Annotated in this window: 108 protein-coding genes, 1 other RNA gene and 1 pseudogene (2 of these 110 running past the window's edge); 48 read left to right on the top strand and 62 right to left on the bottom strand. The window is 32.0% G+C overall.

Annotated elements, in window-relative coordinates; all coding sequences use genetic code 11:
• The 7 genes from FG167_RS15540 to FG167_RS15510 all read left to right on the top strand — a co-directional run.
• Window positions 1–1162, top strand: partial view of an ABC transporter ATP-binding protein gene (locus FG167_RS15540; RefSeq protein WP_203459129.1) — the 3' portion only. Its footprint begins 608 nt before the window's first position; the window shows 1162 of its 1770 coding nt (coding positions 609–1770); the start codon falls outside the window, past its left edge; it ends in the stop codon at window positions 1160–1162.
• A 47-nt stretch (window positions 1163–1209) separates the two neighbouring features.
• Window positions 1210–2310, top strand: a complete 1101-nt coding sequence (locus tag FG167_RS15535; protein WP_203459128.1) for a sensor histidine kinase — start codon at window positions 1210–1212, stop codon at window positions 2308–2310.
• A gap of 3 nt (window positions 2311–2313) precedes the next feature.
• Window positions 2314–3642, top strand: coding sequence for a sigma-54 dependent transcriptional regulator (locus tag FG167_RS15530; protein WP_203459127.1), 1329 nt, complete (start codon window positions 2314–2316; stop codon window positions 3640–3642).
• A gap of 244 nt (window positions 3643–3886) precedes the next feature.
• Window positions 3887–4024: a hypothetical protein gene (locus FG167_RS15525; RefSeq protein ID WP_161804621.1), complete on the top strand. Its 138-nt coding sequence runs from the start codon at window positions 3887–3889 to the stop codon at window positions 4022–4024.
• 12 nt (window positions 4025–4036) lie between these two features.
• Window positions 4037–5332, top strand: coding sequence for a Glu/Leu/Phe/Val dehydrogenase (locus FG167_RS15520; RefSeq protein ID WP_203459126.1), 1296 nt, complete (start codon window positions 4037–4039; stop codon window positions 5330–5332).
• 20 nt (window positions 5333–5352) lie between these two features.
• Window positions 5353–5757, top strand: coding sequence for a GreA/GreB family elongation factor (locus tag FG167_RS15515; protein WP_203459125.1), 405 nt, complete (start codon window positions 5353–5355; stop codon window positions 5755–5757).
• Between the two features lie 12 nt (window positions 5758–5769).
• A complete protein-coding gene (locus tag FG167_RS15510; RefSeq protein ID WP_203459124.1) occupies window positions 5770–6147 on the top strand; it encodes a hypothetical protein in 378 nt (125 codons plus the stop codon).
• Between the two features lie 80 nt (window positions 6148–6227).
• Here FG167_RS15510 and FG167_RS15505 read toward each other — a convergent pair whose 3' ends face one another.
• The gene (locus tag FG167_RS15505; protein WP_203459123.1) at window positions 6228–7538 is read right to left on the bottom strand and encodes a hypothetical protein; all 1311 of its coding nucleotides are present in this window, start codon (window positions 7536–7538) and stop codon (window positions 6228–6230) included.
• Window positions 7539–7560: 22 nt separating this feature from the next.
• Complete coding sequence (locus FG167_RS15500) at window positions 7561–9978, bottom strand: TonB-dependent receptor domain-containing protein (RefSeq protein ID WP_203459122.1); 2418 nt, start codon at window positions 9976–9978, stop codon at window positions 7561–7563.
• A gap of 473 nt (window positions 9979–10451) precedes the next feature.
• Here FG167_RS15500 and FG167_RS15495 point away from each other — a divergent pair, with 473 nt between their 5' ends.
• Window positions 10452–13358: a PEP/pyruvate-binding domain-containing protein gene (locus FG167_RS15495; RefSeq protein ID WP_203459121.1), complete on the top strand. Its 2907-nt coding sequence runs from the start codon at window positions 10452–10454 to the stop codon at window positions 13356–13358.
• A 10-nt stretch (window positions 13359–13368) separates the two neighbouring features.
• Window positions 13369–14628 carry a serine hydrolase gene (locus tag FG167_RS15490; protein ID WP_203459120.1) on the top strand — a complete coding sequence of 420 codons (1260 nt, stop codon included), beginning with the start codon at window positions 13369–13371 and terminating at the stop codon, window positions 14626–14628.
• On the opposite strand, the gene FG167_RS15485 is transcribed toward FG167_RS15490, so the two are convergent.
• The 8 genes from FG167_RS15485 to FG167_RS15450 all read right to left on the bottom strand — a co-directional run bounded on the left by FG167_RS15485 (window position 14618) and on the right by FG167_RS15450 (window position 25606).
• On the bottom strand, window positions 14618–17449 hold the full coding sequence (locus FG167_RS15485; RefSeq protein ID WP_203459119.1) for an Npt1/Npt2 family nucleotide transporter: 2832 nt from the start codon (window positions 17447–17449) through the stop codon (window positions 14618–14620). The genes FG167_RS15490 and FG167_RS15485 overlap by 11 nt on opposite strands.
• Window positions 17450–17574: 125 nt before the next feature.
• Window positions 17575–18495, bottom strand: coding sequence for a serine hydrolase (locus FG167_RS15480; RefSeq protein ID WP_203459118.1), 921 nt, complete (start codon window positions 18493–18495; stop codon window positions 17575–17577).
• A gap of 233 nt (window positions 18496–18728) precedes the next feature.
• Entirely contained in the window at window positions 18729–19715 is a 987-nt protein-coding gene (locus FG167_RS15475) for a phosphotransferase (RefSeq protein ID WP_203459117.1), read from the bottom strand.
• 28 nt (window positions 19716–19743) lie between these two features.
• Window positions 19744–21285 (bottom strand): acyl-CoA carboxylase subunit beta, encoded by a 1542-nt coding sequence (locus tag FG167_RS15470; protein ID WP_203459116.1) that lies wholly within the window; start codon window positions 21283–21285, stop codon window positions 19744–19746.
• Window positions 21286–21400: 115 nt separating this feature from the next.
• Entirely contained in the window at window positions 21401–22843 is a 1443-nt protein-coding gene (gene accC / locus FG167_RS15465) for an acetyl-CoA carboxylase biotin carboxylase subunit (protein WP_203459115.1), read from the bottom strand.
• Window position 22844: 1 nt separating this feature from the next.
• Complete coding sequence (locus FG167_RS15460) at window positions 22845–23330, bottom strand: acetyl-CoA carboxylase biotin carboxyl carrier protein subunit (RefSeq protein WP_203459114.1); 486 nt, start codon at window positions 23328–23330, stop codon at window positions 22845–22847.
• A gap of 313 nt (window positions 23331–23643) precedes the next feature.
• A complete protein-coding gene (locus tag FG167_RS15455; RefSeq protein WP_203459113.1) occupies window positions 23644–24336 on the bottom strand; it encodes a PrsW family intramembrane metalloprotease in 693 nt (230 codons plus the stop codon).
• Between the two features lie 13 nt (window positions 24337–24349).
• On the bottom strand, window positions 24350–25606 hold the full coding sequence (locus tag FG167_RS15450; RefSeq protein ID WP_203459112.1) for an oligosaccharide flippase family protein: 1257 nt from the start codon (window positions 25604–25606) through the stop codon (window positions 24350–24352).
• Window positions 25607–25695: 89 nt separating this feature from the next.
• Between FG167_RS15450 and FG167_RS15445 the strand changes: the two genes are divergently transcribed.
• Window positions 25696–26676: a YafY family protein gene (locus tag FG167_RS15445; protein WP_203459111.1), complete on the top strand. Its 981-nt coding sequence runs from the start codon at window positions 25696–25698 to the stop codon at window positions 26674–26676.
• 417 nt (window positions 26677–27093) lie between these two features.
• Here FG167_RS15445 and FG167_RS15440 read toward each other — a convergent pair whose 3' ends face one another.
• From FG167_RS15440 to FG167_RS15430, 3 genes are all read right to left on the bottom strand, one after another.
• Window positions 27094–27651: an NUDIX domain-containing protein gene (locus FG167_RS15440; RefSeq protein ID WP_370568387.1), complete on the bottom strand. Its 558-nt coding sequence runs from the start codon at window positions 27649–27651 to the stop codon at window positions 27094–27096.
• Between the two features lie 4 nt (window positions 27652–27655).
• Complete coding sequence (locus FG167_RS15435; RefSeq protein ID WP_203459110.1) at window positions 27656–28798, bottom strand: aminotransferase class V-fold PLP-dependent enzyme; 1143 nt, start codon at window positions 28796–28798, stop codon at window positions 27656–27658.
• 133 nt (window positions 28799–28931) lie between these two features.
• Entirely contained in the window at window positions 28932–30020 is a 1089-nt protein-coding gene (locus tag FG167_RS15430) for a M42 family metallopeptidase (RefSeq protein WP_203459109.1), read from the bottom strand.
• 235 nt (window positions 30021–30255) lie between these two features.
• On the opposite strand from FG167_RS15430, the gene FG167_RS15425 reads away from it, so the two are divergent.
• Window positions 30256–30933 carry a DUF4294 domain-containing protein gene (locus tag FG167_RS15425; protein WP_203459108.1) on the top strand — a complete coding sequence of 226 codons (678 nt, stop codon included), beginning with the start codon at window positions 30256–30258 and terminating at the stop codon, window positions 30931–30933.
• The gene (locus tag FG167_RS15420) at window positions 30934–31560 is read left to right on the top strand and encodes a hemolysin III family protein (protein ID WP_203459107.1); all 627 of its coding nucleotides are present in this window, start codon (window positions 30934–30936) and stop codon (window positions 31558–31560) included.
• Between the two features lie 64 nt (window positions 31561–31624).
• Here the strand turns inward: FG167_RS15420 and FG167_RS15415 are convergent, their stop codons facing one another.
• The 13 genes and pseudogenes from FG167_RS15415 to FG167_RS15360 all read right to left on the bottom strand — a co-directional run bounded on the left by FG167_RS15415 (window position 31625) and on the right by FG167_RS15360 (window position 41628).
• Entirely contained in the window at window positions 31625–32071 is a 447-nt protein-coding gene (locus FG167_RS15415) for a KTSC domain-containing protein (RefSeq protein ID WP_203459106.1), read from the bottom strand.
• A 243-nt stretch (window positions 32072–32314) separates the two neighbouring features.
• Window positions 32315–33097, bottom strand: coding sequence for a DUF2971 domain-containing protein (locus FG167_RS15410; RefSeq protein ID WP_203459105.1), 783 nt, complete (start codon window positions 33095–33097; stop codon window positions 32315–32317).
• 214 nt (window positions 33098–33311) lie between these two features.
• Window positions 33312–34433: a chromate efflux transporter gene (chrA, locus tag FG167_RS15405; RefSeq protein ID WP_203459104.1), complete on the bottom strand. Its 1122-nt coding sequence runs from the start codon at window positions 34431–34433 to the stop codon at window positions 33312–33314.
• A 27-nt stretch (window positions 34434–34460) separates the two neighbouring features.
• Window positions 34461–35444, bottom strand: coding sequence for a bile acid:sodium symporter family protein (locus FG167_RS15400; protein WP_203459103.1), 984 nt, complete (start codon window positions 35442–35444; stop codon window positions 34461–34463).
• A 33-nt stretch (window positions 35445–35477) separates the two neighbouring features.
• On the bottom strand, window positions 35478–35861 hold the full coding sequence (locus FG167_RS15395) for a DUF3037 domain-containing protein (protein ID WP_203459102.1): 384 nt from the start codon (window positions 35859–35861) through the stop codon (window positions 35478–35480).
• Window positions 35851–36630 (bottom strand): HipA family kinase, encoded by a 780-nt coding sequence (locus FG167_RS15390; protein ID WP_203459101.1) that lies wholly within the window; start codon window positions 36628–36630, stop codon window positions 35851–35853. Before FG167_RS15390 ends, FG167_RS15395 begins: the two co-directional genes overlap by 11 nt.
• A gap of 56 nt (window positions 36631–36686) precedes the next feature.
• Window positions 36687–36800, bottom strand: a pseudogene (locus FG167_RS17455) (arsenical-resistance protein); the annotation flags it as partial.
• A 9-nt stretch (window positions 36801–36809) separates the two neighbouring features.
• A complete protein-coding gene (locus tag FG167_RS15385) occupies window positions 36810–38231 on the bottom strand; it encodes a hypothetical protein (protein ID WP_203459100.1) in 1422 nt (473 codons plus the stop codon).
• Window positions 38231–38989, bottom strand: coding sequence for a glycosyltransferase family 2 protein (locus FG167_RS15380; protein WP_203459099.1), 759 nt, complete (start codon window positions 38987–38989; stop codon window positions 38231–38233). The genes FG167_RS15385 and FG167_RS15380 overlap by 1 nt, the downstream gene beginning before the upstream one ends.
• Before the next feature lie 100 nt (window positions 38990–39089).
• Complete coding sequence (gene arsB, locus FG167_RS15375) at window positions 39090–40139, bottom strand: ACR3 family arsenite efflux transporter (RefSeq protein ID WP_203459098.1); 1050 nt, start codon at window positions 40137–40139, stop codon at window positions 39090–39092.
• Between the two features lie 2 nt (window positions 40140–40141).
• Window positions 40142–40759: a low molecular weight phosphatase family protein gene (locus tag FG167_RS15370; RefSeq protein WP_203459097.1), complete on the bottom strand. Its 618-nt coding sequence runs from the start codon at window positions 40757–40759 to the stop codon at window positions 40142–40144.
• Between the two features lie 24 nt (window positions 40760–40783).
• Complete coding sequence (locus tag FG167_RS15365) at window positions 40784–41251, bottom strand: DUF6428 family protein (RefSeq protein WP_203459096.1); 468 nt, start codon at window positions 41249–41251, stop codon at window positions 40784–40786.
• A gap of 47 nt (window positions 41252–41298) precedes the next feature.
• Entirely contained in the window at window positions 41299–41628 is a 330-nt protein-coding gene (locus FG167_RS15360; protein WP_203459095.1) for a helix-turn-helix transcriptional regulator, read from the bottom strand.
• Window positions 41629–42005: 377 nt separating this feature from the next.
• Between FG167_RS15360 and FG167_RS15355 the strand changes: the two genes are divergently transcribed.
• Window positions 42006–42200 carry a hypothetical protein gene (locus FG167_RS15355; RefSeq protein WP_203459094.1) on the top strand — a complete coding sequence of 65 codons (195 nt, stop codon included), beginning with the start codon at window positions 42006–42008 and terminating at the stop codon, window positions 42198–42200.
• A gap of 378 nt (window positions 42201–42578) precedes the next feature.
• Here FG167_RS15355 and FG167_RS15350 read toward each other — a convergent pair whose 3' ends face one another.
• From FG167_RS15350 to FG167_RS15325, 6 genes are all read right to left on the bottom strand, one after another.
• On the bottom strand, window positions 42579–44567 hold the full coding sequence (locus FG167_RS15350) for a T9SS type A sorting domain-containing protein (RefSeq protein WP_203459093.1): 1989 nt from the start codon (window positions 44565–44567) through the stop codon (window positions 42579–42581).
• A 270-nt stretch (window positions 44568–44837) separates the two neighbouring features.
• Entirely contained in the window at window positions 44838–45278 is a 441-nt protein-coding gene (locus FG167_RS15345) for a BLUF domain-containing protein (protein ID WP_203459092.1), read from the bottom strand.
• A gap of 249 nt (window positions 45279–45527) precedes the next feature.
• Window positions 45528–46733, bottom strand: coding sequence for a hypothetical protein (locus tag FG167_RS15340; protein WP_203459091.1), 1206 nt, complete (start codon window positions 46731–46733; stop codon window positions 45528–45530).
• Window positions 46734–46753: 20 nt separating this feature from the next.
• Window positions 46754–47182 carry a DUF4268 domain-containing protein gene (locus tag FG167_RS15335; protein ID WP_203459090.1) on the bottom strand — a complete coding sequence of 143 codons (429 nt, stop codon included), beginning with the start codon at window positions 47180–47182 and terminating at the stop codon, window positions 46754–46756.
• A 150-nt stretch (window positions 47183–47332) separates the two neighbouring features.
• On the bottom strand, window positions 47333–48004 hold the full coding sequence (locus FG167_RS15330) for a ZIP family metal transporter (protein WP_203459089.1): 672 nt from the start codon (window positions 48002–48004) through the stop codon (window positions 47333–47335).
• Window positions 48005–48093: 89 nt separating this feature from the next.
• Window positions 48094–48825 carry a bifunctional 2-polyprenyl-6-hydroxyphenol methylase/3-demethylubiquinol 3-O-methyltransferase UbiG gene (locus tag FG167_RS15325; protein WP_203459088.1) on the bottom strand — a complete coding sequence of 244 codons (732 nt, stop codon included), beginning with the start codon at window positions 48823–48825 and terminating at the stop codon, window positions 48094–48096.
• 58 nt (window positions 48826–48883) lie between these two features.
• Here FG167_RS15325 and FG167_RS15320 point away from each other — a divergent pair, with 58 nt between their 5' ends.
• Window positions 48884–50056 (top strand): class I SAM-dependent RNA methyltransferase, encoded by a 1173-nt coding sequence (locus FG167_RS15320; RefSeq protein WP_203459087.1) that lies wholly within the window; start codon window positions 48884–48886, stop codon window positions 50054–50056.
• Window positions 50057–50078: 22 nt separating this feature from the next.
• On the opposite strand, the gene FG167_RS15315 is transcribed toward FG167_RS15320, so the two are convergent.
• From FG167_RS15315 to rlmD, 5 genes are all read right to left on the bottom strand, one after another.
• A complete protein-coding gene (locus FG167_RS15315; protein ID WP_203459086.1) occupies window positions 50079–50618 on the bottom strand; it encodes a DUF4136 domain-containing protein in 540 nt (179 codons plus the stop codon).
• A 71-nt stretch (window positions 50619–50689) separates the two neighbouring features.
• Entirely contained in the window at window positions 50690–51217 is a 528-nt protein-coding gene (locus FG167_RS15310) for a DinB family protein (protein ID WP_203459085.1), read from the bottom strand.
• A 2-nt stretch (window positions 51218–51219) separates the two neighbouring features.
• On the bottom strand, window positions 51220–51939 hold the full coding sequence (locus FG167_RS15305) for a DUF6048 family protein (protein WP_239004409.1): 720 nt from the start codon (window positions 51937–51939) through the stop codon (window positions 51220–51222).
• Entirely contained in the window at window positions 51911–52429 is a 519-nt protein-coding gene (locus FG167_RS15300; RefSeq protein WP_203459083.1) for a DUF6452 family protein, read from the bottom strand. Before FG167_RS15300 ends, FG167_RS15305 begins: the two co-directional genes overlap by 29 nt.
• A 39-nt stretch (window positions 52430–52468) precedes the next feature.
• Window positions 52469–53923 carry a 23S rRNA (uracil(1939)-C(5))-methyltransferase RlmD gene (gene rlmD, locus FG167_RS15295; RefSeq protein ID WP_203459082.1) on the bottom strand — a complete coding sequence of 485 codons (1455 nt, stop codon included), beginning with the start codon at window positions 53921–53923 and terminating at the stop codon, window positions 52469–52471.
• A 338-nt stretch (window positions 53924–54261) separates the two neighbouring features.
• Here rlmD and FG167_RS15290 point away from each other — a divergent pair, with 338 nt between their 5' ends.
• The 3 genes from FG167_RS15290 to FG167_RS15280 are packed head-to-tail and all read left to right on the top strand — an operon-like array spanning window position 54262 to window position 55698.
• On the top strand, window positions 54262–54753 hold the full coding sequence (locus FG167_RS15290; protein ID WP_203459081.1) for a hypothetical protein: 492 nt from the start codon (window positions 54262–54264) through the stop codon (window positions 54751–54753).
• Window positions 54754–54770: 17 nt separating this feature from the next.
• Complete coding sequence (locus FG167_RS15285) at window positions 54771–55322, top strand: RNA polymerase sigma factor (RefSeq protein WP_203459080.1); 552 nt, start codon at window positions 54771–54773, stop codon at window positions 55320–55322.
• A complete protein-coding gene (locus FG167_RS15280) occupies window positions 55312–55698 on the top strand; it encodes a DUF6768 family protein (RefSeq protein ID WP_203459079.1) in 387 nt (128 codons plus the stop codon). Before FG167_RS15285 ends, FG167_RS15280 begins: the two co-directional genes overlap by 11 nt.
• Window positions 55699–55770: 72 nt before the next feature.
• On the opposite strand, the gene FG167_RS15275 is transcribed toward FG167_RS15280, so the two are convergent.
• Window positions 55771–56937 (bottom strand): mechanosensitive ion channel, encoded by a 1167-nt coding sequence (locus FG167_RS15275; RefSeq protein ID WP_203459078.1) that lies wholly within the window; start codon window positions 56935–56937, stop codon window positions 55771–55773.
• Between the two features lie 293 nt (window positions 56938–57230).
• Between FG167_RS15275 and rocD the strand changes: the two genes are divergently transcribed.
• On the top strand, window positions 57231–58475 hold the full coding sequence (rocD, locus tag FG167_RS15270) for an ornithine--oxo-acid transaminase (RefSeq protein ID WP_203459077.1): 1245 nt from the start codon (window positions 57231–57233) through the stop codon (window positions 58473–58475).
• A gap of 77 nt (window positions 58476–58552) precedes the next feature.
• Here rocD and FG167_RS15265 read toward each other — a convergent pair whose 3' ends face one another.
• From FG167_RS15265 to FG167_RS15250, 4 genes are all read right to left on the bottom strand, one after another.
• Entirely contained in the window at window positions 58553–58888 is a 336-nt protein-coding gene (locus tag FG167_RS15265) for a CCC motif membrane protein (RefSeq protein ID WP_203459076.1), read from the bottom strand.
• A 10-nt stretch (window positions 58889–58898) separates the two neighbouring features.
• Window positions 58899–59180: a DUF2752 domain-containing protein gene (locus FG167_RS15260; RefSeq protein WP_239004408.1), complete on the bottom strand. Its 282-nt coding sequence runs from the start codon at window positions 59178–59180 to the stop codon at window positions 58899–58901.
• 176 nt (window positions 59181–59356) lie between these two features.
• Window positions 59357–61237, bottom strand: a complete 1881-nt coding sequence (locus tag FG167_RS15255; protein WP_203459075.1) for a T9SS type A sorting domain-containing protein — start codon at window positions 61235–61237, stop codon at window positions 59357–59359.
• Window positions 61238–61289: 52 nt separating this feature from the next.
• Window positions 61290–63101 carry a hypothetical protein gene (locus FG167_RS15250; protein WP_203459074.1) on the bottom strand — a complete coding sequence of 604 codons (1812 nt, stop codon included), beginning with the start codon at window positions 63099–63101 and terminating at the stop codon, window positions 61290–61292.
• A gap of 127 nt (window positions 63102–63228) precedes the next feature.
• Here FG167_RS15250 and FG167_RS15245 point away from each other — a divergent pair, with 127 nt between their 5' ends.
• Together FG167_RS15245 and FG167_RS15240 are read left to right on the top strand one after the other, a co-directional pair.
• On the top strand, window positions 63229–63402 hold the full coding sequence (locus FG167_RS15245; RefSeq protein WP_239004407.1) for a hypothetical protein: 174 nt from the start codon (window positions 63229–63231) through the stop codon (window positions 63400–63402).
• On the top strand, window positions 63392–63937 hold the full coding sequence (locus FG167_RS15240; RefSeq protein ID WP_203459072.1) for a DNA mismatch repair protein MutS: 546 nt from the start codon (window positions 63392–63394) through the stop codon (window positions 63935–63937). The genes FG167_RS15245 and FG167_RS15240 overlap by 11 nt, the downstream gene beginning before the upstream one ends.
• A gap of 3 nt (window positions 63938–63940) precedes the next feature.
• Here FG167_RS15240 and FG167_RS15235 read toward each other — a convergent pair whose 3' ends face one another.
• Entirely contained in the window at window positions 63941–64903 is a 963-nt protein-coding gene (locus tag FG167_RS15235; protein WP_203459071.1) for a hypothetical protein, read from the bottom strand.
• A gap of 112 nt (window positions 64904–65015) precedes the next feature.
• Between FG167_RS15235 and FG167_RS15230 the strand changes: the two genes are divergently transcribed.
• Window positions 65016–66158, top strand: a complete 1143-nt coding sequence (locus FG167_RS15230; protein WP_203461135.1) for a cysteine desulfurase family protein — start codon at window positions 65016–65018, stop codon at window positions 66156–66158.
• 138 nt (window positions 66159–66296) lie between these two features.
• Here the strand turns inward: FG167_RS15230 and FG167_RS15225 are convergent, their stop codons facing one another.
• From FG167_RS15225 to FG167_RS15210, 4 genes are all read right to left on the bottom strand, one after another.
• Entirely contained in the window at window positions 66297–66797 is a 501-nt protein-coding gene (locus FG167_RS15225; RefSeq protein WP_203459070.1) for a hypothetical protein, read from the bottom strand.
• Window positions 66798–66917: 120 nt separating this feature from the next.
• Window positions 66918–67283 carry a hypothetical protein gene (locus FG167_RS15220; protein WP_203459069.1) on the bottom strand — a complete coding sequence of 122 codons (366 nt, stop codon included), beginning with the start codon at window positions 67281–67283 and terminating at the stop codon, window positions 66918–66920.
• A gap of 64 nt (window positions 67284–67347) precedes the next feature.
• On the bottom strand, window positions 67348–69756 hold the full coding sequence (locus FG167_RS15215; RefSeq protein ID WP_203461134.1) for a carboxypeptidase-like regulatory domain-containing protein: 2409 nt from the start codon (window positions 69754–69756) through the stop codon (window positions 67348–67350).
• A 66-nt stretch (window positions 69757–69822) separates the two neighbouring features.
• Window positions 69823–71511: a M23 family metallopeptidase gene (locus tag FG167_RS15210; RefSeq protein ID WP_203459068.1), complete on the bottom strand. Its 1689-nt coding sequence runs from the start codon at window positions 71509–71511 to the stop codon at window positions 69823–69825.
• A 254-nt stretch (window positions 71512–71765) separates the two neighbouring features.
• Between FG167_RS15210 and FG167_RS15205 the strand changes: the two genes are divergently transcribed.
• The 4 genes from FG167_RS15205 to rny all read left to right on the top strand — a co-directional run bounded on the left by FG167_RS15205 (window position 71766) and on the right by rny (window position 74160).
• On the top strand, window positions 71766–72056 hold the full coding sequence (locus FG167_RS15205; RefSeq protein WP_203459067.1) for a hypothetical protein: 291 nt from the start codon (window positions 71766–71768) through the stop codon (window positions 72054–72056).
• Between the two features lie 14 nt (window positions 72057–72070).
• Window positions 72071–72364 (top strand): cell division protein ZapA, encoded by a 294-nt coding sequence (locus FG167_RS15200; protein WP_055443156.1) that lies wholly within the window; start codon window positions 72071–72073, stop codon window positions 72362–72364.
• Window positions 72365–72420: 56 nt separating this feature from the next.
• Window positions 72421–72527, top strand: a non-coding RNA gene (ssrS, locus tag FG167_RS15195) — 6S RNA.
• Window positions 72528–72585: 58 nt separating this feature from the next.
• A complete protein-coding gene (gene rny / locus FG167_RS15190) occupies window positions 72586–74160 on the top strand; it encodes a ribonuclease Y (RefSeq protein WP_203459066.1) in 1575 nt (524 codons plus the stop codon).
• Between the two features lie 33 nt (window positions 74161–74193).
• On the opposite strand, the gene FG167_RS15185 is transcribed toward rny, so the two are convergent.
• The 3 genes from FG167_RS15185 to xerD form a co-directional block, all read right to left on the bottom strand.
• Window positions 74194–75360, bottom strand: a complete 1167-nt coding sequence (locus tag FG167_RS15185) for a PAS domain-containing protein (protein WP_203459065.1) — start codon at window positions 75358–75360, stop codon at window positions 74194–74196.
• 215 nt (window positions 75361–75575) lie between these two features.
• Window positions 75576–76712: a PAS domain-containing protein gene (locus FG167_RS15180; RefSeq protein ID WP_203459064.1), complete on the bottom strand. Its 1137-nt coding sequence runs from the start codon at window positions 76710–76712 to the stop codon at window positions 75576–75578.
• A gap of 125 nt (window positions 76713–76837) precedes the next feature.
• Window positions 76838–77734 (bottom strand): site-specific tyrosine recombinase XerD, encoded by an 897-nt coding sequence (xerD, locus tag FG167_RS15175; RefSeq protein WP_203459063.1) that lies wholly within the window; start codon window positions 77732–77734, stop codon window positions 76838–76840.
• A 183-nt stretch (window positions 77735–77917) separates the two neighbouring features.
• Here xerD and FG167_RS15170 point away from each other — a divergent pair, with 183 nt between their 5' ends.
• Window positions 77918–78514 carry an outer membrane beta-barrel protein gene (locus FG167_RS15170; protein WP_203459062.1) on the top strand — a complete coding sequence of 199 codons (597 nt, stop codon included), beginning with the start codon at window positions 77918–77920 and terminating at the stop codon, window positions 78512–78514.
• A 75-nt stretch (window positions 78515–78589) separates the two neighbouring features.
• Window positions 78590–79006: a type II 3-dehydroquinate dehydratase gene (aroQ, locus tag FG167_RS15165; protein WP_203459061.1), complete on the top strand. Its 417-nt coding sequence runs from the start codon at window positions 78590–78592 to the stop codon at window positions 79004–79006.
• Window positions 79007–79159: 153 nt separating this feature from the next.
• On the opposite strand, the gene lpdA is transcribed toward aroQ, so the two are convergent.
• The 3 genes from lpdA to msrB form a co-directional block, all read right to left on the bottom strand.
• Window positions 79160–80536: a dihydrolipoyl dehydrogenase gene (lpdA, locus tag FG167_RS15160; protein ID WP_203459060.1), complete on the bottom strand. Its 1377-nt coding sequence runs from the start codon at window positions 80534–80536 to the stop codon at window positions 79160–79162.
• 175 nt (window positions 80537–80711) lie between these two features.
• Window positions 80712–81266 (bottom strand): DUF1572 family protein, encoded by a 555-nt coding sequence (locus FG167_RS15155; protein WP_203459059.1) that lies wholly within the window; start codon window positions 81264–81266, stop codon window positions 80712–80714.
• Window positions 81267–81360: 94 nt separating this feature from the next.
• A complete protein-coding gene (gene msrB, locus FG167_RS15150) occupies window positions 81361–81843 on the bottom strand; it encodes a peptide-methionine (R)-S-oxide reductase MsrB (RefSeq protein ID WP_203459058.1) in 483 nt (160 codons plus the stop codon).
• A gap of 158 nt (window positions 81844–82001) precedes the next feature.
• Between msrB and FG167_RS15145 the strand changes: the two genes are divergently transcribed.
• From FG167_RS15145 to FG167_RS17480, 9 genes are all read left to right on the top strand, one after another.
• Window positions 82002–83408, top strand: a complete 1407-nt coding sequence (locus tag FG167_RS15145) for a glycogen synthase (RefSeq protein ID WP_203459057.1) — start codon at window positions 82002–82004, stop codon at window positions 83406–83408.
• A gap of 6 nt (window positions 83409–83414) precedes the next feature.
• Window positions 83415–84680 (top strand): glucose-1-phosphate adenylyltransferase, encoded by a 1266-nt coding sequence (locus FG167_RS15140; protein WP_203459056.1) that lies wholly within the window; start codon window positions 83415–83417, stop codon window positions 84678–84680.
• 39 nt (window positions 84681–84719) lie between these two features.
• The gene (gene glgB / locus FG167_RS15135; protein ID WP_203459055.1) at window positions 84720–86627 is read left to right on the top strand and encodes a 1,4-alpha-glucan branching protein GlgB; all 1908 of its coding nucleotides are present in this window, start codon (window positions 84720–84722) and stop codon (window positions 86625–86627) included.
• 155 nt (window positions 86628–86782) lie between these two features.
• Window positions 86783–89185: a glycoside hydrolase family 31 protein gene (locus tag FG167_RS15130; protein ID WP_203459054.1), complete on the top strand. Its 2403-nt coding sequence runs from the start codon at window positions 86783–86785 to the stop codon at window positions 89183–89185.
• Window positions 89186–89286: 101 nt separating this feature from the next.
• A complete protein-coding gene (locus FG167_RS15125; protein ID WP_203459053.1) occupies window positions 89287–90123 on the top strand; it encodes a M48 family metallopeptidase in 837 nt (278 codons plus the stop codon).
• A gap of 148 nt (window positions 90124–90271) precedes the next feature.
• A complete protein-coding gene (locus tag FG167_RS15120; protein WP_203459052.1) occupies window positions 90272–91570 on the top strand; it encodes an MFS transporter in 1299 nt (432 codons plus the stop codon).
• Window positions 91571–91621: 51 nt separating this feature from the next.
• Entirely contained in the window at window positions 91622–92668 is a 1047-nt protein-coding gene (locus tag FG167_RS15115) for a hypothetical protein (protein ID WP_203459051.1), read from the top strand.
• Window positions 92669–92764: 96 nt separating this feature from the next.
• The gene (locus FG167_RS15110; RefSeq protein WP_203459050.1) at window positions 92765–93004 is read left to right on the top strand and encodes an addiction module protein; all 240 of its coding nucleotides are present in this window, start codon (window positions 92765–92767) and stop codon (window positions 93002–93004) included.
• Window positions 92994–93122, top strand: a complete 129-nt coding sequence (locus FG167_RS17480; protein ID WP_255564093.1) for a hypothetical protein — start codon at window positions 92994–92996, stop codon at window positions 93120–93122. The genes FG167_RS15110 and FG167_RS17480 overlap by 11 nt, the downstream gene beginning before the upstream one ends.
• A 241-nt stretch (window positions 93123–93363) precedes the next feature.
• On the opposite strand, the gene FG167_RS15105 is transcribed toward FG167_RS17480, so the two are convergent.
• From FG167_RS15105 to FG167_RS15090, 4 genes are read right to left on the bottom strand one after another with little or no spacing between them, the layout of a single operon-like run.
• Window positions 93364–94110: a head GIN domain-containing protein gene (locus FG167_RS15105; RefSeq protein ID WP_203459049.1), complete on the bottom strand. Its 747-nt coding sequence runs from the start codon at window positions 94108–94110 to the stop codon at window positions 93364–93366.
• 34 nt (window positions 94111–94144) lie between these two features.
• The gene (locus FG167_RS15100) at window positions 94145–95242 is read right to left on the bottom strand and encodes a hypothetical protein (protein ID WP_203459048.1); all 1098 of its coding nucleotides are present in this window, start codon (window positions 95240–95242) and stop codon (window positions 94145–94147) included.
• Window positions 95220–95777, bottom strand: coding sequence for a hypothetical protein (locus tag FG167_RS15095; protein WP_203459047.1), 558 nt, complete (start codon window positions 95775–95777; stop codon window positions 95220–95222). The genes FG167_RS15100 and FG167_RS15095 overlap by 23 nt, the downstream gene beginning before the upstream one ends.
• Before the next feature lie 11 nt (window positions 95778–95788).
• Window positions 95789–96346, bottom strand: a complete 558-nt coding sequence (locus tag FG167_RS15090; RefSeq protein ID WP_203459046.1) for an RNA polymerase sigma factor — start codon at window positions 96344–96346, stop codon at window positions 95789–95791.
• 244 nt (window positions 96347–96590) lie between these two features.
• On the opposite strand from FG167_RS15090, the gene lon reads away from it, so the two are divergent.
• The 10 genes from lon to FG167_RS15040 all read left to right on the top strand — a co-directional run bounded on the left by lon (window position 96591) and on the right by FG167_RS15040 (window position 109162).
• A complete protein-coding gene (lon, locus tag FG167_RS15085) occupies window positions 96591–99044 on the top strand; it encodes an endopeptidase La (protein WP_203459045.1) in 2454 nt (817 codons plus the stop codon).
• Between the two features lie 2 nt (window positions 99045–99046).
• A complete protein-coding gene (locus FG167_RS15080; RefSeq protein ID WP_203459044.1) occupies window positions 99047–99784 on the top strand; it encodes a LysM peptidoglycan-binding domain-containing protein in 738 nt (245 codons plus the stop codon).
• A 54-nt stretch (window positions 99785–99838) separates the two neighbouring features.
• On the top strand, window positions 99839–100858 hold the full coding sequence (gene porQ, locus FG167_RS15075) for a type IX secretion system protein PorQ (protein WP_203459043.1): 1020 nt from the start codon (window positions 99839–99841) through the stop codon (window positions 100856–100858).
• 130 nt (window positions 100859–100988) lie between these two features.
• Window positions 100989–101684, top strand: coding sequence for a (d)CMP kinase (cmk, locus tag FG167_RS15070; RefSeq protein ID WP_203459042.1), 696 nt, complete (start codon window positions 100989–100991; stop codon window positions 101682–101684).
• 1395 nt (window positions 101685–103079) lie between these two features.
• Complete coding sequence (rpsA, locus tag FG167_RS15065) at window positions 103080–104924, top strand: 30S ribosomal protein S1 (protein ID WP_203459041.1); 1845 nt, start codon at window positions 103080–103082, stop codon at window positions 104922–104924.
• Between the two features lie 86 nt (window positions 104925–105010).
• Window positions 105011–106135 (top strand): T9SS type A sorting domain-containing protein, encoded by a 1125-nt coding sequence (locus FG167_RS15060; protein ID WP_203459040.1) that lies wholly within the window; start codon window positions 105011–105013, stop codon window positions 106133–106135.
• Between the two features lie 122 nt (window positions 106136–106257).
• Window positions 106258–106797, top strand: a complete 540-nt coding sequence (gene pyrR, locus FG167_RS15055) for a bifunctional pyr operon transcriptional regulator/uracil phosphoribosyltransferase PyrR (protein ID WP_203461133.1) — start codon at window positions 106258–106260, stop codon at window positions 106795–106797.
• 121 nt (window positions 106798–106918) lie between these two features.
• The gene (locus FG167_RS15050) at window positions 106919–107848 is read left to right on the top strand and encodes an aspartate carbamoyltransferase catalytic subunit (RefSeq protein WP_203459039.1); all 930 of its coding nucleotides are present in this window, start codon (window positions 106919–106921) and stop codon (window positions 107846–107848) included.
• A gap of 3 nt (window positions 107849–107851) precedes the next feature.
• On the top strand, window positions 107852–108184 hold the full coding sequence (locus FG167_RS15045) for a ribonuclease Z (RefSeq protein WP_203459038.1): 333 nt from the start codon (window positions 107852–107854) through the stop codon (window positions 108182–108184).
• A 72-nt stretch (window positions 108185–108256) separates the two neighbouring features.
• On the top strand, window positions 108257–109162 hold the full coding sequence (locus FG167_RS15040; protein ID WP_203459037.1) for a ribonuclease Z: 906 nt from the start codon (window positions 108257–108259) through the stop codon (window positions 109160–109162).
• Here the strand turns inward: FG167_RS15040 and FG167_RS15035 are convergent.
• Both FG167_RS15035 and FG167_RS15030 read right to left on the bottom strand, forming a co-directional pair.
• Window positions 109159–109581, bottom strand: coding sequence for a hypothetical protein (locus FG167_RS15035; RefSeq protein ID WP_203459036.1), 423 nt, complete (start codon window positions 109579–109581; stop codon window positions 109159–109161). The two genes, FG167_RS15040 and FG167_RS15035, sit on opposite strands and share 4 nt — an antisense overlap.
• 54 nt (window positions 109582–109635) lie before the next feature.
• Entirely contained in the window at window positions 109636–110064 is a 429-nt protein-coding gene (locus FG167_RS15030; RefSeq protein ID WP_203459035.1) for an SRPBCC family protein, read from the bottom strand.
• A 68-nt stretch (window positions 110065–110132) separates the two neighbouring features.
• Between FG167_RS15030 and pdxH the strand changes: the two genes are divergently transcribed.
• Both pdxH and FG167_RS15020 read left to right on the top strand, forming a co-directional pair.
• Entirely contained in the window at window positions 110133–110780 is a 648-nt protein-coding gene (pdxH, locus tag FG167_RS15025; RefSeq protein WP_203459034.1) for a pyridoxamine 5'-phosphate oxidase, read from the top strand.
• Between the two features lie 166 nt (window positions 110781–110946).
• On the top strand, window positions 110947–111441 hold the full coding sequence (locus FG167_RS15020; protein ID WP_203459033.1) for a CAP domain-containing protein: 495 nt from the start codon (window positions 110947–110949) through the stop codon (window positions 111439–111441).
• 264 nt (window positions 111442–111705) lie between these two features.
• Here FG167_RS15020 and FG167_RS15015 read toward each other — a convergent pair whose 3' ends face one another.
• The 3 genes from FG167_RS15015 to FG167_RS15005 all read right to left on the bottom strand — a co-directional run.
• Window positions 111706–113640, bottom strand: coding sequence for an OmpA family protein (locus tag FG167_RS15015; RefSeq protein WP_203459032.1), 1935 nt, complete (start codon window positions 113638–113640; stop codon window positions 111706–111708).
• A 78-nt stretch (window positions 113641–113718) separates the two neighbouring features.
• On the bottom strand, window positions 113719–114651 hold the full coding sequence (locus tag FG167_RS15010) for a type IX secretion system membrane protein PorP/SprF (protein WP_203459031.1): 933 nt from the start codon (window positions 114649–114651) through the stop codon (window positions 113719–113721).
• Window positions 114652–114665: 14 nt separating this feature from the next.
• Window positions 114666–115343, bottom strand: the final stretch of a protein-coding gene (locus FG167_RS15005) for a gliding motility-associated C-terminal domain-containing protein (protein WP_203459030.1). 15273 nt of this gene lie beyond the right edge of the window; the window shows 678 of its 15951 coding nt (coding positions 15274–15951); its start codon lies beyond the right edge, outside the window — the gene reads right to left on this strand; the stop codon is at window positions 114666–114668.

Raw genomic sequence — 115343 nt, 5'->3', positions numbered from 1 at the left:
AGGTAAAATTAATGCAGAGGTTACAGGTCGATTAACCGAAACTTTAGCTGGAGTTCGTGTCATTAAAGCGTTTAATGCCGAAGAACAAGAAAATCTAGCTTTTGAAAAAGGAGTAGATCGATTGTTTCAAAATGTAAAAAAGAGTTTAACCGCTACTGCTTTAATGACTAGTTCATCTACTTTTTTAATAGGAGTTGCAACTACTGGAATCATGGGAATTGGTGGCTATTATATGATTATTGGCGAAATGACTACGGGAGATTTTCTATTCTTCACTTTAGTTTTAGGATTTATGATTGCTCCAATTATTCAAATGAGTAATATTGGAAGTCAGTTAACCGAAGCATTAGCAGGATTAGATAGAACGGAAGAATTGATGAATATGGCTGCGGAAGAGGATGATGCCAATCGTACTGAAGAATTGCAAGATTTTAAAGGAGAAATAGAATTTAAGGATGTTTCTTTTGCATACGAAGAAGGAAAGTCTGTGCTTCATGATATTAGTTTTAAAGCACCTTCGGGTTCTGTGATTGCTTTGGTTGGTAGTTCGGGATCCGGAAAATCTACTATTGCAGGATTATCTGCTACCTTTTTAAATCCGGAATCGGGTCAAATAACCATCGATGGTAAAGATTTATCTAAAGTAAAATTAAATAGCTTCCGAAGACATTTAGGAGTTGTGTTGCAAGATGAGTTTTTGTTTGAAGGAACCATTAGAGAAAATATTATGTTTCCTAGACCAAATGCTTCCGAAGAACAATTACAAGCAGCAGTTAAAGCAGCTTATGTGAATGAGTTTACGGATCGTTTTGATGATGGTTTAGAAACACTGATTGGCGAAAGAGGTGTGAAGCTGTCTGGCGGACAAAGACAACGTATTGCAATAGCTAGAGCAATTCTTGCAGATCCAAAAGTGATTATTTTAGACGAAGCGACTTCTAATTTAGATACCGAAAGTGAAGCGTTAATTCAGAAATCTTTAGCGCAATTAACTAAAAATAGAACAACAATTGTGATTGCGCACCGATTAAGTACGATTCGTAAAGCAGATCAAATTTTGGTAATTGAAAATGGGAAAATTGCAGAGCGAGGAAATCATGATACCTTAATTGCATCCAAAGGTAGATACTTTGACTTGTATACCTATCAAGCTAAAATTTAACAAACGCATGAATTAAAATATGTATTTTTGTTTTGTAAATTAGTATTATGGCACCATTAATTACAACAGAAGATAAATTAAAAGAGCGTATTAAAGAGCTTACTTGTTTGTATGCAATAAGTTCGTATATCGCTAATTGTAATATTGAAGACATTAATCCTACCATACAAGCGATAGCAATAAGTTTAAAAGATGCTATTCGTTTTCCGGAAGATGCTTCCGTAGAAATATTGATAGAGGATGCATTATTTAAAACAGGAAAAGCCCCTGTAGAAAAAGTGTTTATTCTTTCGGCTATTAAAACCTTTAATACACCAATTGGTTCTATAAAAATTGGGTATTCTGAATCTAAATATACTGCGAATAGTTTTTTAAATGAAGAAAAACAGCTTTTACAAAAAGTAGCTTTAGAAATTGGGAATTTATTAGAACGAAAACAAATTCTAGAAAACGAAGCGATAACTAGAAGACAAATAGAACGTACAGACCGTTTAGCTATTTTAGGAGAAATCACAGCAGGAATTGCGCATGAACTTAATACGCCATTGGCAAATATTTTAGGGTATTCAGAGCTATTGAAAGAGCAGTTTGTAAATAATACAAAAGCTATAAACGATTTAGAAAAAATTACAAATAGTGCAATTTATTCGAGAGAAGTAGTTAAAAAACTCATGTTTTTTTCTTGTGATATGCCACAGCAAATGAAAGTAACGAATATCGTTCCAATTATTAAAGATGCCATCAGTCTTTTAAAACCTAATTTCATTAAAAAGAATATTGATTGCCAATTGCAATTTGAAGATACAGATATTCCACTTCGTGTAGACGCTATTCAGTTAACCCAAGTTATTTTTAATTTAGTTATTAATGCTATTTATTTTTCACCAAAAAACGGTATTATAAAAGTGCATGTAATCCAAAATGAAAAGGATATTGAAATACAAATTAGCGATCAAGGAAAAGGAATTGATGCAGCGAATAGCGAAAGTATTTTTAATCCTTTTTTTACAACAAAACCTGTTGGAGAAGGTTCTGGTTTAGGATTAAGCGTTGTACATGGTATTGTTAAAAGTCATAAAGGAAGCATAAAACATAAACCCAATATTCCAAAAGGAACTATTTTTACTATAAACCTTCCTAAAAATTAAAGCATGGAATTAAATCGTGAAAATATATTAATTGTGGATGATGATGTTCATATTTTAGAGCTCATTCAACGACATTTACAAGCATTAAATTATCATACGTATAAGGCGGTTTCGGTAAAAGAAGCTATTGCTATCTTACAAGATAAGTCGATAGATTTATTAATTACCGACTTAAAAATGCCTGGTGTAGATGGTTTAGAGTTGGTAAAATATGTCTCCGAGCATTTTCCAAACATACCAAAACTAGTGGTTACTGGTTTTCCTTCTATTGAAGGTGCTTTAGATGCCTTTAAATCTGGAGCAATGGAATATTTAACCAAGCCATTTACTAAAGAGGAATTAAAAACAGCCGTTGCAAAAGCTTTAAAAGAACAACCAAAAAAAGTGCTAGTTACTTCTAATAAAACGGAAGATAAAAAGGCCTATGGTGAACTTATTGGACAATCTCCAGCGATAAAAAAAGTAACCGATGTTATCGATCGTGTTAAAAATAATAAAGCAACCGTTTTTATAACCGGAGAAAGCGGAACAGGAAAAGAGCTAGTTGCGCGTTCTATTCATTATATGGGTAAATATGCAACAGCACCTTTTATTGCTGTAAATTGTGGTGCTATCCCTGAAAACTTATTAGAATCGGAGTTGTTTGGTTATACCAAAGGTGCTTTTACAGGTGCAGAGAATGATAGAAATGGATTCTTTCAAGCAGCAAATAAAGGAACTATATTTTTAGACGAAATAGGAAATGCATCTTTAGCAACACAATTGCGTTTGTTGCGTGTTTTACAAGAAAAGGAAGTGGTTCGTGTAGGCTCACAAAAGGTAGAACCTGTAGATATTCGCGTCATTGCTGCAACCAATGTCAATCTGAAAGACCTAATAAAAACAGGGCGTTTTAGGGAAGATCTTTACTATCGTTTAACCGTTGTTGAGATAGAAGTTCCTCCATTAAGAGAACGAAAAGAAGACATCTCTCTTTTAGTAAATAAGTTTTTGTTTAAGTATGGCGTGGAGTTTAAAGACAAATTAATCTCTATTTCTTCAGAAGCACTTGCTGCTTTAGAACGATATAATTGGCCAGGAAATATTAGAGAACTAGAAAATGTTATTCAGCGCGCTGTAATTATGTGCGAAAAGCAGGTTCGTATTCAAGATCTACCGGATCATTTAAAATATACGATTGCCTTCCCAGAAGAAAATCAGGAGTTCCTACCTTTAAAAGCAATGGAGAAAAAATACATCCTTAAAGTTTTAGAGGCTACCAATAATAATAAAACGAAAGCGGCTAAAATTCTTCAAATAGATCGTAAAACCTTAGGTGAAAAAATAAAATAAAGCGCTTCTAAAAGTGCGTAATATTTACACAGTAGCGTAAAATCACCTCACATCAATATAATTCTATACTCTTATTTTCTCTTTGTAAAATATTGTCTTACAGCGGTTTAGTAGTTTTTAAATAAAACTATTCTTTTCATGGCACAGCAGTTGCCTTTAGGTTTACAATATATAAAACTAAAAAATGAATAGTGTTATGGAAAACAGCTTATGCAGTAATTGCAAATATAACAACGACTGTAGTTTGACTACAAATAAAAATTTTATATGGTCTTGTAGTGAGCATGAAATAGCTGCTATTAATAATTACGACCAAGAAAAACGAACTACAAAAAAGGCCTTCGAGTACCAAACTACCGAGCGTGCTATTGAAATGATCTAAACAAAACAAAAGATGACTTTAACAAAAGAATTAAAAAAGAAAAAACAACCAAAACAAGGGATGCTGGCAAATGTTATGCAACAATTTGATACTGCAGCAAATATGGTTGATTTAAATCCAAACATTAGAAAAATACTAGAAGTAACTAATAACGAATTAATCATTCATTTTCCAGTGCGTATGGATAATGGAGAAGTGGAGATTTTTAAAGGTTACAGAGTACAGCACAACAACGCTTTAGGTCCGTATAAAGGAGGATTACGTTACCATCCTACAATAGATATAGATTCTGTAAAAGCATTAGCAATGTGGATGACCTGGAAAACATCACTAGCAGGATTGCCTTATGGTGGAGCAAAAGGAGGAATTCAAATGGATCCTAAAAAATATTCTAATGGAGAATTAGAACGTATTACAAGACGTTTTACGTATGCTTTAGGAGAAAATATTGGACCAGAACACGATATTCCAGCTCCAGATGTAAATACAAATTCGCAAACTATGGCTTGGATTGCAGATACCTATATGTCTACAAAAGCACCATCTGAACGTTCTAAAAACCAACACGTAGTAACCGGAAAGCCTGTAGGTTCTGGAGGATTAGAAGGTAGAGATAGAGCAACAGGATTTGGTGTGTTTTTAACCATTAAATATTGGGCAGAAAATAAGAATGTAGACCTAAAAGGAAAAACTTTTATTGTACAAGGTTTTGGAAACGTAGGCTATTGGGCAGCACACTTTTTAGAATTAGAAGGTGCCAAAATGGTAGGTGTTCAGGATGCTTTTGGATCTATTTCTAACACCGAAGGATTGTCTGTGGAGCATTTGTTTGAATACATTAAAAATAACCAAGGAAGTATTCAAGGATTCCCAGGCGCTACAGCTGTTTTAAAAGAAGATTTCTTTGCTTTAGACTGTGATATCTGTATTCCTGCAGCATTAGGTAATCAAATTACTAAAGAAAATGCTAACGATATTAAAGCTTTTTTAATAGCTGAAGGTGCAAACGGACCAACAACTGTGGAAGCAGAAAAAATACTATTAGAAAAGGGAAGTACCATCATTCCAGATATTTTATGTAATTCTGGAGGTGTAATTGGTAGTTATTTTGAATGGTTACAAAACCGAAACGGAGAGCTGTGGGAGTTAGATGAAATCTTAATCAAACTAGATAAAAAAATAAAAGAGGTCTTTAATAAGGTGCTAAATAAAGCAGAAAGTAAAGACATAGATTTACGCTCGGCAGCTTATTTTATAGCAATAGAACGTATTGAAAAGGCGTATGTACAACGAGGAATTTTTCCTTAATAATTTAAAAAGAACAGAACATGAAGTATGGCAGTATAGTATTAGAGAAAAAGGAATATGTTACATTAAAACAGTTACTTAATTTATCTGAAAGTTATAAAGAATCTACAAGAAAGTCCTCTATTTTAAGATTGAAGGAAGAGTTGAAAAGTGCTATAATATTAGATGAAAAAGAATTACCAGAAGATATTATTCGGTTTAATTCTAATGTCGTTGTGGCAACAAAAGATGGTTGGCAAAATGATTTTCAACTGGTAGGAGCAACAGAAAGTAATTTTTCGAATAAAAAAGTTTCTATTTTAACCCCAATGGGTTTAGCTATTATTGGCTACGCAGAGGGAGATGTGATAGATTGGGAGTTTCCTGGAGGTGTGAAATCTTTAGAAATTAAAGAAGTAAAACGGACAGAAAAAGTAAAGAAATAAAAAATAAAAGTTATGGAATTGAATACATTTTTTAACCATGATAGCGATGAGCAAATTGTTCAGAAAAGAAGTGCTGAAGAGTTAAACTTATGGCTGTCTCATATTAATTATATTCTTAATGAAAGTGATAGATTAGCAAAAATAGCTTCAAACGTTATTAAAAACAGGGAATTTAGAGATCACTTTTTAGAGTTAATTATTAAAAATCAATCTTTTTTAAATGAATTGCTGAGTTATAAAAATAGTATGGTACATTATAAAGAATGTGATGATTTTGAATGCGATTTATTTTATATTAATAAGCATGAAAATTTAAGAGAAAAATATATAAAAGCAATCGGTAATTATAGATCACATAAAGACCAATTCTATTCTAAGATGCTTTCCTAAATACCTAATAACTAAGTAGAAAAAAGCCAAAACAATATCTTGTTTTGGCTTTTTAATTTTATTTAAAATGGCATTCAGTTTTAGAATAATCCAATATAAGAAGCATCCGAAGTTCCTGTATGTAGAGTTGCTCCAGTTGTAAAACCATCTGCACTTGTAGAACTTGGATCTAAAATATATACATTACCAGATCCTCCTAAAGAGGTTAATGCCATATATAATTTACCATCAATAACACTTGCCCATTGGTATTGACGTAACCATAAGTCTAAAGAAATATTTAATTTCACAGCTGTTTTATTATAAACGTCTACACGAACAATATCCCAATTAGAACTTGCATTATCTCCTAAATCTGTATTTAAAACAGGAACATAACCTATTCCATTACCTACATAAAACCAACCTGTGTTCGCTTCTGCATTATGACCTAAAAGTGATTTAATATTAAATGTATTGTATGCAGTATCATAAACACCATTACTAATTTTCATTATAGAAGCATCTCCGTTAGTTACTAGTTGGTAGGTGTCTCCAAATGCATCTTTATGCGCAACAGGAGTTCTGTAACCGTTAGTAGAACCTTGTGCTAATGTAGAAACAATCGTCGTTTCATTATCTAAAGACGGGTAATCTACAACTAATGTCTCTACGTTATCATAAACCATAGTTCCATTTTCACCAGTTAAAGCATCAAAAAATCTTTTAGCAACACCATAGTATAATTTTCCATTGGTAATTACAGGAGCATCAATACGAAAGGTGTGAATTCCTTCTGCAGTTTCATCATTGCTATATGGGAATTCAAAAGAAGTATTTTCTAAAACAGACATGGTATTTAAATCTACTCTTGCTAAAGTAACTGTCGCGATAGTTCTAATGTAAGGCGAAGTTTCATCTGTTGGATCTTCATAGATGTTTTCTGTAATTACATTATGCAACATGGCATAATTATCATCAATTTTTGTCCAACGCGGATATGCTGTTCCCATTACCGCTTGAATATCGGTTGTTAAACTTAAATTATAGTTTTGTCCGCTCACGTAGTTATATTTTGAAATATCACCACCACCATAATTCAAGTTGTATACCGTTTTACCATCATTAGATGTGTAAACTCTTGCTGTACGTGTAGAAGGCACTTCATAACCAAAACCATTAAATGTAAATGTTTTGGTTGGGTCGTTAAGTTCTTCTACCGTAACTCCTTGTGTATATGTAGCAGAATCTCCTGTTGAGCTAGATCCTATTACTAAATGGTATGGTCTATAAGCAGATTCTCCCTCAGTGGTTCCAGAAGAAATATCATCATCACTACCACAAGAAAATGTAACTAAAGTTATAGCCGATAAACAGACTATATTTAATAAAGATTTGAAATTAAAATTCATAATGTTTAGATTAAAATTGGTTTTATAAAATTGTAAATGAAAGTTTGCTATAAAAACCTCTTCCTGGTTTTTGCAGCGCGTAATTATCGAATATTTGATTGTTCAATATGTTTTTTACATCAAAACTTAATGTGATTTTCTTTTTCGGAAAAGTATATGCAAATCCTGCATCGAAAGATGTTTGACTAGGAATTATTGTTTTTCCTGCTCCACCAAGCGTACTACCATGTCTGAAAAATTCATGTACATAAAGTAAATTGGTGTAACTAGATAGTTTGGATCCTTTTTGAATAAAATTCGGTGTATCGAATTTTAAATTATAATTCATTGTAAAATATGGCGTATTGGCTAGCCTTTCATAGCTAGGTGTAATTGGGTTTCCGTTCACATCATAGGTGACATTATAATCACGAGCATTAAAGAAAGAAGTGTTACCACTGAAATATATTTTTTCGTCATAATTATAGTTTAGCGTAAAGTCAAAACCTTCTGTGTAGATTTTTCCGATATTAGAATTTTCGAAGAATTCCTCATTACTTCCTGTAGGGAATTGCATAATTAGATCTTCGGTGTCTCTAATAAATACATTAGATGTTACTCCGAAAGTGTGTTTTTTATACGCTATATTCTCATAGGTAAATCCTAAATTATAGTTGTTACTATGTTCTGGTTTCAGATTTACGGAAGCATTTACATTAGCTGCAACATTACCAAATACCTCGTTAGCTTCAGGTAAACGAATCGCTTTTTCAGCAGAACCAAATACGGTGAACTTTGGAGAAAAGGTATAAGAAATGGAACCTCCATAACCCAAATCGTTAGAGCTTATATTGTTTTCTTCAATCACTATAGTGGCAGTAGAGGTGTTAGAAGTTCTAGTTCTTAATTTAGAAGTTCTATCCATATAATAGGATTTTGCAAAAATAGAAGTCCTTAGTTTATCTTTAAATGCTAAGTTCTCAAAGGAAAGTGCTAAAATAGATTTGCTGTATTCACGTTCTTCTTTTAGTGCATTTTCTACAGCAGGAAGCATGGGATCGTCAGAATCTCTAGTAAACGTATTTAATAAATGGTTTAATTGAATGGTGTTATTTTCGTTTAGGTGGTATGCTAAGTTTGTTCTTGTATTAATCGTTTGATCGATATCTTTTTGTAATGTTGGATCTCCAGCTTCCGCTCCAGAAGCCCAAACGTCTGGATCGTTATAATAACTGGTAGGATGCCCTAACCAACTGTATTGCGTAGCAATAGTATCTATAGTTTTTCGGTGTAATTTGGAGAAAGAAGCAAAAGCACTGAAATCTAGATTTTTAATAAAATCTTTTTTAGCATAATCTAAACTATACATATTGGTACTTTGTTCGGTAAATCTATTACCATAAACAATTTCCATAGTAGCACCTGTTTGTATTTGCTGATCCATGTTGGAAAGCAATACACTCGCTAGTAATTTATCTGCCCATGCTACATTGGTATAACCAAATTCTGCTTTACCACCTTGCGATCTGTATCTGTCATGAAAACGTTCTGCTTCAATATAAACATCTGGAGTACCAGCCGAAAGTGCTACTGCAACTTGATCTCCAGAAACTTTATAATTGTTATCGGCATAATTTACAAAAGCAGAACCTCTTGCGGTAAAACCATTTTTGTTGTTTCGGTATCCACCATTTATATCTGCACGATAGGTTCCGAAAGATCCAGCAGAAATGGATGCTTTTAATTCGTTTTTAGTAATACTATTAAGCACAATGTTAATGGCTCCACCCATGGCATCATCGGATAAATGCGGAGGCACAACACCTTTGTAAACTTCTATTCGTTTGATTAAAGAAGGAGGGATGCTGTTTAAAGAAAAGGAAGGTCCGAAATTTCGAATAGGAACACCGTCAATAAAGACTTTAACAGAATTTCCGGTCATTCCATTTAAGTTATAGTGTGCATGAGAACCTAAACCACCAGATTGTCTAACACGAACACCAGCAGATTGATCTAATAATTCATTTACTTGAATGGATTGTATTGCTGCAGCTTTGGTTTCAATGACATTAACTGCAAATCCTTTTTCCTCTATTTTTTGTTGTACTGTTTTCGATCTGACAAGTACTTCGTCTAATTCTTGAAATTCCGAAATTTCTAAAACAATATTCACCTCTTTACTTTTAGAATCCAACAATACCGTAATCGTTTTAGGTTTTGCATCTAAGGAATAAAATGCTAGGGTATAGGTGCCAAACGGAAGGTTTTTAAAATTAAAAGCACCGTTTACATTTGCGCTTGTTTCTTTTTGAATGGATTCACCTTTAAGCATGATATAGGTAGCAACAGCGGGTTCTTTAGTGTCAAATTTTACTTTACCGTAAAAATCTCCTTGCTGAGCAATAGCAGAAATACTAAAAAATAGAAATAGATAAATGGATAATGTTTGGTATGGAAACACGTCTTAAATTTTTTACAAAAGTATCCTTATTTATATTTATTCCAAATAAAAATAAGGATTTTTTTGGAATATTTTTTAACTCTTTTTTTTATAAAATTATACCGCTTGTTTAGAGATGTTTAGGTCGTGCTATTTTAAAATAATATTTGTTGACTAAAGAGAAGATTACATTTTAGTTTTCTTAAATTTCATCCACTGTTTGATGTTAGATGTCCATTTTATAAAAAGATATGGACTTAAAAACGGATTCCAAAAAGGTTACTTAGTACAGCGTAAAAGCACCGAATTAGCTAAGCTATTGCTATGTTTTAACTCTCTTTTTTTTCAAATATTCGTGTATTAAAACCTCTTTGTATGTTTAAAAGGATAGTCCTATAAAACTTTTTCATTTTTAATATTAGCTATGTGTTTTCATATTGTTTATTATATATATTAGTGATATATTATAATTTATATCAACCCTAATAATTAAAATGAAAAATAGACTTCTATTTTGCTTTAGTATTTTTTTATGTTCTTCTTCCTTAATGGCACAAAAGCTGGATTCAGAGAAGATAAAAGAGCAAATCTCCTTATACAAAAACGATCTTCGTGGTCCGTATAAAGACATTCGTTGGTTTTGTACAGACGGAAGTATTAGACAACCAAAAGATCCTTGTCCAGATAATATTGGGCCTGGAAATCAGCATGCTAGATATAAAGATGAAGTTGAAAAACTAGCGAAAAGCAATCATGTTTTTTTAGGTCAGATTTTAACGAACACAAAAAACGAAGCATTTTGGGATGCGGATAATAATAATTCCAGATTAAAACAATACCAAATAGATAAATATTTAAGAGCTGTTGATGCTGGTTGGATTAATCAAAAAAGCCAATTTTATAGAGGTGCAATCCAATCGGAAGATGAAGAAGCTTGGGGAGTCGATTTTTATAATTGGTTGCTTTCTAAAGATGAACTGTTGGTAGATAATTATTATTTAATAAGACAGTCTTTAAGTGATATTCCGCATAGTGGTGATGATAATCTAGCACAATTGATGCGTAGTCAGTCTAAAGTGCTTTCTGATTTGTATCCTGCATTCATGGATTTACGAGTTAAAATACATGCGCAACCAGAAATTGTGGATATTCAAAAAGTGAAAGCTTTTAAAACCAAGCATACAGGGAAACTATCTAGTAGTCAAACTAAAGTGTTAGAGGAATTAGTAGGTACTATGACTACTTTTTTTAAACCAATAGATTTAATCTCGTTACAGCAAAAATCTACCTTATTAAAAACAACGCCTTTTGGGGAAGCCTTTAAAGATTATGCTTTCGCAAATAATACCACAACAAATGTTGCAGACCTCATTCAAGATACTGCAGAATTACTAGTTAACTTAAGAGCCAATCTGTTATCTGAAAAAAGACCTTTAGCACGTTTACAAATGCTAGATGTTTCTATTAAATTAGAAGAAGTTATTTTAAAAAACGCACCACTTTGGCAAGCGGAAACCTTAGAGCAGTTAGTAGATAAAGTATGTTATTTGGGCATGGCAACAGCTGCAACAGGTTATATTGAACTACACGAATGGGAATCTTTAAACTTAAGTAAATCTCCTAATACTATTAATGAAGCAACGCTTGGAGATTTAACGTCTACTTTACAAAACGGAAGAAGTTTGGTAGAGTGGAGTTCTGGAATGGTGAAAGCGAATTACCAAAACGAGGTCGATATTTATACCAATTTTGAACCATTAGCTTATGGTTTTATTGATGATAAAATTAGAGGTTCTATTGCTTTACATTTAGGTAAGGCAGTAGGTGAATTAGGCGAATTTATAGCTAAAGAATCGTCGTTAACCAATAAAGTACTAAACATTCCAAATCAGAGTACCATTCGTGGTTTAAATCCGGGTTATGCTTTTGGTGAATTAGTGGTTGTTGCCGGATCTCCAGATGCTATTGAAGTATCTTCTAATAAAATATATGTGTTTCAACGTCCGCCAGCAGATTTAAAACCAATTGCTGGAATAGCAACCGTTTCCGAAGGGAATATGGTGTCGCACGTGCAGTTATTAGCACGTAATTTGGGAATTCCAAATGCTGCATTATCTGATGAAAACCTAGATAATTTAAAATCATTTAGTGGGCAAAAAGTATTTTATGCCGTTTCTAATAATGGAAATGTGATTATTAAAGCAGAGAAAGATATGTCTGCGGAAGAAGTCGCCTTATTTGCAAAAAAAGAACGTAAAGAAGGAAAAATTGAAGTCCCTGTGGAAAACATTGTTTTAAATGAAACCAAAGTTTTAAACCTACGAAGTGTAGATGCTAGTAATTCGGGTAAGATTTGCGGACCAAAAGCAGCCAATTTAGGACAGCTTAAAAAAATGTTCCCAGAGCAAGTAGTAGAAGGTTTAGTGATTCCTTTTGGAATATTTAGAGATCATATGGATCAAGAAATGCCGGAACAAAACCAATCGTATTGGCAATTTTTAACTGCCATGTTTCAAGAAGCAACTGCAATGGAAGCCAAAGGTATTGCTCAAGAAGAGATTGAGTATTATCAATTAGGTAAGCTAGAAATCTTACGTGCAGCCATTAAAAAAATGCCTTTAAAGTCCGATTTTATATCACAAATGGAAAAGGATTTTAAATCGGTGTTAGGAAAAGGCTTAGGAGAAATTCCGGTATTTTTAAGGAGTGATACTAACATGGAAGATTTAAAAGAATTTACAGGAGCAGGCTTAAATCTAACCTTATTCAATGTGGTCGATAAAAACAAAATATTAGAAGGTATAAAAGATGTTTGGGCTTCTCCTTATACAGAACGTAGTTTTAAATGGAGACAGAAATATTTATTAAATCCCGAAAATGTATTCCCTTCTATTTTAGTAATTCCTAGCGTAGATGTAGATTATTCAGGGGTTTTAATTACTAAAGGATTGACTTCTGGTAACGATAAAGATTTAACTATAGCTTTTAGTAGAGGAGCAGGTGGCGCGGTAGACGGACAGTCAGCAGAAACGTATTTACTGAAAGATGCAGGTGGCAATCAGTTATTAGCACCTTCTAGAGAGCGCTTTTATAATAGTCTACCAATAACTGGTGGGACACTTAAAAAGACAGCGAACTTTGTTCAGCCTATTTTAAATACGCAAAACCTTCAGGATATTAAACAGCTTGCAAAAACAATACGAGAAAGAATGCCAAAAGAAACAAACTCCGATTATGATGGAGCTTATGATGTAGAGTTAGGATTTAAGGATGACAAATTATGGTTGTTTCAAATTAGACCTTTTGTAGAAAATAAGAAAGCATTAAGTTCTTCGTATTTAGAATCCATAACACCAACTATTGATACGAATAAAGTGATTTCGTTTTTAAAAAAAATATAAAAAATAAAACATGAAAAAAATAATTTTAGTATTATTAGTAATATGCGTTAGTTCTGCTTTTACCACAATAATGGTATATCCTATTGATGGCTATGAGTACACGGGAATAAAACGTTTAAAGCGATTAGAACTAATTAAAAGTGGCGAAATTGTAGAAAAATCTACCTTGCCAGAAGGAGCTTTTAAATCGTATGCAGACATTAAATTAAACTTAAGAGAAAAAGCATCCGACAGTTTACATTGTTTTTTTAAGGAAAGCCCTGCCTTTCAGCAAGAGATTAGCAACTTATTTAGAGGACTAGATAAAAGTTATTCTTTAACTATTTTAGATATTACAAACCTATATCAAATTAAATATGCACATAGAAACGAAACTTACGGTTATCAACCAGGAAGTGTCGGGAAACTAGCAGTTTTAATAGGTTTATTTGATCAGCTAGCAAAAATTTATCCGGATGATTTTGATAAGCGTATTCAGCTATTAAAAACTAAAGTTGTTACTTCTGGAGTTTGGGGCTTAACGGATGAGCATACCATTCCTATTTATAATATAGAAACTAAGAAATTAGTAAAACGACAAGTAACTGCTAGCGATTCGTTTTCCTTATTTGAATGGGCAGATCATATGGTTTCTGTTAGTAATAATGGTGCGGCAAGTATAGTTTGGCGTGAAGTATTATTAATGCAAGCTTTTGGTGAGAAATACCCAGAGTTAACCGAAGAAGAAGCATTAACGTATTTTAAAACTACCGAAAGAAAGGTATTAACAGATATAGGAAATGACGTGGTTAATATACCATTACGTGATTTAGGAATAACAACCGACGAATGGCGTTTAGGAAGCTTTTTTACTAGAGGAGCAAATACTTATGTTGGCGATAAAGGTGGAAGTATTGGTACGCCACTTGGTATTATGAAATTTCTAGTGCAATTAGAACAAGGTAATGTTGTAGACGCGCAATCTAGCCTAGAAATGAAACGATTATTATATATGACAGATAGACGAATTCGTTATGCGCAATCTCCGGCATTAAAAGATGCAGCTGTGTATTTTAAATCTGGTAGTTTATATAAATGCGATAGAAGTAAAGGGGAAGAATGTGGAAAATATAAGGGGAATGTTCAGAATTTTATGAACTCCGTTGCCATTGTTGAACATCCAGATGGCACAAATTATCTAGTAGTTTTAATGACCAACGTATTACGAAAAAACTCCGCTTCAGACCATATGTATTTAGCAGCAAATATTGATAAGTTAATTAAGAAATAGTTTGCAAAAGAGCTTCCGTGTTTGCTCTAATTTTTTTATTGGTTTCATTAATTAGAATCATTTCTAGAACCGGTTTGTAATTTGCAGTATTCGATTTTTCAATAAGATAGAGTACTGCAAATTTTAATTTTACATCTTTCCTTTTTAATAATTCATGATAGCATTCTAATTCGCTTAAAACCTTAAGATTTAATTTCTTAATTTTCTCTTCCGAATTGGAGTCTAGTAAAACAGATTCCGCGACCGGAATCAACTCTTTTTTAAGTTGGTTATTTAGTATATTATCTAAAAACTCTATCGCATGAATGCGTTGCTCTTCCTTACCATTGATAATTCTATTTAGAATAGGATCCACATCATTAGGAGGATATTTTATTCCTAAAAAGCTAAAAATTCTTTGTAATTGTCTATCTAAACGATGTTCTAAAACGTGTATTAATCCGTTTCTTGCTTCGTTTTCATCTTTAGATTCTGTAGCTCCAGCTTTCTTTTTATATTGAATTACAATTTGTGTGTGTATTACAGCTAAGGTGTTTTGATATAATTGACATTCGTCTAATATTTTATCGACAATAAATCGATCTTTAATTTTTAAGTTTGGGTATTTCCATTTTAAGCGTTTCAATGCTTCAATAGCTTCCACTTTTACCGTATGTTCAGTGTCATTGGTTAACTTAATTAAGGTATTGATTGCTTTCTGAGATTTAAATTTTTCAACTACTAATATGGCAAAGGCTGCATCTTCAAAGTCAATAGTTTCTGTTATTATTTTATGATATAAAATATCAATAACAGGTTCGTTATAAGCATATAAAGCATCTACGGCAATATATCTCGTTTCTTTTACCGATAAATGTGCAATTATTAAATCTAAAAAATCAGAATCTAAGGTTTTGGAAGCACTACGTATGGCTGTTTTTACTATTTCAATATCTTTGGAAAGCAATTGGGTTTTAATCACATTATAATACGTGGTTAATTTGGCATTACCTATACTTTCTAAAATAGTTTTTATGGTATTGCTTTTAAATTCTTCATTTTGTAATTCTAAATATTTAGTAAGTGCATCTTCTATTTTTTGCTCTAAATTGAATTTGTTTTGCAGTAATTGATTATTTCTTAACTCTAAGGATAAACCTAATAATGCTGCGTTACTAATCGTATTATCTTCGCTATTGATATATTTTTCAAATAAAACGATGGTATTTTGCTGATAGTTTTTTAATAAATATCGAAAAGCCGAAGTAGTAACATGTTGGTCTTTGTCTTGTACCATGTTTTCAATTTGTAAGGACAAGTTTTCGGTTTTTAGAAAGTATAAGTTTTCAAGAGCTAAAGCTTTTACTCGAGAAGAAGGGTGGTTCAATAGATTTTTTATGCCATTAAAAAAACGTTCGTCTTTTTCTTCCAACGTTTTGGTAAGCATATTAATAATCTGATTTTCGGTTCCCGTATGAAATACTCTTTTTACCGAATCTATAATCGAGGTAACTTTAATTTCTTCCTTGACATGTTTATCTTTTTTATGCCCAGATATTTCTAGTAAATCTTTAAAAGCAGTTATATATTCTTTTCTTAAAAAATAAATAAACGTGAGCCAAACAAGTATTAAAACAATAATAATGATACTGATATAGGTAGAAGAGATATCTAATCCGTTAATAAAGAAAATTAAAATAAAACCAGCAATTCCGGTTGCAATACTATCTACAACAACATCTGTGAAGGTTTTTGTTTTCTTTTTAATGTCTATAGGTATGGGTATAGATAACAGTTCTGTAGATGCCTTATTAATAGATTGTTTTAAACTACCATCTACAATTTTAATAAATACAATAACCCATAATTGTGGAATTATAAGTAATAGAATGGAACCAATTAAGATTCCCGAAGGCAACCATAGTAGTGATTTTCCGACACCAAAAGTTCCTACAATACGTTTCGTTAAGAATAATTGAATAATTAAGGAAATAACACTTAAAGTAGATAGCCAAAATCCGAAAAAGGAGGTAAGGGCATCTTGATCATCTATTAAACGAGAAGCATAATCACTATATTGATAGTCTACTAACTTTGCCACTAAAACACTAATACCAATAACTAAGGCTATTAAACTTAAAAGCTTGGATTGCTTTATTAGTTTGAAAGGCGAATCTCCTTTTGGATTACTTCTAAAAGATACTTGAAAAGGAGTTAGTTCAATAACTTCTGTTTTCCAAATAAATCTAGTGATTACAATACATATGGTTAATAATAAAGCAGCAACAAAAAGTAAATCTTCGGTATTTATAAAATTAGTAAGTAAAGAGGTTAAGTAGCCACCAAAGATACCACCTGCTATTGCTCCAGCACCAATAAAACCAAACACGCGTTTTGCTTCTCTAAAATTATATACTAGGTTGGCTAAAATCCAAAATTGGGAAGCAGTTAGTAACCCAAATATGGCAACCCAAATGTATGGTATATATAGTAAAAATCCAGTAATTAGGTTCAAGTTTAAACCAACACCAAATATTATTAATGATATTATAGAACCAATTAATGTTCTGTCAATAATAATATTTAAGGCATATTTCTCTAATGCTTTATCATAAAAATAAGAACCTATTATGGCCATGATAGCAGTAAAAACATAGCCTAATGGTAATGCATCTGAAGTTAATTCGGATAGAAAAAGGGAATTAATTGTAGGCTTAACAATTAATAATGTAGTAATTAATATGAAAATATTAAACTGAAGAAGAAGTGTTTTTTTTAACTCCTCTTCTTTTAAATCAAAAACTTTTAAAATATAGCGCTTAATAATACTAATTATGGGCATGCTGGGATTTTATTGTATGAAATTTATACCAAGCAAAAATAGTTAATATTTATTCTAGTTATTAATCCTTAAAAGGAAATAATAGGAATACATATTAACTATTTATATAAAACGAATAAAAGCTATTAGTTGTAAACGAGCTTTGTTGTTGTATTTTTCTTTAAAGCGTTTTCAATTGGGTGTACTAAACTTCTAATAATTTGTTCGCCATTCGCATCATCAATTAATGCTACTAATATATAGCGTCTGTTAGGATCATTTCCCCAAACTAAAATAGAATCCGAATGGTACGTTCTCCAAGAACCTGATTTTCTAAATAACTGTGCTTGTGGTGCAATTTTTTCAATAGCATTTACAAATTTATGATGTAAATCAGGAGTACCCATAATGTCCAACATTTGTTTTGAACGGTTATTATTTACCAATTTACCATGTGCTAATAAATAGTAATAACGACAAACTTGATCTACGGTTGCGGCATGACTTAGGTTTTTTAAAGGTTCTCTATTGGTGTCTCCACCACCTCCATAGCGTTTTCCACACCATAAACCACCACCACAATCTTCGTCATAAAACATGTATTTAGGATCTGTCATTACAGATTCAATTTTTTCATATCCAACTCTATTTATCATGCGTGTAGCAGCTGCATTGTTAGATTTTCCAATCATTAAACGCATATCATTTTTAACTTCGGTAGTTTCTTTTAATTCTCCTCTGTCAATAGCATCCATAGCAGTTAATAAAACAGCAATTTTAGGTAAGCTCGCTGCATACATCATATATTCACCATTCACACTTGCATATCGTACTTGATCAGGATTGCTTAAATCGACAATACCAACAGACATTTTATTTTGTGCAATTAGTTTTTTCCAACTTGGATTTGCATTTAACTGGTTTTCTAAATTTTCTTGTAAATAAGAACTTTTAAGCGTTGTTAACGGCATTATTTTCGAATCATCTACTTGAATAGGTAATCCGTTTTGTCCATTAATGAATAGGTTAAGACCTAGAAATAACACAATAAACAATTTTGTTTTCATTTGATTTTTTAAATGTTTTAAAAATATAGTCAAAGATATTTAATTAACGCAATACTAAAGTGTTAAATTTTAGGCTTTGATTGTAAGGATGGTACTTAGTAAATACGATGCTTTTTACTAGTTTGGATCTTTAAAGTGTGTTAAAATTTTAAAAGGATATAGAAAGAAGTGTTCTAAGGGGAGATTTTTGGTCCCATTTTTTTAAAATAATTCGTTTATCAGGCAAGGTCTCTTTAAATTTCTAGGTTATTAAATGCCATCCATTGTTTTACAGTATGTATCCAATATTTTAAGAATTCTTCACTTAAAAACGGGTTGGCAAAGTCATTAAAACGTTTTATATGAATGCCATTGTAATGCAGCCAAATAGCCAAGCCTCCAAAAGGGATTAATCTTTTTTCTTCTTGTGAAAGAGTAGTTATAGATTCATAACCTTCGTAGAAACTTGTTTGTTTCGCTTTAAAAGAAGCTTTGTCAGGTTCGTTTCTAAAAAGAATCATCAAAGTATACGAAATATCTAAAAACAGCCAACCATTACCACAATTATCAAAATCAAAAATAGTGATTTCTGATGCATTCTTCACTTTCATGTTTTCATACCAGAAATCTAAATGAACAGTGCCACTTCTTAATGCTTTAGTATCTGCCTTTGCAAATTCAGAAGTCAGTTTTGCATTTGCGCGCTTATAATATTGCATTTCTTCCGAATCTTTATTAAAGAATTTGGTAGCCGCTTCATAAGATTCATGGACCAGTGTTTTTGCATTGTAATCCATTCTGTTGATCGATTTATTTAAGGTGAGTTCATGAAACTTAGCCATAGTTTTACCTAGTTTGTAGCAAATTTCTTTGGAAGGGTTTCGTATCGATTCGCCTTCTGCAAAAGAAAAAAGAACCCCATAACGCTTGCCTTCAAAGGCATCTATACTTTGAATATAAGTATCGTTTTTATCTTTTATAGGAATGGATACGGAAACACCATGTAACTTTAAGTAGTCTAGTAATTGTAACTCTTCTTCAATTTCATTGCGAGTTCTCCAATCTAAGAAATAGACTCTTAAAACATATTTTTTATTTGGCTCTGAAATTAAATACGTGTGATTAACTCCAGTTTTTATAATGCTACATGTTGTGGCAGCATCTACGTTATATTTTTGTTTTACAAATTCGGAAAGATATTCCGGTGAAATTATACTGCTAATAGCAGGAGCGTAGGTCATGAATTAAGGTGTCTAAATTAAATCAATTTTACAACGGAATATTACCATGCTTGCGTTTTGGTCTTACAACCTCTTTGTTTTCTAGCATTGCAAACGCTTTAATAAGCTTTCGTCTGGTATCCTTAGGAAGTATTACTTCGTCAATAAAACCTCGTTCTGCTGCACTATACGGATTTGCAAATAATTCGGCATATTCTGCTTCTTTTTCTTTCCATTTGGCGTCTTTATCTTCCGCAGCATTAATTTCCTTTTTGAATATAATTTCAGCAGCTCCTTTTGCTCCCATAACGGCAATCTCAGCACTTGGCCAAGCAAAATTCATATCACTACCAATATGTTTTGAATTCATCACATCATATGCACCACCATACGCTTTTCGTGTAATTACCGTTATTCTAGGTACAGTAGCTTCGCTAAAAGCATACAATAATTTTGCACCATGAATTATAATACCGTTCCATTCTTGATCGGTTCCAGGTAGAAATCCTGGTACATCTTCTAAAGTTAATAACGGAATATTAAAAGCATCACAAAAACGGACAAAACGTGCTGCTTTTTTAGAACTGTTTACGTCTAAAACTCCAGCTAAAAACATGGGCTGATTAGCAACAATACCAATACTTCTTCCGCCTAAGCGTGCAAAACCAACTAGAATATTTTCGGCATAGTCTTTATGTATTTCATAAAAAGAATCTTCATCAATAATACCAGAAATAACTGCATGCATATCATACGGTTTATTCGCGTTATTTGGAACAATATCTGATAAGCTATCTCGTACTTCGTCTTTTAATTCAAAAGGCAATAGGGCAGGAGTCTCTGTGTTGTTTTGTGGTAAGTAACTTAATAGTTTTTTTACATCTTCTAAGCATTCCACATCATTTGAAGATGTTTTATGTGCTACTCCAGATTTGGTAGAATGTGTGCTTGCGCCACCAAGTTCTTCGCTAGTAACTTCTTCGTTAGTTACCGTTTTAACAACGTTTGGTCCAGTTACAAACATGTAACTAGTGTCTTCTACCATAATGGTGAAATCCGTCATTGCAGGAGAGTACACTGCTCCTCCAGCACATGGACCCATGATTGCTGATATTTGAGGAATCACTCCAGACGACTGTACGTTTTTATAAAAAATGTCTGCATAACCACCAAGGGATCGAACTCCTTCTTGAATACGTGCGCCTCCAGAATCATTTAAACCAATGATTGGAGCACCAACTTTAAGCGCTAAATCCATAACCTTGCAAATTTTCTCTGCATGTGTTTCAGATAATGAACCTCCAAAAACCGTGAAATCTTGCGCAAATACGTAAAGCAATCTTCCGTTTACGGTACCATAACCAGTAACCACACCATCCCCATAGAACTGTTGCTTTTCCATGCCAAAGTCTTTGGTTCTGTGGGTTACCAAAGCACCAATTTCTTCAAAAGAACCTTCGTCTAGTAAATACATTACGCGTTCTCTGGCTGTAAGTTTTTTCTTTTCGTGTTGTCTATCAATTCGTACTTGTCCACCACCTAAAAAGGCTTTAGCAAGTTTTTCGTTAAGGTTTTTTATTTTAGATTCCATATTATTTTCAATTTTGTCATTCTGCGCTACGACGCAAAATTTATTTATTTCATTGCCGTTTAGTCGTTTTTATAAACATTGGGGTTTACTGGATACTGTGACTGAAAACTGCTAACTATTTTAAAGGTAATCTTAATTTTTTTTGATCTTCAATATATTGTTTTACCGCAATTAATGCTGCTATTTTAGCTTCTTCTTCCTGCTTTTCTTTTAACGCTTCCGCGGAATAATATTTCTTTACAAAATGGGTATCGAAATTTCCAGAACGGAAGGCTTCATTTTCGCAAACAAAAGTTCCAAAAGGCAAGGTGGTTTGAATCCCTTCTACTTGGTATTCTTGTATTGCTTTTATCATGAGCTGTATTGCTTCTGCTCTTGTTTTTCCGTAGGTGATAAGCTTTGCAAGCATTGGATCGTAATAAATAGGAATATCCATACCTTGTTCAAAACCATTATCTACTCTTATATTTTCGCCAACAGGCAATTTATATACTTCTAGATTTCCTACGCTTGGTAAAAAATCATTTAAAGGATCTTCAGCATAAACACGTAATTCTAGAGCGTGACCTGTAATTTTTAAATCTTCTTGTTTTATAGGAAGTGTTTCTCCTCTGGCAACGCGAATTTGTAATTCTACTAAATCGGTACCTGTAATTAATTCGGTTACAGGATGTTCTACTTGCAAGCGTGTATTCATTTCTAAGAAATAGAAATTAAGGTCGTCATCTAGTAAAAACTCCACAGTTCCCGCACCAACATAATCACAAGACTTGGCTACTTTTATAGCTGCTTCTCCCATTTTTTCCCGCATCTCTGGAGTTAAAACAGCAGAAGGTGCTTCTTCTACTACTTTTTGGTGACGACGTTGTACACTGCATTCACGTTCAAATAAATGAATAACGTTACCATGCGTGTCGGCCATGATTTGTATTTCAATATGTCGTGGAGAAGTCACATATTTTTCAATAAAAACAGAACCATCACCAAAAGCATTTACTGCTTCGCTAATTGCTCTGTCCATTTGTGATGTAAAATCGGCTTCTTTTTCAACAACACGCATTCCTTTTCCGCCTCCTCCAGCAGATGCTTTTATTAAAATTGGAAACCCAATCTTAGCAGCAATTTTTTTGGCTTCCGGAATATCGGTAATTGCTTCGTCTGTACCAGGAACCATTGGAATGTTGTATGCTTTTACAGCATCTTTTGCTGCAAGCTTAGATCCCATAATTTTAATGGCTTTCGATTTCGGACCAATAAAAAGGATGTTATTTTTTTCGCAAGCTTCCGCAAAATCCGCGTTTTCAGAAAGAAATCCATAACCCGGATGAATAGCATCTACCTGTAAGCTTTTTGCGACTTCTATTATTTTATCCCCTAATAAATACGATTTGTTGGATGGTGCTTCTCCAATTAAAACAGCTTCGTCTGCAAACTTTACATGCGGTGCATTTCGGTCTGCAGTAGAGTAGACTGCAACGGTTTTAATTCCCATTTTATTTGCAGTTTTCATAACACGAATTGCAATTTCTCCTCTGTTTGCTACTAGTAATTTTTTCATGTTATTCAAATTCTATTAGTAATTGGTTTTTTTCAACGGCATCACTTTTTGCAACTGCAATCGATTTTATAATTCCGTCTCTTGGTGAAGTTAAAACGTTTTCCATTTTCATGGCTTCTAATATTAAAAGTGGGTCATCTTCTTTCACCTCTTGACCAACTGCTACATTAATTTCTAAAATTAATCCAGGCATTGGTGCTTTAATATCGTTAACTTTTTTTGTTGCTCCAACTTCAAATCCCATCTCCTTAATTAATATATCTAAATCATTAAGGATATGTATGTTATAGGTGTTGTTGTTAACTTTTACTTTATATGTTTTTTCGTCGAAATGAGCTTCTGTAATTTTAGCTTTAAACGAAGTGTTATTCTGAAGTACATGAAATTTAGATGCAGATGTTTTAATAGAATCTAATGAAGAAATTTCTTTGTCTGTAATATCTATCTCGCTAGAATTATTGACTTTAACCGTATAGGACTTGTTCATTTTATTTAATTTAAATACAAGCAAATATATGTATAATTACGAAAACGATTGAGTAGAATAATTGAATTTATGCTAATTTGCTATAGTTTAAATTTTAGAGCTTTGAATTGGTTGGCATCTAAATAAGGATGGCATTCGTATATCATGCAAACTTCATCTAAAACATTACGGTTTTCCTTTTTATGAAAATAAAGCTACTGATAAAGGAAAAAAGTACTCGTATTGTTTTCTATTAATAAGACAAGAACGCAATTGTTAAAAGGTCTTTGTTTTGTTCAATTTTAGGCTGATGTAAACACGTAAACATTTCCATTTATAAAGGAAAAGAATCTTTAAACCTCGAGTTTTTAGAGTGTGTGTTAATTGCTTTTCTAGATAGTAATATGCCTAGAAATAAGGATATAAAAGCGCCAACCCAAATCCCTGGAATGAATTCTAAAAACAAAAAGAAGTCATAAGTGCCATGAAATATAACAGCTAGAAGCAAGCCTAATAGGTTCCATGTCGTTTTGTTTTTTGAAAACTTAGCTTTTCCTATAAAATAGCCCATTATTATAGCAAAGGTTGCGTGAGCAGGAACAGCTGTAAATGCTCTTAATAGCGCTGCTTCTAAACCACCTTGCATGACATACATGATGTTTTCTGTAGCGGCAAATCCCATAGAAACCATTACTGCGTATACAATTCCATCAAATTGTTCATTAAACGCTTTGTTTGGTTGTGCAAAGTAGCGTACGATAATGTATTTGCTGAACTCTTCGATTAAGCCAACAATAAAAAAGGCTTTAATAAAAAGTTGTGAAACACTTGTGTTTCCTTTAATCACAATAGGAATTGTGTAATCGGATATTACATAAAGTATGGTGGTAACGATGATGCTTACAATAGCACCAAGTAAAAAGCTGTAAAGCAATAAACGTTTGGGTTCTTTGTCGTATTTATCTTTGTAATAAATATATAAGATGATTATAAAAACAGGAGCTATTGCTAAGGCGAGTAAATGCATAATTCAAAAATAATTAAAAAATAGAGACTACTTGCTTTCTGCTTTCTTTATCTATAAAAACATAGGCAACATTTGTGATAAAATGACTCGATAAAACAGCAATTGCAGCGCCATTAACGTAATAAACAGGAATTAATGCATAGCATAAAATCACATTGACTACACAGCCTATTAAAAAGCGATACACGTTTTTATGTAAGTCCCCTGTATTAATGAGGTGTTTTTCATAAATCATACCTATAAAAACAAATAGAGGAGCCCAACAGAATATGAATAAAGCTGTTTTTGCTTGGGGAAAAGATGCTGCGAAAAAGCGGTCTAAAATAAGGGTGCCAAAAAAAGTATAAAAACCTCCAATAGCAAGACCTAAAACGAGCATGATTTTTAAAAGCATTTTTATTTTTTGGATATATTGCATTTTGTTTTTCTGAAAGGATTTGGCTAAAGAAGGATATAAGGCATTGATGATGGAGAATCCAATATTCCAACTCAGTCCAATCACTAAAAACTGTACTGTTGCAAAAATGCCGTTGGCATAGTCGTCATAAAAATATTTTAAAAACAACTCGTCAATAGAAATATAAAACATTATCAAACAGTTAGAAAGTATTAAAGGGAAAGACATTTTTAATAATGATTTTCCTAAAGGCCATGAAAAGGTCCATTTCTTAAACAGAAGTGGTTTTTTGTGTTTCAAAATGATACCATAAATACATCCTTGAATTATAAAATCAAGAATAATAAGTTTGGCAAAATAGTAAACATCCAATTGCTTTTTTACTCCGTAATACTGTAAGGAAACTATAATGATTAAGCTTATTATTTTACTGATAAAAATATATTTAGTCCATTTTTTTGCTAGTAAATAATACTCGAAAATATCGGTTAGTTTAAAAAAGTAACTACCAGCAATAAGGAGGTATAGGCCTGTTAATGCACTTTCTTTAACAATACTAAAATAGATTAAAATGGCAATGAATAGAATAAACCAACTTGTAAGTCTAAGGTAAAAAGCTGTAGCTAGAATTAGCGAGCTGTTTTTTGGCTTATAAACTATTTCTCTTATACAAATTGAAGATAAACCTAAAAAAAAGATAGGCGTAAGCATCCCTAAAACAGATTCTACAAATTTGAGTTTTCCTAGGTCAATGGCACCTAGAACATTAAAAATTTGAGGAACTATAAAAACACCAGTAATTAGCTGTATAATTTTTTCTAGAGTAAACCATTTGGTAGCAATAAAATCTTTTTTACTAAAAACCGAAGTCATGAAATGTATTTAGTTTTCAAATATATAAAAACAGATTCCTTTTATTCATTTGAAAGATTATTATTACATTCGTTTTTACAAATAGAAATATGACTCCAGAGTTTCTTAGGCGCTATTATGTATTACGTATTATTTCAAATCCTAAAGTATATGGAATTGAAAAAAATGGTTATGTACCACTTTCCGATCTACAAAATGCTTTAGATCAGTTGCATTTTAATAATATAGAAGATTCTCTTTATGATAAATTGAGTCAATCCTCACAAAAAACGATTAAACGGGATCTAAATAAAATAAAATCCTATTACCAGGTAGTTGTTTTACATAAGCGTAACTATGGTTATTATATAGACGAATTTGAGATAAGTCCCGTATTAAAAGACGTTTATGAAAAAACAGAACTCTATCTTTTGCATCATCATGCGCATGCATGGAAAACACATGTATCAACAGCGCGTAGCTCTTTAAGTTCTCGCGTAGACTTAGTGCCGTTAATACAGGCGATTGAGCATAATATAATTATTGAGATTACTTATCAAGGGTGGTATGATGATAATGGTTTTCAAACTATTACTGGTTTTTTTCAGCCCTTGCATATTAAAGAAATTAATAAGGCTTGGTATTTAATGGCTCATAATGAGCAGTTTGGTGTATATGCTTTTTGTTTGGATGACAGAATTAAAATGCTACAGATTACCAAGCTACAAGTGAAAAATCCAATAGATTTTAATCCAGAAACCTATTTTAAAGATGCCATTGGTATTTTAAAAGCTAACATAACTCCGGTGTGGATTTATATGGAAGTTGCAAATCACCATTTTAAGTATTTAGAGACAAACCCGTTACATCACTCTCAAGAAATTGTATCGTTTCCTAAAAGACGAGATACAAAGGATTTAGATTATGCTAACCCTGATATTTGGGGACAAATTAAAGTGTTTGTTGAGCCAAATTATGAGTTTTTAATGGACGTATTAAAGTACAATCTTTGGGTAAAAGTGGTTAGTCCGTTGCCTATTAAAAATTATGTAAAGCACCATTTAGAGCTCATGTTGGGCTACTATAAATAACTCCAACTTTAACGGCAATTATTCTTTTTTTTTTTAATTTTATTTTTATTTGATGTATGTCCATTTACATGGGAGATTTATGTTTTCATGTAGCATAATGATTGTAATAAAATTTAAAACGGACACGTATTGTCTGTTTAGGAGTTAGTTTTGTTTCATAATAAAAAGATATTCAGTAGAAAATCTTAATTATTATAATTATTGTAATCGATAATTCACGATTTGTAACCATAAAAAGTGACATGTAGGGGTGTCATTTTAGCTATTTAATCAGTCAATTAGGGGTTTAAAGTCTTCAATCGTGAGAATTTAAAGAAACCCAACCTTAAAGGTTGGGTTTTTTGGTTTCATAATTCGTGCTAACTAATAAAATGATTTTTTAATTATTTTATGGTAATATATTTAGCGGGTTAAAAGTTATGTTATCCTATTTATTATGGCCTCAGCTATCGTGTGATAATATTCTCTATTGCTAGCTACAAAATGATTATTGGTTTCCGAATTTTCAAGTAGCTCAAAAAAATCAAACATCCTAACTAATTTTAGCGCTTCTACTTCTTCTTCCTGAAATACTAAAGTCGAAAAATCAACAGTTAATTCGGCTATAAACGTATGATGAAATTCGTTATCTATAATCCCGTTAGGATAGTTTTGAAAGCATTCAAAAACGCCAATTTTTTCTAAATCGTTTTCAGAAATGGTAAGTCCGATTTCTTCTTTTACTTCTCTAATAGCACCTTTTTTTATGGTTTCGCCAGCATCAATATGTCCGGCAACTGAAACATCCCAAAGTAAAGGATATATGGTTTTGGAAGCAGCGCGTTGTGCTAATAATATTTCACCTTTTTTTGTGTAAAACCAAATATGCGCGGTATTATGGTAATAGCCTTTTGTGTGTATTTCCGATTTTAAAACAACCTTGTTTGTTGGTTCTCCTTCTTTTGTTACTACGTCTATTAATTCATTGATAACCATATTTTTATACGTGATTATTTAAATGTTTAATTAATGGTTTTAAATCTTCGGCAGTATTAAATAAATGGCAAGAAATTCGTATGTAGTTTCCTCTAAAAGAGACAAAAATGTTATTGCTAGCTAAATCTTTTTTTAGTGCATCTAGGTGTATGTTTTTCGGTAATTCTATTCCGAAAAGATGATGCGTTCTTTGGTCATCATCTTCTATTTTGCAACCTAAAGCTTTTAATTCTTTTACCGCTTCCGCAGAAATATTTTTACAATATTCTTGAATTCCTTTTGGTGTCCATTCTAGAATTTGTTGCAGCGCTGCAATTTGCATTTTGACATAAATAAAGTTTCCGCTTTCACCAACTTGATACCGATTTGCTAATTGTTTGTATTCGGATTGGTAATTGGTTAAACCAGCAAAATTTTCGCTACCCAATCGGTTAGACCAGTTTTCTTCCAATGGCTTTCCGTTATCAAAATATGCACCATAGTATGCATACGCACATCCGTACGGACCAAATAGCCACTTGTAGCCAGCGCAAATTAAAGCATCTGGTTGTATCTCTTTTACCGAAAAAGGTAAAGCGCCAATCGTCTGACTTCCATCAATAATAAGTAATGCCTTATGTTGTTTTGCTTTTTTGCTAATCGCCTTTACATCGAATAAGCTTCCGTTAGACCAATGAATATTTCCTAGAGCAACAACTGCCGTTTTATCTGTTATGGCATTTAGAATATTGGTATCCCAAAGTTCTCCTTCCTTTTTACTTACTGTTTTAATAGTCGCATTATAGGTGTCTGCTAGATTTTTCCAAGAATAATAATTACTCGGGAATTGCTCTTCAATAACTAAAATTTCGTTACCTTCCTGTAAAACAATATTGTTGGTAACGGTAGCAATTCCGTAGGAAACAGAAGGAATGGTAGCAATTCGATTATAATCGGAAACATCAATTAATGCTGCAAACAATTTTTTAAGCGTTACAACGGGTTCAAAATAATCGGAACCCTTTATGGTGTAAGGTCTGTTTTTTTGCTTTAAACCTTCTAATCCTGCTTCGTAGATCGCTTTAAAAGCTGGCGATTGCGACGCTATGTTTAGATACGTGATATCTTCTGGAAGATCGAAAAGGTGTTTTTGGTTTGGTAAAGACATAATAGCTGGTATAATTAATGGTATAAAGCTACTAAAGTTTCCGCAGATTAAATAGGAGAGAAGTAAGAATAAAATAAGCCTCTAAAAAGAGGCTTATTTATTGGGTGTTTTATGTTTAATGTCGATTATCGACTTATTTAAAATAGCTAAAATCTTCACCAGCTTCCATTTTAAGAAGCGTTTCATAAATCATTTTAATCACATTTTCAACATCGTCTCTATGTACCATTTCTACTGTGGTATGCATATAACGTAAAGGTAATGAGATTAACGCAGAAGCTACACCACCATTGCTATACGCAAAAGCATCGGTATCTGTTCCTGTTGCTCTAGATAATGCAGAACGTTGAAACGGAATCTTATTTGCTTCGGCAGTTTCTGTAATTAAATCACGTAATTTTTGTTGTACCGCAGGAGCATAAGCTACTACAGGACCTAAACCAAGTTCTAAATGACCTTCTTTTTTCTTGTCAATCATTGGCGTAGTGGTATCATGCGTTACATCGGTAACTATAGCCACATTCGGTTTAATAGTTTGTGTAATCATTTCGGCACCACGTAAACCAATTTCTTCTTGTACCGAGTTGGTAACGTAAAGTCCGAAAGGTAATGTCTTTTTGTTTTCTTTTAATAAACGTGCAACTTCGGCAATCATAAAACCACCCATTCTGTTATCTAAAGCACGACAAACAAATTTATCTTTGTTAAGAATATGAAATTCGTCTGGATAGGTAATTACACAACCAACATGTACGCCAAGTGCTTCTACTTCTTCTTTAGTAGCGCAACCTGTATCTATAAAAATATTGTCTGGTTTTGGAGCTTCTTCTTTAGATTTGTTTCTGGTATGAATTGCTGGCCAGCCAAAAACACCTTTTACAATACCATTTTTGGTATGAATATTTACAATCTTACTAGGTGCAATTTGGTGATCACTTCCTCCGTTTCTAATCACGTAAATTAAACCATTATCGCTAATGTAGTTTACGTACCAAGAAATTTCATCGGCATGCCCTTCAATTACTACTTTGTATTTTGCATCTGGGTTAATAACACCAACAGCAGTTCCGTAGGTATCGGTAATAAACTCATCTACATACGGCTTTAAATAGTCCATCCAGATTTTCTGTCCTTCCCATTCGTAACCCGTTGGGGCTGCATTATTTAAATATTTCTCTAAAAAGTCAATAGACTTTTTGTTAAGTATGCTCTTTTTTGCCATTTGAATTAATTTTCGTCTAAATTAAGAATATTAATAATAATTTAAAGGTTTCTAAAGCGTAAATTATTAATTTTACTGTGTTTATAATAAATTGAGAATTTGGACGTGTTATACCTAAACATCTTTCTTGAACTTTTAAAAGATGAAGAAGTATTTAGATATAAAACCCAATTTGGAACGGTTTTAGACATTTAATTTTAAAATAGGAATACTTCCGTGTACACGGAAAATACATATGAAACACATTCTTTACCTTTTTATACTTTTTCCTGCCTTGCTATTTTCGCAAATTAAGGAAGTACAACAGGACACTACCGACTATGAATACATTATAGTTAAAGGTGATTCTACGGCAACTTCGTCTATAGATTTAGAGGAAGTGATGCTTTTAAATAAATTAAAATTCAATACGCTAGCAGATAGAAAACGCTATCTTATTATCAAACGAAAAACCATAAAAGTGTATCCGTATGCCAAACTTGCAGCCGAACGTTTGGAAACCATGCAAGAAAGAATGGATGGCATAGAACGTAAAAGTCTTAAGAAAAAATACGCAAGACGCGTGCAAAAGTATATTGAGGAAGAGTTTTCGGAAGAGTTAAAAAAACTAACACGAACCGAAGGACAAATACTCGTGAAACTCATACACAGACAAACGGGGAAAACTGCTTTCGATTTAATTAAAGAATTACGAAGTGGTTGGAGAGCCTTTTGGTTTAACAGTACTGCGAGCCTTTTTGATATTTCGTTAAAACGAGAATTTGATCCGGAAAACGAAAAAGAAGATTTTCTTATTGAGGATGTTTTACAAAGAAACTTTCAAAACGGTATTTTAGAAAAGCAAGAACCTGCTGTTTCATTCGATTTTTATGCACTTTCTGATAAGTGGTTATCTTCTAAAAACAATCCCTAAATGCGCATACAAACTCTTTTTGAAGAAAAACTCAACGCTTTTTCACATTTAATAGGTGCATTTCTTGGTATTGCAGCATTGGTATTGCTAATTATAAAAGATGCCCATAAAAGTGACTGGAGCCTTTTTAGTGTAATAGTTTATGGTATTTCTATCATCGTTTTATTTACAGCATCTGCTTTGTATCACTATGTACAAGATGAAAAAAAGAAACATTATTTTAGAATTCTAGATCATATAAGTATCTATATGCTTATTGCAGGAACCTACACACCCATTTTATTAATTACTTTGCAAAATAGCCTTGGTTGGACTTTATTTTATACCGTTTGGGGAATTGCCGCTTTTGGTGTGATCTTAAAAATATTCTTTACTGGTCGTTTTGAAGCTTTTTCAATAATTCTATATTTAGCAATGGGGTGGTTGGTTGTTTTCGACTTTAGCCATCTTAGTGAAGTTCTAGGTAGCAACGGTATTTTATTACTCTTTGCTGGCGGATTAGCGTATACAGGAGGGATTATCTTTTATGCCATTAACAAGATACCGTATAACCATGTTATTTGGCATATGTTTGTATTGGCAGGAGCCATCTTTCACTTTTTTATGGTGTATTTTTATGTGATTTAAAAGCATAAAAAAACAAGGTCTACAAAAGTAGCCTTGTTTTATATATCATAGAGATGTAAAGCGATTACGCTACTACGTCTTTCTTCTTGATTTTTCTGTATGGAAACGAGTTAAAAATACTACGTTTACCAAAACGAGATTGTTTATCGCTTTGTGCAAATTTGATGTATAAACCTTTGTTTACACCAAAGTACTCATAAGTATTACCATCTAAAAAAGAAACCTCTAACAATAAACCTTTATGTTGCCAGTCTAAAATTGGACTAGATATAGTGGTTGTGTATTCTTCTTTGTTTGCTTCTAAAGTTTCTGGAGCCATACTTACTAAAAAGTGGTAACCATCAATAACTTTTCTGCTCATTAGTTCTGCTTCTACAGCTTTTTCATCACCAGCTTGAAACTTATCTGGATGCCATTCTTTTACTAAACCTCTATACGTAGTTTTTAAACTTTTTAAAGTCATTTCTTTTTCTACGTTGAATAATTTTTTGTACTCGTTAATACGTTTCATGTGGTAATTCTATTTTCTAAATCGAGTGCAAAGGTACTACTTCTTTTTAGATGAGGAAGTTTTAGTTGCAAAAAGTTGAGTTATTGAGGGTTGGAGAGGTTTGTGTACGGTTATTTGCATGTATTAACAACTAAATTAGGAAATACAAGCCTAATAAAAAATCTGAGAGAGTTTTCTTAAGCAGACTATGACTAGTAATAAAATATTCAAGGAGTTAGTGGCTTCTCATTTTCAAAATCTAAGTTAATTTTCATCTAACTCTTTAACCCAATCTCTAAAAACAATTTGACCAAAAACTTCACTATCTGGAAATATTCGTGTTAATTTAGTCTTGGGATAATAAGTATCTCTAATTTGAGTTAAAATTTGAATAGCACTGCTATTCATTTCAAATAAATTATGGCCAATATAAATTTCCTCTAAATCTTGTGGGTCAAATCTTAAAAAACGGTTGTAAGGCTTTTTTAAATTGGCAATCAAACGCCATTCTTTTTCATATCTCCAATTCTTTGTTTTAGTAAAAAGCATTAGTTCTTTGGAAAATGAAAACCCATCAGGGAATTGCTTTAACTTTTCAGGGTAAACAACTTTTCGTAATTTTATTCCATTAAATTGATTTTCATTTTTAAATTTATTAAAGTTTTTTGCTTTGAATTTTAATACTATCCCATTATAGTTTCCTGTATAATGTGCCCACATTAAAGGGCAAAACTGGTTTTCAGTAAATGAAATAATTCCAATATCATTAAAGTAATTCCTTTTTTGCGTTTTTTCTTCTTCGGAAAATTTATAGTTAAATATCAGACCCCTATTGCAATCAAAAGGATCATTAAAATGTACTGGATTACTTAACCATAAGTAGTTGCCTAATAAAGAAGAAATTGTTTTTTCATTCCATGATAAGTATTTATATAATGTCTTATTTGATTCAGGAATTAATTCACCATTTTCCAAATAATCCCATTGTTTTAATTCTCTATTCCATTCTGCGAAATACTTTTCATCAATGGTATATCCTTTTTTCATAGCTGAAATTATTGTTTTTTAAGGTCATGTTTCTCAAGTTGCCTCTAATGTTTCATATAAAAAAATCATTTCCATAACCAATGAAACTGGTCATACTTATATTTTTATTACACCTTAAACGAAGTTAGAAGAATTTTTCAATAGCTCCAAGTCTTTTTCAAAAACCTAATACAAAGTTATTAACCTAAAGTGTTGATTCTTAAAATCTAATATTTTACACCAAAGTCAATAAATACCCCAAAACTGCTCCGCCTAAAACAATAGCAACGCTATTTACTTTTTTAAAGACAAATACCATTATTATACTAACTATTGCAATAACAATAGTTCGCCAATCGGTTAGTGTGTCTTTTGCCATGGTAAAACAAACCGCAATAATTAATGCAACTGCAGCTACATTTACCGCATCTAAAAACGCTTTAATTTTTAGCGATTTTTCCATTCTTGGTAGCAATGGGTTAAGTAGTAACACAAAGAAAAAGGAAGGTAAAAACATACCAAGGGTTGCAAGTATGGCTCCTGTAAAACCATGCATTTGCCAACCAATAAATGTGGCTGTAGATAAAACAGGTCCTGGTGTTATTTGTCCAATAGCTACGGCATCAATTAATACTTGTCGGCTAAGCCAACCGTTGGCTACTAATTCGGTATCTAAAAAGGCAAATAGTACATAACCACTTCCATAGAGAATGGCACCCACTTTTAAGAAGGTAAGAAATATTTTTAATCCTGTTATTTTACTAGGATCTATTGCTTGTAGTAATAGAAGTGGCAAGAAGCTGTTTAATTGGTTGGTATTTTGTTTTAGGGTATAGATGGCTAATCCTAAAAAACCAGAAACAAGAAGTACGGTGATTTCGTTGATACCAAATATACATGCTACTAATGCGGCAATACCTAAAATGGCGAGTTCGGTATTTTTAATTGCTTTTTTACCAAGTTTATAGGCAGCCATTAATATGATAGAAATAACTGCTGGTTTAATGCCGTAGATAAACGGTTTTACGTTTGGTAATTGTCCGTAGCTTTGATACAACCAAGCAAAAAGCGCTGTAATACACACTGCAGGAAATATAAAACAGATTCCTGCAACAAAAAGTCCTTTCCAGCCTGCACGTTCATAACCAACATGCATGGTCATTTCGGTGGAGTTTGGTCCGGGAATTAAATTAGTCGCACCAACTAAATCCAGAAAATGTTGGTCGGTCATCCATTTTCTTTTTTTAACCACTTCGTCTTCTAACATGGCAATATGTGCCGCAGGACCACCAAAAGCAATGCTTCCGAGTTTGAAAAACAGTTTTGCGAGTGCTTGAAGTTCTTTTTTTTGCGACATTATAAATATGTTTTTACGCTTTGTATGCTATTTTAAGTCTGAGTTGTGTTGTTCTTTCAGACCTCTTTTGGAAGCCACAATACTAATGATTAATAGTTGAATGGCGTGGTATAGCATGATTGGTAAAAGCAGGATTCCGATGGAAGCCATATTACCAAAAATGATTTTAGAAAAAACGGTTCCATGCACCAATGATTTTTTCGTACCACAAAACTGTGCAGTAGTTTGATCTTCGGTATTAAATTGCATTTGCTTCGCTAAGAAACCAGTTAAAAAATATAGGATTCCAAAGAGAACTAAAACCGCAATAAAAAGTAGTAAGATATCTAAAAGCGATATGGAACTAAATAGGTTATCAGCAAAGGAACTAGCAAAACTTTTGTAAATAATAAGAAGGATAATCGATTTATCGAATCGTGTTAATAGCTTGGCATGTTTTAGTGCAAATGCTCCGAAAAAACGCTGTAAGAGCACACCAGTAATTACTGGTAAAATGATTTGTACGATTAGCTTTACATAGATATCGGTAAAACTAAAATCGGTTCCCGTTTGTTGTACAAATAAACCCATCCATAAAGGGGTAAGCACAACACCTATAATTCCGGAAATACTAGCATTAAAAATAGCAGCAGGAATATTTCCTTTTGCAATGGAAACCATGACTACCGATGAGGATACAGTAGAAGGAAGGGCAGCCAAGAAAAAAAAGGCTAGCCAGATAATTTCTTGTTCTTCGTTTTGAATTAATGGACGAAAAATTAATACCAATAACGGAAAAATCAAAAAGGTAGAAGTTTGTATTAGAAGATGCAATTTCCAGTTTTTAATGCCTTCTTTTAGTTTTGTCGGACTTAATTTAAGTCCGTAAAAAAAGAAGATAAGCGAAATTCCTATCGCACTGATGGTATCTATAGGGATTTCACTTTCTGGTGTTCCCCAATGTGGAAAAAGATAAGCTAGTCCAATGGTTGCTATAATAGAAAGTACAAATCCATCCATTTTTATTTTCATAACTTTTTGTTTGCGACGCTAATTTAAAGATTGCTACAACACACACTTTTGGAAAATATCTTCAAGTTCTTTTTCTGGATCGATGGTTATTCCTGGATGTATTTTAGAACTTTGAATAATGGTACTTCTGCACGCGGTTAGCCATCTAAATCTATCGGAAAGTTCTAGTGTTCCTATTTTTCCTCCAGAAGGAGCACCTTCACAAACTAGTTTCCAAGCATGAAGGTATTCGTTAAATGTTTCCAATTCCATTTCGCAAGCAAAGGCTTTTAGTTTCTCTGGATTAATATGGTATTTAATACCTAGAAATTTCTTCCGTTTAGAAAAAAGAATGACTCCAACATTAAAGAATTCTTCCCTTTCTACTTTAGGAACAATTCGAATTATTGCATATTCAAATGTACATCTATCTTGCATCTTCGGCTTCTTTAATTAATAGATCTATTTTAGAAAATCTTGTGGTTATAAAGGTAATATATGCTTCACGCATTTCTTCAGGAAGCATAGTGTCTGCTTCGCTAATTAGCCAGTCTTCTGGAATATTAGAAATAATTTCTACAATTTTATCTTTATCTAAAAGCTGTTGGATTTCTTTAGCAGCTTCGTTTAATTGCGTTGCTTTCTGTAAAAGTACATGGTCTTTTATTAGCGGAAATGTTCTAGTAAGATGACTTTCCCAAGTTTTCCAATTGTGATGAAAGTAAAAACTCGCGCCATTATCAATCACCCAAAGTTCGTTATTCCAATGTAGTAAATTGGTGTTTTTTGCGGTTCTGTCAATATTACTTATCATGCTATCTAGAAGTACTACTTTGGAAGCAGTCATCGCGTCTACAGTACTTACCAAAGGATCAAAAGTAATAGCACTTGATAAAAAATGCAAGCCTAGGTTTAGGCCGACACTAAATTTAAGAAGGTCTTGAATTTCTTCGTCTGGTTCTGTTTTGCTGAAGGAATCGTCGAGATTCATAAAGACTAATTCTGGAACTTTTAAGCCAATTGCTCTTGCGATTTCACCACCAATAAATTCGGCGATTAGTGCTTTTTTACCTTGTCCGGCACCTCTAAATTTTAATACATATAAAAAGCCATCGTCTGCTTTCACGATTGCAGGAAGCGAACCTCCTTCTCGTAAAGGATGGACGTATTGCGTAACATCTACGGTTCTAATATCAATTTTATTCATAAAGAGGAAAATCTAACTATGCGAATTTACATGAAATTTTATTCTAAGAACAAGTTTTAGATTTCGGATTTAAGTTTTTCATTTTTAAAATATTTCTTTCGAAGCCAAAAGGAAACTCTAACCAATAAAATTAAAGCAGGAACTTCTACTAGCGGACCAATAACTCCTGCGGATAAAACTTATTTTTGTTTTTTGTAGATTTTGATAAATACAATTTGGTTTTTAAACTCTTTTATTACGTCATATTCCTTTGTTAACGCCTCATAATCTTTATCACTGATGTTGTAGATGTTTGAGTAAAAAACATATTCTGCACCTGCTTTAAATCCTTTGAAATTTTTATGATTCCCATTTAAATCAATATTATCTATTCGTGCAGTATTAGGAAAAAAGGACTGTACTTGATCGATATCAATTTCTTGTTCCTCTAAGTAGTTTATGGCTTGATTTCTAAGTTTGTAATATGGCAGGTGTCCTAAAGTAGAATCCCATCCTTGAGAAATTTTATCTGGATATACCCAAAAATTACCAGTTGTTATTGCCAGTAACCAAATACCAATTAATACTCGTTTTAAAGTTACACTAGAATTTGAATAAAATAAGATTCTAGCACATAATAAAGAAAAAGTTAAGTATATAGGTAATAGGTATCTATGGGCAAGTAAGTTTTTTGCCCATAACATGTTTAATGGTAAAATAAGAAGAATACAGATAAATATAAATAGCAGTTGTCGGGTTAGCTTATCTCTAAATATTTGTTTTCCATATTTTAGAAATAGGATAGAAAATACGATCCAAATTCCAATTCTACCAAAGTCAATAATTCGCCAAAATAAGATTCCTATATTAAAAAAGTACCCTTTTAAATTTACAGATTCAAAACAATTAGCCCAAGGTGAATCTTCGTGATACCCAATCCATCCTTTTTCCAGATAATGGTAAAGATTAAAGAAAATAAATACGAACACAGCTGGTAAATATATTTGGCTTCTTTTTAATAGTGAATAAAATATATTCTTAACGGAATTGTTGAAATGCACATTGTAGAAAACATCTATAATAAGAATACAAAAAGCGACCATCATACCTCGCATGCTGGTAAGAAAAAGTAGCAGTATACTAATTAATAAAATGTTTTTTTTGTTTTGGAGAACACTATTTAAACCTAATAGAAAGAAAAAGACTAAAGGAATGTCTGGTGAAATTAAAGTGATCTGACTTAATAAAGTAGGGTCTAATACTACTAATAAGAATACAATACCAACATGCTCTTTTTTAAAGAAAAATGTTACCGCTTTTTTGAGTTGCCAAACAATTCCTACTACAAATGGTAACATGGATAAATGACTAACAATAAGGCTTTTTCCGAAAATACTCCATATGAAAGCAAGGTAAAACCCAAAGGTTGGAATATGCCCACTATCTATAGAATTAGGTAATAATATATTTGAAAAATTAGTAGACAAATAATAATTAGCATGTTTGGAAGCTAATTGAATGGTATCCCAAAAAAAACTGTTTTGTAAACTAGATGTATATAAAACTATTAATATAATTAAACTTAAATAGTAAAATAGATTATCCTTAATTAGTTTTAACATTAGTTTTGGTCTAATCGTTTTTGAAAAATTGTAAAATTCATTTTCATACGCTTTGCTAAGAAAAACATACAGGATGTTTTAACAACTCCTAAACCATAAATGACACTACTTTTTAAATTAATAGAAGAAGCCTCTTCAAAATATTTTGTTGGACATGTAATTTCTGCAATTTCGTAATTATAAAATACAATTTGAGATAGCATTTGATTATCAAAAACAAAGTTGTCTGAGTTTTTTGAATAGTCGATAGATTTCAAAACTTTAGAAGAAAAGGCTCTATATCCAGTATGGTATTCCGATAACTTTTGACCAATCATTATATTTTGAAAAAGGGTGAGTATTCTATTGCAGATATACTTATATATTGGCATACCTCCTAATAATGCGCCATTTCCTAATATTCTGGAACCTAACACCACATCATATAAGTTATGCGCAATTAAATAGCACATAGAATGAATAAGTTTTGGGGTGTATTGGTAATCAGGATGTAACATTACTACAATATCCGCATCTAATTCTAAAGCTTTATTATAACATGATTTTTGGTTTCCACCATAACCTTTGTTTTTATTATGCTTAATGATATGTTTTATTTTAAGTTTTTCGGCAACTTTAAGAGTATCGTCTGTGCTATTATCATCTACCAGAATTATTTCATCAACGATATCAAAAGGGATTTCATTATAAGTGTTTTCTAAGGTTTTTGCAGCATTGTAAGCTGGTAAAACAACTATTACTTTGTTATCTAATATCATTTACATTCAATAAATTGGCTTCAACTCAAGTAATACAAGTTTATTTTAACTACTTGTATATGTTAAGCGAAACTACTTGAATTATTTCACAAAGTCAAGTTTAAGTATTCTCATTTCCAAAATATTTCTTTCGAAGCCAAAAGGAAACTCTAACCAATAAAATTAATGCGGGAACTTCTACAAGCGGACCAATAACTCCTGCGAATGCTTGTCCGGAATTCAACCCAAATACAGCAATTGCAACTGCAATGGCTAATTCGAAATTATTTCCAGCTGCTGTAAATGCCACCGAAGCTGTTTTATCATAAGTTGCACCTGTAGCTTTGGTAAAGAAAAAGCCAATAAGAAACATTAACGTAAAGTAAATTAGCAGTGGAATGGCAATAATAACTACATCCATTGGTATTTCTACAATCAATTCTCCTTTTAACGAAAACATAACCACAATAGTAAAAAGTAGCGCAATTAAAGTAATTGGTGAGATGGTAGGAATGAACTTTTTGGTGTACCATTCTTCTCCTTTTAACGGAACAAGAATTACACGACTTAGTATTCCTAAAAGGAAAGGTATTCCTAAATAAATAGCGACACTTTCGGCAATGGTTGCAATAGAAATATCTACGATGGCACCTTCAAATCCAAAATAGGGCGGAAGCACGGTTATAAAAAGCCATGCATAAAAACTATATGCAAACACTTGAAAAATACTGTTTAAAGCGACTAAACCTGCACCGTATTCACTGTTTCCTTCGGCAAGATCATTCCAAACTAAAACCATAGCAATGCAACGAGCAAGACCAATTAGTATCAGTCCAACCATATATTCCGGATAGTCTCTTAAAAAAGTAATCGCCAGAATAAACATTAAAACAGGACCGATAATCCAATTTAGAATAAGCGAAATAGAAAGGATTTTCGTGTTTTTAAAAACTTTTGGTAATAAGGAATAATTCACCTTTGCTAAAGGCGGATACATCATTAAAATTAAACCAATTGCAATTGGAATATTAGTTGTTCCGTGGCTTAACGAGTTGATGAAATCTGGAAAGTTAGGCGAAAAATAGCCAATAGAAACACCTAATGCCATGGCTACAAAAATCCATAGGGTTAGGTTTTTATCTAGGAAACTTAATTTTTTTGGTACTGCCATTTTTAAGATTGAATTTGAGAGAATACGTAAAATAATTCGGTTGCAATTTGTAGGCTTCTTTCGTTGTACTTTTCTGCTTGTTGTGGTTTATTATCAAACGCTTTTGGATCTTCGAAAGTAATAGGAATGCGTTTTTCTGCACCAGCAATAAACGGACAACCACCATCTGCTTGCGAGCAGGTCATGATTGCGGCAAATTCCGATTTCGGATTAAAATTCGCATCCAGTTTTTTAGAAAAACAGATAACAGGATGTTCGTTATTGGAATATTTAATCGTGTATACTGGGTTTTTACCTTCGGAAATGGTGTTTACTTCAAAACCTGTGTTTTTTAAGGTTTCTGCAACCATAGGAAATAGGGCAGTAGCCTCGGTTCCTCCAGAATAACAAAACACATTTTTAATACCAAAATGGTATGCTAAGGTTTGCGCCCAAACTTGGGATAAATGACTTCTTCTAGAATTGTGCGTGCAAATAAAGTTTAATCTAATTTCTTGATTTGCATGTGCTTTTTCTTGAATAAAAGTAACTAAGGGATGTAGCGTTTCTTTGCGAGTAGCACTTATACTATCCGTATTTAACGTTGCAATAGAAGCTTCAATAGATTTAAATAATGTCATTTTTTATTGGTGTTTAAGAATAAATTAGCAGCAACCGCTTCCTGGTTCGCAAGAGTTTCCTGTTGGGATGTCTGAGAATTGTAATTTTGGTTTTTCTGTAGGAATTCCACAATTATCTTTTGCTAAACAGTCTGTTTGTTTGGTAGTAAGTACGAAGTTTGTTCCGTCAAAATCTAATCCGAATTTACCAATAGTATCCGCTTGGTATTCTACTTCAATCTCTAAATCTTCGATACCTAGCGTTTTTTCTGAAAGTTCTATAATGTGCATTAATTTTTCAGGATGCAATCTGTGATCGTAATCGTTGGCATTCCATAATTGAAAGTTTACAACTTCTTCTTTTCTTACCGTTCCACCACAATCGATAAAATGTTTGGTGATTTTACCAACTTCGGTAACATGAAAATGGTTTGGTACTAATTCGCCATTTGGTAATTGAAAAGCAATGGTTTCTAATTGTTGTAAATGGTTTTTAATTTCTGAAAGTTTCATAAGTGTATTTGTTTATTGCGATTATACGATTAATCATTTAAATTTTTTTAACAACATTCTGTGTTGTTTATATCTTGATCTAAAAAAGTGTGCATTACCTGTTTCATTTTACTCCAATTCTCGGTATCTATACAGTAGCATACACTAGTTCCTTCGACGTTTCCTTTAATTAAACCTAAATGTTTTAGTTCTTTTAAATGTTGTGAAATAGTAGGTTGTGCTAAGCCTATTTCGTTAACTAGATCCCCACAAACACAAGTGTTTATTTTAAATAAGTGCTGTAAAATAGCGACTCTTGCCGGATGCCCAAAAGCTTTTGCAAACAATGCAATTTCGTTTTGTTGGTCTGAAAACATTTCTGTTTTTGCTAATCCCATTTGTTTTATTTATTTGTTCATTGCAATATTACGATTAATATTTTACTTTGTATTTATGTTTTCAAAAAAAGTAGAATATATTTTAAAAACGGAAGTCGTTTTTCTTCGTTTTGCGCAATATGCCAAGCGATTTACATTTCTGTTCTATGGGTTTTCGTTGTAAAAAGTATAATTATGAATAAGTAAATTGTTTTTTTTATTACAGATTTTACTAAATGGAAGTATTGTATTTGGTTACTAAATTATTTAAAATAAAAGAAATACGTATTTATAACTATTTGTGATTCAGGTATTTACACTATTTTCTTATTATGTTTAAAATCAGACCTTTACAGTGTTACTAAGAAAATAAATCCGTTTTAAACTATAGATACCTTATGAAACCTATATTGATTTTTATCGTTTTAACCACAGCTTTTGGATGTAAGTACGATCTCAGAAAAGATTTGAAAACCGAAATGACACCAGATTACATACATGTATCTAAAATTGCAAAATCTGATTGGGTCGCAGTATCCAATTGGGTCACAACAGTAAAAAGCGTTGTTAGGTTATATAAAATTAAGAAATAATAACATGCAAAAATCCAAACCATTAATATAATAGAAGCCTATGAAACCTATGCACAAATTGGCTATAAATCTAAAACCATTCATGAAACCTCAAGTAGTGATTTATTTAATTGTTTTGTCTGTCATAGTGCTTCGCATAAACAAAGTGTTACGCCGCTGAATATTAGTCAGATTTTTACAGGGTATGTTGGAAAGCTTAACGGACTTAATAAGACGGAGGTTAAAAAGCAACATGTAGATTTTATTCAAGAGAAATTAGAACAGCTTAGAATGGAAAATAAATAATAAAAAGCATAGAAAAGTATTATTTAAGTGGGATTAAATGTCTTTTCTATGCTTGTTTTTTACTAGGTATAGCTATAGGTTTTTTAATCCTATTTAATGTTTAATAAACTTAAATGTATTGTAAGAAGCTATGTTTAAAAAATAAGTTCCCTTAACCAATTTTTGAATATTAATGCTATTTTGAATATTAGTTTGTCCTTGTAAAACTATTTTTCCATTTATATCAAAAACAGTATATTCCGATTGCTCTAAGACTCCTTCTATTTGTATAAAATGAGATGCTGGATTTGGAAAAACTTTGATTTTTTGCGTTGGATTTTGAATATCTACGATGCTCAATTCTTCATCTCTAGCTTGTATATTATCAATATCTAATATAGCCTCTATAGAATCTCCTTCCCAATCTGGTACATCATTGTGGATAATACGTAGTTCGGTAATAGCACTAAAAGTACCATTATAAGAATTGGTATGCCCTAGTTTTGTTAAGGATTGCTCATCTATTGGAAATATAATTGTTTTCCATCCTTGACCAGGAACAACTGCAATTGGGTTTGTAGAACTCCATCGTGGATCATTGGTCCAGTTGTCATTTTCGAATGCTAATCGCAATATGATTACGTTTGTACTTGAATTTCTAACATCCATAGAAATATAGCTGACTCCAGCATCGACATAATCACCTTCCCATTGTGCATTATTAAATGTTGCTAATTTAGCATCTGACCCTGTATTTCCGTTAGATTGAACTCTTAAGAAATTATCATCCATCCCGTTAGGGCCATCGGTAGCAATGTTTTCATTTGGTAATGTAGATGAATCGTCTTTTGTCCAATTCTCAGCAGTAAATCCTTCAAAATCATCTTCTAGGTTTAAAGATATTTTAGGTAAATCTAAGCTAACTAAACCCATATCTTCATCTCTTGCTTGCATATTATCCATATCTAATATCGCTTCAATAGAATCTCCTTCCCAATCTGGTGCGTCATTATGAATAATACGTACTTCGGTAATAGCACTAAAAGTACCATTGTAAGAATTAGTATGTCCTAGTCTTGTTAAGGATTCTTCATCAATTGGAAAAACAATGGTTTGCCATCCTTCGCCAGGAATAACAGAAATTGGATTTGTAGAACTCCATCTCGGATCATTTGTCCAATTATCATTTTCAAAAGATAATCTTAATGTGATTATGTTAGCTCCCGAATTTCTAACATCCATAGAAATATAAGTAACTCCAGCATCGACGTAATCACCTTGCCATTGGGCATTATTATATGTTACCAATCTAGAGTCTAATCCTGTACCATTAATAGATTGAAGTCTTAAGAAATTATCATCCATCCCGTTAGGACCATCGGTAGTAATATTTTGATTAGGAACTGCAGCATAATTGTCTTTTGTCCAGTTTTTAGCTGTAGATCTTTCAAAATCATCTATTAGATTTAAAGATATTTTAGGTTCATTTAAATCTGCTAAGCCCATATCCTCATTTCTTGCATGTATATTATCGATATCTAATACCGCTTCCATATAATCTGAGTTCCAACTTGGTGCATCATTATGAATAATACGCATTTCGGTAATAGCACTAAAAGTCCCATTGTAAGAATTAGTATGTCCCAATCTTGTTAAGGATTCTTCATCCATTGGAAATACTATAGTTTGCCATCCTTCACCAGGAATAATAGCAATAGGATTTGTAGAAGTCCATTGTGGATCATTTGTCCAGTTATCATTTTCGAATGCTAATCTTAATGTAATCGTGTTAGTCCCCGAATTTCTAACATCCATAGAAATATATGTAATTCCAGCATCAACATAATCCCCTTGCCATTGGGCATTATTAAATGTTACTAATCTAGATTCTACTCCAGTACCACTATTAGATCGGACTCTTAAAAATTTGTCATCCACTCCATTAGGTCCATCGTTAAGTATATTTTGATTTGCTAAGGTAGTATTGTTATTTGTCCAATTTTCAGTAGTATATCCTTCAAAATCATCGATTTGATTTAGTGCTATTTGTGAGGAAGCAAATAATGGTAAAAGTAATAGGGTAAGAAATGTAATTTTTTTCATTTTTATCTTTTTAAATAGTATGTAGTTTTATGGGAATATAAATATAGAATTAAGTGACTAAGTTAGTAAATAAAACGGAATGTGAAAAATATGCTAGTCTTTGTGAAAAGTGAATAATCTTATAATTAATTATTGGTGTTTTTAGCAATAGTATTCAGTAACAAATTGTTTAGCTTTTCTATATAGTCACTTTTTCCTTTAATTGTTTGAAATGTAAAGTAACCAATAGTAAGGGGTTTAAAATAAAATAGAAAATGAGTTAAAGAACTCTTATTTTGGATCCTGTATTTGTTGATCTGTTAGGTTTTCGATTAGAAAATTAGCAACTTCAGGAAGATTATTTACAAGTTCTTCTACCACTTTTGAATCTGCCAAATCAGTACGAAGTCCGGGGAGCATACTCAAAGTAGGATCATCAAAATCGGCACAACCCATAGCCCAATTTTCAAACAAACGATGGTCTGTAGGAGTTTCAAAAAGGATTTTAATATCCGAATGCCTAGTATCTTTTTTCAGACGGATAAAAAGGGCATCTATAGTTTCTGGTTCTCCCTCAATAACCTGAAGAAAATAACCTTCTTTATACATCAATACCCCACTAATATTATCTATCATATTGTAACCACGAGCTTCGTGGAGTAAGTCTAACAAGGCACGTTTACTAAGTGGCACGATTGCATGACTAGAGTAAACTAGACGGCGTAATTTCATATTGAATACTATTTGGGTTCGAATAGGGTTGTTTTACTGCTATTAATAAGTAAGTAGGGTAAACAAATTTAGAATAAACTTTTTACAAAGGCAAGTTTTTTAAACTTTTATAATGTATTGATATTTAGTGATTAATCTTAATGGTTTTGAGTTGTTTGTATTCCGAAAACTACGATTTTACTTCTTGTAATTTGTGTAATTGGACTTTTTGTACTATTGAATGATTTTCCAGGTATTTGTATCATACAATCAAAGCATCCAGGTTTTTATTTTAGCGTATACTTCTGGAGTGTTCAATAAATCTAAATGCTTGTTTTCATAAGCAATCCACGTATTTTTCTTTTTAAAGTTTAAATTTTTATCCGGATTTTCATGTTGTCCTAAAGCGCTTTTTATTCCCACCATATTGTCTCCCAAAAAATGCTTGATATTAGATTTCGTTTCTTTACTAGTAACACCTGCAATACTATAACAGGATACCTTTTTTGGTAATGGAATATGTTGGCTTTTGTCGCCTTGCATTTTAAACCTATCGCTATTTTGCCAGTCTGTGTCTAGTAAGTTTCCATATCTTAAATCGGTAACACCAGCACTTCTTATTTTTCCTAATCTAGCAAAAGGTTTTGCATAAGGAACAGCTTCTAAAACAACATCTAAATAGTTCCCTGCTTTTTCTAAAGGAGCACCATGATGTGGTGTACCAAGAAAAACAACTTTTTTTAGATGCTTAGTCCATGATTTTTCATGTTGCTCAGCATAATATATTGCGCTTCTAGAAACCAAACCACCCATACTATGTGCAAGGATAGTAAGTTCTTGAACAGGAACAGGCCAGTTTAAGATTAGTTCTTCTAATAATTCACTTAATTTTTGTCCGTTTGTAGAAACATGAAGCCCACTATTATAATGTAAAAAAATAGGTGTTTTTTGTAATTCTTCCGCTAAAGCTAGACCGTGATTATGTTCTTTTCTAGTCCATTGCATGTCGTTCATACAAGAACCATGAACCATTAAAATAATTTTTCCGTGGACAGTAGGATATGCTTTTGTAATACTTTTTTTATTTAGCGGAATTGCTTTTCCTTCCTTTCTAAATTGCATAGTAATACTTAACGGATTTTCGGTTTTTTCTAAATAGTCACCAATGATTCCGTTTAAAACGGATTGTAGCACTTCTCTTTCTTCGGTAGTTTTTATTTTTCCACTAACGGAAACAAATTTCCCTAAAACTTTATCTACACCGCTACCAATAAGTCTTGTGCTCCATCTAATATTTTTATAGGCTATTCCCGAAATATTAGTAATAAGATGCTGTATTGGAGTAGAAGGTAAAAAAGGAGGATGCACTACGCTTTGATGCATAGATTCTACCAAGTCGGTAATTCCTATGGTGGCATCGGTAAGTAAACGACTGATGCCTTGTAATTTGGAGTCTTCCTTTTTTTTGCGAGCCATTTAAAATTTTATAAATGAAATTATACTTTTAAAATATCCTGATATTCTTCAAAAAAAGCTTCGAATTGGTGCATGTTTTCATTGAAAAAAACCATGACTTCTTGCCAGGTATTTTTGTTATGAATAGACACCTTTTTTTCTAAAGGAAGATAGATTCTCGAAATTTCTTTACCATTTTCTAAGAAGTATTCTTCTTCAAAAATAGCATCCGGTAAATACTCATTCAATAAAATAGATTTTAAAGATTCCAGTTTTTCCCAAATGGTAATTCGGTTTTCTAAATCGTCTTCTAAGTCTAGAGCAATTAAGGCTGTTTTGTTATCAAAATGAAACTTAAAGCTAAAACCTTTTATTTTAGTATTGTATAAGGTCCATTTTCTTGGAAATGATTTTCCGAAGCTGGTCCAAAATAATTGTTTTATTTGTCTTGATTCTTCTTTAGAGTACATAATTTTTTTATTTCCGCGAAGGCGGAAATCTTATGATTTTAGTTTTGTTAAAAATTGTTTTTTAGCTTAACACCATTTAATTTACTTTTTTATTCTTCAAAATTATTTGAAAATTTAAAAGATTTCCGCTTTCGCGGAAATTAAAAAGTATCAAACAAAATAAGCAATTGCAATAGCAGCAATAATGGTTATTAGTTTGGTAATATTAAATTTATGGTCTTCGTTACTTTCAAATAAAATAGTGGTTGAAATATGTAAAAATATACCAATTACTATTGCTGAAATTTCATAATAATAGTTTTGAATAAAGGTGAAATTTTCGGAAAGCAAAACGCCAAAAGGCGTCATTAATGCAAATAAAACTAAGAAAAAAACAATTTTAGCTTTTGGTAATTGAGAAGCAAAAAAGAACGTAGCTAATATAATTGCAACAGGTAGTTTATGGATAATAATTCCTATTAGTAAACTACTGTGATTATGTATTGGTATTCCTTCTAACACACTATGAATACTTAAACTAATAAATAATAGCCAAGGAAAATTAGTTTCGCTTTTATCTAAATGTACGTGACCATGTTCTGCCCCTTTAGAGAAAAATTCTAATATGATTTGCATCAAAATACCAATCATTATAAACAAACCTACATACTCATTACTTTGCGCATACACTTCTGGTAAAAAGTTAAAAACAGTAATAGATAGAAGGAAAGCGCCACTAAAAGCGAGTAGTAATTTTAGATTTTTATTTTGCGTTGGTTTTAAAATTAAAACAAAGGCATAACCTAAAAGGACACTTAATATAGGAAGTAAAATGTTTTGCATCTATTTAAAGAAATATTTAATTTAAAGACTCTTCGACAAGCGCAGAGTGACAGTTTTGCTTATTAACGACATGTCGATTATTAGTTCGACTATTTAAAAATCATGATCAATCTTTCGCTTTGTTTGGCATGAAAAGGATTTAGCTTAAAATCACCAAATATATCTAGTAAATAGACTCCAGCTTGTTCAAAAAGCGTTTCGAAATCTGCTAAAGTGAATCCTCTTACTCTTTCTTGAAAATTATAATCTTCACCTGCAGCAGTAAAAGAAATATCTTTAATAATATAACCATCTACAACACTTCGTTTTTGGGTGAAAGCAATACCTTCAACGGTTTTAACGTCTTCTGCAACTAGGTTATCTATAACGTATTCACTATTCATAAAATCGATAACACCAAAACCAGACTCGTTTAATTCTGCTTTTATCGCTTTTATAGTATTTAGATTGTCTTCCTCTTTATCAAAATAGCCAAAACTAGTAAACAAGTTAAAGACAGCATCAAACTGTTCTTTATAGGGTTTACTCATATCATGGACATTAAATTTTAAAGTTTCATTTTCAAATTGCTTGGCATGTGTAATGCTATTTGCAGATAAATCTACTCCAGTTACATTATAGCCTAAAGTGTTTAAATAGATGGAGTGTCTGCCTTTTCCACAAGCAAGATCTAGTATTTTTCCACCTTCTGGAATATTTAAATAATTGGTAAGATTATCCATGAACTGTTGGGCTTCGGTATAATCTCTGTCTTTGTAAAGAATATGGTAAAATGGTGAGTCAAACCAAGAAGCAAACCATTCTTTTTCGCTTTTTATCATGTATTGTTATATATCAGCACAAAAATAATCTATTTTTGCAATCTATTTGTCGAAAAACATGGAGAATAATTATAAAATGCTAGCCAAAACTTTATTTGGCTTTGAAGAGTTATTAGCAAAAGAACTAACACAGCTTGGTGCACAACAGGTAAAAATTGGTGTGCGAAGTGTTACTTTTGTAGGAGATAAGGGCTTTATGTATAAAGCGAACTTAGGCTTACGTACTGCTATTAAAATTTTAAAACCTATTAAGACTTTTAGAATTGTTAATGAAGAAGATTTGTACAAACAAGTGTATAAAATGGACTGGAGTGAGTACCTTAAATCTTCTGGTACTTTAGCAATTAGCTCTACAGTGAATTCTACACAATTTACACATTCGCAATATATTTCACTTAAAACGAAAGATGCTATTGTAGATAAGTTTAGAGATACTACTGGAGAAAGACCAAATGTAGATTTACGTTTTCCAGACTTAAAGATTAATGTGCATATTGATAGACAAATGTGTACGCTTTCTTTAGATTCTTCTGGAGAGTCGTTACACAAACGTGGTTATAAAACCGCAACTAATATTGCACCAATTAACGAAGTACTTGCGGCTGGTTTAATTATGCTTTCTGGTTGGGACGGACAAACCGATTTTATGGATCCAATGTGTGGTTCTGGAACGATGCTTGTGGAAGCAGCAATGATTGCATGTAATATTCCGCCAAACCTAATGCGTAAAGAATTTGGTTTTGAACGTTGGAGTGATTGGGATGTAGAACTTTTTGAAAAAATAGAAGAATCCTTATTAAGTAAAACTAGAGATTTTCATCATCGATTACTAGGTTTTGATAAATCACCAAGTGCTGTTGCAAAAGCAAAAGAGAATTTAAAAAATGCGCATTTAGACGAATTTGCTACCATTAAACACGAAGATTTCTTTAAAACTAGAAAAGGAGGAGAAGAGAAATTGCACATGGTTTTTAATCCGCCTTACGGAGAACGTTTAGATAATTTAGATATCGAAGATTTTTACGGAAAAATAGGAGACACCTTAAAACAAGGTTATCCAGGAACAGATGCATGGTTAATTACTTCTAATTTAGAAGCTTTAAAGTTTGTAGGCTTACGTCCTTCACGCAAAATAAAAGTATTTAATGCAAAGCTAGAAGCGCGTTTAGTGAAATACGAGATGTATGCAGGGAGTAAGAAGGGGAAATATATGAATCCAGAAGAGGATTAATTTTTTATCTTCTGTTATAACATTATTTGTTCACTTCTGGAAATTCTAAAAAAAGCTGATCAACTAATGTATTAATGTGCTTTCTTAAACCAGGTTTCGATTTGTCTAAATCACAAGGAATTGTAGCCTGCCAGATTACTTGATTTTTTTCTATATCGGAAACATAAAGAATTAGTGTTTCTTTTGTATATATAACGGTATTTATAGTACAAGTTAGCCAATAGTCAAATTCATTATCTAATTCGCAGTTTTTCACAAAGGTCTCTTCTTCTGTTATGGCAATTTTAAAACCAGCTTGAAGTTGCGGACTAAAGACATTGGTTCTATATCCTAATGCCGTCATATGTTTATCTACTTCGCCTGCAATTAATTCGCGAACATAGGTATTGTCAAGATTGGGATATTGAGTGTTGTCTACTTGAAAATCATCCAAGCAAAGCATAAAAGTTTTGTATTCGTTAAAGTCTACTTCTTCATCATATTCCGATAAAATATCTACAGATGCTGCACAACCGATTAATACTGTAAAAAGAAAAATGTACAAAGCTTTTAAAGATCTCATAATGTATTGTTTATTATATAAAGATCTTTAATTATAAGTAACTTTACTATGATATTTGTCAGCTTTAGAAGCTAGTATTTTTCTTGAAGTATTTGTGTGTGATGTTCTACGTGATGTGCTGTCCACATAATAATTTCTCTCACAGGCATTTTTCCCATTAAAGGATGTGGTAGAATATACGTGTCCAGTTGTTTATCGTTCCAGCGTTTTAGCGTTTTGTATTGTAGCTTTTTATTTTCTACTTGTAGTCTGTGGAGTATGTATTCTTTTTCGCTTAACGTTGGTGCTTTCATGTTTTGCGAACCTTTAAAGGTTTTGCCTTGAACGCCTAATAATCGTTCTTGATATCGTTTTACAATAGCGTCATAATCTCTTATTTCTCTATTTGCTTCACCAAATTTAAATTTCAGTAAAATTTTAGGCATGCTTAACGCATCGTTAAGCGGTTTTATACTTTGCAGTAAGTGTAATGCTTGCTGACCTGTGATCCATTTTCCTTCCGGACCTTCTTGCCATTTATCGGCTTTCTGATTTTGTAACCAATCTACAAGAGTATTATGTTTCTCTTCTAGATTGCTAACAATATCTTCTTTATTCATTTTTATCCTTTTTTAAATAAAGGAATAAGGTAAGAAATATTATAGCTATAACCTACACCAAAATTACTGCCATCGTAAGTTTTGTTATAGCCAGGAATATAAAGATTCTCAAAATTATCTGGTTGGTCTTGGCTAAACACATTTTTTAATTGTGCATTAAGGCCAATAAATAAGTTTGGTAAAACTTCTGCTTTAATACCAATTATTAATTCTGCCCAAATAGCAGTTAAGCCACTAGATTTTGCAGGATCGTTAGAAACTTCTTGTTCCCAATACTGCTCTTGTGCATATACGGCATAACTATTTCTAGTTTGACTAAAAGTACTTGCACCAACACGCAAACCACCATAAATCATGTTGTGCATACCAAACCAATTGGTGTACGAATTATAATCTACTCCAGCTTTAAAATAAGACCCTGAAGCTGTTGTATTAATGTAATCATTACCTAGAGTTCGTTCTTCTGTACCAAGCTCTCCAGCAACATATAAACGTTTAGTTAGTCTAAAATCGGCCATGATTTCAAAACCTTTATAATCATCATCGAGGGCAGTGCGAATTAGTTTGCTTAAATCTCCACCAACACGAAGCCCGTATTTTTGAATGTGTTTAATCGAATCTTTTTTAGCTTTGGCAATGCTATCATTCTGCGCATTTGTAGAAACACAGCATAGTATAAAAAAGACAAAGATATTAATGGAATAGGTTAAAGTGCGCTTCATCTTCATTGCTAATAGGTTCGTTATCTGTTGTTGCTCTTATATAATCTATCCATTTATCCCCATCGTCGAAAACGCTAATAGTGACATTTTCAAAAACTGTTTTATAACCACAAGCTTTAGATACATACTCTAGTTTTGTATTGTAAGAAATGGTTATGGTATCAGCATTTCCTTCTATAGTTCCGTCATCATTTAAAATATAACCTGTATGCATTACATACTGTGTACTATTTTCTGTAGTTTTTAAAGGAAGATATACAGAATTTGTTGTTACTATATTATAATCGCTTAATACCTCTTCATTACCAACGCCTTGCACTCTAAATTTAGTAGCGTTTTTTTTGTTTTCTGTATTCGCGCTATTATAAAATTGAATAAATAAACGAGCAGTTGTAGAGGTATCATCGGAACAGATATCATCTTTTTCGCAACTTAAAAAAGCGACAAAGACCATAAGAACTGGGATTATAATAAATTTTAGTTTTTTCATGTTTACTTTCCGCGAAAGCGGTAATCTTTTCAGTAATAATTAACGTTTTTCTAAAAGCACAACGGTTTCTACGTGTGCTGTGTGTGGAAACTGATCTACTAAACTTATTTTTTTAATGTAATATCCTGCCTGCATCAAGGTTTCGGTATCCCTTGCCTGTGTTGCAGGGTTACAAGATACATAAACCATTCTATCTGCATTCAAATCAATAATTTTTCGAAGCGTTTTAGGAGCTATTCCTGCACGCGCCGGATCTAAAATTATAGTTCGTATCTTTTCTTTATATTCTGGGTGCTCAAGTAAAAATTTTCCAACATCTGCAGCAAAAAAGGTTAAACCATCAATGTTATTCCTTTCGGCATTCTTCTTCGCATCTTCAATTGCTGAAGCAACAATATCTACACCAACTATTTTTGTGTTTTTAGATTTGGAAGCTATAATTTGCCCAATTGTTCCTGTTCCACAGAATAAATCCATTACAATAGTATTGTCAATCGCTTCTTTGTTTTCTAACGCATAATCCACTACTTTGGTATACAATCTCTCTGCAGATTTAGGATTGGTTTGAAAAAAACTTTTCATGCTAATCTCAAAGTTTAAACCTAAAAGTTCTTCAATAATTTTATCTTTTCCGTAAACTAAATCGATACTTCCTGTAGTTGCAAGAGTTCTATCTCCAGTTTCATCATTAATTGTATGTAAAAGTCCAGCGACTCTGTTTCCAAATAATTCCACTAAAAAGTTCGAAAATTTAGTTAAGTCAAATTTTGGTAAATCGTAAGAAGTAGTTACTAAATTGAATAAAAGCTCATTGGTTTTGTAGGATTTACGCACCACTAAGAAACGGAAGAATCCTTCTCTTTTAGGGCCATGCCAAGGCGCTAATCCAGTTGCTTCACAGTAGGCTTTAATCTGGATAAGATGGTCTTCAAATTCTTTATCGAACAATCCACTATCTTTATCTAAGTTTTCTCCACACCACCAAGTTCCTCGTTTTTTAAAACCTAATGTAAATTCATCTACATCGGTTTTTTCTTCTCTATCGTATCCAATAGCAGAGAAACTATATTCCATCTTATTTCTATAATGGAAATCGTTAGGTGAAGTAATAAATTCATCAAATAGATCTTCAATATTTTCCACTTTACCAATGCGTTTAAATAATTGAAGCGTACTATCTTTTTTATATTTGTGTTGTTTTTCAACAGGAAGTTTAATGTAAGGAGCACCTGCAATTTCTTGAAAAGGCATCTCCATTTCATCACTTGAAGGTTCTAACACCTCAAATAATTTACATTCCGCGTACTTCTTACTTGATTTTTTTACCTGTGCTTTCACTAGTTGTCCAGGTAATGTATTCGGTACAAATACTACAAATTCTCCATGTTCATTTCTAATACGCCCAATTCCTTTTCCGCCAAAGGCATAATCTTCAATCTTTATTTCTATAATTTGTCCTCTCTTAACAAATTTGTTTCTTTCTCTTTTTGGCATCTATTCTATTTTAGAATGCAAAATTATAAAAAAAGCACCTCGATTAAGGTGTTTTTTCTATTTATGTTGATTTGATTATTTCTTAGTCCATTTATATGATTTTTTTTTATTTGCTTTTCAACAACTTCAGATCATCAAGGCTAAAAGAATAATACCATGGTTAATGCAATACTACCAATATGAATACCAAAAATAAGATTGAAAATATTGCAGTAATAACCGTAAATAGGATGTATGTAATGTGAATTATCTTTAAAAAATTTTGGGTTTATTTTAAAAGAATACCACTTTCGTGGAAAAAAAAATGAACCTTTTAACTTTTTTATCGTCTTTAGAGTATGAGAGTAATAAATATTCATAAACGGAAGCTACAGCAATCTATAGATAACGTATCGCTTCTATTTAATAGGTTAGCAACAGATCAAGATTTAATTTGGCCTTCTGAAAATTGGCCAGCAATGCGATTTAAGGATGGCGTAAAAGTTGGAAGTAAAGGCGGACATGGCATTATTCGATATAGCATCATTGCATTGGAAAAAGGAAAAAGTATCACCTTTAAATTTTCTAAACCGGATGGTTTTATAGGAAACCATACCTTGTATCTAAAAGCAGTTTCAGAAAATGAAACAGAAATTACGCATGAAATTAAAATGCATACCGCAACTTTAAAAGCTTCCGTTTTATGGTTTTTTGTAATTCGATGGCTGCATGATGCTTTATTGGAAGAGGCTTTTGATAAAGTAGAAAATTATTTTATGGATGTGAAGAAATTTCCGAAGTACAATATTTGGGTACGTTTTTTAAGAAATAAATATAAGAAGAAATCGTAGAAACTAAACAAGGGTAATTGAAAATTGACAAACGTAGTGATGCAAAATTGGTAGTAGCTTTTCAATCGGGAGATAAGAAAGCGCTAGCTACACTTGTAAAAAAATGGCATCTTATGTTTTGTGAAAAAGCATTTTGGTTAGTTAAAGATGCAGATCTTTCTAAAGATATAGCACAAGATACTTGGAAAACCATTATTGCTAAAATAGAGGATTTAAAAGATACTAGTAGTTTTGGTAGTTGGGCTTTACGTATTGTGTATTCTAAATCATTAGATGTTTTAAGAACAAAGAATAGTGAGCGATTTAAGCAGGAAGAGTATGTGAAAAATCAAGAGGTTATTGTAGAAGATAACAATGAAAATACCACTTTAAAAAGGAAACTCTTATTAGCCATTCAAGATTTACCAGAACAACAACAGCAGGTTATTAAGTTGTTTTATGTAGAAGAATATTCGCTAAAAGAAATTAGCAAAACACTAAATATATCTATAGGAACAGCGAAATCTAGACTGTTTTATGCTAGAGAGAGATTAAAAACAATACTAAAAAATAGAAATTATGAAAAATAATAAGGAAGATATAGACAAATTAATAAAAGATACATTAACACAAGAAGAAGCAAAATTCTATGATACACTAGAAGAACAAAGTGTTTTAGGGATGATTTTCGGGTTGTTTAAAGGAAAAAATAAATGGTTATTAATACTAATGAATATGATGACTGTTGTGTTTTTCGGATTCTTTATATACTGTGTAGTGCAATTCTTTAGTGTAGATACCACCAAAGAGTTATTAAAATGGGGATTAGGAAGTATTGTTTTTATGATTGGAGTAAGTATGCTTAAAGTTTTTGCTTGGATGCAAATGGATAAGAATGCCTTGTTAAGAGAACTAAAAAGATTAGAATTACAAGTGTCATCTTTAGCAAATACGTTATCTAAATAGATTATAATATTTAGAATAAAATAAAGCTGCTCAACAGGTATTGAGCAGCTTTTTTATTACTATGATTTCTTATTATTTATTAAACTTGTTTAATATTTTTTCCATTTGTTTTCCAGCAGCTTCACGACCACCAAGTCCAAAAGATAAAACAATAGTTAGGGCAACAGCTCCTAACGTGATACCAAAGGCAAGGTTGATAATGTCATCTGCAATTCCCATAGTTCTTAATCCGATAGCTAAAAAGATTGCAATAACAGCTACTTTAATAATGCTGCCAACAAATTGATTGTCTCCATTTTTATTAAAGTTTTTGTACGCAATATTTGCAATCCAATTTCCAATGGCTAGAATTATCAAACCGAATAAAATATTACCACCTAAAGAAACGATGGTTTCCATAATTTCTGAAAGTTTTGTGAATTCTAATTTTTCAATGGCAGTAATTAAACCAAACAGAATAATAAAAGCATATACAATGTTTGCTATTAATTTTTCAACATTAATTTTACCGAAGAAAGAATCTAAATGTGCACTTTTTAAAACTTCATTTATATTTAAGCTATCTAATAAGTCTTTAATCAATCCGCTTAAGAAACGACCTCCAACTACAAATAAGATAAGAATAAGTGTAGCAACTAAGACTCTTGGTATGGCTTCAAAGAAGCTGCTAAGCATGTTTGTTGCAGGAGTTGAAATTGCATTCAAGTTTAGAATATTTAAAGCAGAAATTAAAAGAGGAATAAATATAAAAATGAAAACTACTTTTTTAAGAATAGTTACTAAGTTAATATTTTCTGGTAGTTTTAATTTTGGCGCGAATTTTTGAATAGTATCTCCAGAAAGACCAACAAGTTCTGAAACCACATTGGCTAACATATATCCAATATAACCAACAAGTCCTGCTGCTATTATATTAGGTATAAAACTTGAGAATTTACTAACCATTTCTCGTAATGGCTCTAATGCGGTAGTCATACCTAGTTTTTCTAAAGACATCATGAATACAATAATCATTAAAAAGAAGTATAATAATTTACCAATAAGCTTAGATAATACTACTTTTTCACTGCCTAGTTTGTTGTCTACACCTGTTTTAGCAATCAATTTAGTCATGATTTTTCTAACAAATTTAGCGACTAACATACCAATAATAAGTATGATTAATGCTCCAAGAACATTAGTAAAATCACTTCCTAATGAATTAGAAAGGCTATTTGTAATATTGTTTAAAAAGTCCATAATATATTTTAAATTGTTTAGTTAAAATATAAAGTTAATAGCTTTATATTTAATTCTGTTTTTATAATTAAGTAATTGTTACTAAACGCTTAAGTACTTATTTAATGGATTAAACACGTAAAAAAGAAGTGTTTTGGCGATTATTGTAAGGATAAATTATAATTCGGAATTATTATTTAGTAATTTGCAAGTCTTTAGGGATGATTTCTTTCCCACGCTGAATTTTCGGGACTTTTCGAAAGGATAAAGGTAGATAAGGAATGGCTTTTTTATTCACAAATAAATTATTTAAAATGGCTGTTTTAGACCAATTAACATCGCAAGAAGCGATGGATTTAGAAAACAAGTATGGTGCACACAATTACCATCCACTTCCAGTAGTACTGAGTAGAGGAGAAGGTGTGTATGTTTGGGATGTAGAAGGGAAAAAGTATTATGATTTCCTATCTGCTTACTCTGCAGTAAACCAAGGACATTGTCATCCAAAAATTGTTAGTGCAATGGTAAACCAAGCACAAACACTTACATTAACTTCTCGTGCATTTTATAATGATATGCTAGGTACGTTTGAAAAATACGCTACCGAAACCTTTGGTTACGACAAGTTGTTACCTATGAATACAGGTGCAGAGGCTGTAGAGACAGCTTTAAAACTTTGTAGAAAATGGGCTTATGAAGTAAAAGGTATTGATGAAAATGAGGCTGAAATTGTGGTTTGTGAAAACAACTTTCACGGAAGAACAACTACTATTATTTCGTTTTCTAACGATCCTGTAGCTAGAAAAAACTTCGGACCTTATACCAAAGGATTTATTAAAATTGAATACGATAATCTTAAAGCTTTAGAAGAAGTACTTTCTAGCAATACTAATGTCGCAGGTTTTTTAGTAGAACCTATTCAAGGGGAAGCTGGTGTTTATGTCCCAACAGAAGGGTATTTAACAAAAGCAAAAGCCTTATGTGAAAAGCATAACGTTTTATTTATTGCAGACGAAGTACAAACAGGAATTGCAAGAACAGGAAAAATGTTAGCAATTGATCATGAAAACATTAAAGCAGATATATTAATTCTTGGTAAAGCCTTAAGTGGTGGAGCATACCCTGTTTCTGCTGTTTTAGCAAATGATAGCATTATGAATGTTATTAAACCAGGAAATCATGGAAGTACCTTTGGAGGGAATCCTATTGCTGCTGCTGTTGGTATGGCTGCTTTGCAAGTGATTAAAGACGAAAACCTTGCTGAAAACGCACAAGTTTTAGGAGAATTATTTAGAGCAGAATTATCTAAATTTATTGAAACCTCTAATATTGTTAATGGCGTAAGAGGTAAAGGTTTATTAAATGCTATTTTAATTAATGATGATGAAGAAAGCGAAACCGCTTGGAACATCTGTATGGCTTTACGTGATAATGGCTTATTAGCAAAACCAACACATGGTAACATTATTAGATTTGCACCACCTTTAGTAATGACTAAAGAGCAATTACTAGATTGTGTAGCAATAATTGTAAAGACATTAAAACAATTTGAAGCATAATAACTTTTGAAAAGTATTCATTTATAGAATAAAAAAAGCGACCAATAGGTCGCTTTTTTTGTTTAAGATATTTGTGTTTATTGCTGCATTTGTAATTCTTCCATTCTTTGTTGCATAAGTTCTGGATCTTGCATCGCTTCCCAACCAATATACATAAAAGCCCAAATCATAAATACGATTGTTAAAACACATAAAATAACACCAATAATAGCCATTATTTTTCCAGCTTTCACGTTTCCGTAACCTAGATAATTTTCGGGTGCTTCCTTGTACAATGCAGTTGCTTTGTTTGCTAATACTATAGCAACAATTCCTAAAATTAGTCCGATTATTCCATAACACCAGCAGGTTACAATTGATAATATTCCGAATACTAAAATAAGTGTTGCGTTTGGTAAAGTTTGTTTTTCCATGGTTGGTTTTTTAAATGAATTTGTTGATATAGTTAGTAAAAATAATAATAACATTAATAATAAATAAGCCCAAAAGAACATTATGTCCATATTTGAACTTGTATTTTGTATGTAAGGCAAGAATAACAACCATTAAAATAATGGTAAAAATTGCAGGATACATATAAAATGCAGCTTTAAAATCCCCTTGAACTACTAAGGCGATCGAACGCTGCATACCACAGCCTGGACAATCCATACCAAATAGTTTTTTGTTCAAACAAGGAAGCATGTAATCTTCAAAGGAAGACATAAATAATTTGTTTAATGAAATACAAATGTATAAAAAAAGAGGTCTGAAATACTTATTATTAGAAAAATGTCATTTGGAGCCTAGTGGAAAAACAATTGAAAATTAATTATTAATGTTTTCGACTAGGCTCAAAATGATAGTGTTTAGGACTTTAAGAAAGTCTTTACATGTTTAAATTATTTTTTTTGTGAAACAACTACTTTCTTGCTCACTGTACTTTGATTCGCAAAAGTAACCTTAGTTATGTATACACCTTCGCTTAAATTTTTAGTAGAGAATTGGTATCTATCTTGAGCAGATAAATTATTTTCATTAAAAATTATTTTTCCAGATACATCAAATAAAGCAATCGTCTTTACTTCTAATTGATTTGGGTTTAAAATAGTCAATTGCGATGTGTTGTTGTTTTGGATTACTAAGAAGTCTACATCATTAAATTCTTCTGTAGAAAGGCTTTGATCTTGAAATACTATTTCAAAACGATCTGTGTAATTACCAGGTTCTAATGTGATTTCGTATGCTTGATCTTGTAAATTAACAAAAAGACCATTTTCAATGTCATGAATAAATATTGGCTGACTAGAATCAAAATTTTGAACATCATAAAGACCAAATCTTACTAATTGCTGATTGTTTACCTTTACTAATAAAGGGATTTTTAATTCTTCATTATAATCAAATGCTTGAATAGCATAAGGTGTTCCATCAAGAGTCCAATTTGCATCCGAACTTACTTGTTCAGAAATTTGCGCTTCTAATCCATAATCAAAACCATCTGTTGCAGTATGGTGAAAATTCATAAGTAACTGACGTGTATAGGAATTATTTCCATTATTATCGAAACCTACATTAATTCTAAAACGTTTAAAATCTTCAGGTACTATGTTATAGCCTTCTTCAGTATATCTAGCTTCTGGTATAGTATTAATATCTGTTTCTTCTTTTGTTGAAGATGTTTTAAAAAATTCACTACTAGCTCCTGATTGCTTGTAAAAAGCGCGATGTGAGTTAGAAAAAGTTACACTAGAAGCACTAGCTCCTCCTTCTACCATAAAACCTTGCCCAACAGGAATATATCTTCTACCCACTTTTGTTCCTGTTCCTACTGCACCTGGTGAACCAGCAACAGTACCATCTAATAAATACATGCTAAATGCAGCAGGTGTAAAAGAATCTGTACCAGCAGCAGATATTGTATATAAAGCATAACCACCAACATAGTTAGATAATACATGTGAAGTAGCTCCTGGAGCTTGCTCCCAATATTTTAAAACACCCGTCATAATAGAACCACTATAATCTGCAAGACCTGAATTACGAGAATCATGTATAAATTCTAGCGCATCTAAAGCAGAAGGATACGGGTTACCAACTAAAGTTTCTCTATTTGGATTTAACGTTACGGTTATATCTCCATTATTTGCACGACCTCTAAAATCATATTTTACTGCTCCACTTGGATTTCCTTTCATACTAAAACCATAACCAGGGGCTAATGTACCATTAGGATCTCCACCCAAAGGTATAGAGCCTCCTCCTAATCCAATCCAATCTTCATAAGCGTTCGTAGTTGTTGGTAAGCCAATAAAAGAGTATAGCCAATAACTAGAAATTTGTGTTGCTGTACCATCATAGCCTGCAACAAAACCGTAATTTGTACTCGTTATTGGTGCTCCAGTTTCTCGATACATGACATTACTAGGTATTAAAGCCGTATTACCTACTCCTCCAGTATTTTGACCTACAGGCGAAGCCCAATAATTATACATATACGTATTAGAATTACCAGTCTGGTGGACACTAAGTTGGCCCGCTCCAGAATTTGTACTAGTTGTAGTTGCATTACTTTGTAATAATTGTGCGTCATTACGTAAATAAAGATGGCCATTAGTGTCTAAATTAACATCATCGGTTACATATAAAGGAGCAACATTTGGTCCGCTAGCAAAAGCAGTACCGTCCACATAAACATAGCTGCCATTGCTAACAAATAAATCGGACTGTGCAAAACTTAGGCTACAGATGGTTAATAGAAGTAATGAGAGGGAATATTTCATGAGGATTAATTTTTACTTATAATGGATTAATTACTACAAAGTTAACGAATTGTTATTCTTGATTAGAATTTATTTTAACTCTTTTTGTTAAAGGATCAGAATCTTTAGAATCCACTTTTTCTATAGTGTTTTCTTTAGGTTGTATGTTTTCTGCAGGAGTTCTTTCTTTCTTTTCTACGTTTTTAGTTTTAGATTCTTTAATAGACTTACTTTCAATCTTATTTCTTTTTACATTCATTGGACCAGGAGCTGGTTGAAATCTTTCACCATTATTAGAAATTCTAACTCTTCCATCTTGTAATATAAATTCAGCATCTGCTCTAGTTGCTACGATTGACCAAGAAAAAGAAGCATTTGAGTTACCATCTTGTAACTCTTTAACATCAAAACCATTAGCGGATTTATTGGTCACAAATACTCCATTACAATCTCCTTCTAATTGAACAAATACTTTCATAGGATGTTCTGTATCCACGCGTATATTTTTTGAAAAATTTTGGTCTATATTTATTCTAGCTGTACCATTCTCTAATTGTCCAATACCATAATCTTGAAATAAAATTTCAGGAGTTTCTGTTGCAGACATAGTTAACAAATCTCCATTTGTTCCTTTTACTATAGTACTTACAGTACCATTTCCTAATATTTTTCTAGCTGTCCAAGGACCAGCTTGCCAACCTCCTACGTAGGAATAAACACCATCAGCTTCAAAATAACCTCCAAATGCTTGAGCCGAAGTAGAGTTTGCAACACCATATACTCCAGTAGTTAATCCTTCACCAGCAACTCCTGAGCCAGCAGCTAAAATAGCATAAAAACCACCAATTGGATCACTTGAACCCGCTACACCAGTTTGAGCTTGATTTAGAGATGCACCTAATGCACCAGTAGAACTTGTAGATATTGCTTGTAATGCATCTGCATTTGTGCTACTTGCAAATACGCCTAAACCACTAGTTGAAATCCCAACTGCACCATCACCAGATGTAGAAATTCCTATAACACCAGATCCAGAATTACTATCACCATAGACTCCATTTCCACCATCTGCAGTACCCCAAACTCCATCAAAAGAAGTAGAATCACCCCAAACACCAACTCCAGAATCACTATCTCCGTATACTCCTTCTCCAGAAGTACTAAAACCACGAACACCATCTCCAGTTGTTGCTTGACCTTGTGCACCAACACCACCTGTAACATCTCCTAGAGTTCCAAAAGTAGAACCAAAACCAACTACTGCGGCAGATGAATTAGATTGTCCTTGAAGTCCTACACCAGTATTTGAAACTCCGATTGCTCCAATACCAGATGTTGCATCACCCCAAAATCCATAGCCATTGGTGGTATAACCATTTACAGCAGAAAAACCTATAGAACTAAATTGATCACCAGTTAGAGCATTAGTTGCTCCGTAACCAACGGTTACTTGCCCATTTGCTTGTACACGCATACGATCTACATTGTTAGATCTAATGTTTAATGCATGATTACTTATAGTACCAAGAAATTCTGTACCAGTAATAGTATTACCTGTTAAGGTCCAATCATTAGCAGTTGCACTTCCGCCAATTGGAACCCAAGCTGCACTATCCCAATAATAAAACCCTACACCTGTACCTATATCTAAATTCCATACTAATAGTCCTGTTGCAGGAGCAGTTACAGGAGCGGCGGTGGCTAAATCTGTAATTGTTACACGAGGAACTAAAAGTCCTCTATTTGCATCATCTAAGTCTAATAGTGCACCAGAAGCAGGAGTAGTGGTTCCAATTCCGACTTGTGCAAATGCAGTTATACTAAATATTAATAATAGGTAGGTAAATAAGATTTGGGACAGTATAGGTTTGGTAATATTTCTCATAATACAGTCCTTATTTAAAGTTAATAAGTAATAATTTAATTAAAATTTATTAGAGTTATAATTATAATTAGTTATTTTCGACCAAAAGTATTAATGCATCGATTATTATATGTTTTTATCTAAATATTTGAGTTATATATTGATTTTAATTGGTTGTATTGTAGCTGTTTACGCTCAAGCGGAAGCGCGACAAAACACATGGGTTTTAGTATTAGGAATTGTAGTCTTGATGTATGGTTTGTATAGAGTTTATAGTACAATACCTAATAAAAAAGAGGAAGAAGAAAAGGATGAGTTTTAAAGTTGGTGATTTTGTATTTGTTTTAGATGATGATTTATCTGGTGAAATAACTAGTATTTCTAATGGGGTTATTACTATTTTAACCGAAGATGGTTTTGAGTTAGATTTTAATAGTAAAGAACTAATTAAGCAAGAGAAATCGAACGCTTTAAAGCAAAACATTTTTAAGAATAATTCTTTTCAAGATGTTGTTTCCGAAAAAGAATCGAAAAAAAGAAAACAAGTAACCAAAAAGCCTAAAGAGCGTTATGAACCGACTTTTGAAGTAGACCTACATATTCATCATTTAACAAATTCTTCTAGAGGCATGAGTAATCATGAAATGCTTAACTTACAACTAGATACAGCAAGAAGACAGCTAGAGTTTGCCATTCATAAACGCATGCAAAAAATGGTGTTTATCCATGGTGTAGGAGAAGGTGTTTTAAAAATGGAATTGGGATATCTTTTTGGTAGATATAATGTGAAATATTATGAAGCCAATTACCAAAAATATGGTTTAGGAGCAACAGAAGTTTACATCTACCAAAATTAGAAATTATAAAAAAGGTATTTCTACCGTTCGCTCATCTATTAAACTATCATCTTCAAGGGTTCCAAAGTCTAAATCATCATAGGTTATAGAAGGTAATTCTAGACTAGTAATTATAAGTGTAACCTCAAAAGTTTGCTGTATATCATGATCTCTATATGCTGTTGCTGGAACTGTATTTGCTACATCTGGATTTAAATAATCAGCTAAGTCATCATCATCCGGATTAGTACTTGTAAAATCATTGGAAGGATCTTGATCTTGACTATCGTTTTCTTCGTCTATAGTAAGCACGCCATCACCATCATCATCTGGATCTAAATAATTTGGGACGATGTCAATACCTAGGGCTACTTCATCTGCTTCATCAGTATTTAATGGGTTTGTTAAAGGGTTATTATCTCCATCCGCATCCGTCGTATCAATTTCATACTTTGTAAGTACATTATCGCCATCATCATCTTCATCTAAATAATTTGGTATACCATCTCCATCGGTATCATCATCCGTAAGAATTCCATTATCATTTATATCTTCCATTTCTGCAGGAATACCATCATTATCATCTTCAACTAAAGAAATATAAACTGTTGCCGTTCCCGTGGTGCTTTCTTCATCATTGGTAATTGTTATATTAGAAGGAGGTACATCGTTACAAAAGAAATCTGTTGGTGTAGTGTTATATCTTCTATAGTTAAAAAAGTTTGAAGTTCCGTCAATGGTATATGATTCTTCAGTAAGATATAATACGCCATCATCATCTGTTGCTATTAAACTATCTAATGTTTTTGTTACAGAAGTGATTCTTAGTGAAAGTGATTCGGCAGGATCTTCTTTAATTTTATAAAACACTAACTCGCCGCAAGCTTGAAAAGTATCTTCAAAATCCAATTCTTCCGTAATAATATCTCCATCATCACAGGAAATAAGTATAAAAAGAGATAAAAAAACAAAAAGTAACTTTTTCATAGCAATGTAATTTTGGAACAAAAATAATAGAATTGTTAAACTTATAACGATGCTTCTTGTTAATAATTTTAATTCCTCTATTTTTGTTGCTTCTAACAATCAATTCTTATTTATGAAAACCGTTTATTTTGATAGCGCTGCTACTACACAAGTACGTGATGAAGTAATTAAAGATATGCAAGATGTTCTTGCTATGCACTATGGTAATCCTTCGTCAACACATGCATTTGGTCGTGCTTCAAAGTCTATTATTGAAACTGCTAGAAAAACGATAGCAAAGCAACTGCATGCTTTACCACAAGAAATTATTTTTACCTCTGGAGGTACAGAAGCAGATAACATGATTTTACGTTGTGCAGTGAGAGATGGTAATGTAACTACTATTATTACTTCACCAATCGAGCATCATGCCGTTTTGCATACTGTAGAAGAATTGCGAAATGAATATAATGTTACGGTGGAGTATGTAAAATTACAACATTGTGGGACTCCCGATTACGAAGATTTAGAAAGATTATTGTCTGCTAACGATGAGCGTAAACTAGTTAGTTTAATGCATGTTAATAATGAAATTGGTAATATTCTAGATATAGATAAAGTGGCTAGTTTGTGTAAAGCAAATAATGCGCTTTTTCATAGTGATACGGTACAATCTATTGGTCACTTTGAATGGAATGTAGAAGAAACTCCTATAGACTTTATGACTGCTGCTGCGCATAAATTTCACGGACCAAAAGGTATTGGGTTTGCTTATATACGTAAAAACAGCAATTTTAAGCCACTTATTTTTGGAGGTTCACAAGAACGTGGTTACCGAGCAGGAACAGAACCTGTACATGCTATAAAAGGTTTAGAAACAGCTTTTAAACTAGCCTACCAGAACCTAGAAGAAGAACGTGCTTATGTACAAGATTTAAAAGACTATTTTAAAGTGGTACTTAAAAAGGCTATTCCTGAAGTAAAATATAATGGAAACTGCGAAGACCAGGTAAATAGCACTTATACTTTAATTAATGTGTGTTTACCAATGAGTGCAGAAAAAGCATTGACGCTACAATTTCAAATGGATTTAAAAGGAATTGCTTGTTCTAAAGGATCTGCTTGCCAAAGTGGAAGTAGCAAAGGTTCTCACGTTTTAGCGCAAATTTTAGATGAAGAAGATATGCAAAAACCATCGATTCGTTTTTCTTTTTGTAAATACAACACCAAAGAGGAGATTGATTATGCGGTTGACGTTTTAAAAGAGTTTGTTTAAATTAAAATACGTTTTGCTTATTTTGCGATAAACCTTCCGTAATTCACTAAAGGAAATCGTTAAAAGTAACTAAAATAAAACATAAAAAACCTTCAGAAATTATTTCTCTGAAGGTTTTTTATTGCAATTAATCAACACTTAAGCTGCTTGACTTTTATTGTGTATACAGCTTTTAATTTTAGTCTCCCATTTTTCTAGAAGAGCAATTTCATTGGTCATTTCAATGTTTACATCTACGTTATAAAATTCTAAAACTTCTTTTTCTTTGCTGGAAGTAAATCCAATAACCAAGTCCATTTTATCTGTTTCCGTTTTAAAAATTTTATTGCTTTTAAAAGTTCTATTCGTTCTAACAATTTCACAAGAACTTATGTTGTTTAAATCCATGATTTTGGTATTATAAACATCATCAATTATTTTAGAATATATTAATTTGTTCTTGCTTTCGTCTATAGCAATAGCGTAGTAGGTTCCCCAGAAATCTGGAGCAGTAACATTTAAATCATTTTTTAAAGCTTCTTCTATAAATCGTTTTTTAGATTTTTTCTTTTTATTGGTTTGTGATCTTTGTATGAATAGGATTGGTAATATTACTATAAGGACAATTATAACTCCGATGATGGTGCTTGTTGATTCCATAATTTTATTTTTTTATTTGTGTATATGTTAAATGTCTTGGCTAAAAACCAAGGATATAATAAGAGGACAACTAATGCTGTTTTGTTCGATTAATTGTTGGGGTAAATAAAAAAATAATGTTTATGAAAAAGTGTGAAAAGGGTAGAGTAGTGCATCCATCGTTAAACCAGGACGGATGTGTATACTATTGAAAATATACTGATTGTCTTTTGTTATGGTTTGATTTTCAGCATATTTAAAAAGCGTAAGATGCGATTTTAATTTTTCTGTTTGAAAATCGGGAGCAGTTCCATTTGCTAAATCTGCAAGAGGTTCCAAATTTGGAAATGCAGAAAGCTCTGGTGTTTTAGCGTCAGAATGATTAAGAGTAAGCTGATGCTGTTGACTACTATCTGAAACAACATCTATTACAAAATTTTGCATAGAAATGCTCATGCTTAAACTATAAGCAAGCAGCAGGCTTAACGCCATTATATTTCTAAACATTTGTTTCATGATAGCAAAATTACTACTGTTATTAATTCGAAATTAAAAAAAAATGTTAAATTTTTTAAAACTTCATATTTAATCTAACATTGAAAACTCTTGGTGTTAAGTAGTTTGGTATTGCATATTGGCGTTTGCTATATACATCCCTAACCCAAGTATTTGTAATAGAGTTTTGTACATCGAAAATATTAAATATTTCAACACCTAAAGCAAGTTCTTTAAATGGTTTTTTCCAACCAGAATCAAACTGCTTTTTGTCGTCTACAATTACATACTGTACGCCTAAATCTGCACGTTTATAATCTGGTAAACGATTTTGATACACATAAGGATCTGCATAACTTGGTGAACCTCCAGGAAGTCCGGTATTATACACCAAGTTTAAATACATTTTTAAGTTTGGCATTGTTGGTACATAATCTTGAAACAGTGCTGCAAATTTTAAACGTTGGTCTGTTGGTCTTGCAATATAGCCACGACCATCAATATTCTCTTCTGTTTTTAAATAACCAAAACTAAACCAAGATTCTGTTCCAGCAACAAACTCGCCGTTTAATCTTAAATCTAATCCGTAGGCATATGCTTCGGCAGAATTGTTGGCTCTGTAACGTATTCTTACGTTTTCAACTGTATACGGATTTACATCGTTTATCTTTTTGTAATACGCTTCGCTAGTAAGTTTAAATGGTCTGTCCCACATTTTAAAACTATAATCATTTCCTAAAACAAAATGGATAGATTGTTGTGCTTTTACATTTGGTTGTACTTCTCCGTTTTGATCACGTAATTCTCTGTAAAAAGGAGGTTGGTAATAAAAACCAGTTCCAAATCTAAAAAGCATGTCTTTTTTCCAATTAGGTTTAATAGCTATTTGTGCTCTCGGACTAAAAACGGTTTGTGAAGAACTTTCAATACCATCGCCTTGTACATTCCAATTATGCATTCTTGCTCCGGCATTAACCCAAAGTTTACTATCGCCAACATCAAAGCGTCTGCTCCATTGTAAATAGGCTTGAATTCTGTCTATAGAAGTATTGTTTTTAGCTCTAACATTTTGATATGCGGTGATTGGACCTTCGTTTGGTTGGTAAGGTTGGTTATCAAAATTATCTAGATTTGGTGGATTAACAGTAAATCCTGCCGAATCAATAACTTCCCATTCTACTAAACGATCTCTAATATCTTCGTTGGTATATTTTATAGACCATTCGAAGTTATTCTCGTTCATTTCAAAATCTCCTTTATGCTCTATCGTTGTAATAAGTGCATCTAAATCATTTCTACCATGATTTAATTGTCCGCCAATTCCTTCGCTAAATTCGACTTCCCCTAAATCTTCATCACCAATATTGGTGTTTACTTCCCCAAGTCTGTATTGCGCAAGAATATCAAAATACTCTTCTTCTGTAGTATGGTATGTGGAAGCAACTAAGCTTAAATTTAAATCGTCGTTTACTTTATAGGTTCCTTGTAAAGCACCAAAAAGTGTTTGGTAAGCATCTTTTTCTTGTCCTTCATAAAAAACAAGTAAAGCAATAGGATCTGTTAAAGTCCCAAAATTTGTTTGTCTTGTTTGTGGCTCGTAGTTATATTTGTTAATAGAAGCGTTTCCTAAAAAGCTTAGGCTAAATTTATCTGTAAAATTATACGTAACAAAAGACTGCACGTCTAAAAACTTAGGATCGTAATTGGTTTCTGTTTCTTTTGCATTTACTAATAAACTGTTATCTCTGTAACGAATACCAACAATTCCTGTTAGTTTATTATCATTACTTGTGGCTTCAATAGCAAGGCTTCCTCCAAGTAAACTTAAATCTGCTGCAACACCAAATTCGGTTGGTTTTCTATAGGTAATATCTAAAACGGAAGAAAGTTTATCTCCATATTTTGCTTGAAATCCTCCAGCAGAGAAATCTACATTCTGTACTAAATCAGTATTTACAAAACTTAAACCTTCTTGCTGTCCTGAACGAATTAAAAATGGTCTGTACACTTCAATACCATTTACATATACTAGGTTTTCATCATAATTACCACCACGAACCGAGTACTGCGTACTTAACTCGTTATTACTATTTACACCAGGAAGTGTTTTTAATAAGTTTTCTACTCCAGGATTAGCGCCAGGAATTTTTCTAATAGTTGCAGGTTTTAGGGTGATCACACCTTCTACATCTTTTCTTTTTCTTCCAGAAATAACAACAGTAGCAATTTGCTCTACATTGGTTTGCATCACCGGATTGAACTCTAGTTCCTCTCCATTTTTTAAATTAAAGGTAACCACTGTCTTTTTTAATGAAAGATGTGTAAAGGTTACCGTTACATCTTGGTTTGCAGGAATTTTTAAAATATAAAAACCATTGGCATTCGTTGTGGTTCCTGTATCGTCAATTTTAATATTTACGTTGTCTACAGGATTATTAAATTCGTCTAGAATGACACCTCTTAATGTTCCTGTTTGAGCAAACATGAAAAAAGGTAAAAGAATAAAGAGGGAAGTAAGGAATTGAAATTTCGTATTCAAGATAGTTCGTTTTTATTTTCGGTAAAACATAGTTTCAAATGTAGAATTATTTCCAACATTATCTGTAACAATTAGCTTTAAATTATTTTTAGTTTCTGTGGAAACGGCATCATTAAAGTCGTAAGTTAACGTTTTTGTTTTATAATCATACTCCGTTAAAATCCATTTTCCATTTAAAGTTGCTCTGTAATTAGATATTCCAGAACCTTTATCTTCGATTTTTATTTTCAGGAATCTGTACTTGCTTAGCCATTTTCCTTTAGAAAAGTTTTTAGGAGTTATAGTAGGAGCAATGGTATCTGTAGCCAAAGCATATTTACCTAATGTTTTTGTACTCGTAGTTAAAACGCTTCCTTTTCGTTTAGTGTTAGAGTATAAGGGATAATCATTCCACCCAACCAATCTTGCAATATAAACTTTGTTCGCATCTTCGGTTTTATAACCACTTAAGTCATAACTAATATCAAAATATCTTTTAGCAGGAATTACATCTTTATGCAGTGTTAATGTATCTTTTTCTACTTTAAAATCTATAAAAAAGTCATCGTAAAAAGTATTACTTGGAATATTTACTTTTACGCGACCTTCGCTTAACACTTCATCTTGACTTTGATAAATATAATGTGGAGTAGTGTTATCTTCTAGGGGTAAAATGTCATTAGATTTTAATCCTTTAATATTAATTTGAAGCCAAGCATCGTTGTTTTCAATATCGGAAACACGCACTTTATATACAGACGAAGTACTGTCTTCTACCTCAATATAACCATCATTTGAATTATTATTGTACATGCTTAACGGATTATTTGCCTCTATAAACAACTTTTGAAGTCGTTGTTTCTTGGTTTTATAAAGATCATAATCGATTAATCGATTTAAATGTTTGGTTTCGCTAAATGAAAAACGCTTAAAATCTAACTCAAAGCACAAATCGCCATTATACCTAGTTTGAATATTATATACACCGTTTTTGTTTGCGGCTAAATCCTGTCTATCTATGGTTGCAATTGCAAATCCTATTTTACCGTATGCTTCCAGGTTTTCCACAGAATAGGAGCCGTCTTTATTATCTATTAAACGAAGTTTTTGTTTTATTTTAGATTTGTTTACATGTGCATCTGGACCAATTGGATAGGCGTATACTTCAGTAATAATTGGTTTCGTACTGTCTTTTATATCTAATCCGAAAAGTAACGGATTTATAGGTCGTTCTTCATTATCTCTTATTTCGTAATGTAAATGTGGACCACCAGAACCGCCTGTGTTGCCAGAATAAGCAACAATTTGTCCTTTTTCTACTAGAAGTTCTTCCGAATTTGGAAAAAGTTGAATTTCAAAGGATTCTTCTTCGTATTGGTGTTTTTTCACATAGGCTTCAATTTCTTTGGAAAAACTCTGCAAATGCCCATAAACGGTAGTGTATCCATTTGGATGTGTAATGTATAAGGCTTTTCCGTAACCAAAATGAGAAACTTTAATTCTGCTTACATAGCCATCTGCGGTACCGTATACATTTAAACCTTGACGCTGTTGCGTTTTTAAATCCATTCCAGAGTGAAAGTGATTCGATCTTAGTTCACCAAAAGTACCGGCAGCAACCAAAGTAATATCTAAAGGAGAACTAAAATAATCTGTAGGGTATATGTTTTGCGCATTCCCTAAAGAAGTAAAAAGTAGAAATAAAATAACTAGAATTCTCATATATTAATTTATAAAGCTAAAATATTAAATTGAAGTGAGCATAACCAAAAAGTTACTAAATAATCATTAAAATATTTATAGAAAATTTTCTATAAAGATATACAAATGAATTTTTTAAAGCAAGGATTATCTCAAATACAACGCCATTGTATTGATATTTAGTGCATTTAAATATTTTTTAATTTAATTATAAAAAACAATTGCTAATTTGCGTTAGGTATGTTAACTTTGTGAGATAAGTATTGAATTTGTAAATGAGTCATATTGAAGATATTGTAGATGCTTTAGAAAATAAAATTAGCAAAGTGTTGCAAAAACAAGAAGTTTTAAAACAAGCTAATATAAAACTAGAGGAAGATTTACAGGCATCTAATCAAGAGCTTCTACAAGAAAAACAGCACATTGTTGTTTGGCAAGAAAAATATGAAGCACTCAAAATGGCAAATTCTTTGCTTGGCAGTGATAATAATAAAAGAGAAACGAAGCTTAAAATAAATGCATTAATTAGGGAGATAGATCATTGTATTGCACAACTCTCTGAATAATACTACATAGTTAAATGGCAGAACAGCTTAAAATCAAGCTATCTATAGCTAATAGAGTATATCCGTTAACCATCAGTCCTAATCAGGAAGAAGGTTTGAGAAAAGCAGCCAAGAAAATTGAAGCTATGATTACCCAATTTGAGCAAAGTTATTCTGTAAGGGATAAACAAGATGTATTAGCAATGTGTGCTTTACAATTTGCATCGCAAACAGAACAAAAATCTATAGATAAAGACAATGTTAACGAACATGTAGAAGATAAGCTTAATGCTTTGAACGAATTGTTACAGGAGCATTTAAATTTATAATACGTTCTTTAAATAAAATAAAGGTTACTGCCTGCATTAATTATTTTTTTTGATAAACTCAACGTTAATTCTTTAAAAAGGGTGAGTTGAAGCTGTAAAAGCGAGCTACCTCGAGTAGATACTTGATCAGTTTGTTAGCCCTAAACTTGTTTTTAAGGAGTTTATACAAAACCATAAATTGATGTGGGCTTTTTTATATAATAAATACTAATTAACTAAACATGGAAAACCCAATTGTATTAGCAATAATAGGCGTTGTAATCGGCGTAATTATAGGATACATTATAGCTAAAGCATTAGAGAAAAGTAATGCATCAAAATTAATTAAAAGCGCTAAAAAATCTGCTGCTTCCATTCTTAAAGAAGCAAATAGCGAAGGAGAGTCTATTAAAAAAGATAAAATCCTTCAAGCAAAAGAAAAGTTTATTGAATTAAAAGCGGAACATGAAAAAGTAATCTTATCTCGCGATAAGAAAATGGCCGAAACCGAAAAACGTATTCGCGATAAAGAATCACAAATTTCTAGTGAACTTTCTAAAAGTAAAAAATCCAATTCGGAAGCAGAAGCTAAAATAAAAGACTATAACCATAGACTTGATATTATTGAGAAAAAGCAAGAAGAAGTTGATCGATTACATAAAAGTCAAGTACAACAATTAGAGGTTATTTCCAGTCTTTCTGCAGAGGAAGCAAAAGAACAACTTGTAGAATCTTTAAAAGGAGAAGCTAAAAATGATGCCATGGCATTTATTCAAAGCACCCTTGAAGAAGCTAAAATGACTGCACAGCAAGAAGCTAAGAAAGTTATTATTAATACCATTCAACGTATTGGAACAGAAGAAGCAGTAGATAACTGTGTATCTGTATTTAATATAGAGTCTGATGACGTGAAAGGACGTATCATTGGTCGTGAAGGAAGAAATATTCGTGCTATTGAAGCAGCAACAGGAGTAGAGATCATTGTAGATGATACTCCAGAAGCTATTATTTTATCTTGTTTTGATTCTGTAAGACGTGAAGTAGCTCGTTTATCTTTACACAAACTAGTTACAGACGGACGTATTCATCCTGCAAGAATTGAAGAAGTTGTTAAGAAAACTCAAAAACAAATAGAGCAAGAAATTATTGAAGTTGGTAAACGTACGGTTATCGATTTAGGTATTCATAATTTGCATCCTGAGCTAATTAAAATGGTAGGTAGAATGAAATATCGTTCTTCTTACGGACAAAACTTACTACAACACTCGCGTGAAGTTGCTAAACTTTGTGGTGTAATGGCAGCAGAGTTAGGTTTAAACCCAAAACTGGCAAAACGTGCCGGATTATTACATGATATAGGTAAAGTGCCAGATGCGGAAGCAGATATGGAAACACCACACGCTATTCTTGGTATGCAATGGGCAGAGAAATTTGGAGAGAAAGACGACGTTTGTAATGCTATTGGTGCGCATCACGATGAAATTGAAATGACTTCATTACTTTCTCCAATCATACAAGTATGTGATGCTATTTCAGGTGCAAGACCAGGAGCTAGAAGACAAGTATTAGATAGTTATATACAACGTTTAAAAGATTTAGAAGATATTGCCTTTGGTTTTCAAGGTGTGAAGAAAGCATATGCTATTCAAGCGGGAAGAGAACTAAGAGTAATTGTAGAAAGTGAAAAAGTATCCGATCAAAATGCAGCGGACTTATCGTTTAATATATCACAAAAAATACAAACAGATATGACGTACCCTGGTCAAGTAAAGGTTACTGTTATACGTGAAACTAGAGCTGTAAATATAGCGAAGTAGTAAATGTAATATTTAAGTACAAAAAAAGTCTAGCTAATTAGCTAGACTTTTTTTGTTTGGAAACTTTATGGTAAATGTTGTACCTACATTTACCGTGCTTTCCAATTCTATAGTGCCATCAAAGGCTTCAATTTGATCTTTTGTTAAATAGAGACCAACACCTTCTGCATTTTTGTTATTGTGAAAAGTTCTATATAATTCAAAGATATCGTCTCCGTATTTATCTAAATCAATTCCTAAGCCATTATCACTAATCTTAAGTATGATATGTTCTGGAGTAACTTCAGAATTAATATTTACAACAGGTGTTCTGTCAGGATGTCTATATTTAATGGTGTTAGAAAGCAGGTTTTGTATAATACTTTCAAAGTAAGCTGGATTATATTGTAAATGTAAATCTTTATCTAGATTAATATTAACAATGCTTTTGTTTGCTTTTAATTCTACTTCTAAAAGATTAATCGTATTAACTACATAATTATGTATGTTAATGGTTTGTATATCTTGGTCTCTAGAAGCCTGTGTAGTAACAATTTTATTTAAGTTGCTAATGGTTTCTGTTAGCGAGTTATTCACTGTCTTTATATGCGTAATGATCTCATTTTTTTCATCTTCATCTTTGGCGTCATCAAGAAATCCTAATAAACTTTCAAAATTTGCAGTATGTGATTTTAAATTATGAGTTACTATAAGTGCAAAGTTTTTAAGTCTTTTATTTTGATCTTTTATAATGTTTTGGTTTCTAGATATTTTCTCTTCTTGTTCTTTACGTTCACTAATATCTGTATGCGTACCTATAATGCGAGTGGGTTTCCCGTAAATATCACGTTCAATAACACGACCTCTATCTAAAATCCATTTGTAGGAGCCATCTTTACATTGAATGCGATGCTCGTTTACATAATCTGTATTTATACCAATAAGATGGTTGTGAAAGTCTTGAAAATAATGTTCTTTGTCTTCAGGGTGAACACGATCGTTCCATTCTTTAGCCGTAGTTCCAATTTCATGATCTTCAAAACCTAGAATATTTTTAGATTCTTTAGAGTAGAAAACGTTTTGTGTGATAGCATCATAATCCCATGCACCAATATTGGAATTTTCTAAAGCAAATTTTAAAACTTGCTCTTTTATATCCAACTCATAACTGTCAACGGTTTTATTAGAAACTGTAGGGCTTAAATTATTTGCGTTGTTCATTGTAGGTATTTAATTAGCTTTAGGGAGCACAAAAATAAGCTACTACAACTTATTCTTAGTTTATATATTCTGAAAAACAAAAGAAACACGATAAAGTGCTTAATTAAACGGCAAGATACATGTTTTGCGTTAATTAATAAAATAAAATGGTTTTTATTACAATTAATTTTACAAAAAAAAAATTATAAAAAGGAGGTGCGTGAAGACGAAATTTTTTATTTATTAGCTATAGTTATGGTAAAAGTAGTTCCAATATTTACTTTACTTGTTACGGAAATTTTAGCACCAAAAGATTCTATTTGATTTTTAATTAGATATAAACCTACTCCTTCGGCATCTTCATTATGATGAAAGGTTTTATATAGACCAAAAATATCTTTACCAAATTTATCTAAATCAATTCCAATACCATTATCCGAGATTATCAAATCAATTGCATCCTTTCTAGAAATATAATCAATATTAATTACAGGATTCCTGTCTTTGTGTTTGTATTTAATGGCATTAGTTAATAGGTTTTGAATGACACTTTCAAAATAAGAGATATTATAGTTTATAAAATAGTTTTCATTTACATTATTATTTACTGTTGCTTTACTTTCTTGTATAACAAAATCTAATGTTTTTAAAACAACGTTAATCTCTTTGGCTACAAATATTCTTTCTATTTTTTTGTTCTTATTAGATTGTACAGATACAACTTGATTTAAATTATTTATGGTTTTAGTTAAAGAGGAGGAAAGTGTTTTTAAATGCACCATCAATTCTTCTTTTTCATCTAGGGATTCTGCTTCATCATGAAAATCAAGTAAGCTTTCAAAATTACCAGCATGCTGTTTTAGATTATGGGTAACTATATGTGCAAAATTCTTTAACTTATTGTTTTGTTCTGTTGCAATATATAATGCTTCAATTACTTTATTTTCTGCTTCTTTTTGATTGGTTATTTCTGTATGTGTACCAATAATACGTTTTGCTTTACCGTCTAAGGTATATTCAACTATTTTTCCTCTATCTAGAATCCATTTGTAATTTCCATTGGCACATTTTACTCTATGCTCATTCTCATACATAGGATTTAATCCATTAAGATGATTTTGAAAGTCTTTATAATATTTATCAGAATCCTCTGGATGTACTCTATCATTCCAGTCCTGCGGATTATTGCCAAAGTTAGCAACATTTTCAAAGCCGATCATTTTTTTAGATTCGTTAGAAAAGAAAATCCTATTTAAATCCGCATCAAATTCCCAAACACCAATATTTGTATATTCAGTAGCAAGCTTCCACTTTGAATCGTTTAGAATATTCAAAGCATTATTATTTGTAAATCCCCGGTTTAGTGCAGTCATAGATATCGTCTTTAAAGAAAGTTTTAGGGATTTTCTTAAATTATTTCAGTCAGTCACTACTTACATAAGTAAGTTCAAATATAATAAAACACCGATTAAAAACCAATTTTTATCGATTAAAAACGCTAATTTCTAGGATGATACGTATTCATTACTTCTTTTAAATGACTTTTATCTACATGCATATAAATTTCTGTAGTGGTAATACTTTCATGACCTAACATTAATTGTATGGCTCTTAAATCTGCGCCATTTTCTAATAAGTGTGTCGCGAAAGAATGTCTAAAGGTATGTGGTGAGATGTTTTTATTTAAGTCAATTTTTACTGCCAATTGTTTAATTATTGTAAAAATCATAGCTCTTGTAAGCTGTTTTCCTCTTCTATTTAAAAATAAGATGTCTTGAAATTCTGGTTGGATTGGTGTGTGAACTCGGACTTGATTTTTATAAATATTTATTATTTTCTGTGTTTCAGGTACAATAGGAACAAAGCGTTGTTTATCTCCTTTTCCTGTAACTTTAATAAAGCCTTCTTCAAAAAATAAATCCGAAATTTTTAATCCAACAAGTTCACTAACTCGTAATCCGCAACTATAAAGTGTTTCTAATATGGCACGATTTCTTTCCCCTTGAGGTTTGCTTAAATCAATAGCGTCTATTAGTGCGTTTATATCTTCTTCCGATAGCGTATCAGGAAGTTTTCTTCCAATCTTAGGGGATTCTATTAATTCTAACGGATTTGTCTTAATATAATCTTCAAAAACTAAGTAATTGAAAAAACTTCGCAATCCAGAAATGATTCTAGATTGTGATCTTGCATTCACTTCTTTTGCTATTTCATAGATGAATTGTTGAATAATTTCGGAAGTAATACTTAGTGGTGATTCCTGAATTTTATGATTTTCTAGGTATGTTAATAACTTATTAACATCTAAGGCGTAATTATCGATAGAATTTTGGGATAAACCTCGTTCTATCTTCAAATACATTTTATAATCTAAAAGTGCTTGTTGCCATTTCATAGCAGTAAAATAGGCTTTTTATTTATGTTATGATTTGTTTTTTAAAGGATAATTTATAAATAATTGACAATGAGCGAAATGACTATTATTTTGTTAATAAAATTGTTAAAAAGTATTAATTGTCTTGGCAGATCTTAAAGTACGTGATATATTAGCGGACTCAAATTTAAAAATAAATCTATTATGAAAAAATTATTATTTACAGCTGCAATCGCAGTATTAGGATTTGCAAGTGCAAACGCACAAGATGATACAACAAACACTACAGGAGGATTTGCTCAAGGTGATATCTTTTTGTCTGGTTCTGTAGGTTTTGGTAACGAAACTACAGGAGATGTAAAATCTAATGTTTTTACAATTGCTCCAAAAGCAGGTTACTTTGTTTCTGATAACATCGCAGTAGGTGTAAAATTAGGTTATACTTCTTGGAAAGGAGATAATGATGGTACAGATACTGTTGATGCAAATGAATTTGCAGGTGGTGTTTTTGGTAGATATTACATGACTCCAGCGAATCAATTTTCTTTATTTGCTGAATTAGGAGTAGATTATACTTCTTCTGATGACAAATTAGCAGATTTAAAATCGGATGGTGTATCTGCAGGTTTTGCTCCTGGAATTAGCTATTTCGTTTCTGACAAGTTCGCTATCGAAGCTTCTTTTGGTATCTTAGGATATTCTACTGAGAAAGCTGATTTTGATGGTGCTGAGTCTACAGACAACTTTAACTTCGGATTAAACTTTAGCAACATCAACTTTGGTATTGTTTATAATCTATAAGCTAAATACATTTTTATTTAAGCCGAAGCATTTGCTTCGGCTTTTTTTATGCCTATTTTTTAATATCTTTACTTTATGAAGAAACTCATTATTATTAATGGACCTAATTTAAATCTATTAGGAACGCGAGAACCAGAAATTTATGGAAGCTTATCTTTTACCGAATTTTTAGACGAAGTAAAAGGAAAATATCCTAATGTAGATATAGATTATTATCAGTCTAATGTAGAAGGAGAGCTTATTAATAAGATACAAGAAGTTGGTTTTAGCTATGATGGTATCATATTAAATGCAGCTGCTTACACACATACTTCTGTGGCAATTGGCGATGCTATAAACGCAATAAAAACGCCAGTGGTAGAAGTACATATTTCTAATACCTTTTCTCGTGAAGAATTTAGACATACTTCTTATATTTCACCAAATGCAAAAGGCGTTATTCTAGGCTTCGGATTGCAGAGTTATGAATTGGCTATTCAGAGTTTTATTTAAAAGACCGTTTTTCGGATAGATAAAAGAGTATTCGTTGCTATAATTTATAGAGTCAAGATTAAATAAATAAAAAAATCCCAGAAATTTTCTGGGATTTTTTTATTCTATATTCTAGTATCTAACAGTTTGCAATGCAAACGGTCTATTCTCTTTTTATAAATGAATCACTTCACCATAAGCAGCAGCTACAGCTTCCATAACCGCTTCACTCATTGTTGGGTGTGGATGTATCGTTTTTAATACTTCATGACCTGTTGTTTCTAGTTTTCTTCCTAAAACAGCTTCAGCAATCATATCGGTTACTCCAGCTCCAATCATATGGCAACCTAACCATTCGCCATATTTAGCATCAAAAATAACTTTTACAAAACCATCTTTTGCTCCAGAAGCACTTGCTTTACCAGAAGCAGAAAAAGGAAATTTACCAACTTTAATATCGATACCTTTATCTTTTGCTTGTTGTTCTGTTAAACCAACAGATGCAATTTCTGGAGTACAATATGTACAACCAGGAACGTTTCCGTAATCTAATGCTTCTACATTTTGTCCAGCAATTTTCTCCACACATAAAATAGCTTCTGCAGAAGCTACGTGTGCTAAAGCTTGACCAGGAGTAATATCTCCAATAGCATAATAACCAGGAATGTTTGTTTGGTAGAAATCGTTTACTAAAACTTTATCTCTATCTACAGCAATTCCAACGTCTTCTAAACCAATATTTTCTATGTTAGATTTAATACCAACGGCAGATAATACAATATCTGCTTCTAATATTTCTTCTCCTTTTTTAGTTTTAACTGTTGCTTTTACCCCTTTTCCAGAAGTATCTACACTGGTTACTTCAGCAGAAGTCATAATTTTTATACCACTTTTCTTAAAGCTACGTTCTAATTGCTTAGAAACTTCTTCATCTTCCACAGGTACAATTCTATCTAAATACTCTACAATAGTTACATCTGTACCTAAAGCGTTATAGAAATATGCAAACTCTACACCAATTGCTCCAGACCCAACAACAATCATTTTCTTTGGTTGTTCTGGTAAAACCATTGCTTCTCTATAACCAATTACTTTTTTACCATCTTGAGGTAAACTTGGTAATTCTCTAGAACGTGCTCCAGTTGCAATAATAATATGATCTGCACTATATTCTTTTCCGTCAACATCTACTTTCTTTCCAGTTTTTAGTTTCCCAAAACCTTCAATAACATCAATTTTATTTTTTTTCATTAAAAACTTAACGCCGTTACTCATGCCTTCAGCAACACCACGACTACGTTTTACAACTGCATTAAAATCTTTATCATAACCTTTTACAGAAAGACCATAATCGTCTGCATGTTTTAAATATTCAAAAACTTGGGCAGATTTTAATAAGGCTTTAGTAGGAATACATCCCCAATTTAGGCAGATACCACCAAGGCTTTCTTTTTCAATAATAGCTGTTTTCAAACCTAATTGAGAAGCTCTAATAGCTGCTACGTAGCCTCCAGGACCACTTCCAAGTACAATTATATCGTATTTACTCATAGTGTATTTTTTAGTCGATTTTTGAAGTTACGAATTTACAAAACAAAGCCGAAATAATAAATTGATGTTTCATTTTTATTTGGGCGTGCCCTAAAGGTCGGGCTATACACTATATCTTTTGTTAAAAAAAACAAAAGGATGCCGTTTCTATCCCTCAAGCGAGATCCAGAATCGTTTATAAATCGTCGGTAAAATGTCTTTTTCCTTTTTCTTTAGCAAATTTTTCTTGATTGTAGGTAGCAGAATTTCCTTTAGAAATAGATAAAGATTGCCAATCGGTTCCTTTTAAAAGTTTTCCTATAAAAACCATTTGTCCTATGTGATAGGAATAGTGTGCTAGTTGTCTGTTAATCGCTTCTGTAACCGTATGTCCTTGGTTTCGTATGTAAATAATACGTTCTAAATCTTCTTCCTTTAAAGGAGTAATAGCGTGAAATAGACAAGTCCATCCGGTTTCCCAAGAGGCAATGAGTGCTTCTTTAGTAGCGTAAGTCACTATAAATTCGGCATCGCGATTTCGCCATTCTTTTTCGCCATCTTCGGTTAAAAAGTTGGTCCAACGAGACAGCATATTTCCCACAAGATGCTTTCCTATAATAGAAACACTGTTGGATGCTTCGTTAGGTTGCCACTGTAATTCTTCAAAAGAAAGCTGGCTTATGGTTTTATCACCTAGAGATTTGTAATATTCAAATTGTTTAATAACGCTTGATAAATACGAAGTTTCCATATATTCTGAATTTATTCTATAAAAATAACATTTCAGAATGTATCCAACTAGATATTAGTATCGTTAGAATTTATCTCGTTATTTATGGTTTTAATTATTCCGCAGGAACAAATTTTAAAGCAACACCATTTATGCAATGACGTTTTCCTGTTGTTTTTCTCGGACCGTCATTAAATACATGACCTAAGTGACCACCACAATTTGCGCAATGCTCTTCGTCTCTAGAATACCCTAATTTGTTGTCTGATCCAAAAGCAACATTACCTTCAATGGTTCTATCAAAACTTGGCCAACCAGTTCCAGAGTCAAACTTATGTTCGCTTTTAAATAATGCAATATTACATGCAGCACAATGGTAAATTCCTTTGGTTTCGTTTTTATTCAAGTCGCTAGAGAAAGGACGTTCGGTTCCTGCTTCGCGTAAAACATAATATTGTTCTGGGCTAAGTTCCTTTTTCCATTCGGTATCTGTCTTGGTAACAGGGTATTGTGTCTTGTTTTCTGCTTTGCTTTTTTGAGCGGAAGAATTGCAACTAAATAAAAGGCTGATAATACTAACTAATAAAAACTTTTTCATAGGATAAATTGTTCATTTGGATTCTTTATTCTGTCGGAATAAATATATTTTCATTACGAAATCGGTGTAGTTTAATATTTACATTAACTAATTGATAATATAACGAACCTTTTCATAATTATTTATTAATTTAGGAAAGTATTAATGAAAATCACTTGATGAATATAACACATATTAGTGCAGAATGTTACCCAATAGCTAAAGTAGGAGGATTAGCAGATGTTGTTGGTGCTTTACCAAAATATCAAAATGCACTTGGTTTAAAGAGTAGTGTAATTATGCCTCTTTATGATACTAAATTTACACAAGAGCATACGTTTTCTACTTTGTATCAATCGGAAGTTGCACTTGGTAAAACAATGCATCCTTTTAGTATTTTAGAACTGGAAAATAGTCCTTTAGAATTTGATGTTTATTTTGTAGATATTAAGTCTTTACTTTTTAAAGATTATGTGTATTCTTATGATGATACCGATCGTTTTTTAGCATTTCAAATAGCAGCATTAGACTGGCTACTTACAGTATCTACCAAACCGAATATTATTCATTGTCACGATCACCATACTGGACTTATTCCTTTTATGTTACAAGAAAGTTATAAATATGAAAGTTTAAATAAGATCCCTGTAATTACAACCATTCATAATGCACAATATCAAGGTGAATTTGGTTATGATAAGCTAGGTTTTATTCCTGAGTTTAATATGGGAAAAGCAGGACTTTTAGATTGGAATAATCAAATTAATCCTTTAGCTGCTTCCATAAAATGCGCTTGGAGAGTAACAACCGTTTCGCCAAGTTATATGGAAGAATTAAAACTAGAAGCTAATGGTTTGCAAGATTTGCTAAAAGCCGAAAGTCAAAAATGTGTTGGTATTTTAAACGGCATAGATACTGCAGTTTGGAATCCGGAAAAAGACACGTATTTAATTTCTAATTTTTCAGAAAAAAATGTAAATTTAGGAAGAGAAAAAAATAAAAAGTGGCTATGTGAAACTTTTAATTTAGATCCTGCAAAACCATTATTTGCATTTATAGGTAGATTGGTTTATGAAAAAGGATCAGATTTACTGCCTGAAGTTTTTCAGAATATTTTAAAAGAAAACAATTGCTCGATCCTACTTTTAGGGTCTGGTAATAAAGAGGTAGAAGCACAGTTAAATGCACTAAAAGAAGCACATCAAGGGAATTATGATGCTTTTATAGGCTATGATGAAAAACTATCGCATATCATTTATGGAGGCGCAGACTTTTTGTTAATGCCTTCTAGAGTAGAACCATGTGGTTTAAATCAAATGTATTCTTTGCGTTACGGAACCATTCCTATAGTGAGAAGTACTGGCGGATTAAAAGATACCATTGTAGATATTGAAAAGGAAAACGGATTTGGTATTTGCCATAATGAAGTAACTGTTGCAGAAATAGAGCATGCCATACAAAGAGGAATTACACTATATAAAGACCAAGAAAAATTTAAAAAAATAAGAACAAACATTATGAAGATAGATCATTCTTGGGATGTATCAGCTTCAGAATATATTAAACTATATAAATCTATAAACTAAACAATTATGATTAATGATAAAGTGCTATCTATTATTTTAGGAGGAGGACAAGGATCTAGACTGTACCCATTAACACAAGCTAGATCAAAACCTGCTGTTCCAATAGCTGGAAAATATAGGTTGGTAGATATTCCTATTTCAAATTGTATTAATTCTGATATTAAAAGAATATATGTTTTAACGCAGTTTAATTCAGCTTCCTTAAATAAACATATTAAAAATACATATCATTTTAGTTTTTTTAGTTCAGCTTTTGTAGATGTTTTGGCTGCAGAGCAAACTATGCAAAGCGATAAATGGTTTCAAGGTACAGCAGATGCTGTAAGACAGAGCATGCATCATTTTTTAAGTAATGATTTTAAATATGCTTTAATCCTTTCTGGCGACCAATTGTATAATATGGATTTGCAGGATATGATAGATAAGCATGAAGCAAGTAATGCCGAAATTACCATTGCAACCTATCCTGTTACAGCAAAAGAAGCTACTGGTTTTGGTATTTTAAAAACAGATGACGAAAATACAATTACGTCGTTTATTGAAAAACCAGATGCAGATTTATTACCAGATTGGACTTCAGATGTAAGTGATGAAATGAAAGCGGAGGGCAGAAATTATTTAGCCTCTATGGGAATTTATATCTTTAATAGAGACCTTTTGGTGAAACTAATGGAAAATCCAGATACCAATGATTTTGGTAAAGAAATTATTCCACAATCTATTCATGAGCATAAAACAGTGAGTTATCAATATGAAGGATATTGGACAGATATTGGAACCATAGAATCTTTCTTTGATGCCAATCTAGGCTTAACTGATGATATTCCTAAGTTTAATTTATACTCCGACGATAGGGTATATACAAGAGCAAGAATACTTCCTACTTCTAAAATTTCAGGAACGCTTTTAAATAAAACGGTAATTTCTGATGGTTGTATTATTCATGCCGCTAAAATTGAAAGAAGCGTCATTGGTATTCGTTCTAGAATAGGTAAAGAATCGGTTATCTTTAATACCTATATGATGGGTAATGATTCTTATGAATCTTTAAAAACAATTGAAACCAATAAAATTGAAAACCTTTTAGGAATTGGAGATAGATGCTACATAAACAATTGTATAATAGATAAGAACTGTAGAATTGGTGACGATGTTAAAATTGAAGGAGGCATGCATTTAAAAGATGTGGAAACAGATACGTACCTTATTAAAGATGGGATTGTAGTTATTAAAAAAGGCGCAACAATTCCAAAAGGAACAATCATTAAGTAGTAGAATCTATAATTTAAACGCATACCCAAAATACAATATATGTCTAAAGTAATAGCGCATAGCTTATTCACAGATTTCGATATTAGTTTATTTAAATCTGGTAAACATTACAAGCTTTATGAAAAATTTGGATCGCATATCACTACCGTAGATGGTGTAGAAGGAACATATTTTTCTGTTTGGGCGCCAAGCGCGAAACAGGTTTCTGTAATTGGCGATTTTAATTTTTGGAAAGAAGGAGAACATTTATTAAATGTACGTTGGGACGAAAGTGGTATTTGGGAAGGATTTATACCAAGTGTCGGAAAAGGAACAACCTATAAATATAAAATTGAAAGTCATAATAATGGTATAAAAACAGAAAAAGCAGATCCGTATGCGCGACGTTTTGAACATAATCCTAAAACAGCTTCTATTGTTTGGGAAGATGAGTATGGTTGGAAAGATTCCAAATGGATGAAATCTCGAAAAAAGAAAAATGCATTAGACGCTCCTTTTTCAGTATATGAAGTACACTTAGGTTCTTGGAAACAACAAATAGAAGAAAATCGTTTTCTATCCTATGTGGAACTAGCAGATCAATTAGTAGATTATGTGAAAGAAATGAACTTTACACACGTAGAGTTAATGCCTATTATGGAGTTTCCTTACGATCCAAGTTGGGGATATCAAGTAACAGGATATTTTGCACCAACTTCGCGATTTGGGTATCCGGAAGAATTTAAACTTTTAGTAGACAAACTACACCAAAATGATATCGGAATTTTATTAGATTGGGTGCCGTCACATTTTCCAGAAGATGCACACGGACTTGGTTTTTTCGATGGTTCTTGTTTATACGAACATCCAGATAAACGCCGAGGCTATCATCAAGATTGGAAAAGTTTAATTTTTAATTATGGACGAAACGAAGTAAAGTCTTTTTTAATCAGTAATGCATTGTTTTGGCTAGATCAATATCATGCTGACGGATTGCGAGTGGATGCAGTAGCATCTATGCTATTTTTAGATTATTCTAGAGAGGAAGGTCAATGGGAACCAAACATTCATGGAGGAAGAGAAAACCTGGAAGCGATCGCTTTTATGGAAGAATTAAACCAAGCTATTTACGGCACATTTCCAGATGTACAAGCCATAGCTGAAGAATCTACTTCTTTTCCAGGAGTTTCTAAACCCGTATTTTTAGGTGGTTTAGGATTTGGTATGAAATGGATGATGGGTTGGATGCACGATACGCTTCAGTATTTTTCAAAAGAACCCGTGTATAGAAAACACCACCAAAATGATTTAACCTTTAGTATGACCTATGCGTTTACAGAAAACTTTATGTTGCCGCTAAGTCATGACGAAGTGGTGTATGGTAAAAAATCGATTTTAAATAGAATGCCTGGAGACGAATGGCAGAAATTTGCCAATTTGCGTTTGCTATACAGTTATATGTTTACACATCCTGGAACAAAATTATTATTTCAAGGAGCAGAATTCGGACAAAGTGAAGAGTGGAATTTTCAGAAAAGTTTAGATTGGCATTTACTACAATACAAACCACATAAAGGAGTTCAAAAACTTATAAAAGATTTAAATACTTTATACAAAACCGAACCCGCGTTACACGAAAAGCAATTTGTACAAGAAGGTTTTGAATGGATCGATTATAACGATGCTGAAAACTCCGTTTTAGTATTTATAAGAAAAGGAAACAAGCCAAAAGACAACTTAATTATTGCCTGTAATATGACGCCGGTTCCTAGAGAAGGTTATCGTATAGGTCTTCCTAAAAAAGGAAAATTAAAAGAGGTTTTTAACAGTAATGAAAAGGACTATTTTGGTACTGGTGATTTTAAAAATAAGACACTAATTTCTGAGGCTAAAAGCTGGCAGTTTAGAAAAAATTCTGTAGTCCTTAATATTCCCCCTTTAACCATGTTAGCATTTAAATATCAATAAAATAAATATCTTATTTTAATGCTTTTTTTTTATAAATTCAGTAAAATTAGCACACTAAAACGATGTAGTTAATAATTAGTAATAAGAACTATTAAGATAGTTTTTTTTACATCGTTTTTTTGCTTTTTTTTACATACTATTTAAAAGATTGCAGAATGATTGTAAATACAGAATTAGAACAAAAAGGAAATCTATTTCCTTCAGAAATAATAAAATATAAGAAAGATGTGGACACGTTACATTTTTCGACAAAAAACGGAGTTGTACTTCAAATAACCGTTGTTAGAGATAGTGTTATCCGTTTTAGATATAGTACAACAGGAAAATTTGAAAATGATTTTTCTTATGGAGTTACTATTCATGCTAGTAGAGGATATAGTTTTTTAGATGTTTCAGAAAACGATACGCATTATATCATTACTACTTCTAAGTTAATCTGTAAGGTGGAGAAATTAGGGCTTCAGGTTGCTTTATTTGATGCTGTAGATAACAAACTAATTAATCAAGATGAAATTGGTTTCCATTGGGAAGAGAGTTATGAATATGGTGGCGATATTGTAAAAATGAGTAAAACTTGTCAGAAAGCAGAAAGTTTTTATGGTTTAGGAGATAAACCTGTAGATGTAAATCTAAAAGGAAAACGTTTCGAAAATTGGGCAACAGATTCTTATGCTTTTGGTAAAAACACCGATCCGATTTACAAAGCAATTCCTTTTTATACTGCAATACAAGACAATAAATCCTATGGTATTTTCTTTGATAATACCTTTAAAACGCATTTCGATTTCGCACATGAAAGAAGAAATGTAACCAGTTTTTGGGCACAAGGTGGAGAAATGAATTATTATTTCATTTATGGTCCGCAAATGGAAGATGTTGTTAAAAATTATACCGATTTAACAGGTAAACCACATACGTTACCTCCTTTATGGGCATTAGGTTTTCACCAATGTAAATGGTCGTATTATCCAGAAGCGAATGTAAAAGAAGTAACCAAGACTTTTAGAGATTTAAAAATTCCTTGTGATGCTATCTATTTGGATATCGATTATATGGATGGTTTTCGTTGTTTTACTTGGGATAAAAAACTCTTTCCAGATCCAAAAAGAATGGTGAAAGAATTAGAAGAAGACGGTTTTAAAACCGTGGTAATTATAGATCCAGGAATTAAAATAGATTTAGATTACGCTGTTTTTAAAGAAGGATTAGATAAAGATTATTTCTGTAAACGTGCCGATGGACCTTATATGAAAGGTAAAGTTTGGCCTGGAGAATGTTATTTTCCAGATTACACAAAACCAGAAGTGCGAGAATGGTGGTCTGGTTTATTTCAAGAATTAATAGAAGATATTGGAGTTAAAGGCGTGTGGAATGATATGAACGAACCAGCTGTAATGGACGTTCCTAATAAAACTTTTCCAAATGATGTTCGTCATGATTATGATGGAAATCCTTGTTCGCATAGAAAAGCACATAATATTTATGGTACACAAATGGCGCGAGCAACCTATCATGGTTTAAAGAAATACGCGTATCCAAAAAGACCTTTTGTAATTACAAGATCTGCATATTCTGGCGCACAAAGATATACTTCTACATGGATGGGAGATAATGTGGCAACTTGGGAACATTTAGCAATTGCTAATAACCAAGCGCAGCGAATGGCAATGTCTGGATTTTCTTTCGCAGGAAGTGATATTGGAGGTTTTGCAGAACAACCACAAGGAGAATTATTTGCAAGATGGATTCAATTAGGTGTTTTTCATGCCTTTTGTAGAGTGCATTCTTCGGGAGATCATGGAGATCAAGAACCTTGGGTTTTTGGAGAAGAAATAACCGATATTGTAAGAAAGTTTATTGAAATTAGATACCAATTATTACCTTATTTATATACCGCTTTTTGGAAATATATAAACGATGGAACACCTATCTTAAAATCTTTAGTTTTATATGATCAGGAAGATACCGCTACACATTATAGAAGTGATGAGTTTGTGTATGGAGAACAAATTTTAGTTTGCCCAATTTTGGAAGCAAATGGTAAAGGGAGAAGAATGTATGTCCCTAAAGGGAAATGGTACAATTTCTGGACAGACGAAGTAATTGAAGGAGGAAGAGAAGTTTGGGTAGATGCAGAATTAGATAGTATGCCAATGTTTATAAAAGAAGGCGCTGTAATTCCGAAATACCCAATACAACAATATGTAGATGAAAAGAAGTTTGATGAAATCACATTAGATATTTACTATAAAGAAGGTAAGGAATCTTCAAAATTATATGATGACGCACATGATGGTTATGACTATAAGAAAGGAAGATTTAGTTTACGTACTTTTAAAGTAACTGGTAAAAAGGAAGAATTAATTCTTCAACAACATAAACGAGGAGATTTTAATGCAGATTATAGTACGTTTAATCTAGTATTACATAATTTACCTTTTCAAATTACATCGGTACAAATAGACAATGTAGAAATAGATTTAGAATGTGTGAATCTAGAAACGCAATCTATTTCGGTAGATAAAGAATTCACAGAAATACACATTATCGGTAAATAGTGACACTTTATAGAATATTTTGCCGTATATTACTATGTATAAAATTAGTTATTGGTTAACTTTCATTAACTTTATCAAGATTAATTAAAACATGTACCTAAATGAAATTTAAAAACATAATAATTGCCTGTAGTACCATTGCACTTTTTCTTTCTTGTGCAACGAATCCTTTTACCGGGAAATCTACAATGGCATTAGTACCAAATTCTCAATTATTTCCAACAGCATTTGCGCAATATAATCAGGTGTTATCAGAAAGTAATGTAGAAACAGGTACTGCCAGAGCAGATATGATTACTAGAGTAGGTCAACGTATTGCTGTTGCAGCAGAGCGTTGGTTAAATGCAAATGGACATCAAGGTTATTTGGCAGATTACAAATGGGAATATAATTTAATAGACGATCCAACAGTAAATGCTTGGTGTATGCCAGGAGGAAAGATTGTTTTCTATACAGGAATCTTACCTATTGCGCAAAGCGAAACTGGAGTTGCGGCAATAATGGGTCATGAGGTAGCTCATGCACTAGCAAATCACGGACAACAACGTATGAGTGCGGCATACATACAACAAGGTGTGGCAATAGCAGGAAATATAGCGATACAAAACGATCAAGATAGAAATACCTTTAACCAGTATTACGGTATTGGTTCGGAAGTTGGGGTTATGTTACCTTTTAGTAGAAGTCATGAAACAGAGGCAGATAAAATTGGTTTATACCTTATGGGAATTGCAGGTTATAACCCTACAGAAGCATCTAATTTATGGGTAAGAATGAAAGAAAACAGTGGAGGAGAAGCGCCACCAGAAATGTTAAGCACGCATCCATCTAACGATAGTAGAATTGAAAATTTAAAAGCATTAGCACCTCAAGCTATAGCAGAAGCTAAAAAGTTTGGCGTGTCTTCTTTTAGACCAATTAGTAATTTTAATTACTAATTAAAAATATTTGTTTACTTTAGAAGCTGCTCCAAAAAAAAGGGCAGCTTTTTTATTTAAAGACTATTAATAAAATTTTAAACTTTAAATAATTCCATTGAAAATTGGAATCTCATTAATTTGAGGTTATTTTGACCAAAAATAATCTATGAACAAACTTGAAAAAGGAAGTAAAAAACTTCTAAATGCCTGGGCTTTTTACGATTGGGCAAACTCTGTGTACACACTTACCATTGCTTCTTCTATATTTCCTATATTCTATTCTGCATTATTTCTTAGCGAAATAAAAACGGTACATGCTTTTAGTATGGATTTTAAGAGCACGGCGTTAATTACGTACGTGACTGCTTTTACTTTTTTGGTAGTAACTTTCACGTCGCCAATTCTGTCTGGTATTGCCGATTATGTAGGTAATAAGAAGAATTTTATGAAGTTCTTTTGTTATTTAGGAGGATTTGGTTGTATCGGTTTATATTGGTTTAGTTTAGAAAATATACATCTCAGTTTGTTGTTTTATTTTATGGGATTAATAGGGTATTGGGGAAGCTTGGTTTTCTACAATTCCTATTTACCAGATATCGCGTATCCAGAACAGCAAGATAGCATTAGTGCCAAAGGATTTAGTTTTGGTTACATTGGTAGTGTCTTATTATTAATAATCAATTTAGCAATGGTTATGACTCAAGATACCGGAGAAGAGAAAATGCAAATGATGCGTTACTCTTTTATCACAGTTGGCTTATGGTGGGTTTTATTTAGTCAATATACCTTTTATATTTTACCAAAAGGAGTTTCTTCTGGTCATAAAGTAACTAAAGACGTTGTCTTTAATGGTTTAAAAGAATTGCGAATTGTTTGGAGTGAGTTAAAAGAAAACCTAAGATTAAAACGATATTTAGTAGCCTTTTTTGTTTTTAGTATGGCAGTACAAACTATTATGTTAGTGGCTGTTTATTTTGGGGAGGAAGAAATTGCCTGGGGAACAGATAGCGATAAAACCACTGGATTAATAGTAAGTATTTTAGTGATTCAATTAGTCGCAATACTTGGCGCTTTTTTAACGTCTAAAGCTTCTTCTAAATTCGGAAACATAAAAACACTGATAGTCGTAAATGTAATTTGGATGGGTTTATGTTTCTATGCGTATTTTATGGAAACTCCTTTTCAGTTTTATTTAGCAGCAGGTTTCGTAGGTCTAGTTATGGGAGGAATTCAAGCTTTAGCGCGTTCTACGTATTCTAAGTTTTTACCAGAAACGGAAGATACCACATCCTATTTTAGCTTTTTTGATGTAGCTGAAAAAATAGGAATTGTTATAGGTATGGTGATATTTGCAACCATAGATCAGATTACAGGAAGCATGCGAAACGCTATTTTGTTTTTATTTGTTTTCTTTTTAATCGGAATAATACTCTTACTAAGAGTTCCTAAAGAAGAAGTAAATTAAAATATTTTACTATGTTTGTTTATAATAAGAAACCATTTCAATAAAAAATTTATGAAAAGCTTAAAGATTGCTAGTATTTTTATTTTATCATTATTCGTATTTACAATCACTTCCTGTGATGATGAACCATTAGAAGGAGAATTTCTAACCGATGATGATGGAAGTGAAGTGAGCTGTGTACAGGCTACTCAAAACCTTGCTAGCGCTTCTGCAACTTATGGAACTACATCTGCAGGTGATGCAAATTATAGCCTAATTTGTAATGCGTATGCAGTTGCATTACAAGATATGATAAATGCTTGTGGAGATGATACAGGAGGAATTCAAACCTTGTTGGATGCTTTAGATTGCCCAGCAATTTCAGAAGATTGCCTAACTGCACAATCCGCAACGGCTATTGCAGAAACAGCATATAATGCAGATACTACAGATACAAATTTATGTTTAGCGTATAAAACAGCTTTAGAAAATGAAATTACACAATGTGGAGATGCAGATGGAAGTTTGCAAACAATTATAGATGGGTTGGATTGTGATACAGTAGTAGGATCTGATGCTGATTACTGGCCAAGAGCTATTGGTAATTCTTGGACATATAATGGTCTAAATGGTGAAATTGAAACGTATACTATTTTAAATACGGAGACTATTGATGGAAATGAATATTATGCTTTTGATGAGTTATTTGATACCCCTTCTTGGTTAAGAAAAAGCGGAACAAGTTATTATGTAAGATCTATTGTTTCAGGAGAAGTTGGAGGAATCGAATTTACATCTACACCTATTGAATTGAAAATGATAAAAGATGATGCGGTAGTTGGTGAAACTTGGCAATCTGAAGTTTCATATACAATTACTTATTCTGGCGCAATACCAGATGTAGATGTGGTAGCAACTTATGATTATGAAATGATGGAGCGAAATATTTCTAGAACAGTAGAAGGAGTCGATTACACAGATGTGATACATATTGAAAACGTAGTGAGTGCTGTTGGTTCTGTTGTAACTGTTCAGTATTATTATGCGAAAGATGTTGGAATGATTGAATATATTACAGATGCAGGTACTGCAACACTTACAGATTACAGTTTAAATTAATTTAAAAAATCCGAAGCAAACGCTTCGGATTTTTTTGTACCAATAATTTAGTGTCTAGCAAATTGCGTATTTTTGTTATAATAACATAAGAATATTATGGAAGCAGCGGAATTAAGAAAAAAATGGTTGCAATCTATAAGCAAAGTAGATGAGCGATTTTTACGTATGGTAGACGCACTATATGAAAGTTATATTTCAGAAGAGGTAGATTACGCTATTTCTCCTTTGCATAAAAAAACGTTAGATACCCGTTTAAAAAACCATAAAGAAAATCCTGCTTTAGGAAGAGATTGGGAAGTTGTTAAAGAAGAGCTTACCCAAAAGTATGGCTCATAAAGTAATCATTAAACCAGAAGCAGAACTTGATATTCAAGATGCCATTAATTGGTATAATGAACAAAAAAATGCTTTGGGTTTGAATTGCTTAATGAAATTATACGTATTATTGATTTAGTTAAAGAAAATCCGAATTACTTTCAGAAAAAAATATAGGGAGTTTAGAATTTCATTTACTAAAAGATTTAAATATGGAATTCATTATACTGTAGAAAATAAAACAATATACATTCATGCTGTTTTGCATATGAATCAAAAACCAAAAGAGTAGAGAAATTAATTTTGAAGAATTAAAAAAAATCCGAAGCAAACGCTTCGGATTTTTTTAGTATAATCTAATTTTTTCTAACAGCTAACAGTTAGTTTCCACTAATGCTACCAGAACCAGCTACTTTGGTATCTTCCTTTTTCGGGTTTCCTTTATACTCAATATCTCCAGAACCAGAAACTCTTGCTCTTAAGGTTTCTGTACTATAAACATCTGCATCACCAGAACCTCTTACAGAGACTTCGGTATTCTCCGCTTGTAAATTATTCCCATTAAAATCACCAGAACCGGTTACGCTTGCTTCTAAGTTAATCGTTTTTCCTTTTAAGGTTACATCACCAGAACCAGTTACGCTTCCTGCTACATTATTGGTTTTAATGTCTAAAACAATATCTCCAGAACCTGTTAAGCTAACCTCTAAATTCGTTTCGGTTATGGTATCTGTATTCCATATATCTCCAGAACCTGTAAGAGATACTTTGTCGATATTTTTAAACGGAATCGTGATCTTTATTGTTTTGTTATGGCTTTCTCTTAGATCAACACCATTTTCTACTTTTACAGTTAAGGTATTGTTTTTTACTTCGGTTATAATATGTTCTAAAAGGTTTTCTTCTCCTTCTATAGTTATTTTTCCTTCTTGACCTTCCACTAAAATAAAATCCATAGAGCCTACGCATGCAATAGCGTCATAATCGCCAGTAGTTCTAGATATGGTAGTTACCTTTCCGTTTCCTTTTACTTTATTACCAAACCAAGATTGTGCTTGTATTTGCGTAGTTAATAATATGGTTGCTATAATTAAAATAGCCTTTTGAAATGATTGTGCATTTTTCATAATGTTCGTTTTTTGATGGATGATAAATGATTGTTTATTCGTTTTGCTTTAGTGTTACACTTCCGTAATCTGAAGATATTTTTAGCATGTTATTGGAGTTTGCATTGCCATGATATCCTTCGTAATACTTATCTGTAGACTCTATTCGTTTTTTTGTGAATTCTAATCCTTCGTAGTCTCTTAAGGAAGCATATTCTAAATCGATATTAAAGTTAAAGGTATAAGCAGCATCGTAACCAATAGTGATTCCAACGTAATCCGATTCTATATTAATGTTCTGAGCATTTGCTGTGATATTATCAATTTTTATAGAACCATAATCGGCGTTAATAGATAGGTTTTTATAAATATCTCCAATCCTTGTAGTAAGGTAATCACCATCGCCTTTTATATTGTTTGCTTTTTCAATATAAATAGAACCATAATCACAATTATAGGAAATGTCTTCAACAATTTCTACAACAGATTTTGTATAATCGGCTACAATGTCAAGCTTTTTAGCTTTTGCAACCGTAAAACCACTGTAGTCTGCATTTATTTTTCCGCTTTTAATATATTCAAAATAGCAATTGTTAGAGTAGTCAAAGGTTATAATGTTGTTGTCTGCTAATAGCTCTTTGGTTGTTATTTTTCCGTAATCACAATTAATAGTTGCTTTTCCTTTTAGCTTGTCTAAATTGATACTACCATAATCATTATTCAAATTTACATTATTGGTAATAGGCATTTTTATAACATAATTAATTTTCATGTTTACATTATTACCTTTATTCCATTTCCACCAAGAACTAGACTTGTCATTATTAAAAATGGTCCTTGCAGAAACTAGGCTAGAAGAGGCATTAAAACTTACAGAAATCTCATCTAGTTTTTCTTGAACTTTTTCTTCATCATTACCATTTGTAGTAATGGTAATCTCAAAGACTATTCGGTTTTCATCCCAAGTAATAACATCTATATTCCCATAGCTATTATCTACTTTTAAAGTAGCATCTGCATCGACAGAAAACTCTTTTTTGATAACTTTTTCTTTAGTATGTTTTCCTTTAATAACAGGATTGTTTCCTGCTACAAGTAACATTGGTATTAGCAAAAAGGCTAATGTGATTTTATATAGTAGTGCTGCTTTCATTGGTGCTATTTTTTAACTGTTTAATGTTTTCTATTTGGGTTAGGGTATTTTGCAGAATATCTATTCTGTTTTGAAAATTGCTAATCATGGCATAGATAACGCGTTTATCTTCGCCGCTTTCAGACAAGTCTTCTTTTAAATCTTTATATTCTTTTTCTAAACGTTGCATTTGCATCATAGCATCTGCGATTAGTAATTTTGTTTCTGGACTAGACTCTTGTTCAATTTTTGTTAATTCACTAGCAATGGCATTGGTGAAAAAGTTTTGCGTTTCTGCCATTTCTGGAGAAATACTAGCTAAATCATGGGTTGTATCTTCTTGCTGTGTGGTAACAAAAACAGTTACTAAAATTGCTAAAGATGCTGCAATACTTAAAAAAGGTTTCCAAAAACTATTTTTTGGTTTAGATGTATCTGCAAGTGTTTGCTTGTTTAACTTCTTTAAAAATCTTTTTTCATGATCTACAGTTGGTGCTTCCAAATCAAAATCATGTTGTAGATTATTAAAGAGTGTATCTAAATTATCTTTATTCATCATTATTTCTTTTAATGTTCTACTAGTTCTAATTTTTTTCTTAAACTTTCTTTTGCTCTTGAGATAGTTGTTCTACAATTTGCATAAGAAAGCTGCATGATTCCGCTTATTTCTTCGTAATCATATCCTTCAATAAGATGTAAGGTTAAGGCAATTCGGTAATTGTCTTTTAGTAATTTCATAGTCTCTAAAACTTGTTGCGCTTTTAAGTTTGTAAACTCGTAATCACTAGAAATACCATCATTGTCTTCTATCTTATACAATACATCCTCTAAAGGAACGTCTTGGTATTTATTATTTTTATTGAAATGATAAATACTGTTATTAATTACAATTCGTTTTAACCAAGAACCAAAAGTCATTGTATCTTTTATAGTGTCTAGTTTTGTAAAGGCAGATAGAAAAGAATCTTGCATGATATCTTCTGCTTCAAATCTATCTTTTACAATTCTGTACGCTACGTTAAACATTGCTTTATAGTATCTATTATAAATCTCCAATTGCGCAAATTGGTTATTAGACTTACATAGGGCTATGAGCTGTTCGATATTTTGGTTGGTTAGTGTCAAATGGTTATATCAAATTGTTATAGTATAGATACGCATAAAGATAAACTGTTACAGTTTAGTAAAAAAAAATCTAACTATTTTAAAACGTTGGCATATTAATTGACTTTAGTAGTGAAGATGTTTAGTTAGTAATTAATGGTAACGTATTGAACACCATTGAAATAATTAAATAAATTATTAATAATTTTAAACTCAAATCAATCTGTTGTTTATTATAGAATGACAGAATGACTTAAATATATATATGAAGAAATCTAGTTTATTAAGCCTTGACAGTTTGTCATTACAGGATTTTGATGAAAATTCAGAATTAATTCCGTTAATGACTCCTGAAGATGAAGAAGAAATAAATAACGAAAAACTACCAGAAACCTTACCAATTCTTTCTTTAAGAAATACCGTATTGTTTCCAGGAGTAGTGATTCCTATAACAGCAGGAAGAGATAAATCGATTAAACTAATTAACGATGCTAATAAAGGAAGCAAAGTTATTGGTGTAGTTGCACAAAAGGATGAAAGTGTAGAAGATCCTAAAGCAGGTGATATTCACGAAACAGGAACAGTAGCAAGAATTCTACGTGTTTTAAAAATGCCTGATGGTAACACAACGGTTATTATACAAGGTAAAAAACGTTTTAAAGTTGCAGAAGTTATCACTGAAGAACCTTACATGAATGCTACCATTCGTGAAGTGCCCGAAGCGAAACCTGCAAAAGAGAACAAAGAGTTTGAAGCTATTATAGATTCTATAAAAGAACTTGCATTACAGATTATTAAAGATAGTCCGAATATACCTAGCGAAGCATCCTTTGCAATTAAGAATATTGAAAGCAATTCGTTTTTAATAAACTTTGTATCGTCTAATATGAATCTTTCTGTAAAAGAAAAGCAACTTCTATTAGAGAACAACGATTTAAAAGAACGTGCACTTGCAACCTTAAAGTATATGAATTTAGAGTTTCAGAAATTGGAACTTAAAAATGATATTCAGCTAAAGGTTCAAAGTGATATGAACCAACAGCAACGTGAATATTTCTTACACCAACAAATGAAAACCATTCAAGAAGAACTTGGAGGAGGTGTTTCGTCTGGTGAAGAAATTGAAGAAATGCGTATGCGTTCTAAAAAGAAAAAATGGGACGATAAAGTTGCAGAGCATTTTAATAAAGAATTAGCGAAAATGCAACGTATGAATCCGCAAGTTGCTGAATACTCCATTCAACGTAATTATCTAGATCTATTTTTAGATTTACCATGGAATGAGTTTAGTGAGGATAAATTTGATTTAAAACGTGCGAAGAAAATATTAGATAGAGATCATTATGGTTTAGATGATGTAAAACAAAGGATTTTAGAGCATCTAGCAGTTATTAAATTGCGTAACGATATGAAATCGCCAATCATCTGTCTGTACGGACCTCCAGGAGTTGGTAAAACTTCTTTAGGTAAATCTATAGCAGAAGCATTAGGTAGAGAATATGTACGTATGTCTCTAGGTGGTTTACGTGATGAAGCAGAAATACGCGGACATAGAAAAACATATATTGGTGCCATGCCTGGACGTATTCTTCAAAGTATAAAGAAAGCAGGAACAGCAAATCCAGTTTTTGTTTTAGATGAAATAGATAAACTTTCTAATTCGAATCAAGGGGATCCGTCTTCTGCCATGTTAGAAGTATTAGATCCAGAACAAAATAGCGAATTCCATGATAACTTTTTAGAAATGGGCTTCGATCTTTCTAAAGTGATGTTTATTGCAACATCCAATAGTTTATCTACCATTCAACCAGCTTTACGTGATAGAATGGAAATTATAAATGTAACGGGTTATACTATTGAAGAAAAAGTAGAAATAGCAAAACGTCATTTATTACCAAAGCAATTAAAAGAACATGGTTTAACAGAGGCGCAGCTAAAAATAGGAAAACCGCAATTAGAAAAAATTGTAGAAGGCTATACTAGAGAATCTGGTGTTCGTGGTTTAGAAAAACAAATTGCAAAAATGGTGCGTTATGCTGCCAAAAGTATTGCAATGGAAGAGGAGTATGATGTAAAGGTTTCTAATGAAGACATTATTAAAGTACTTGGCGGACCAAAACTAGAAAGAGATAAATACGAAAACAATAATGTAGCAGGAGTAGTTACAGGATTAGCTTGGACAAGAGTAGGAGGAGATATTCTATTTATAGAATCTATCTTATCTAAAGGAAAAGGAACAATGACGATTACAGGGAATCTTGGAAAAGTCATGAAAGAATCTGCAACCATTGCTATGGAGTACATTAAAGCAAATGCCGAAGAATTAGGCGTAGATCCAGATGTTTTTGGTAAATACAATGTGCATATTCACGTGCCAGAAGGAGCAACACCAAAAGACGGACCAAGTGCAGGAGTTACTATGTTAACCTCTTTAGTATCTTTATTTACACAACGTAAAGTGAAAAAGAGCTTAGCAATGACTGGAGAGATTACGTTAAGAGGTAAAGTATTACCTGTTGGCGGAATTAAAGAAAAAATTCTAGCTGCAAAGCGTGCAAGAATAAAAGAAATCTTACTTTGCGAAGACAATAGACGTGATATCGAGGAGATTAAGCCTGATTATTTAAAAGGATTAACTTTCCATTATGTTTCAGAAATGAAAGATGTTATCGATATTGCAATAACAAATCAAAAAGTTAAGAATTATAAAAAGCTATAATTATGAGGTCTCTAAGTTTTATTTTAATGTTTTTTGTTTCGTTTGCTACATTTTCACAAGAAACAAAAGTTGCTGAAGAGTTTCTTCCTATAAATTTAGAAGGAAAAGAAGCATACCTTTCTACTAAAACTGGAGAATACATTTTTTTAGAACATGCAAAAACAAATGCAACAAAGTTAGAGACCACAGCCAATGGCGTAATATATACCGATATTAAAAAACATACTGTAGCAAAAAAGGAAACCATTTCTAAAATTGCAAAACAATATGGTTTAAGTAAAGACGAAGTTTTAAAACAAAACAAGTTGTCTAATAATAAGTTAAGTATCGGGCAAGAACTTAAAATCATAAAAAAAATAGTTGTAAAGTCTAGTAGCCCTGTTATTAGTCAAGAAGAAGGTACTATTATTGCAAAACTAAGCCCAGGACAAACACCAACGGGTTTAGATGCTGCTCCAACCAATAGACCTTCTGTGGTAACTAATTCTAGTCCTGTAGCTGTTGTAAAAGAAGTTACAGAATTAGAAGAAGTTGAAGAATTAGAAGAAGAAATGGATGTAGAAGAAGAAGAATTGGAAGAATCTTCTACTGAAATTTTAAATTCTTTTTACACAGTAAAAAAAGGAGATAACTTATATAACATCGCTAAAAAGCATGGTATTTCGTTAGATGTGCTAAAAAAACTAAATGGTTTGGAATCTAATAATTTAAGTATTGGACAAAAGTTAAAGCTTAAATAAAAATATTTTTCTAATATCTGCGTTTTAAGATAGATTTAGTTACTTTGCATCTTTATGATTAAGAAATATTTTACTTGCCTTTGTCTTTTATACTTCGTTACTTCTAATGCGCAATTAGGAGGAGAAAGTACATACCAATTTTTAAACTTGGTGTCATCGCCGCGTCAAGCAGCGCTTGGAGGTAAAGTTCTTACTAATGTAGATTATGATGTAACACAAGCTATTTTTAATCCAGCAACTATTAATTTAGAGATGGATAATCAATTTGCTGTAAATTATTCCAGTTATTTAGGAGGTGTAAATTACGGTACTGCAGCTTATGCATATACCGTAGATAGAAGAAACCTTACCTACCACGTAGGAGTTACTTATATTAATTACGGAAGTTTTGATGGTTATGATGAACAGGGTAATGCTACCGCTTCCTTTTCAGGGAATGAAGCAGCAGTTTCTTTTGGTCATTCTAGACAAATAGGATATTCCGATTTTTATTTAGGTGGAAACGTTAAACTGATCACTTCTAAATTAGAAGAATATAGTTCTATTGGTTTTGCTTTTGATGCTGGTTTAATTTATATAAACGAAGACATCGAGTTTCAAGCAACCTTAGTCCTTAGAAACGCAGGAACACAAATTACTACCTATGCCGGACAAAACGAATCGTTACCTTTTGAGGTAGATTTTGGTATGTCGCAAACCTTAGAGTTTGTACCAATACGTTGGCATTTAACTTTCGAGAATTTACAAAAATGGCCAATTGGAGCTTCTAATCCTGCAAGAGCAACTACAGATTTAGAAGGAAACCAAACCCAAGAGGAAGTTGGTTTTTTAAATCAAGCATTAAGACATACTATAATAGGAGCAGAGCTGTTTCCAGAAGGAGGTTTTCAAATTAGAGTTGGTTATAACTTTAGAAGAGCAGAAGAACTTCGTATCGTTGAACAACGTAATTTTTCTGGTTTGTCTGCAGGAATTTCTATCAAACTAAACAAGTTTCGTTTTAGTTATACACACGCAAAATATACTAGTGCAGCAAATGCAAACTTTTTTGGAGTACAGCTAGATTTGAATTAGAGTTGCTATGATCTCTTAGGTTTTCTATCTAATTTTTATTTGCTAAATTACGCCCTCAATCAGGCAATAGCGGTACACTAAACTATCAAACGAACATCAATCCATTCAATTTCAATCCAAAAACTATAAAGTGCAAAAAATTACAATAGCCATAGACGGATTCTCATCCACCGGAAAAAGTACAGTAGCAAAACAAATTGCAAAACATTTGGGTTATATCTATGTAGACTCTGGTGCCATGTATAGAGCCGTTACTTTATATGCCATGCAAAATAAATTTATAGATGAAAATCATTTTGATAGGCTAGGTTTGGTTTCAAAACTACCAGAAATTACTATCCATTTTACATTTAATCCAGAATTAGGCTTTGCCGAAGTATATTTAAATAATGTAAATATTGAAAAGCAAATTAGAACACTAGAAGTATCGAGCTTTGTAAGTCAGGTGTCTACCATTCCAGAAGTGCGTTACCAATTAGTAAAGCAGCAGCAACAAATGGGAAAAGATAAAGGTGTTGTGATGGATGGTCGCGATATTGGTACTGTAGTTTTTCCGTATGCGGAATTAAAAATTTTCATGACAGCTTCAGCCGAAACTAGAGCACAGCGTAGATACGATGAACTTATTGGGAGAGGAGATGATGTGTCTTTTAAAGACGTATTACATAATGTGCAAGAACGCGATTATATAGATTCGCATAGAGAAGATTCCCCTTTAGTAAAAGCAGAAGATGCTGTAGAAATAGATAATTCTAATCTTTCGTTAGAAGAACAATTTGATAAAGTCTTAAAATTAGTTACTATGACACTGGAAGATAAGGAGTAGTTTTTAGTAAACAGTGTTCAGTCATTCTAATATTTATTATTACGTTAAAATAAATATGTAGTTCCTAATTCTCTATGAGACTTTGTGTTTCTTTGTGAATCTCCGTGTAATTATTATTAAATACTGAAAGCATTAATTTTCAACTTCATATAGTTAAGATTAAAAGTGCTTCGCCTTTTTTGTCAAACCTTCCGACTTATACTAAAGTAGCATCCACCTTCCTTCAGCTAAAGGAAGGAACAAGAAGTAATTCCAATTCATATTAGGTAGAAGCTCTCCTCTTAAGTTTAAGAGGAGAATGAATTTAGATTTTTTTCTAATCTGAAGAAAGAGGAGTTTGTTATTACGTTCATCAGTCAATCCAATATTCCATAATTACATAAAAACAAGCCTATAGTTCCAATTTCTCTGTGTGACTTTGTGTTTCTTTGTGAATCTCCGTGTAATTATTATTAAATACTGAAAGCATTAATTTTCAATTTCATATAGTTAAGATTAAAAGTGCTTCGCCTTTTTTGTCAAACCTTCCGACTTCTACTAAAGTAGCATCCACCTTCCTTCAGCTAAAGGAAGGAACAAGAAGTAATTCCAATTCATATTAGGTAGAAGCTCTCCTCTTAAGTTTAAGAGGAGAATGAATTTAGATTTTTTTCTAATCTGAAGAAAGAGGAGTTTGTTATTACGTTCATCAGTCAATCCAATATTCCATAATTACATAAAAACAAGCCTATAGTTCTTATTTCTCTGTGTGACTCTGTGTTTCTTTGTGAATCTCCGTGTAATTATTATTATTATTAAATACTGAAAGCATTAATTTTCAACTTCATATAGTTAAGATTAAAAGTGCTTCGCCTTTTTTGTCAAACCTTCCGACTTCTACTAAAGTAGCATCCACCTTCCTTCAGCTGAAGGAAGGAACAAGAAGTAATTCCAATTCATATTAGGTAGAAGCTCTCCTCTTAAGTTTAAGAGGAGAATGAATTTAGATTTTTTTCTAATCTGAAGAAAGAGGAGTTTGTTATTACGTTCATCAGTCAATCCAATATTCCATAATTACATAAAAACAAGCCTATAATTTCAATTTCTCTGTGAGACTTTGTGTCTCTTTGTGAATCTCCGTGTAATTACTTTTTGTATAAAAGACTATAAACATTAAATTTTCAACTTCAGATGCAACTTCATTTTCAGTAGCAAAACATTTGGCAATCAAAAATTTAATTGTATTTTTGCACTCCTTTTGGCGAATAATGGAAAGATAAAAGGAATAAAACAAAAACAATTTTAACACTTCTGTGTGTTATCGCATGATATCTTCCTAAAACATAGCAGAATACAAAAACATAATGTAATACGTTTATCGACTAAAGAAAACGGTTACATTATTAAATTAAATAAATGGCTGATAAAGCAAAAAAAGTAGAAGCAGAAGTTGCAGACGCAACGGAAGCAGCAGTAGTAAAAGAAACTCCTCAAGTTTCTGAAGCACAAGCAAACCCAGAAAAATTCTTAGCAGATTTCAATTGGCACAATTACCAAGAAGGTATTGATGAGGTTGAAGATTCTCAATTAAAAGAATTTGAAAAATTAGTATCGGAAAATTTCGTAGATACTTTAGATGACGAAGTAGTAGAAGGTGAAGTAATTCACATTTCAGATCGTGATGCAATTATTGACATCAACGCAAAATCTGAAGGTGTAATTTCATTAAACGAATTTCGTTACAATCCAGGTTTAAAAGTTGGAGATAAAGTAGAAGTATTAATTGATGTTCGTGAAGACGCAACTGGTCAATTAGTATTATCTCACAGAAAAGCTCGTGTAATTAAAGCTTGGGATAGAGTAAATGATGCACATGACACTGGTGAAATAGTAAACGGTTTTGTAAAATGCAGAACTAAAGGTGGAATGATTGTAGATGTATTTGGTATTGAAGCATTCTTACCAGGTTCTCAAATTGATGTGAAACCAATTAGAGATTACGATCAGTATGTAAACAAAACTATGGAATTCAAAGTGGTGAAAATCAACCATGAGTTCAAAAACGTAGTAGTATCTCATAAAGCTTTAATTGAAGCAGATATTGAAGTACAGAAGAAAGAAATTATTGGTCAACTAGAAAAAGGTCAAGTACTTGAAGGTATTGTTAAAAACATTACTTCTTACGGTGTATTTATTGATCTTGGTGGTGTTGATGGATTAGTTCATATTACAGATCTTTCTTGGTCAAGAATCAACCATCCAAATGAGATTGTTGAATTAGACCAAAAATTAAATGTGGTAATCCTTGATTTTGATGAAAACAAATCAAGAATCCAATTAGGTCTTAAACAATTATCTAAACATCCTTGGGATGCATTAGGTGAAGATGTAAAAGTAGGTGACAAAGTAAAAGGTAAAGTTGTAGTTATAGCTGACTATGGTGCTTTTGTTGAGGTAGCTGAAGGTGTTGAAGGATTAGTTCACGTAAGTGAAATGTCTTGGTCTACACATTTACGTTCTGCACAAGATTTCGTATCAGTAGGAGATGTTGTTGAAGCACAAATCTTAACTTTAGATAGAGAAGATAGAAAAATGTCTCTTGGTATCAAGCAATTGGCTCCAGACCCATGGACAGACATTACAACTAAATATCCTGTAGGTTCTAAACATTCAGGAACAGTTCGTAACTTTACAAACTTTGGTGTTTTTGTTGAATTAGAAGAAGGTATTGATGGATTAATTTACATCTCAGATTTATCTTGGACTAAGAAAATCAAACATCCATCTGAGTTCTGTGCAGTTGGTGATACTTTAGATGTAGTTGTACTTGAGTTAGATGTTGAAGGACGTAAATTATCTTTAGGTCATAAACAAACAACAGATAACCCTTGGGATAAATACGAAACTGAATTTGCTTTAGGTACTACGCATACTGCAGAAATTGCAGAAGTTGTAGATAAAGGAGCTACTATTGAGTTTAACGAAGATATCGTTGCTTTTGTTCCTTCTCGTCACCTTGAAAAAGAAGATGGTAAGAAACTTACAAAAGGAGATTCAGCAGAATTCAAGATTATCGAATTTAATAAAGAATTTAAAAGAGTAGTTGCTTCGCATACTGCTATCTTTAGAGAAGAAGAAATCAAGAATGTAAAAGAAGCTGTTAAAAAAGCGGCAAGTCAAGCAGCAGAAGCTAAACCTACTTTAGGTGATGCTAACGAAGCTTTACAAGCACTTAAAGATAAATTAGACGGAAAAGCATAGTCTTTCTAGAAATTTTATATAAATTAAAGCCTCTCCTTTTGGAGAGGCTTTTTTTTTATACCTTTATGCATAAACCTCAATGTATTATGAAACATAAAATATTCCTTTTTTTTGCTTTGCTTTTTTGCACTATAATGCATTCCCAAACGGTTGCTTACGATGCGACTTATGATAATTTTGATAATACAGATTGTATCGATTTGTTTTATTTAAATCCTTTTGTAAAAGGACATCAAATAGATGTGCAAGTTTCTTATTATTCTTCTTTATTAGATGCTCAAAATGATACCAATCCATTAGTTAGATTTTATACGTATTCGTCTAACAATGAAACATTGTATGCCAGAGTAACAAATACATTAAACGCTACATATGACACTTCTGTAATTACGCTTGCTTTAAGAGAGTTTCCTGTGCCTCCTCCGCCAAATGGGCAACTAGAATTTTATTTATGTGATGTAGATAATGATGGTATTGAAGTGGTGCATTTACGTAATATTGGTACCACAGGAGGTAATATATATAACAATCAGTTTTGTGGTTTATATGACAGTCAAATTTCATTAACCTACCATCTAAGCTATTCAGATGTTGTTAATGGAGAGAATCCTATTGGTGAAGTGTTTACTTTAACCGAAGACACTTATATTTATTGTAGAATTAGTAACGATGTAAATAGCGGTACTTTTACTTACGATTATATTTTAAAATTAACAACTTGTGCAGCTTCCGATGACGATGGAGACGGAATTGATAATGCTAGGGAAGATGCAAATAGAAATGGAAATTATCTAGACGATGATACCGATATCGATGGCCTAAAAAATTATGAAGATGACGATGATGATGGCGATGGAATTTTAACTATAAATGAAGATTACAATAATAATGGATCTGCTTTAGATGATGATACTAATTCCAATGGAATTGCAGATTATTTAGAGGCTGATGTTACCTTATCTACAGCAATTCATAACGATATTAAATTCGGAATTTATCCAAATCCCGTAACAAATTATCTAAATATAGAAACCGATATCTCGGTAGAAGCTTCCGTAGTTATATTCGATTTAAACGGAAGAATAGTAATGGATTTAAACGGTTTTAAAGCAGAAGAAAATATCGATGTAACCAAACTTCCTACCGGAGTTTATTTTTTAAAATTATATACTGAAACTATAAACAATACCATAAAGTTTATTAAAAAGTAAAAGCTATTCGCATAAATAAAAAAGCCTCTTAGAAATAAGAGGCTTTTTTATTACATATAATTAGTCTTTCAACTTCTAAAATTTTGCATTATCTTTGTTTACCAAATACGTTTGGATATTCTATGAGTCAAAAAGTGTTACTTAACGCAAAAGAGGTAAACATCATTCTTCATCGACTGGCTTGTCAACTTATTGAAAATCATAAAGATTTTACGGATACTGTTTTAATAGGAATTCAACCTAGAGGAAAGTACTTAGCGAATAGGTTAATTACTTTGCTAAAGGAAGATTATAAAATTAAAAACCTACAATCCGGTCAGTTAGATATTACTTTTTATCGAGATGATTTTAGAAGAAGTGACAAACCTCTGGAAGCAAATGCCACAGAAATGGATTGTGCTATTGAAGATAAGAAAATAGTTTTTATTGATGATGTTTTATACACAGGACGAAGTATTCGCTCTGCATTAACAGCAATTCAATCTTTTGGTAGACCAAAGGAAATTGAACTACTTACCTTAATAGATAGAAGATTTAGCAGGCATTTACCAATTCAGCCAGATTATAGAGGAAGACAAGTAGATGCTATAAACAAAGAAAAAGTAAAAGTAAATTGGGTAGAAAACGAAGGAGAAGATGCTGTGTATTTAATTAATAGTTAATTTTATTATTAAGTTACTAAAAGTACAGATGTCACACAGATTACAATTGAAGTGTCTCGATAAAAAATAAAATAAATAATTTGCCAATAGCTAATAGCTAAGAGCCAAAAGCAAAAAAAGTATGAGCGAGTTAAGTGTAAATCACTTATTAGGAATTAAATATCTTAACAAAAAAGATATCGAACTCATTTTTAAAACTGCAGATCATTTTAAAGAAGTGATTAACAGACCAATTAAAAAAGTGCCATCACTTCGTGATATTACTATTGCCAATTTATTTTTTGAAAACTCTACACGTACAAAATTATCTTTTGAATTAGCAGAAAAAAGACTCTCTGCAGATGTCATTAATTTTTCGGCAGCGCAATCTTCAGTAAAAAAAGGAGAAACGCTAATAGATACCGTAAACAATATACTTTCTATGAAGGTAGATATGGTAGTGATGCGTCATCCAAATCCTGGAGCAGGTGTGTTTTTATCTAAACACGTAAATGCAAGTATTATAAATGCAGGAGATGGAGCACATGAGCATCCAACACAAGCACTATTAGATAGTTATTCTATACGTGAGAAACTTGGAGAGGTAAAAGGTAAAAACGTAGTTATTGTTGGTGATATTTTACACAGTCGTGTTGCATTATCTAACATCTTTGCACTACAATTACAAGGTGCAAATGTGATGGTTTGTGGGCCAAAAACGTTAATACCAAAGTATATAGATAAACTTGGTGTTAAAGTAGAAACCAACTTGCGTAAAGCATTAGATTGGTGTGACGTAGCAAATATGTTACGCGTACAGAATGAAAGAATGGATGTTAGCTACTTTCCTACAACCAGAGAGTATGCACAACAATATGGAGTAGATAAAACTTTACTAGATTCCTTAGATAAAGAAATAACCATCATGCATCCTGGACCTATAAATAGAGGAGTAGAAATAACTAGTGATGTAGCAGATTCTAAACAAGCAATTATTTTAGATCAAGTACAAAATGGTGTAGCAATTAGGATGGCAGTAATATATTTATTAGCTTCTAAAATAAAACAATAAATTATGATTTTTGATAAAGAAGAAAATATTACCATTATTACGCAAGAAAAAGCATCCGTAATTGAGTTAGTAAAAAAACTAGATGTATTATATGAAAGGTTTAAAAGCGATAATGTAATTATTAATTTAACTAGCTTAAAACCAGTTACAGTAGAAAATATTGTAGAGTTTTTACAAATATCAAAAAAACATAGAGGAGCAAAAAAATCTTTTGTAATTGTAACAGATAAAATCAATATTGCTGAAACTCCAGACGAAATAATTGTTGTGCCAACATTACAAGAAGCACATGATATTATTGAGATGGAAGAAATGGAACGTGACTTAGGTTTTTAGATGTTTAATTGTGGATTAGATTTTATGCAATCCGAAACAACAGATTTACAAAAAATAAATTAACATCCATTAATGAAACTACGCATTTTAGGCTGCTATAGTGCAACTCCAAGGGTTAATACCAATCCAACAGCTCAAGTACTAGAAATAAATAACCACATGTTTTTAATTGATTGTGGCGAAGGTACTCAAGTACAATTGCGTAAGCATAAAGTGAAGTTTAATAGAATTAAGCATATTTTTATTTCGCATTTACACGGCGATCATTTTTTTGGTTTAGTAGGTCTTATTTCTACATTTAGATTACTTACTAGAGAAACAGAATTGCACATTCATGCTCCAAAAGGACTGAAGGAAATTATTACCCTTCAAATGAAAGTTTCAAAGTCTTGGACTAATTATCCATTGATCTTTCATGAATTAAAGGCCAAAACTTCCGAAATTATCTTTGAAGATGATTTGGTAGAAGTGCATACTATTCCGTTAGACCATAGAATTTATACCAATGGTTTTCTATTTAAAGAAAAAGAGGGAGAACGTAAGTTAGATATAAATAAAGTAGAAGAAGCTAACATTAACGTTGCGTACTACAGAAAGCTAAAACAAGGCTTTGATGTTCAAAATGAAGATGGTGTTTTAATAGATAATAAAAAAGTTACCGAACCAGCAAAGAAACCTAAAAGCTATGCCTTTTGTAGTGATACGGCATATTCTGAAGCAATCATTCCAATAATTAAAGAGGTAGATGTACTTTATCACGAATCTACTTTTTTAGAGAAAAATGAAAACCTTGCGGCTCCAACGAAACATAGTACAGCAAAACAGGCTGCTACAATAGCGCTAAAAGCGAATGTAGGCACTTTAATTTTAGGCCATTATTCTACTAGATATGGTGGTTTAAAAGCATTTAAAGAAGAAGCAAATACTATTTTTAAAAATGTAGAACTTGCAGAAGACGGAAAACTTTTTGAGTTTTAGTATACTTTCTTAAACTCGTCCAAATTTAATGTCCAAGAAACTGCTTCTTCAATAGAATTAGAACGTTTTAGACTCTTTTTAGAAAAAAGTTTTTCTAAAGTAGCATTATTATAGTTTAATTCAGAATAGTAAACAGATACACTAGCGACAACAAAATCATATTTATCAAAAAAATTCTGCCAATGGTTGGGATCATAGGAATACGAATTTACTTTGTTAGAGATATAGGCTATCTTGAATTTATCAGGATAGTGTAAATATATAATTTCAATTATTTCTACAATTTTGTTCCAACTTAAGTGTATTCCTTCATTCATTTCAGAAATCACGAATTTTTCACAAAAATAAAACGTTCCAAAAGGAAGCGTTTTTTTAGTATAAGCATGTTCTTTACTTATAATAGAATCTTCAAATAGCATTAAAAATGTTTTTAGGGATTGACAAATTACATAATTTACTTGAAAATTCAAATCCTATTCGCTCTCGATATACGTTTTAAATTGACGCATCCAGGTATCTACTTGGTTTTTAAACATTCCCGGAAATAATTTCATCAGTATTTTTATTATAAAGCCATTTAATTTTATATAATCTATTTGGGAGACGTAGCGAGTAGTTTCTGGGTTTATAGCAGTAAAAGTGACATGCATAGTATTGGTAGTGTGTTTGTGTTCATACAAACCTTTAAATGCATCAGGAAGGTTGTTAAGTTCTATCGTTTCTATAAGCTCTAACTTTTTATAAATTAGTTTAGATTTTGTACCTACTTCATTCATTTTTCCGCTTAAAAGCTCCTTACGTATAAAACCATCTTGAAAATGGTGTTGTTTGTTCGGATCTAAAAATACAGAGACCACTTTATTTCTGGAAGCATTAATATCTATGGTACAAGTAAATTTCATGAATACATTTTTTTATAAAGTTACAAAATTGGTTTACAAATTATTTAAAAAACGTGTAAATTGCATGTATGGAAAAAGACCTAGGAAATTATAGAAAATCTTACGAAAAAGGAGCGCTTTTATTAGAAGACACTCCAGAAAATCCTTTAGAATTATTTCAAAAATGGTTTCATGAAGTGGATATGCATTTCCCGGAAGACGAAACCAATGCAATGACTTTATCTACCATTGGTATCGATTCTTTCCCAAGGAGTAGAGTAGTGCTGCTTAAAAAATATACCTATGAAGGTTTTATTTTTTATACCAATTATAATAGTGAAAAAGGAAAAGCAATTGCTAATAACCCAAATGTTTGTATTTCTTTTTTTTGGCAAGCTGCAGAACGACAAGTTATAATTAAAGGTAAAGTAGAAAAAATAGCAGCAAATTTAAGCGATGGCTATTTTGAATCCAGACCTAGAGGTAGTCAATTGGGAGCTTTAGTTTCTAACCAAAGTGAAATATTAGAAAATAGAGAAGTTTTAGAGATTAAATTAAAAGCATTAGAAGCAGATTTTGAAGGAAAGGAAATAGAACGCCCAGAATTTTGGGGAGGTTATATTGTAAAGCCTGTAGAAATGGAATTTTGGCAAGGAAGAGCAAATAGACTGCATGATAGAATACGTTATACGCTTGATAAAGAGTGGTTTTGGGTGAAAAACCGATTATCTCCTTAAAAAGTCGTTTAAAAGTCATTTTCCTGTAGGTTAATTCGTTCTTAATCGATTATCGACACTATAATTTCGATGAAATACACGTCGTTTATCGATTTTAACATTTCGTTAACATTTTTTTTAGACTGGTATTGTATATTTATACTCCCAAATCTAAAGAACCTTAACCATGAAAAAACCTACTTTATGGCTTATGGCATTAACAATCTTGTTTACCACGTTTTCGTGTTCAACAGAAAATAATGATCATGAAGCAAAAAACGTTAACAGTGAATATGTAGTACCAGATACTAAAGTTATTGAAACTGAAATTCTAGAACTTCTAAATGAATATAGAATAAATGAAGGTTTAAGTACTTTGGAATCTTTAGATTTAATTAAATCTCAAGCTTTTGTGCATTCCGATTATATGGCAGAAGTTAGTAATATTTCTCATGACAATTTTTCGCAAAGAAGTGCCTTTTTAAAACAATACGCTGGAGCCAATAGAGTTTCAGAGAATGTAGCTTATGGTTATAGTAGTCCAGCTTCAGTAGTTAATGCATGGATTAATAGTGAAAGTCATCGAGGAGCGATAGTAGGAGATTATACGCATTTTGATATTTCGGCAGAACAAGATGAAAATGGATATTGGTATTTTACGAATATATTTGTAAAGAAATAAATTAAGAATTTTATAATAAAGAAAACCACTCTACAGGAGTGGTTTTTTTATGTTCCATAGTATAATATTTATGTTCTATAGGAGAATAGGAATTGGCTAGTTATTCGTTTCAAATGTTATTTGTGTATTCTTATTTAATTCCTATTTAATAAGACTTAAAGTTTAATACAAATTAAAAGCCACTCTATTTAGAGTGGCTTTTTAAGTATAAGATGTTGTTAGGGAGTCTTTATAATATTTTATAAAGTAACACCTTATACTGTATTAATATTCGTTAGTGATAATGAATTTTGATCTACGGTTTTCTTGGTGTTCTTCTTCGGAACAAATTTTTCTATGTGCATTATCACATCTATTTACCAATTGTGATTCACCAAAACCAATGGCACTGTCAATTCTGTCGGAAGTTATACCTCTAGAAATAATATAATTTCTAGTAGATTTAGCTCGTTTATCGGAAAGCTTCATATTATACGCATCTTTACCACGACTGTCTGTATGTGATTCGATTTTGATATGCATTTTTGGGTGATTCTTCATTACAGTTACAATGTTTTCTAACTCATATGCAGCATCTGGTCTAATGTTAAATTTATTGTAATCGAAGAAAATAGGATTAATTACAATCTCATTATTTACAATAAATGGTGTTAATAGTAAATCTTGTACTTGTTCCTCTTCTGAAACATCTGTAGTTTCCACTTCTTGTATGTCGTCTCTATAATCTAATTTACTTCCAATTACGGTATATTTCTTTTCACATTCTACTTCAAATTCATATTCTCCATTTTCATTAGATACTATTTCTTCTAGTTCTTTTCCTGTTTCGTCTAAAAGTTTCACTTTCGCTTCCGGAATTGGTAATAGTGTTTTTTGATCTCTAACTACACCTTTAATTACTTGTTTACATTGGTAAGAACCAAATTGGTAAATATCATCACTACCGCTTCCTTCCTCTCGGTTAGAAGAAAGAAATCCTCTATCCTTATCGGAATCTATAAAGAATGCGAAATCATCGAATCGACTATTAAAAGGTGCTCCTAAATTTTTTGGATCTGTAATAGAATCTTTGTCTGTAACTTGAATTATATTAGATTTAAAAACATCTAATAAACCTAAGCTAATATGTCCGTCTGATGAAAAGTAGAACGTACTGTCTTTGGCAACATACGGAAACATCTCTCTACCTGGCGTATTGATTTTTGCTCCTAAATTTTCAGGAGTACCATAAGTTCCCGATCCTTCTATTTCTACACTGTAGATATCTGTACTTCCCAAACCACCTTCGCGATCGGATACAAAATATAAGGTTTTGTTATCTGGGCTTAAAGCAGGATGACCAGTAGAGTAGACCTTATCATTAAAAGGAAGTTCTACTATATTACCCCATTTTTCTCCAGATTTAGTAGCTTTATATATTTTTAAATAAGAGGTACCTTCATCATCATAAGATATCCTTTTACGGTGGTTAATATTATCTCTTGTAAAATACATGGTTTTGCCATCATTAGTTATGGCAACTGTAGCTTCATGAAATTCTGTATTTACTTCTTCAGAAAGTGCTTTAATGTCTTCAATAGTTACTTCATCTTCTTCATATGCAATGGTTCCTGAAAAAATATCTAAAAATGGTTCTTCGTTCCATTTGTAAATTTTACCACTACCACCATCACCAGTAACTTTAGTAGAAGCATAATAAAAGGTACCGTCATGAACATATCCTCCAAATTCGGAGAACTCTGTATTTATTCCTAGTGCAGAAAATTTTACATATTTTCCTTCGGTAGAAGAGAGTTCTTTGTATTTAGCAAGATCCATGATTTCAAAATCTTCGGCTCTTTTATCACTAGTTTGTAGTTCTTTAAATTTAGTAATCCAAGTGTTCGCATTTTCATATTCTCCTAAACTTCTTAGGGATTGGATGTACTTGTATATAAATTCCGGATTTATTTTTTCGTATTTATTTACTGCTTTGCCATACCACATCGCTGCTTTTTCAGAATTTGAATTGTTGTAATAACAATCTCCTAATCGTGTTAATACATGCTCGCTACTATCTCCTTTTTTCACAGCAGATTCATATAACTCACTTGCTTTGATATACGCATAGTCTCTAAAATAGTTATCGGCAACTTTTACCTGTGCAAATAGCATGGTATTGCAAAGAACTAATAATATTAATATAACTTTTGTTTTCATCTGTATCTTATTTTCTTATTAACTTTCAGAAGCAATTAACATATAATAAAATTACACGTTTTTATCTGAATACCTATTTTAGAAATATCTAGGGGATTTAATACGTTTTACTTTAAATACTTCGAACATTAGTAAAACCTCATGTGTTCCTCCAGTATATTGGTTGATATCGGATAAAGGATACTCGTAGGTATAACCAATTCTGATTTCTTTAGAGATTTGAAAATCTGCAATTGCACCAAATGCGGAAGTGTAATTATTAATTCTGTAAGATGCACCTAACCAAAGTTTTTCATGAAACAAAAAGTTTGCAGTAAGATCATAAGAAAGAGGAGCACCGTTAGTAGCTTTTATTAAAGCAGCTGGTTTGAATTTTGTATTCTCACTTAATGTGAATACATAACCACCTGTAAAATAATAACTAATTCTTTCTAATGCTTCGTATTGCACGCCGCTAGAATTTCCTTCTTTGTTATAATCTGTGTTTAGAATTCTAGGAGCAGATAATCCCATATACCATTTTTGTGTATGCCAAAAGAAACCTACACCAAGGTTAGGACTCCATCTATTTTCCACACCATAAATGGAAGGATCTTCAGGTTCATTACCTCTTAAGGTTGCACTAAGACTGTATTGCGTAAATCCAGCTTTTAGTCCGAATGCTAATTTTGTTTTTTCACCTGTATTTATGGTGTATGAAAAATCACCATATATATATGAGAAATCTTGATACCCTAGTTTATCATTAATTAAAGATAAACCAACACCAATTTTTTCATTAGTAAGTGGCGTGTGTGCAGAAAGTGTTTGGGTAATTGGGCCTCCTTTAAAGCCAACCCATTGACTTCTATGAAGACCAACTACACTTAGTGTTTCTCTGCTTCCTGCATACGCAGGATTAATGGATATTGTATTATACATGTATTGTGTAAACTGCGGTAATTGTTGAGTAAACCCAACTGTACAGCTTAATAACGCAAATGCAACAATATATTTTTTTATAAGTTTCATATAGGTTAATATTTTTATTTGGTTCCTACGTAGATATATCCATTTATAGGATCAATTCCACTTTCTTTTAAAGTTACTATGTAATAATATGTACCATCAGGAACGGTATTAGATCCACCAACAGAGTTGTTGTGTGCAGTACCTGCCCAATTGTTTTGGTAATCATGAGATTCATAAATTAATGCTCCCCAACGGTTAAATATTTTCACATCTATTACATAATTACAAAGCTCAACGCCACTAACTTCAAAGAATTCATTGTATTGATCTCCGTTAGGAGTTACTGCGTTAGAAATTTCAACATCATCTTCACCACAGTTCAATACAAAACATTCATTATGAACTTCAATAGAAGCTTCCACGTAAGTTGGACAAGCAGAATTATTTTCCGTATAGCTAAATTCAATATCTACACCAACATTTTCGCCAGTAAGAGTAATACTTAATGGATCGAAATAATGACCGTCAATAATTACAGCATCACCAGAAATAACTTCCCAAGTACCACTATCATCATAGTAACCACTTAATAAATCAAATAAGTCATACACTTGAGCTTCAATTTCACTTGCATTACATAATCTTATATCATTACCATTAACAGAATTGTTTTGTAATGTTAACATCGCATAAACTTCTGTTTCATTACCACAATCATCTGTAATTATATATTGAACATCTAGCATTCCACC

Source organism: Lacinutrix sp. WUR7 (genome assembly GCF_016864015.1).
GTDB lineage: Bacteria > Bacteroidota > Bacteroidia > Flavobacteriales > Flavobacteriaceae > Oceanihabitans.
Note: the sequence above shows the minus strand (reverse complement) of the source record. Positions and strands in the feature narration are given on the sequence as shown.

Excerpts from the sequence above, each read along its gene's own strand:
- FG167_RS15535 (WP_203459128.1), top strand. The coding sequence starts at position 1,210 with ATGGCACCATTAATTACAACAGAAGATAAATTAAAAGAGCGTATTAAA.
- FG167_RS15530 (WP_203459127.1), top strand. The coding sequence starts at position 2,314 with ATGGAATTAAATCGTGAAAATATATTAATTGTGGATGATGATGTTCAT.
- FG167_RS15520 (WP_203459126.1), top strand. The coding sequence starts at position 4,037 with ATGACTTTAACAAAAGAATTAAAAAAGAAAAAACAACCAAAACAAGGG.
- FG167_RS15515 (WP_203459125.1), top strand. The coding sequence starts at position 5,353 with ATGAAGTATGGCAGTATAGTATTAGAGAAAAAGGAATATGTTACATTA.
- FG167_RS15510 (WP_203459124.1), top strand. The coding sequence starts at position 5,770 with ATGGAATTGAATACATTTTTTAACCATGATAGCGATGAGCAAATTGTT.
- FG167_RS15505 (WP_203459123.1), bottom strand. The coding sequence starts at position 7,538 with ATGAATTTTAATTTCAAATCTTTATTAAATATAGTCTGTTTATCGGCT.
- FG167_RS15495 (WP_203459121.1), top strand. The coding sequence starts at position 10,452 with ATGAAAAATAGACTTCTATTTTGCTTTAGTATTTTTTTATGTTCTTCT.
- FG167_RS15490 (WP_203459120.1), top strand. The coding sequence starts at position 13,369 with ATGAAAAAAATAATTTTAGTATTATTAGTAATATGCGTTAGTTCTGCT.
- FG167_RS15485 (WP_203459119.1), bottom strand. The coding sequence starts at position 17,449 with ATGCCCATAATTAGTATTATTAAGCGCTATATTTTAAAAGTTTTTGAT.
- FG167_RS15480 (WP_203459118.1), bottom strand. The coding sequence starts at position 18,495 with ATGAAAACAAAATTGTTTATTGTGTTATTTCTAGGTCTTAACCTATTC.
- FG167_RS15475 (WP_203459117.1), bottom strand. The coding sequence starts at position 19,715 with ATGACCTACGCTCCTGCTATTAGCAGTATAATTTCACCGGAATATCTT.
- FG167_RS15470 (WP_203459116.1), bottom strand. The coding sequence starts at position 21,285 with ATGGAATCTAAAATAAAAAACCTTAACGAAAAACTTGCTAAAGCCTTT.
- accC (WP_203459115.1), bottom strand. The coding sequence starts at position 22,843 with ATGAAAAAATTACTAGTAGCAAACAGAGGAGAAATTGCAATTCGTGTT.
- FG167_RS15460 (WP_203459114.1), bottom strand. The coding sequence starts at position 23,330 with ATGAACAAGTCCTATACGGTTAAAGTCAATAATTCTAGCGAGATAGAT.
- FG167_RS15455 (WP_203459113.1), bottom strand. The coding sequence starts at position 24,336 with ATGCATTTACTCGCCTTAGCAATAGCTCCTGTTTTTATAATCATCTTA.
- FG167_RS15450 (WP_203459112.1), bottom strand. The coding sequence starts at position 25,606 with ATGACTTCGGTTTTTAGTAAAAAAGATTTTATTGCTACCAAATGGTTT.
- FG167_RS15445 (WP_203459111.1), top strand. The coding sequence starts at position 25,696 with ATGACTCCAGAGTTTCTTAGGCGCTATTATGTATTACGTATTATTTCA.
- FG167_RS15440 (WP_370568387.1), bottom strand. The coding sequence starts at position 27,651 with ATGGTTATCAATGAATTAATAGACGTAGTAACAAAAGAAGGAGAACCA.
- FG167_RS15435 (WP_203459110.1), bottom strand. The coding sequence starts at position 28,798 with ATGTCTTTACCAAACCAAAAACACCTTTTCGATCTTCCAGAAGATATC.
- FG167_RS15430 (WP_203459109.1), bottom strand. The coding sequence starts at position 30,020 with ATGGCAAAAAAGAGCATACTTAACAAAAAGTCTATTGACTTTTTAGAG.
- FG167_RS15425 (WP_203459108.1), top strand. The coding sequence starts at position 30,256 with ATGAAACACATTCTTTACCTTTTTATACTTTTTCCTGCCTTGCTATTT.
- FG167_RS15420 (WP_203459107.1), top strand. The coding sequence starts at position 30,934 with ATGCGCATACAAACTCTTTTTGAAGAAAAACTCAACGCTTTTTCACAT.
- FG167_RS15415 (WP_203459106.1), bottom strand. The coding sequence starts at position 32,071 with ATGAAACGTATTAACGAGTACAAAAAATTATTCAACGTAGAAAAAGAA.
- FG167_RS15410 (WP_203459105.1), bottom strand. The coding sequence starts at position 33,097 with ATGAAAAAAGGATATACCATTGATGAAAAGTATTTCGCAGAATGGAAT.
- chrA (WP_203459104.1), bottom strand. The coding sequence starts at position 34,433 with ATGTCGCAAAAAAAAGAACTTCAAGCACTCGCAAAACTGTTTTTCAAA.
- FG167_RS15400 (WP_203459103.1), bottom strand. The coding sequence starts at position 35,444 with ATGAAAATAAAAATGGATGGATTTGTACTTTCTATTATAGCAACCATT.
- FG167_RS15395 (WP_203459102.1), bottom strand. The coding sequence starts at position 35,861 with ATGCAAGATAGATGTACATTTGAATATGCAATAATTCGAATTGTTCCT.
- FG167_RS15390 (WP_203459101.1), bottom strand. The coding sequence starts at position 36,630 with ATGAATAAAATTGATATTAGAACCGTAGATGTTACGCAATACGTCCAT.
- FG167_RS15385 (WP_203459100.1), bottom strand. The coding sequence starts at position 38,231 with ATGTTAAAACTAATTAAGGATAATCTATTTTACTATTTAAGTTTAATT.
- FG167_RS15380 (WP_203459099.1), bottom strand. The coding sequence starts at position 38,989 with ATGATATTAGATAACAAAGTAATAGTTGTTTTACCAGCTTACAATGCT.
- arsB (WP_203459098.1), bottom strand. The coding sequence starts at position 40,139 with ATGGCAGTACCAAAAAAATTAAGTTTCCTAGATAAAAACCTAACCCTA.
- FG167_RS15370 (WP_203459097.1), bottom strand. The coding sequence starts at position 40,759 with ATGACATTATTTAAATCTATTGAAGCTTCTATTGCAACGTTAAATACG.
- FG167_RS15365 (WP_203459096.1), bottom strand. The coding sequence starts at position 41,251 with ATGAAACTTTCAGAAATTAAAAACCATTTACAACAATTAGAAACCATT.
- FG167_RS15360 (WP_203459095.1), bottom strand. The coding sequence starts at position 41,628 with ATGGGATTAGCAAAAACAGAAATGTTTTCAGACCAACAAAACGAAATT.
- FG167_RS15355 (WP_203459094.1), top strand. The coding sequence starts at position 42,006 with ATGAAACCTATATTGATTTTTATCGTTTTAACCACAGCTTTTGGATGT.
- FG167_RS15350 (WP_203459093.1), bottom strand. The coding sequence starts at position 44,567 with ATGAAAAAAATTACATTTCTTACCCTATTACTTTTACCATTATTTGCT.
- FG167_RS15345 (WP_203459092.1), bottom strand. The coding sequence starts at position 45,278 with ATGAAATTACGCCGTCTAGTTTACTCTAGTCATGCAATCGTGCCACTT.
- FG167_RS15340 (WP_203459091.1), bottom strand. The coding sequence starts at position 46,733 with ATGGCTCGCAAAAAAAAGGAAGACTCCAAATTACAAGGCATCAGTCGT.
- FG167_RS15335 (WP_203459090.1), bottom strand. The coding sequence starts at position 47,182 with ATGTACTCTAAAGAAGAATCAAGACAAATAAAACAATTATTTTGGACC.
- FG167_RS15330 (WP_203459089.1), bottom strand. The coding sequence starts at position 48,004 with ATGCAAAACATTTTACTTCCTATATTAAGTGTCCTTTTAGGTTATGCC.
- FG167_RS15325 (WP_203459088.1), bottom strand. The coding sequence starts at position 48,825 with ATGATAAAAAGCGAAAAAGAATGGTTTGCTTCTTGGTTTGACTCACCA.
- FG167_RS15320 (WP_203459087.1), top strand. The coding sequence starts at position 48,884 with ATGGAGAATAATTATAAAATGCTAGCCAAAACTTTATTTGGCTTTGAA.
- FG167_RS15315 (WP_203459086.1), bottom strand. The coding sequence starts at position 50,618 with ATGAGATCTTTAAAAGCTTTGTACATTTTTCTTTTTACAGTATTAATC.
- FG167_RS15310 (WP_203459085.1), bottom strand. The coding sequence starts at position 51,217 with ATGAATAAAGAAGATATTGTTAGCAATCTAGAAGAGAAACATAATACT.
- FG167_RS15305 (WP_239004409.1), bottom strand. The coding sequence starts at position 51,939 with ATGAAGCGCACTTTAACCTATTCCATTAATATCTTTGTCTTTTTTATA.
- FG167_RS15300 (WP_203459083.1), bottom strand. The coding sequence starts at position 52,429 with ATGAAAAAACTAAAATTTATTATAATCCCAGTTCTTATGGTCTTTGTC.
- rlmD (WP_203459082.1), bottom strand. The coding sequence starts at position 53,923 with ATGCCAAAAAGAGAAAGAAACAAATTTGTTAAGAGAGGACAAATTATA.
- FG167_RS15290 (WP_203459081.1), top strand. The coding sequence starts at position 54,262 with ATGAGAGTAATAAATATTCATAAACGGAAGCTACAGCAATCTATAGAT.
- FG167_RS15280 (WP_203459079.1), top strand. The coding sequence starts at position 55,312 with ATGAAAAATAATAAGGAAGATATAGACAAATTAATAAAAGATACATTA.
- FG167_RS15275 (WP_203459078.1), bottom strand. The coding sequence starts at position 56,937 with ATGGACTTTTTAAACAATATTACAAATAGCCTTTCTAATTCATTAGGA.
- rocD (WP_203459077.1), top strand. The coding sequence starts at position 57,231 with ATGGCTGTTTTAGACCAATTAACATCGCAAGAAGCGATGGATTTAGAA.
- FG167_RS15265 (WP_203459076.1), bottom strand. The coding sequence starts at position 58,888 with ATGGAAAAACAAACTTTACCAAACGCAACACTTATTTTAGTATTCGGA.
- FG167_RS15260 (WP_239004408.1), bottom strand. The coding sequence starts at position 59,180 with ATGTCTTCCTTTGAAGATTACATGCTTCCTTGTTTGAACAAAAAACTA.
- FG167_RS15255 (WP_203459075.1), bottom strand. The coding sequence starts at position 61,237 with ATGAAATATTCCCTCTCATTACTTCTATTAACCATCTGTAGCCTAAGT.
- FG167_RS15250 (WP_203459074.1), bottom strand. The coding sequence starts at position 63,101 with ATGAGAAATATTACCAAACCTATACTGTCCCAAATCTTATTTACCTAC.
- FG167_RS15240 (WP_203459072.1), top strand. The coding sequence starts at position 63,392 with ATGAGTTTTAAAGTTGGTGATTTTGTATTTGTTTTAGATGATGATTTA.
- FG167_RS15235 (WP_203459071.1), bottom strand. The coding sequence starts at position 64,903 with ATGAAAAAGTTACTTTTTGTTTTTTTATCTCTTTTTATACTTATTTCC.
- FG167_RS15230 (WP_203461135.1), top strand. The coding sequence starts at position 65,016 with ATGAAAACCGTTTATTTTGATAGCGCTGCTACTACACAAGTACGTGAT.
- FG167_RS15225 (WP_203459070.1), bottom strand. The coding sequence starts at position 66,797 with ATGGAATCAACAAGCACCATCATCGGAGTTATAATTGTCCTTATAGTA.
- FG167_RS15220 (WP_203459069.1), bottom strand. The coding sequence starts at position 67,283 with ATGTTTAGAAATATAATGGCGTTAAGCCTGCTGCTTGCTTATAGTTTA.
- FG167_RS15215 (WP_203461134.1), bottom strand. The coding sequence starts at position 69,756 with ATGTTTGCTCAAACAGGAACATTAAGAGGTGTCATTCTAGACGAATTT.
- FG167_RS15210 (WP_203459068.1), bottom strand. The coding sequence starts at position 71,511 with ATGAGAATTCTAGTTATTTTATTTCTACTTTTTACTTCTTTAGGGAAT.
- FG167_RS15205 (WP_203459067.1), top strand. The coding sequence starts at position 71,766 with ATGAGTCATATTGAAGATATTGTAGATGCTTTAGAAAATAAAATTAGC.
- FG167_RS15200 (WP_055443156.1), top strand. The coding sequence starts at position 72,071 with ATGGCAGAACAGCTTAAAATCAAGCTATCTATAGCTAATAGAGTATAT.
- rny (WP_203459066.1), top strand. The coding sequence starts at position 72,586 with ATGGAAAACCCAATTGTATTAGCAATAATAGGCGTTGTAATCGGCGTA.
- FG167_RS15185 (WP_203459065.1), bottom strand. The coding sequence starts at position 75,360 with ATGAACAACGCAAATAATTTAAGCCCTACAGTTTCTAATAAAACCGTT.
- FG167_RS15180 (WP_203459064.1), bottom strand. The coding sequence starts at position 76,712 with ATGACTGCACTAAACCGGGGATTTACAAATAATAATGCTTTGAATATT.
- xerD (WP_203459063.1), bottom strand. The coding sequence starts at position 77,734 with ATGAAATGGCAACAAGCACTTTTAGATTATAAAATGTATTTGAAGATA.
- FG167_RS15170 (WP_203459062.1), top strand. The coding sequence starts at position 77,918 with ATGAAAAAATTATTATTTACAGCTGCAATCGCAGTATTAGGATTTGCA.
- aroQ (WP_203459061.1), top strand. The coding sequence starts at position 78,590 with ATGAAGAAACTCATTATTATTAATGGACCTAATTTAAATCTATTAGGA.
- lpdA (WP_203459060.1), bottom strand. The coding sequence starts at position 80,536 with ATGAGTAAATACGATATAATTGTACTTGGAAGTGGTCCTGGAGGCTAC.
- FG167_RS15155 (WP_203459059.1), bottom strand. The coding sequence starts at position 81,266 with ATGGAAACTTCGTATTTATCAAGCGTTATTAAACAATTTGAATATTAC.
- msrB (WP_203459058.1), bottom strand. The coding sequence starts at position 81,843 with ATGAAAAAGTTTTTATTAGTTAGTATTATCAGCCTTTTATTTAGTTGC.
- FG167_RS15145 (WP_203459057.1), top strand. The coding sequence starts at position 82,002 with ATGAATATAACACATATTAGTGCAGAATGTTACCCAATAGCTAAAGTA.
- FG167_RS15140 (WP_203459056.1), top strand. The coding sequence starts at position 83,415 with ATGATTAATGATAAAGTGCTATCTATTATTTTAGGAGGAGGACAAGGA.
- glgB (WP_203459055.1), top strand. The coding sequence starts at position 84,720 with ATGTCTAAAGTAATAGCGCATAGCTTATTCACAGATTTCGATATTAGT.
- FG167_RS15130 (WP_203459054.1), top strand. The coding sequence starts at position 86,783 with ATGATTGTAAATACAGAATTAGAACAAAAAGGAAATCTATTTCCTTCA.
- FG167_RS15125 (WP_203459053.1), top strand. The coding sequence starts at position 89,287 with ATGAAATTTAAAAACATAATAATTGCCTGTAGTACCATTGCACTTTTT.
- FG167_RS15120 (WP_203459052.1), top strand. The coding sequence starts at position 90,272 with ATGAACAAACTTGAAAAAGGAAGTAAAAAACTTCTAAATGCCTGGGCT.
- FG167_RS15115 (WP_203459051.1), top strand. The coding sequence starts at position 91,622 with ATGAAAAGCTTAAAGATTGCTAGTATTTTTATTTTATCATTATTCGTA.
- FG167_RS15110 (WP_203459050.1), top strand. The coding sequence starts at position 92,765 with ATGGAAGCAGCGGAATTAAGAAAAAAATGGTTGCAATCTATAAGCAAA.
- FG167_RS17480 (WP_255564093.1), top strand. The coding sequence starts at position 92,994 with ATGGCTCATAAAGTAATCATTAAACCAGAAGCAGAACTTGATATTCAA.
- FG167_RS15105 (WP_203459049.1), bottom strand. The coding sequence starts at position 94,110 with ATGAAAAATGCACAATCATTTCAAAAGGCTATTTTAATTATAGCAACC.
- FG167_RS15100 (WP_203459048.1), bottom strand. The coding sequence starts at position 95,242 with ATGAAAGCAGCACTACTATATAAAATCACATTAGCCTTTTTGCTAATA.
- FG167_RS15095 (WP_203459047.1), bottom strand. The coding sequence starts at position 95,777 with ATGAATAAAGATAATTTAGATACACTCTTTAATAATCTACAACATGAT.
- lon (WP_203459045.1), top strand. The coding sequence starts at position 96,591 with ATGAAGAAATCTAGTTTATTAAGCCTTGACAGTTTGTCATTACAGGAT.
- FG167_RS15080 (WP_203459044.1), top strand. The coding sequence starts at position 99,047 with ATGAGGTCTCTAAGTTTTATTTTAATGTTTTTTGTTTCGTTTGCTACA.
- porQ (WP_203459043.1), top strand. The coding sequence starts at position 99,839 with ATGATTAAGAAATATTTTACTTGCCTTTGTCTTTTATACTTCGTTACT.
- rpsA (WP_203459041.1), top strand. The coding sequence starts at position 103,080 with ATGGCTGATAAAGCAAAAAAAGTAGAAGCAGAAGTTGCAGACGCAACG.
- FG167_RS15060 (WP_203459040.1), top strand. The coding sequence starts at position 105,011 with ATGAAACATAAAATATTCCTTTTTTTTGCTTTGCTTTTTTGCACTATA.
- pyrR (WP_203461133.1), top strand. The coding sequence starts at position 106,258 with ATGAGTCAAAAAGTGTTACTTAACGCAAAAGAGGTAAACATCATTCTT.
- FG167_RS15050 (WP_203459039.1), top strand. The coding sequence starts at position 106,919 with ATGAGCGAGTTAAGTGTAAATCACTTATTAGGAATTAAATATCTTAAC.
- FG167_RS15045 (WP_203459038.1), top strand. The coding sequence starts at position 107,852 with ATGATTTTTGATAAAGAAGAAAATATTACCATTATTACGCAAGAAAAA.
- FG167_RS15040 (WP_203459037.1), top strand. The coding sequence starts at position 108,257 with ATGAAACTACGCATTTTAGGCTGCTATAGTGCAACTCCAAGGGTTAAT.
- FG167_RS15035 (WP_203459036.1), bottom strand. The coding sequence starts at position 109,581 with ATGCTATTTGAAGATTCTATTATAAGTAAAGAACATGCTTATACTAAA.
- FG167_RS15030 (WP_203459035.1), bottom strand. The coding sequence starts at position 110,064 with ATGAAATTTACTTGTACCATAGATATTAATGCTTCCAGAAATAAAGTG.
- pdxH (WP_203459034.1), top strand. The coding sequence starts at position 110,133 with ATGGAAAAAGACCTAGGAAATTATAGAAAATCTTACGAAAAAGGAGCG.
- FG167_RS15020 (WP_203459033.1), top strand. The coding sequence starts at position 110,947 with ATGAAAAAACCTACTTTATGGCTTATGGCATTAACAATCTTGTTTACC.
- FG167_RS15015 (WP_203459032.1), bottom strand. The coding sequence starts at position 113,640 with ATGAAAACAAAAGTTATATTAATATTATTAGTTCTTTGCAATACCATG.
- FG167_RS15010 (WP_203459031.1), bottom strand. The coding sequence starts at position 114,651 with ATGAAACTTATAAAAAAATATATTGTTGCATTTGCGTTATTAAGCTGT.